Here is a 109470-nt window from a genome sequence, read left to right on the forward strand (position 1 = left end):
GCCTTCAATATGTTTGATACAAACCATGCATCCTCTTCCTCTAAGATGGAGAGAAAATAACTTAACACATGCTCGTTACAAACACCGTAGGGCATCTGTCCCTCCGGCAACCCTTTTAATGAAAGTGCATACTTCACAGATTGAATGCCAGTTTGCAGCGCCATGAGCCCGCCATGGCGGTACGCAATAAGCAAGTATTCAATCAGCTCCGGAATTGTGGCGCCCCCGCCGATTGCACCTTTCGTATGATAGACCATGCTGCGCTCGTAGCATCTCGCTGCATTGATTCCGACGAGAAGGAGGTCCTTTTCTTTGCCGGATAAAAGCCCTTCCCCCATGATGGCGCTGCGCAAGTTAGTGTAATGATCAAGCGCATCCGGCCGATAGACATGCATTTTTTCGACCCAACCTGGAACAGCGCCATACACTTCCTTGAAATAGTCCAATCCGCTACTCATCCAAGATCACCCCATCCAAGAACTTCCGGATTTCATCTAGAATATCTTCCTGTTTCTCGAAAACCATCGTGTAATGATTGCTATCCGAATTGAACGTCGTCAGTTTCGAAGTATGTTTTTTCGTTTCTACGTAATCCGCGTCCGTGAAGAATGGCGGAAATTGTCCGATTCCACCGTCAGCTTGAATGAGCAAAGTCTTACAAGCTATTTTTCCCATCACTTCAATCGGATTGAAAAAGTCAAAGCTGGCAAAGTCGTCTTCGATATTTTCATTCGCAGACTTGTGCATCCATCCGTTGCCTGTCCCGTGGATTTCATACTCCACAATTTCCTGTACGGCGTCGGTCCATTTGATGCCAAGCCGTTTGTATAGCTGGCGAAGCTCCTCGATATACGCCCGTTTCGATTCATACGTCTTCCGGAGCCTCCCGAGCGACGGTTTGACAATATCATGCTGGCGACCCGACATCCGCGCGGCGCCGTCAAGCAAGACGAGACCCTTCACTGACGGCAATTCGCTTGCTACAATTGCGGAAATGAAGGCACCCATTGAATGGCCGAGCAATATCGGGTTTTTTATTCCCATAACCGCCATCAATTCCTTTATGTCCTCGGCATGGGAGAAGATGGAGGGGACGTCACCCATCTCCGAACTGTCGCCCCTCCCCCGTAAATCACAGGCGATGACTCGATAGTCGCCCTGCAAGCTTTGCGCATAATGAAGCATGTTCTTATGTGTCCCGGTAAGACCGTGAAGCGCAATGATCGTCCCCTTTTCGCCGGGGTAATCGACGATTTGCAAATAACGTCCTTCCAGTTCAACTTTGTATTGTCGTTTTGTCATTCTTTGAAATAGCTCACATCATCCGGGTTGATCCACGTGTCATTCGTCCACCCGTTCAAGTCGTAGTCGCCCAAACATTCTTCGGCGAACTTCTCAAATTGGTCCGCCTGCCCGCTCATATTGGCGACAACCAAGTTTTCGAGCCGGATGTTTTCATGGTTGCCGGAGTAATTGCGCTCATACAGTTCATGCCTGCCGCCATATTCCGTCCCGATGGCATCCCACAGCAATTTGATGAGCTTGATTTTTTCTTCCGCCCCTACGCCGTATGAACCGCGATATAGTTTATCCAGCAGCGGACGCAGTTCAGGATTTTGGAAGTCCCTTGAGCTTGACGGCTGCGCAATCAGGCTTCCCGCCACGACGTTCTCGATAATTTCTTTCACTCTCGGCCACCCTTCGGACATGAACATCCTGTAGGCGAGCCCGTAATTCAAATTCGGAAGCTTCGTCCCATTCCGTCCTTCATCCGGGTTCAACGCCATCGCGTCGCTCAGTGCCCAGAACATGTTCTTCCAGGCAAGCACCTCGCCGACATTCACTTGGACGCCTCGGAATTGGTCTGAACCGTTCATCTTGACCGCTTTCAGCAATAAACCCGAAACGAAGTCAAGCTTGACCGCGAGCCTCGTTACACCGTGGAACGTGAATCTATGCAGGAAGCCGCTGTCCGCGAAAAAGCTGTTCGCTTTCTCCACGTCTTTGTAGATGATGATGTTCTCCCAAGGGATGAGCGCGTTGTCGAAAATGAGGACCGAGTCGTTTTCATCGAACCGGCTGCTTAATGGGTAGTCGAACGGACTTCCCATGACGGCGGCATTCATTTCATACGATGCACGGCTGACAAGCTTCACACCCGGCGTATCCATCGACGCCACGAAAACGAGTGCGAACTCCTCCTTCGTGATCGGAGCAGCGCCGTAATGGGCGACGAAATTATAATTCGTCAACGCAGAGCCGGTCGCGACCATCTTCGCCCCGCTGACGATGACCCCTTGCTCCGTCTCCCCGATAGCCCGGACAAAAATGTCGGCAACCGCGTCGAGCGGCTTATGCCTGTCCACCGGCGGATTGATGATCGCATGGTTAAAGAACCAATTCCGCTCCTGCGCCTCTTTGTACCACCGGCGCGCATTGTCCGCGTACTTCCCGTAGTAATCAGGGTCCGCCCCGAGTGTTGCGAGGAATGCCGCCTTGTAATCCGGGGATCTTCCCATTTGGCCGTACGTCAGTCGTGCCCATTGCGCAATCGCGTCCCTCGACTCCAACAAGTCCTGCGCACTCTTGTCCACGCGGAAATACTTCTGCGTGAAGCCGCCATTCCCCGTATCCGTCTCGACTGTCAGAACTTCCTTCGTCTTCTCGTCATGCAGCGCATCATACAGCCGTGCGATCGACCTCGCAGCATTCCGGAAAGCCGGATGCGTCGTCACATCCTTCACCTTCTCGCCATGCAGCCAAATTTCCCGCCCATCCTTCAAGCTTTCTAAATACTCCTTGCCCGTTAAAGGCAATACCGTCTTCTTTTCCTGTTCAACTGGCATGAATTCACTCCTCCTTGTCCCATTACACCTATACGTATGCCTGTCTCACGGGAAAAATGCCGAAGTGAATAAAATGACTGGTTCCACGCCAGTTCAATAATTAAAAAAACGGCTAGCTCCCGGCGGATATTGCCACCTGAAAACTAGCCATTCCCATTATTGTTGCGGTGCCACTTTCGTGAACTTCCCGCTATAAAAGGCGAGCGGGTCCCCATCTTCATACTCAAACCGAACCACTTTCCCGACAAACAGGACATGGTCGCCGCCATCATACTCCGCCCACGGTTCACAATCCAAATAAGCGAGGGAACCTTTAATCCGCGTGCCATCCCATTCGAACGGTACGGGATCTTGAGGCCTGCCGGCAAAATGCATCGCCGTATCCTGCTGGCTCTCCCGTAAAATATTGACCGTGAAATGATTATCCTTCATATAGGGTAACGCTTTCGTCCTGCGATCCACCGACACAAGCACAAGCGGCGGATCCAGCGAGACCGATGTGAAGGAATTCGCCGTCAAGCCATGTTTCCCTTGCTCATGCGCACACGTCACGACCGTCACACCCGTCGCAAACCGCCCGAAGCAATTGCGCAGCTCCCGAACATCCATCGTTGATTCACCCATTCACCCATCTCCTTTCAAGTACTTTTTATATCAATTTATTCAAATGGACAACTCTATAAACAGTTTACTATATGCTTCGCGAAGGGTGGCATATGCCGTGGATTGTGTAATCACCGCTTGCGGCGGTTTATCACCACTTAGCGACACTTTATCACCGCTCACAGAGAGTTTATCACCACTTAAACAGTGTTTATCACCACTCAGACGAGGTTTATCACCACTCAAGTAACTTTCACCAATAATTCCACCAATTCCCCATGCAAAAACGCTGATTCCCCGAAAGGAATCAGCGCTATCCATCAAACCAATATCATCCAAAGAACCATCGTAACAACAATCGTCGTCACACCTTGCAGCAAAGTCGCCATCGTCTGCGCCTTATACGCATCCGTCACCTTCATGCCGCTGAACTCCGTGACGACCCAGAAGAAGCTGTCGTTCACGTGGCTCACCGTCATGGCGCCCGCACCAACTGCCATAACTACGAGGGCGAGTGGAATTGCTCCCTCGACTCCCATCGCAGGCAGCAACGGAGCAACCAAGGTGGAAGTGATGACCAAGGCGGCAGTGGACGAACCTTGTGCCGTTTTCAACGCTGCTGCGATGAAGAACGGAACGAGAAGGAAGAATGCGCCGCCAGCTAATGCCTCAAAATTCATTTCGCCGATCAATTCAGCGACACCCGAATTCGAGATGACTCTTCCGAATGCGCCACCTGCTCCTGTGATGAGCAATATCGGAGCCGCTTCCTTTAATCCTTCACCAATCCACTTCGTCAATGTCTCTTCATTCCATTTCGGCAGCAATAAGAACGCCGCCAAGACACCGAATAACAGCGCTACTGAAGGCGCCCCTAGAAATTGAAGGAAGTTATTGAATCCGCCCTCTGTCATTGTTAACTTCGCAACCGAACCGACACCGATCAGGACGATCGGCAAAACGATTGGCAAGAATGCTTTGAACGTCGACGGCATTTGGCCGAATGACTTAACGATTTCATCATAATCAAGGCCATTATCCTCAACATCTTCAGGCACGGAAATTTTCGTTCCGACCCTCACTGCCCATAAATAGCCAACAACCACTGCCGGAATAGCAACGATAAGGCCGATCAAGATGATCGTTCCCAAGAAGTTTTCCGCTCCGATATTCCCTGCCGCGGCGATCGGACCCGGCGTCGGCGGCACTAACGTATGCGTTGCATAGAGGCCCGTCGCAAGCGCTACAGACATCGATGCAATCGCAACTTTCGCCCGTTTGGCCAACGCTTTCTTCAAGCTCGATAAAATAATGAATCCTGAATCACAAAATACTGGAATCGATACGATATATCCGATAATGGACATCGCCAATTGCGGACGCTTCTCCCCGATCAGGCGCAATACAACTTCCGCCATCCGGTACGCAGCTCCCGATTTCTCCAGTATGACACCGATGATCGTACCCGCTACAATGACGAGCCCGATTCCCTTCATTAATCCTCCGAAGCCTTCGTTCACATTATCAACGACAGTCAACAACGGCATACCGGACGTGATACCCACGAAAAACGCTCCTGCTAACAATGATAAAAACGGATGGACCTTAAACACCGCTGTTAATACAACGATGAGGACAACACTTAACACAATCATCGCAAATAACATTCCCTACACCCCTTTTTCTGTAATGAATTCCATTACCTTTTGTGTCTTCTTGCGCAAATAATCGTAAGCATTCGCAATCGCGGCTTCCACGGACACATTTCCATCCAGGATCGCATGGACTTCCGTAAATAGCGGTTTCAATACATCACGGCTTTCTTCATCCACAGCCCCCGAAATGAGAATGACGGGCTTCCCTTCCCGATGCGCCACCTTTGCAATGCCGAACGGCGTTTTACCGGAAAGCGTCTGCATATCCGTTTTTCCTTCTCCAGTGATGATCAAATCGGCATCTTTCGCATGTCGTTCAAAATCGATCGCTTCCAGCACGACATCGATCCCCTGCCTCATTTCGCAATTGAAGAACGCTTGGAACGCGCCTCCCGCGCCTCCGGCAGCACCTGCACCTTCCATTGAATGAAGGGCAATTCCTGTTTCTCTTTCAATCGCGTCGGCGAATTTGTGCAAATTCCGGTCAAGACTGTCCACGTCAGCCGGAGTCGCCCCCTTCTGAGGTCCAAAAATAGCCGATGCTCCCTCGTTGCCGACAAACGGATTTTTCACATCACTCGCAATCAAGAATTCACTTTCCGAAATGCGAGCATCCCAATTCCCACTGTCTATCGAGTGAATATGCTCGAGTCCGCCTCCCCCTTTCGGCAGTTCAATCCCTTCTTGATTCAACAAACGCACGCCAAGCGCTTGGAGGATTCCAGCTCCCCCGTCATTCGTCGCGCTTCCTCCGAGGCCGATGATGAATTTCCGATAACCGTTATCCAATGCATGGACAATCAATTCACCAGTCCCATAAGAAGATGCCGTACGCGGATTTTTTTCGTACCCCTTTAGCCTCATAAGTCCTGAAGCCTCGGCAATTTCGATGGCGCACGTCTCTCCGTCGCCCAGAATGCCATATGTCGCCTCAATCGGTCTGCCAAGCGGGTCTTCCACACTCACAGACACGTATTCTCCTTTTGTCGCGTCGACCAAACTTCTCATCGTTCCTTCGCCGCCGTCCGCCGCCGGCAACAGGACCGTCTGGATGCCCGGATCGACGTCACGTATACCTGCGGCCATTGCCTCAGCCGCTTGTATCGCTGTCAAACTTCCTTTAAATGAATCAGGTGCCAAAATCACCTTCATAGGAAGCACCCCCTTCAAATTAATAAAACGCTTTCATTTAATTATATGTTTTGAAAACCAAAATACATTATACTTGGTGTATAAGTTTCACGTGAAAATGAAGGTTCTTTTTATACATGGGGGTGATTTCTTGATTACAAAAAAACTGGCAGAGGAAATCGTCGAACAGACGATGTTCAGGTTGGACAGGAATTTGAATGTAATGGATACGAATGGAATGATTTTGGCTTCCGGGGAAAAAGAACGCATTGATCGCATCCATGAAGGGGCCGCGCATGTCGCTAAAACGAGACGACCGCTTTGGATTGATGATGGGAATACATCGGATTGGCAAGGTGCAAAGCCTGGCGTGAACATGCCCATCTATTATAAGGACCGATTGATCGGCGTCATCGGCATTACCGGCAATCCTGAAGAATTAAAAGATATTGCAACGCTCGTACAATTGACGACCGAGATGATGGTCCATCAAGCACTCATTACGTCGGAGGATGAATGGAAACGGAAAATCAAGGAACTCGTTTTTGAAGAGCTGGTCGACAACGGCCCTCTTTCACCGATTGTCATCGACCGGCTTGTCTTATTGGAATTCAACACGACCGGACCTTATGTGACGCTATTAGTGCAAACAGATAATTTGCCTGAATCTCCTCACCGATTAATTGAAACGATGGAAGAGCAGTTCGAGAGAAACACAGCTCTAATCGGACACTCCCAGTTGAATGAGTTGTTCATAGTTCTATCCGACGTGAACATGTCCGTGCTTGAGTTGAAGCTGCAAAAAATCCTTGCTTTATTCCAAAAGGATTCCTCCGTCGAAATCGGCGTCGGGCTGCCAGTCAAAAACTTGGAAGGCATCTCCCATTCGTATGAAACAGCAAAATACGCAATCCAGTACGGGCATTCGAATGAACAAATTCATTACTACTATGATGACATTGAACTGATTGCCCTCTTGAATAGCAGCCCAGCCCAATTGAAAGAACGCTTTGCAAGGCGGATCCTTGCCGGATTGGCTGAGCAGCTCATTGAAACGTTGGAGGCATTTTTCGAACATGACCAAGTGATCGGCGAAACAGCTGCTGCACTCGCTATCCATCGCCATACACTGTCGTATCGATTGCGGAAAGTGAAGGAGCTGACCTCATTGGACCCGACCCGATTCCGTGACGCAGTCCTTTTTCACGTTGCATTGTTGGTTAGGGATAAGTGAAGAGGGTTTTGTCGGGGTTATCACCGCTTGCCTAATGTTTATCACCGCTCAGACGGACTTTATCACCGCTTAACACGTGGTTATCACCGCTCAGACGGACTTTATCACCGTTCGACCATTATTTGTCTCTATAAGTTGGTCCCCGAGAAGTTTATCACCGATTCTCGGCACTTCATCACCGATTCGGATGAATTTATCACTGTTTAACTACAATTAACCCCCAAAAAAGGAAAAGCAATGCACCCGATAATTGGTGCATTGCTTCAATCTGCCGATCAGCCGTTTTCCGGATGAGTAGTTCATTATCATCAGCTCTCATTCAGAGCATCAAATATTTCCTGTCTGGTAACTTTAATGAGTTCAAGCTTCTCTTTCTTAATGGACTCACCATACTCACGCATCGTTGCACGGCGTTCATCAATCAAATCCGACAGTGCGAACTGCGTCTCGTTGTCGATTCGATCGTCGCTGCGCAACACATTTACAGCCATTCTCAAATTGCTGTTTTCCTCTGCCGCAAAATCAAAGAAGTTGGAATGAAGTTTAAGAACTTGATCATTCAAGCGAATTGTATGATTGTTGATATTGATTCCATGCACTGCCTTTTGGTTTAATTCACGAACGACAGCATTCGCTTCGGCTAGCATTGATTGGAATGTTTTTTGAAAGTCGATTTTCGATTTAACGTTGGCATATTTCCCTTTGCCCTCTTCGGCGACTTTCTTTAATTGCTTTTGGCCTTCACTGTCTAAATTGAAGCCTAATACGTTCACTTCGGCTTGTAGATCGGAATCCGCTAATTTCTTAGCTTCTTCCACTGGATTTCCGCCGCACGTTTCCACTCCGTCACTGACTACAAAAATCATGTTCTGCGTCTTGGAGGAGGCGTTTACTCGCAAATCTTCCCCACCCGCTTTTATTGCAGCAGCAAGCGGCGTCCATCCTGCAGCATCGAATTTGGACAATGCCTCGTTGAATGAATTCTCTTCGTAAAAATCGGGATTGTACAAAAGCTCATTGCTAGCACATGACATCTCTTTGTCTGCAGTTGTACCCGTACCCTCATGTCCGTAGACACGAAGGGAGACGATGGACTCTTCTGGTAGTCCTGCTCCGAAACGCTTCACCGCATCCTTCGCAAGAGCCATCATTTGCTCTCCGCCCACGTAGGCTTTCATACTTCCGCTCGCATCAATCAAGACCGAAATATTCAATTGCTTTGTTTCCTTCTTATCGATTCCATATTCACCGTAGTCAGGTTCAAAGTTAATAAGCGGATCATGGACACTTGAATAGTCCATCGCATACCATTCGACAATTCCATTAAACATGTCTTCAACAGTCATATCCTCGACCGGGAAATCTTCCATCGCTGCGAAGTCTTCTTTTGTCAATTTCCCCTGTGCAGTCTTTTGGATTTCCTCCATCTTTTCTCCAGCTCCCGAAGAAAGGATGTCTTTTGCTTCAGTAGGTGCAGGGGAAAACTCCGGTGCACTCTTTGCCTCCTCGGCTTCAACTTCCTTATCCTCCGGCGAATTCACTTCCTCCGCTGATCCTTCAATATCTTTTAATGATTTTTCGTCATTATTGCAACCAGCCATTAGGAAAAATAAAGCAGCCATTGCAGTTAGTAGTAATTTTTTCATAGTAAAATTTGCCTCCAAATTCATCTTACAAGAGTTATAGAATACACTATATGTATATGATTACCATTTCAATTTTCCGTTGTCAAAAGAGGGAATGGAGACTGGGAACAGTAGACAGGATAAAAGACTTTAGGCAGAAAGAAGTATCCTGTCGCAGCTGCACAATTATCGATTCAATTACTGATGCTTCAATGGAAGTCACTATGTATATCTTCCTGGAAAACAGGAAACGGACGCCCCGTAATAGGTATTTATGTTCTTTATTAAACCGTACCAGCGAAATTCAATCCATTTTCCCAATAAAAAAACCTCATTGATAGTTACATATCAATGAGGGTGAATTTAGTTCGTCAGCTCCATGATCACAAGAAAAACGCCTGTGAGGAAGAGCGCAATATGACCGATACAGATTTTCGGATAGCATTTTTCAGCATTGTTGATCGTACACGATTTGAATGTAAGAAAGGACAGTTTCAAACCGCTTACCCTTTTAATGCTGCCTGCACAGCCGCCGTGTCAAAGCCTAAAATCCACTTTCCGTTCAATTCGGTTTGCGGAACTCCCATTTGTCCTGTCGTTTCTACGAGCTTCCGACCTGCTGCTTCGTCCTCTTGCACGTTCACTTCCCGGTATGGGATATTTTGTTCATCCAAATAATTTTTCATCATTGTGCAGTATGGGCATGTGTTCGTAGTGTACACTGTAGCTGTAGCTGTCATTTTTTTCTCTCCTTTAGTATTGGATTATACATATATAATATACCCCGCAAGGTATAATAGCAAACATATAGAATTAAATGGAGGTAAGGTATATATGAAAGTAATACCGATCGGGATTTGGGGTGGCTATCCGAAAGCAAATGAAGCGACGTCGTCATTTTTAATTGAACATGACGGGTTTCATTGCCTTGTCGACTGTGGAAGCGGTGTGCTCTCTTCCCTGCAAAACTATGTGCCACTAGAAAAGTTGGATGCCGTCGTGCTCAGCCATTATCATGCAGATCACATCGCAGACATCGGCAGCCTGCAATATAGCAGGCTCATCAATTATTATCTAGGCAAACCGTCGCCGGCATTGCCGATTTACGGTCATGATCGGGACGATGAGAATTTTGTAAAGCTATCGTATAAAGAGCAGACGATCGGCGTAGCTATTCAGGAAACGAATATTGTCCATATCGGACCTTTTGAAGTGACATTCTGCGAAACAGTTCACCCCGTCTATTGTTTGGCAATGAAATTCACGGTGGACGGCCGTTCTGTCACGTTGACTGCGGATACGGAATGGCATGACAAGCTTGTGGATTTTGCCTGCGGGACGGATCTCTTAATTAGCGAAGCGAATTTGTACGAGGAGCATCTCGGCAAAGCACCCGGACATATGGCGGGCAGCGAGGCGGGGAAACTTGCGAAATTGGCTGGCGCAAAACGGTTGGTGCTGACGCATCTGCCTTTGCACGGCGATCTGACGGAAATCTCCGATGCGGCAAAGGAAGTTTTTGAAGGCGATGTTGAATTGGCGGTCGTTGGCAAGGCGTATGAAATTTGATTATAGGATAAGTCCCTATTCGCAGGAGCCTCGGTATTTTCTTATCAGAGAGCTCCTGCTTGTATTCTAAATCTGCCAAGTGGATACTAACAGTATGTTACTATTAGTTACATACTAATTGGATAGGTGAGGTACTCGTTAATATGGATTCGATCGCAAATTTATTCCAGAAAAAAGGAGTTAAACGGTTTATTATTTTTGCTTTGATCATCATTATTCTGTTTAGCGTCAGAAGCATGATGAACTTGATTTTGTTAACTTTTATATTTTCATTTTTAATGAATCGCCTGGTCAATTTTACAACCAAATATGTTCGATTGAATCATAAATTGATTGTCATACTCCTCTACACGGTGATTGTCGGTTTGCTGACTGTCAGCCTCGTCAAGTATTTGCCGATCATCACACTTGAAATCAGCCAGCTGATTAAGCAGATTACAAATTTCTCCACACAATCACCTGACAATCCTTTGCTCGGTTTTCTAGAGTCTGTTATCTCCAGCGAACAAATTAAGAGTTATGTAGAAAACGGTTTCTCATTTTTGCTTAAATCGTTTACTGATATTAGTAAAACTAGTATTCAAGTGCTTCTTGCAATCATTTTGAGCTTGTTTTTCCTTCTTGAAAAACCCCGGCTGATTGAGTTCACGGTTAAGTTTAAAAACAGTAAGATTGCCCCGTTTTATTATGAAATTGAGTTTTTCGGAAAGAAATTTTCACGTACATTCGGAAAAGTGATCGAAGCGCAGTTCATCATTGCCCTCGTCAATACGTTTTTGTCCGTCATCGTCTTGATGATTCTCGGATTCCCGCAAATTATCGGATTGGCTATCATGATTTTTTTCTTAGGGCTCATTCCTGTCGCGGGCGTCATCATTTCACTGGTACCTCTGACGATTATCGGTTTTACGATTGGCGGTATTCTAACGGTCGTCTATTTGCTTATCGCCATCATGGTCATTCATGCCATTGAAGCGTATATTTTAAATCCGAAGTTGATGTCTTCGAAAACGGATTTACCGGTATTTTATACATTCATCGTCCTCATCTTTTCGCAGAACTTCTTCGGCGTCTGGGGATTGATCATCGGGATTCCAGTGTTTGTCTTCCTACTGGACATACTCGACGTGACAGACAAAGAACCGGAACAGCTACCCTAATGTAAATAGGCAAGTTCCGCTGTTCGCAATTTACATTGATGGACATGATCACAGGTTCTACAAGCACCAAAAAGCCGGTAGTATGGCAGCTACCGGCTTGTTTTTATGTTTTTATGTTTTTATGTTTTTATGTTTAATGTTTTCGACAAATTTACTCAGTTATTCAGTCATCATCCCGTTCAAAGGAAAGGATGGCGCCTGTGAAGGCATCGATATCCAACTCGTACTCAATGTCGCCGTCTTCCATCTCAATTTCATAGACATTGTCATCCAGCTCGAAGTCAGTTACAACGCCGCTTGCATGTTGCTTGGCAATCGCGATCACTTGCTCTTTCGTAAGCATCGTCTTCTTGTTCGATTGCTTGTCGTCAACCAACTTCACAGCCTTTTTTTCCGTTGTCGGTTCGACGACTTTCAATGTAGAAGCCGCAACTTTTTCAGTTTGCACCTTTACTTGATTTTGCGGCTGCACTTTCACTTCTTTTTTCGTGCTTTGGTAACGTTCTTTTTCAAATTCCAAGAACTCGCCTGTTACAGCATCCAGTTCGATTTCGTATTTGAATTCGCCGTCTCTCATTTCGATATCATATTCTTTACGACCGTCATCCTCATCCAATTCGATTTCTTTCACTGTGCCGGATGCCCGCTTTTTTGCAATGGCGATCGCTTCCTCTTTCGTCAGCAGTTTGTCGGATTTCACTTGCTTGTGGTTCTTATCCGATTCTTTTTCAAACTTGATGATTTCGCCCGTTACTGCGTCAACTTCTAGATCGTACTCATACTTTCCATCTTTCAAGTCGACATCGAAATGATACCGGCCATCGTCTCTATCCAATTCGATTTCCGTCACGATGCCGCCTTTCACTTTTTCCGTAGCAACCTGCTTCGCTTCTTGCAATGAAATCATTTTCTCTGCCTGCTTCGCAACACTTGGAACCGAGTCCTCCGCTAACGCAACACCACCGATAGCTAATACTCCTGCCACTGCAGGAATCAACATCCATTTTTTCATGTTTGTTTTCCTCCTTTATGTTCTACCTTCATACTACCTCGTGAAGATGAGAGGACATTGAGAGGAATATTAGAGTTTGATGAGAGAATCAATTACTTAATCATCCCAAGTGACAGTCAATACTTTGCCTGAAATCGCATGGATTTGATACGTGACTTCATCCATGTCATCCTCTGTATCGATTTCAATTTGCACTAAATAATAGCCGCCTTCTGATGAATTAACAAAATCCACATCATCGACTTCGCCAATCGTGCCGGCCGGCAATTGACCTAAGCCAATTTTCATTGCCTGCTGTTCAGAGATGAGGACTGTCTTCTGCGGTTTCTCCTGCTTAGTTGGCTTGGATTTCTCAGGTGCCTTGTTTACATTCGGCTTTGGCACTTCCGTTTTACTATCCGCCTTAGCATCCGCTTTGTCATCCACCTCTTCCTTCACATCGCTATCCGCTTTATTCGATTCATTTGGTGATGCTTCGGCAACTGGAGGATGCTCACCTTCGCCTGTCCCTACCACCGTATCAGTTTCAGACGACTCTTTCGTCTGGATAAGCGAAAGAACTTTTCCTGATCCTGCGTCGACTTCCACAGCGTATTCTGCTCCTAATCTCGATACTTTCGCTTTATATACAGATCCATCCAACATAAGATCTTTGACTTCTCCATCGTAGATCATCGCCAATTGGGAACGGATTTCCTGTTCCGGCAAAGCTTCAGCCTTCGTCAGCTTTCCTGATGTGTACAGCTGTCCTGCTACGACAATGATGATCGTCAAGACAATCGGGATGAACCAAGGTTTTTTCCATATGTTCATGTAAAAAATCCTCCTTTCTTTCATCTTACTGCCCCAACATTAAAACTCCCTGAGAACTTTTCTGTTTTTCGGAATTAAAACTCGGATGACAGTTCCCATGTCGACGACACTTTCAATTGTCAAGGTTGCTCCAAGTCCGTCGGTAATCTCCTTGGCAATGGAGAGTCCCAACCCGGTTCCGCCCGTCTTACGGCTTCGGTCAGACTCCACCCTGTAGAAACGGTCAAAAATATGCGGCAAGTCTGATTGTGGAATCCCTTTACCATAATCCTTCACGGTGATTTCCACTTCGTCCTGCAGGTCTTCGATGGAAGTGAATATTTCCCCGTCGCTATATTTCCTTGCATTGTCGAGGAGAATGAACAATAGCTGCTTTACAAACTTCCCATCCGTTTCAACGATTGCCGGACCATCCGCTTCAATAATGATTTCCCGGCCGTATGCTTGCCTCAACGGCTTGACCGCCGCCTCAAGCAAAGGAGTCAAATCGACTTGTCCGAATTCAAACGCTTGAGAACCGCTGCTTTTCGCCAAGTCGAGCATTTGCGCAATCATCTCCTTCATCCTGCCCGTCTCGGAGATAATCGCATTCAGCGCCTCATCGACGACTTCCCGGTTTTCAAACCCTCGCCTTACCAACAACCGGGAGTAGCTCTCAATAACGGTCAAAGGCGTTTTTAATTCATGGGAAGCGTTCGAGACAAACTGCTCCTGCTTCATATAGTTCTGTTCCAACTGCTCCATCATCTCATTGAACGTCCGCTCCATTTGCGCAAGCTCATCATTTCCATTCACAACGCCGGTCATCTTTTCATATGTACCCGATTGCCGGCTCCTGTTCATCGCAATTATGAGATTCTCAATAGGCTGGGTGACAATCCTGCCGAGCGTCATACTGGATAAGGTGATCGGAATCATCGCAAATGTTGTGACGCCAATCAGGACATACTTCAGGACTCGCATATTTTCCTCGACATCTGTCAGCAATTGCGTCATCTTCATTGTGACGACTTCACCTGTCGGCCATACAATCGGCATCGAGATGGATAATGCTTCAGTACCCTCGAATTGGTCGATTGTAAATGAATTGCCCGGATTCACATGGCCATCGACCTTCCCGAGTCCAGCTAAAGATTGAACATTGATGAGCGGTTTGTTGTTGTTGTCAATGATGGAGATTGCGCCATTCGCTGGTATGAATGCCCGCAACACCATGCCCGCATCCGCTTCCGTCTCCAATTTGCTCAACTCCGCGGTAAGCTCTTTCGCCCGGCCGAGCAGCTGTTCATATTCCGTATTATGCGACATCCTTTCGAAAAGAAAATAGATGAGGATTGTCGCCAGCATGAGAAGAATGAACATTAACAAGGTCGAAAAGACATGAATCTTCTGCTTAAGTTTCATGGACTGGTTCCTTCAATGCATACCCGACGCCACGGACCGTTTGAATAAGGGAAGGTTCGTTCCGTTGTTCGATTTTCTTCCGGACATATCGGATATAGACGTCCACTACGTTCGTATCGCCGTAATAGTCAAAGCCCCACACCGCATCAAGCAGCTGTTCCCGTGATAGCACTTGATTCGGATGCCGTATCAAATGAAGCAATAAATCATATTCCCTCGGCGTCAAATCGATGGATTCGCCGTTCCGCTTCACTTCACGGGACTGCTCATGGATCGATAATCCGGCGAACTCATGAAGGAATTCATCTTTCCCGGCAACCTTCTTTTGAGAAGTGCGTATCGCCGATCGGATGCGGGCAAGCAATTCATCAATTTCAAAAGGCTTCGTGACATAATCATTCGCTCCCAAGTCGAGCCCCGTCACTTTATCTTCCACATCGCTTTTCGCTGTCAATAAAATAACGGGCGTGCCATCTTCCGCCGCTCGGATCCTCCGCAGCACGTCCAATCCATTCATGCCAGGCAGCATGAGATCCAACAACACTAGATCCCACTCTTGCTCTCTGAACTTGATAAGGCCGTCCGTCCCCGTATGCGCGACGCCAACCGAATATCCTTCAAACTCAAGCTCCAATTGAAGAACACGCGCAATTGCTTCTTCATCTTCAATAATCAATACTTGCTCACTCAAGTTCTTCACCGCCGTTTTTTCTTTAGTGTAGCAGAAGACTGTTTTAGAGAATAAAAAAACGACCCGTGGAAGAGTCGTAAACGTTCTTATAAAAATACGATTGCCGCTAAGACGATTGCTAGGAAAATTCTATAGATCGCAAATGGTACAAGTTTGATTTTCGAAACAAGCTGTAGGAAGAAGCGAATCGAAATGAGTGCGAAAACAAATGCGCTTATAAACCCGACGATATAAAACGATAGGTAATCCATCGACATATCTTCCCAGTTTTTCAGAACCGAGACAAGGCTCGCACCTGCCATGATTGGCACCGCCATAATGAACGTGAAGTCCGCTGCGGTCCTGTGGTTCATTCCAAACAAAACTCCGCCCGAGATCGTTGCGCCTGAACGTGAAAATCCTGGCCATAACGATAAACATTGAACAAGCCCCACAGTGAATGCCTGACGATATGTAATCTGGTCTAACGTTTGGACTTTCGGTCTTTTTGGTCCGAATTTGTCTGCCGCAATCATGAGAATGGCTCCCGCGACAAGTGCGACAATAACGGTTTCCGTTCTGAATAAATAATCATCGATCAAGTCTTTAAATGCAAATCCAAGAACGACTGCTGGCAGCATGCCGACGATGACGTGCATCAGATTGAAACGGCTTGTCATTTTCTTTCCATCGATCTTATACAGGCCAACCAAGCTGAGCAACCTTTTCCAGAACACGACGACAACCGCTAAAATCGATCCGAGTTGGATAACGATTTTAAAGGTGTTGGCGGGATATTTTCCAAGGAACTCCTCCGTCTTCAACCATATATCGTCAACAATAATGAGATGGCCTGTCGAGGAGACCGGTGCAAATTCCGTCATCCCTTCCACAAAACCGAGGATCAACGCCTTTACTAATTCAAATAAATCCATCCACTAAGCCCTCTTTCTGCGGAAACGGATGTATCCAATACAAACCACAATTCCGCCAATTGCTAATATCACATATACAATGTTTGAATAGAAGTCCATATAATGGACAATCGATTCCCAGTTTTCACCGACCTTAAACCCTATTGTAACAAGAATGGTGTTCCAAATGAAGCTCCCGAGAGTTGTCAAAAATAGAAACAGCGGAAAATTCATATGCGACATCCCTGCAGGCACCGAAATCAGACTACGGACGAGCGGGACGAGTCGGCAAAAGAATACTGTCCAAGGACCGTATTTATCAAACCAAGCATCAGCTCTCCTCAAATCTTTCTTCGATAAGCGCAGCCAGCGTCCCCGCCGCTCCACAAATTTCTCAAGTCGCTCCACATCAATGAGCAAGCCGATGCTGTATAGAACCATCGCCCCCACGACCGAGCCAATTGTAGCGGCGATAATTACGCCTGTTTTCGTCATCATTGTAAAACCCGTTGCGAAACCACTGAAGGTCAAAATGATCTCAGAAGGAATCGGAGGGAATATATTTTCTATGAACAGTAGAAAGAACACTCCAAAATAGCCGTTCTCCCCTATGAACTCCGTTATCCAATTTTCCATGGCACTCTCCCTGATTGTAAAAATTCATACATATGTCAATTGTATCTGACGCTGACATCCACTTATAGGTTCCAACCTGCCCTGATGGATTGTACGTTAGAAAAATGCAGAGTATGAATGTGAATGTAGTGGATAAGTTCGTAAAAATCGACTTATGCACCGAAAATTGTGGGTAAGATTGTTTATATGTTTATAATTTCTGAAAAAATGGCGTTTTTGAATGAATATTATCCACATGTGAATAAAAAAACACCCGAATGCTAGTCTTATCCCCAGCTCCGGGTGCTTTTCCACATATAAGCATAGCACGAATTGCTATTCGTTAGAAACCAATTGTTCTTCTCGCAGATCGGTCGTGTCGGATTGTGAACTTCACTTTCTCCTCGACATTCACAGGAACATGGACAGGCAGCAGAATCTTATCGCGTTTCTTCTGCCATTCATGTGTCGATTCATCCACAGTCCATAAGTGGCCGGGTACCGGTTGGCGGATAACCGCTTCGACCGGAGTGCTTTTCGTATTGCAAATGCTGTATTCGTATTCGGTATACTCGTATCCGCCTTCTTTGTATTTGCCCGTTTTTTTCGCTTTCACTTCGATGTCGCAAGCTTCTCCCGATTTCAAACGGACTTTTTCATTCACTTCCGTATGCTTAATTGCGTATTCACCGATGAATTCCGCACTGCCATCATCCGGGTTCGTCCGGTACATCTTAAAAACGCCAGCCGGCAACGGAATGCCGAGACCGTTCTCCGCCGTATTATCGAATTCGATGAAGATATCAGGATTCGAAGTCTGTTCATTGATTTCATAAATAATGCGCGCTTTTGAATTGGAGGATGACAGAAGCCGCAGCTGTTTCTGTTGGCGGTCTTCCAAGTCGATTGCCTTCGGGAATGTGTACGTATGGAAATCGGAAAACGCTTCTGTCTTCTTCTTTTCTCGCCTCGATAGCTCAGCGCTCTTCTCTTCGTTTTCATTGCCCGCTTTGTTTAGTGTCCCGGAAATTAGGCGAAGTTTCGCATCTCTGAAAGAGACGCCGGAATAATTCTTCATCGCCAGCCAACCCGACATGTCAAAACGATCGCCATGCATGGATATGACATAATCCGCTTCCCATGTAACACCACCCGTCAAATACGATACACAAACTTCATTGCTTCGCTGCTCGGCTACTTTCCAGACGAGTGTCGGCTCCACATGATTCCCGCCTTCAATTTCCGGGAATCGCAGCTCACCTTTCGGATTGATGATCATTTCCTTCGTTTCAACGTCTTGCATAACAACCGGCCCATTCCCGCGCAGCAACGTGTATGCCCGATCTTGTTTGGTGTACGGATCTTTGATAATTAATTGACGACCGAGATATTTTTCAAAAATCCTCAACTCATCCATTAGGTCATATTCATACACAAGCTCCGATACATCCACCCCTTCAACGATGATGGAATCAGGCTTCAATTTCCTTGCCACCCCGACAAAGTGGACCTCGTCATTTTCTGCAAACTGTGGAATGGAACGTGTATCTTTCACCAGCGCAAAACCATCATTGTAAACAGTAAGGGAACAAGCTGTCGTCTCGGATTTCGGAATTCTGTTCAGCATATTAAAACCTCCTATGTGATTGAACATTCCTCTGGGCGTTCCATAATTATGCTCCCTATACGCTATTCCCTTTTCTGGTCGAATTAATGCGGTGGGGCGGAATAAAGTTTATCACCGACTTGTGGGGCGATATCACCACTTAGAAGTGAGTTATCACCGTTCGCGACCACTTTATCACCACTTAGACAGAGTTTATCACCGCTCAGAAGAGGTTTATCACCGCTCAGCCATAGTTACCACCGATTCGAGGGTGTTTACCACCGTTGCAAAGCACTTTACCACCGCTGCTCCCGCAGTTACCACCGATTCGTCATAAATATGGGGATTCCGCTAGAAAACGCCATCAAAAAACCACCCGCTGTCAAAAGCGAGTGGCACCTTATCACACTTCCAACACATGCCCCTTCAATTTCTCACGCAGGGCGGCTTTCAGGAACTTGCCGACGGATGTTTTCGGAATTTCATCCAAGAACACGACGGCGTCCGGAACCCATAACTTCGCGAATTGGCCTTCCAAGTAGTTAAGCAGTTCGGCTTTCAGCGCATCATCGGCAGTTTTGCCCTCTTTCAAGACAACGCAGGCAAGCGGGCGTTCCACCCATTTTTCGTGCGGAACAGCGATGACGGCCGCCTCGAACACCGCTTCGTGTGTCATCAACGCATTTTCGAGGTCAACGGATGAAATCCATTCCCCACCGCTCTTAATCAAATCCTTCGTCCGATCCATCAGTTTCAAGTAACCGATATCCGTCATGACGGCGATGTCGCCCGTATAGAGCCAACCGTCCTTAAACGCTTCCTCTGTCCGGTCGTCTTTGTAATATTCGCTCGCAATCCAAGGACCGCGAACCGCAAGTTCACCCATCGTCTTGCCATCCCACGGCACCTCGCCGTCTTCATTCACAATCTTCACTTCAAGCCCTGGCATGATCAACCCTTGCAGCGCCCGGATATCGATCCGTTCGTCCATCGGCAAGTCCTCCATGCCGGACGTATAAACCGATAAGCTGACTAGCGGGGATGTTTCTGTCATCCCATATCCGACGTAGAACGGCACGCCGAGCCCCTCTTCGAACGCACGAATCAATCCCTTCGGAGATGCGGAGCCGCCGCTTACAATTCCTCGAAGCGATGATAGATCACGCGGATTTTGCTGTTGCTCCTTCAGAACCGCCAGCCAAATCGTCGGCACCCCTGCCGTCAGTGTCACTTTTTCCTGTTCAATCAAATCAAGGATAAGTTGCGGGTTGAAACCTGGTCCCGGCAGGACTTGCGTAGAACCATAGAAAACAGCAGCAAACGGCATGCCCCATGCATTTACATGGAACATTGGAACAATCGGCATGATGACATCTCCTTCACGCAGTCCCATCGCATCCGCCAATCCGAGCGCAAAACTATGAAGGACAATGCCTCGATGCGTGTAGACGACCCCTTTCGGATTGCCCGTCGTTGCGGATGTATAGCACATTCCGGCAGGCGTGTTTTCATCCAGGTCTTCCGGATAGTCATACTGATCTGATGCCTCTGCCAGCAATGCTTCATAGGAATGGACATTTGCAAGCGTCGTTTCCGGCACATCAGTGCTGTCGCCCATAATTACGTAATGCTTTACCGTCTTCAAGAACGGTGCCAGCTTTTCAAGATGCGGGAAAAGGTTATCATCCACTAGTAAAATCTCATCTTCTGCATGATTGATGACATACGCGATATGCTCCGGTGCCAAGCGGATGTTCACCATATGAAGGATAGCGCCCGTACTCGGCACGCCGAAATAGGCTTCTAGATGGCGGTGATGATTCCAGCCGAAAGTCCCCACTTTCGTCCCGTGCTTCATCCCGAGCTTCGTCAAAGCGTTCGACAGCTTCCTCGTCCGCTTCGCCCATTCCCGATACGGAATGCGATGAATCATGTCTGGCCCTGTGCGCGAGATGATCAGTTTGTTCGGAAAAAACTGCTCGGCCCTTTTTATGAACGATGATAGTAGTAATGGTGTTTGCATCATTTGAATCGCTCCCCTTTTGCGCTTTTATAGTGTGAAACATGTACAACCATCCCAAGTAATCACTTGCGCCTCCACAATCCTATGCGGACAAGCTTCCTGCTATTCTATTTACAACCCCATATTCTTCGCGATGATCATCTTCATGATTTCATTCGTCCCGGCGTAGATCGATGCAACCGGAATATCGCGGTACCTACGCGCAATCTTGTACTCCTCCATATAGCCGTATCCTCCATGCAGCTGCATGCATTCCGCGGAGATTTCACGTGCCGTTTCGGTGATCCAATATTTCGCCATGGACACTTTCGTCACGACGTCCTTGCCGGCCAAATGGTCTTCAATGAGCGATTCAAGAAACGCTTTGCCGAGCTCCACCTTCGTCGCGATTTCCGCAAGCTTGAACTGCGTGTTTTGGAATGAACCGATGGGCTTGCCGAACGCCTCCCGTGATTTCACGTAGTCGAGCGTCATTTCGAGCATATCCTCTGAAGCTGTTTGTGCGGACAATGCGACGAGCAGCCTTTCCTGCTGGAGCTTTTCCATCAGACAGCTGAAGCCCTTTCCTTCGCCGCCGATTAAATTGCCAACAGGCACCCGGCAATCCTCGAAGTACAGTTCAGCGGTATCTTGCGAATGCATGCCGACTTTATCGAGCTTCCGGCCTTTCGTAAATCCAGGTGTGCCTTCCTCAATCATGAGCAAGCTGATTCCCCTATGCTTCGGTTCCGCCTGCGGATCCGTCTTCACGACGACAAGGAACAGAATGCCATTCACACCGTTTGTAATGAATGTCTTTTGTCCATTCACGACATAATGATCGCCGTCCTTTATGGCAGTCGTCCGGATGTTGGCGAGGTCCGAACCGGTTCCGGGTTCCGTCATCGCAACGCCTGTAATAAAATCGGCGGTGATGCATCCCGGCAGCCAACGCTTCTTCTGCTCGTCCGTCCCATATGATTCGATGTACGGAACGACGATGTCATTATGCAGGCCGACCCCCGTCAAGCCTGCTCCGACCCGTTCCATCTCTTCCCCGATGATGACCCCATAGCTGAAATCGAGCCCGAGACCGCCATACTGCTCTTCCACTTGCGGACAAAGGAACCCCATTTCCCCGAGCTTCCGCCAAAAACTGACGGGAATGAGCCGGTCTTCTTCCCATTGATCGTAATGGGGCACCGCTTCCTTCGCCAGGAATTTTCGTAGCGTTTCCCGGAATAGGACATGTTCATCTGTTTCAAATCGGTAACGCGCCATACGTAACCCCCCTCATTTCGGTTGCATCCTAATCGCTCCATCCAACCTGATCGTCTCCCCATTCAATAGCGGATTCGTGAAGATGCTTTCAACGAGCTTTGCATATTCTTCCGGACGTCCGAGCCGCTTAGGAAATAGCGTCAACTCCTCAAGCGCATTGCGCGCAGGATCCGGGAGTCCCGCGAATAGTGGCGTTTCAACGAGGCCCGGCGCAACGGTCATGACACGAATGCCGTATCCGGCGAATTCACGGGCAATCGGCAATGTCATCCCGACGACACCGCCTTTTGAAGCACTGTACGCCGCCTGTCCGATCTGCCCCTCGAAAGCTGCAATCGAAGCGGTATTCACGATTACACCCCGCTCGCCTTCCGCATTCGGTTCATTGCCCATCATAGCGGCGGCCGCCACCCGGATGACATTGAAAGTTCCCGTCAAATTGACGCGGATCACTTGTTCAAAACGGTCGAGAATCATCGGGCCGCCTTTTGAAACGACTTTCCCAGGGGTTGCAATCCCTGCGCAATTAACGACGGCATTCACCTTTCCGAACACCGATACAGATTCAGCTACGTTCACCTCGACATTTTCAGCGTTCGCCACATCCGTTTTCAGGAATAAAACATGATCTTTCCCTAACTCATCGACCAACATCTTGCCACGTTCTTCATTCATATCGAAAACAGCGACTTTACCACCGGCATCCACAATCCTTCGAGTCGTCGCCTCCCCTAAACCGGATGCCCCTCCCGTGACAATCGCTATAATTTCATGCATTTCCATCTGTCCGTCCCCCTGTATGTAACGTTATAATCTTTCAATAATCGTCGCGTTTGCCATTCCCATCCCTTCGCAAATGGCGAGCAGTCCGTATCTTCCACCCGTACGTTGCAGTTCCTTCACCATCGACACGAGCAATTTCGTGCCCGTCGCTCCGAGTGGATGACCGAGTGCAATTGCGCCTCCGTTCGGGTTCAGCTTTTCTGGATCGGCGCCAGTATCCTTCAACCAGGCGAGCGGTACGGGAGCGAATGCTTCATTTACTTCATAAACGTCCATATCTTCAATAGATAGTCCCGACTTCAACAAGACCTTCCGAGTCGCTTCAATCGGTCCTGTCAACATCAAAGTCGGATCCGACCCGACAACAGTACGCGCCACAATCCTCGCAAGCGGCTTCAATCCGAGTTCCTCTGCTTTTTCCTTCGACATAAGCAGGACAGCGGATGCGCCATCACTCATTTGACTGGCGTTTCCAGCGGTGATGACGCCATTTTCATCGAACACAGTTTTGAGGCCGGCAAGCACTTCAGGTGTTGAATCTGGACGCGGGCCTTCATCCCTTGCAACGGTTTCCACTTCACCATCGACGCGATTCACAGCAACCGGCACGATTTCGTCAGCGAATTTGCCTTCTTCGATGGCCCGGATCGCTTTCTGATGGCTTTCGTATGCGAAACGGTCGAGTTCTTCACGGGACAGTCCCCATTGCGCGGCAATGCGTTCCGCGGAAAGGCCTTGGTTGATGATTTCATGTTTCTCCGTCAGCTTGGGACTTGGTTTGGCATCCCTCATATTCGAGAACATCGGCGCCCTCGTCATGCTTTCGACGCCGCCGGCAATGACAATGTCCATATCGCCTGACGCAATCGCTTGCGAAGCGAAGTGGACGGCCTGCTGGCTTGACCCGCATTGCCGATCGATCGTAACTCCTGGCACATGGACCGGAAAACCTGCGATCAAGGCCGCCGTCCGCGCAATATTGCCCCCTTGTTCACCCGACTGCGTGACGCAGCCTAAAATGACGTCCTCTATATCACCTTTATCGATTCCTGCACGTGTTACCAGCTCTTCAAGGACAACAGCTGCAAGCTCATCCGGTCGATATTCCGACAAACCGCCTTTTCGTCTTGCGACAGCGGTCCGTACCCCTTCGACAATGACCACTTCTCTCATATTGGCACCTCATTCTCTGAATTAATTGATAGTTCATATAGTTACAGCTTACCTGAAAGCGCTCCCAATATCCATAGCATTTTTCGGTGTCCCTAGAACAGAATCGGTCTCAGGTCGTAGATGGAAATCCGCTTTGCGGCCGTTTGGGAGAGTCGATGTCCATTGTAAGATGTAGATACAACGAAAGGAGGAACAACAATATGAAAAAATTTGGTCTTGCGATTCTCGGCATAGTGGCGGCAATCGTTGTTCTCGCAAACTTAGGGTCGATTCTGGCACTTGCCATTTCCGGTGCGATCGCTTTTGCAGGGTTCCACTATTACAGGAAGAGTGATTCGACATTCCTGAAGCTGTTCTGGGGAATTGTGCTGCTCATCGGTTTGGTGACAGCTGTTTCAAACGTGCCGGCATTCATCGGCATCATCGCGTTGCTCGGTGTTTACTATGTGTGGCGCAAATGGAATGAGCGTACAAACGAAAATGTAATTGAAGCTGCATATTCAGACGACCCATTCGTCAACTTCGAACGGCAATGGGATGAAATTACAAAATGAGGAGGAAACTACAATGAACAGTTTATGGAACAGATTGAAATACACGGTGCAAGCAGACTTGCATTCAGCGCTTGATAAAAAGGAAGCGAAAAACCCGATTGCGATGTTGAATCAATATATCAAGGAAGCGGAAAAACAGACAGAATCGGTCGGCAAGCTATTGGAGCGCCAAGGGAAGTTGAAAGTTGAGCTTGAGAAGGAGTTTGCCGAAGCGGAAGCGATGCTCGAAAAACGCCGCCGTCAACTGGAGCTTGCGCAGTCGATGGGCGAAGATGATTTGGTCGCCTTCGCTCAAGATGAGGTGATTGCTTACGAAACGCGTGCGAACGAGTTGGCGGCTAGCATTACACAGTCGGAGCAAGAATTGATTGCGCTGGAACGTAAATTCGAGGAAATGAAACATAAAGTGAAAGATATGAAGGTCCGCCAGTTGCAATTGATGGGCAAAGAAAACGTTACACGCGCCCATCGCCGCATGGATCAATTCATCTCCCCCGAAAACGGTGACAAGCAAGTCTCAAGCGTCGAGGAAATGAACGCGTATATCGAAAATCTCGGCGGTAAGATCAATCGCGAGTATGAAGCGTCTTCGATGGAACGCAGATTGGAATTGCTTGAGAAAAATGCCGCAAACAAGGCGGAAATTGTGTAATATAGAAGTGCGTAGGTTTCATTTACAGGGTTTATGATCACTTGCAACGGTTTATGATCACACCGGGATTTATGATCACTTACCGGAATTTATGATCACTTGGAACGATTTATAATCACTTACATTAATTAGATGGGAAGGTGTCCGCCTTCCCTTTTCTATCTGACATCCAGAAGGGGGCATTAGAATGAAACAAATGGATACGAATAAGATGACATTTTGGATAGCTGCGTTTCTTTTGCTCGTTTTCATAGAATCCGCTTTCCTGGCGAATGGCAACATCATCTTCCTCCTTCTCGGTGCCGGATTAACTTATTTCGGGTTCAAGAGACGTTCGAAGTGGATGGCCTTTTTAGGGCTGTTCTTCATTGTTATGGCGTTGTTGACCTTGTGGAGCTTACGTCTACTGTTGCTCGCCATGTTCATTTATGTTTTATTCCACTTGTGGAAAGGGATTCCTGCGGAGCAGATGATGCGTCCGTTGAAAGAGTTTCAAAAGGAGACGCCGAATGGCATTTGGAAAAACAAATGGTTTTCTGTCCAGGCGTCCCCCTTCTCTTCCTATGAATGGGAAGACGTACAAATCCAAGGTTTTTTCGGGGATATCCATGTTGATGTGACCGACACAGTCCTTCCGAAAGGGACGTCATTCATCGCCATCCGGCAAGGGTTCGGGCGGATCAAGATTGACCTGCCTTACGAAATCCCCGTGCGCATCCATTACAATACGTTGTTTGGCGAAGCGCGGATCCTTGATATCAGTCCGAAGCGGATGATCAATGAGACTCTTCATTTTAAGGACGGCTACGACGCGGACATCGGGGACCGGGCCGAGCTGATCATCTCCCTTTCCACATGGATCGGAGATATTGAGGTGGTGCGGAAATGAAGAACTTCTTTGGTCGCAGCCTCTTTTTATCATTCATTTTCACGGGAGTTGCGGCATTGTATTTCTACACGCTCGTCGATGTTCCGTTGAATGAAAGCTGGTTGTTCTTCTATGAAATCCAATATGCGAACGTACCATTAGGCGCCTGGATCATTTTGACTTGCATCACGCTTGGTTCAATTATTGCAGGTTGGATGGGCGGCATCGGCCGTTCCAAAGTGAAGGCGATTGAACAACAGCTGACAGGGTTAGTTCAAAATGAAGAGATTGTGAACGTCTCAAAATCGTTTTCCCCGAAGATTGATAGAACGCTTGAAGACGTGTCCAATATTTTGACGACACAACGGAAAAGCTTGCAGCGGATTACGGATGAACGTGCGGAAGCGCAAGATAAATTGATACAGGAACGGATTGTACAGGAGCGGCAGCGACTCGCACGTGAGCTGCATGATTCCGTTTCCCAGCAGCTTTTTGCCGCTTCGATGCTCATGTCCGCCATAAATGAACAGGAGCATGAACAGACAGTGCAAAAACCGCTATTTCAAGTTGAGCGGATGATACAACAGGCGCAGCTCGAAATGCGGGCATTGCTCCTTCATTTACGACCAGCGGCATTGAATAACAAATCGCTTGCGGAAGGTCTTGAGGAACTGTTAGTCGAATTAAAAGAGAAGGTTTCGTTCGATATCCGTTATCGACTTGAGGAAGTCTCTTTGTCTAAGGGAGCTGAAGACCACCTTTTCCGGATAGCGCAAGAAACGCTTTCGAACACGTTGCGACATGCGCAGGCGACGGAAGTCGATGTCCTATTCGTCGAACGCGATAGCCTTGCTATTTTCCGTGTGCAAGATAACGGGGTCGGTTTCGAGGAGTCGGACGGCAAAGGCGGATCGTATGGATTGCAAAACGTGAAGGAACGGGCGATTGAAATCGGCGGTACATGCAAAATCGTTTCAGTCCCTTCGCAAGGCACAATAGTGGAAGTGAAATTGCCGACGAAAAAGGGGGATGAATCAGATGATACGGATTCTATTGGCGGATGATCATGAAATGGTGCGAATCGGCGTGTCCGCTTATTTGCAGACTCAGCCCGATATGGAAGTCATCGACGAAGCAGTCAACGGGAAAGAAGCTGTCGAGAAGGCGCTTGCATTACGGCCCGATATTATATTAATGGATATGGTCATGCCGGAAATGAACGGCGCAGAGGCAACTGCCGAGATCATCAAGCATTGGCCGGAAGCGAAAATCGTCATCGTCACCAGTTTCCTTGATGACGATAAAGTGTACCCGGCATTGGAAGCGGGAGCCATTAGCTACATTTTAAAAACCTCGAATGCCAAACGGATCGCGGAGGCCATACGCGACACGTTGAAAGGGCAAACCGTTTTGGAACCTGAAGTGACGTCCAAAATGATGCAGAAGATGCGGTCCGGCAATGGGCATCGCCTTCATAATGATCTGACGGAGCGCGAATTAGAGATTCTTCTTTTATTGGCAAAAGGGAAAACGAACCAGGAGATTGCCGATGACTTGTTTATTGCGTTGAAAACGGTGAAAACACATGTCAGCAATCTGTTATCGAAGCTTGAGGTGCAGGATAGGACGCAAGCTGTGATTTATGCGTTCAAGAATGATCTTGTGGAATGAAGAATGGCCGCATGCCCCCGAAATTGGCGTGCGGCTTTTTGGTGGGCAAGCTTTTCGGACAGGAGAATGGGAAATTGCCTGGAAACGAGAACTTTCCCGTGACGAATGAGAACTCTTTGCCTGGAAACGAGAACTTTCCTGTGTAGAACGAGAACTCTTTGCCTGGAAACGAGAACTTTCCTGTGTAGAACGAGAAATTCTAGCGTAGGAGAGTTTCCTGCATAGGTACAAAGTAACGAAATAAGCATAACTATGGAAAAGTCGCGCATAACTATGTCGAACTCGCGCATAACTTGCCGAGATTGCGTCATAACCCCTCCGAACTCGCGCATAACTCGACAACAATGCGCCATAACTTTCTTTCATTAGATAAAAAAACTGCCCCACCACCGGATTTCCGATGGATGGGGCAGTTTCACGTTTATTAATTACCGCGGTTCGGATCGAATGGGTAATCTTCACCTGGATCCGTCGTATTGTAGCCGTCTTTGTTTGTTTGGTTGTATCTAGAGGGATCATTTTCATCGAACGCGTCTGTCATATTCGAATCAGCTGGATCTGACAGTGGCAGTTCATCCGTTGGCAGGTTGCCTGTCCGCGGTTCATAATCCCGACCGGTCGGATAGCCGCTGCCATTGCCAACTGGAGGCACATGATCTTCCTTCGCCGTTTGATCTACGGCCCGTTGAGCGTTAGTCGCGGATTGCTTCGCCTCCCGCTTCATCTCGCTCTTCTCCTGTTCCCATTTCTCTTTGGAAACATCTGCATTTTGCAAGCTGCTTTCCATTCTCGTCAAGTAGCGTGAAGCATGCTCACGTCCACCTAAACCGAATGCAAGTCCAAACGCCAATGCGACGCCCCCAAGGATAAGGATGAAGGCCGCGTTGATGATCGCCGGTGCAATGCCGAGCTGGCTCAATGCCATGAAGAATGCAAACGCGAGAATCGCATATTTCGCTACGTAGCGCAATACGTGAGGAGCACCTGACTGCGTCGTCATAATACTTCCGACAAATTTCTCAGCAAGGTTCGCAAGCCAGAAGCCGATTGCTAAAATGACGACAGCTGCAACGACCATCGGCAAGTATGCAAAGATGCCTGTTGCGAGCGTCACCATGAAGCGAAGGTGAAGCAGTTGAAGCGCTTCAACGACGAACAATAAGATGACAACTACTTGAACAATCGTTCCGATAATGTGAGAGAATGAGATTGTTGTCGCCCCGGCTCGCACACCCATTTTACCGGAAAGCGAGTCGATGCCTAAGTTATTTAGTAGGGAAACGACGACACGTTTAACCCATTTCGCCAAGTAGATGCCTACTAATACAAGGACAACGGCGACCGCAATCTTCGGCAGCATCGTCATAATGTCGTTCAGCATAGCAATAGCTGGTTGAGAAATCCCTTCAAGATCCAATACTTCCAAGGCAGAAATCGTTACCGGCAGCATAATGAGGACAAAAACAATTGTGCCGATAATTCCTGAAATGCTTGTCCCTTTTGAAGAGGATTTCAACTTATGTGCAAACCGGTCTACACCAACCGATTCAAGCAGCTTCGTAACAATCGTACGGACGATTTTCGCGACAACCCATCCAACCGCAAAAATCAACGCCGCTCCTACAAGTTTCGGAATGAAGTTCATGAAGCTCTCCAACATTCCTTCAAATGGCCCGCTAATTCCGCTCAAGCCAAGCGCATGAAGGACAGCCGGCACGAATAGCAGCAAGACGACATAGAACGCAATGTTCGCGGCCGTTTCGACCCATTTCGACTTGTCGATTTCATCGGGGGATCCCCCTGCTTTAGCAACGTACTTGTTGAGCTTCATCTTGCCGCCTACTGCCAAAATCACTTTCTTGACAATCAACGCAAGAACCCAAGCCAGAAGCAGGATCAGCGCCGCTTTCAAGATGCTTAGAACCGCTCCGCCAATTCCGGAATACATCGTCATGAACGGCGTTGCGATCATCGATGCATTCATGATGTTAAAGAAGAGAAGGAATGCTAATAGAAGGATACCGAAGAAGAAGACTTTGCTGATGATCTTTTCCACATTCCATTTACCTTCTTTAACGTCCAGCCTTTCATTGACTCTGGATTTCTTCAAACGTTTGTGCACTGCATTTTCCACTGCTTTCGCAATGAAAAAGCCGATTAGCAGGATGACCAACCCGAGAATCAATTCAGGCAGCCAACTAAGCATGTTGGCAAAATACATATCTCTAAACATTCCGTGTCCTCCATTCATTTAGATAGTCTATTAGTGACTATTCCTATAAACGCGGGGGACTAAACCTATTAATCTATTATGTCTTGTCTCTTTGAGCGCGGGAACAGCTGCTTTGGGCGCGGAAGTCACCTCTTTGAGCTCGGGAGCAGCGGCTTTGAGCGCGGGAGACACCTCTTTGAGTGCGGGAGCAGCGGCTTTGGACGCGGGAGCCACCTCTTTGGACGCGGGAGTCACCCCTTTGGACGCTGGTCCCACCTCTTTGGACGCGGGAGTCACCCCTTTGGACGCGGGAGCCACCTCTTTGGACGCGGGAGTCACCCCTTTGGACGCGGGTCCCACCTCTTTGGACGCGGGAGTCACCCCTTTGGACGCGGGTCCCACCTCTTTGAACGCGGGAGTCACCCCTTTGGACGCGGGTCCCACCTCTTTGGACGCGGAAGCCACCTCGGTGGACGCAGGCCAGTTTCCCGTTCGCGATTCCACAAAAAAACAGAAGAAGGAACAAGTTTCTGCTCCTTCTTCTGCTCCACCTATTAATCCTCTTCCAAATCCAAACGATTCTTCTTGAACATCTTCGACAAAATCTCATAAACGATAGGCACGACAATCAGCGTCAACAATGTGGAGCTGACCAAGCCGCCGATAACTGTGATGCCGAGACCTTTCGAGATCAATCCGCCGCCTGCTCCATTTCCGATTGCCAATGGAATAAGGGCGCCGATTGTAGCGATCGCTGTCATAAGGATTGGACGTAAACGAGTTGCACCCGCTTCCAGTATAGCTTCACGCATTTTCAATCCTGTACGTTCCATCCGGATAATTCGGTCTACGAGTACGATCGCATTCGTGACAACGATACCGATCAACATCAACAGACCCATCATGACCGGAACGGAAATCGTTTCGCCTGCGATTAACAGACCAACAAATGATCCGATTACTGCAAATGGCAGCGAGAACAGAATCGCAAACGGGGCGACTCCTTCACGGAACGTCACAACGAGGATGAAGTAGACAATCGCAATCGCCGCAAGCATTGCGATGCCGAGTTGTGTGAATGCTTCTTCCATGTCAGCCGCGACACCTGCCGTATCGAATGCAACGCCTTTCGGCAGATCCAATTCGGCAATCGCCTTGTCGACTTCGGAAGTCGCTTTCGATATGTCCGCGTCTACGAGCTTACCGGAGACAGTGGCATAATATTGGCCTTTGCTCCGGGCCAGCGTATTGAAAGTCGATCCCTCTTCCACCTTCACTAACTCTGAAAGTTTAATTGTCGTCCCCATTGCCGTCGGAACTTCCTGTTCCAGCATGTCATCGATCGATTTCGGCTGTTCAGTCGCCTTCTGCTTCACGACAACTTTCAATTCATCTCGGTCTTTCCCGACCGTCGTGACAACTTCCTGCGTTCTTGACGGGTTAAGCATCATGATGATCTGCCCAGTCGTCAACCCATGCTGCAACAGCTCATCCTGCGTTGCTTTCAATGTGTACTGAACGTACGCATCCTCAGCACTTGAAGAGACATCCTCAATGCCTTTGTTATCTCCCATGACTTTTTCAACCTGCTGGACAGCTTCCTTCAGGCTGCTTAAATTTTCACTGTAGAACGAGTAGCTAATTTCATTTGTGGACATTCCCATGGAACTGAAATCCTGGCTCTTCCATTCTCCGGATTGGCCGATGTTGAATACATAGTCTTCGACTTCTGCACGCGCTCCTTGAAAGTCTTTCATGTCCGGGTCAAAGATGAGATACATAAGCGCACCATTCGACCCGCCGCCCATCATCGCGGTCATCGGGTCGGCGCTGTCCATGATGGATAATTGGACAATGTCGATATCATCGCGTTTCAGCATTTCCTTTTCGACAACTTCAACGTTCGCCATCGTTTCATCCTCAAGCTCACCCGTTGCAGGCGTGTACGTAATGTACATCACTTTTTCTTCATCGCTTCCTAAGAAACTGAAGCCGATTAGCGGCATAAGCCCTAGGCTACCCGCCAATAGAACGACGGAGATGATTGACGTTATGACTTTATGATTCAATGACCAACTTAATACGCCTTTATACCAGTTCGCCATTTTACCGGCTTCTTTATGCTGGCTTTCCTTCTTTTCACCATAAAGCTTTTTCCTAAATAGGAAATGGGACAATGCCGGCACGATCGTAATCGCGACGAGCAATGAAGCACCAAGCGCAAATGACATCGTCAATGCGAACGGCAAAAATAGCTCCCCTACCATGCCGCCTACAAAGATAAGCGGTGCAAATACCGCAACCGTTACGAGCGTCGAAGACATGATCGGCTTGAACATTTCAATCGTTGCTTCGCGAATTAACGCGCGGCCTGACAGCTTCTCAGTTTTCAAATGAAGTCGCCGGTATATATTTTCCACGACGACGATGGAGTCATCGATGACCCGGCCGATGGCGACTGTAATTGCCCCAAGCGTCATAATATTGAGCGTAATATCCATCCAATTCAGCAACAATAACGCCATAAATACTGAAACTGGAATTGAAACGATAGAGATAATTGTAGACTTGAAATCACGCAAGAAGAGTAGAATGATCAATATTGCAATCAAACCACCGAAAAGCGCCTTTTCAACCATCGTCGATACAGAATGCTCAATCGGTTCTCCTTGGTCAAGTGATACATCGACGACTAAGCCATCAAGCGCTTTTTCTTCATCCTTCATCAACTTCTTCACGTCATTTACAACATCGACCGTATTCGCACGTTGTCCTTTGACGATTTGGATCGCAATCGCATTTTCACCGTTTGTACGTGAAACGGACTGCACCTTGCCGACTTTTTCAATCGTCGCAATATCGCCAAGCTTAACGAATGGCGATGGATTTGCCTCTGACGGCGTGACAGGGATTAGCATGCCCTTCAGCTCATCAATTGTCATGAACTTGCCATCGACAGCAACAGCCTGCTCGCCTTCCTCAAACTCGAATAGACCGAGTGAAACTTCCATATTGCTTGCTTGGATCATTTGCTTAACGCTGTCTTCTTTCAAACCAAGCTGAGCCATTTTTTCCTCGTCGTACGTAAGCTCCACTTCTTCGATATGCTGTCCCGAAATCGTCGCAGATGCAACGCCGTCGATCTTATCAATTTTCGGAAGCAAAATGTCTTCGACAGTGGATGTCAGTTCAACGATATCTTCGGTTGTGCTGCTCACGCTTAACGCTACGACAGGCATCATATTCATGCTGATTGCTGTAATGATTGGTTCCTGCGCGCCTTCCGGCAAGGATAACGAATCCATCGCTGAAGCCAATTCCCTTTTCGCTTCATCCATGTCTATGCCGTAATCATATTCCACCTGGATGCTCGACATATTGGAATATGAATTGGAGTAGACGGATTTCACATGATCTAAGTTCTCTATCGCCCTCTCGATAGGTACCGAGACTTCCTCCATGACCTGTTCCGGCGTTGCACCGGGATAGACGCCCATCAACATTAAATACGGAATCGAAATATCCGGCAGCGTCTCTGTTTTCATTTGCGTTGCCGAATAAACCCCCGACACTGTTATAATAATGGTGAGTAACCATACTGCTAATTTATTCTTAAGAACAAAATTGACTAACCCTTTCACCCTTACACCTTCCCCTACATTGACAGTTTTGACTCATTTCTTCATACTAATGACTACACGGTCAATTGTCAAGAAATAGCATAGGAGCGATTTGAACATATGACAAAAAAACAACTGATTATGGAGAAAGCTTTGGAGCTCTTTGCAAAGCAAGGATTTGAAGCGACGTCTGTCCAACAAATAACTGACCATTGCGGTATTTCCAAAGGAGCTTTCTATTTATCGTTCAAGTCGAAAGACGAGCTGATTGTCGCGTTGATCGATCACTTTATGAGACAGTTCACTGCAGACATTGACTACGTGGTCAATCACGAGCAGAATGACGCCGATTTATTATATAAGTTCTACTACACGACGTTTCAATCGTTCAATAAACATTCCGATTTTGCCAAGATCCTCATGAAGGAACCGACGCAATCATTCAATGAAGAGCTGTTCACAAAGCTTCATAATTACAATAAATCTCTTGAAAAAATAATCCTATCTATGATCGATCGATTATATGGCGAACAAGCCAATGACTTAAAATACGATTTAGCGTTTTGCATTAAAGGCTTCATGAACACCTATTCCGAATTATTCCTGCTGTATAAATTACCGATCGACTTGGATCTGCTCGCACGATCCCTCGTTGAAAAGACGGATCTGTTAGCTAAAAACATGACACTTTCCTTCATTTCAGATGAATTGATTCAGATGATCGATCAGCCTTTAAATGAAGAGCGTACATTGGCTCAAATTGTTGAGATCGTGGAAAAGAATATTGAGGATATGGAGGATTCAATCGAAAAAGAGTCGTTGATCCTCTTGAAGCAAGAGCTGTTGGAGCCGGCGCTGCATCCGGCAATCGTGAAGGGATTATTGGAGAATATTCGCCAACATCCGCATTGCAAATGGGTGGCTTATTTACTGCGGAGGCATTTTGGAATAAAGTAAGCAAAAACGCTTTGGCAGCTATTGAAGCTTTTCAAAGCGTTTCTCGTCTTAATTTATTCTCCGATCGTCCGGTTCAATCCATGGATGACGCCTGTATGCAGACCTTCATGCCATATAGCGAATTGAAAAACCGCATCGACTGTTCCCATCGTTAACATGTCGCCAATTTTAATCGGTTCAGGCAGCACTTGGTCAAGACTGCCTTCCAATGCTTGAACGACACGTGGCAATTGTTCCTGTAGAGCTGCAAGCAATTCCTCTTTGGAAGGGACTTGACCTTCCCATTTTGCAGGGCTCGTCCCCATTCCAAAAAACGCCTCCCACTCATTATGCTGCGGCTCAAAAGATGGCAAGACCTTCGCCGCGAACTGTTCCAGTGAAATGTAAATATGCCCGACATTCCAACGAATCGTATTATTGAATCCCGCCGGTTGCTTATCCCAAGCATCTTCCTTCACCTGTGATAAACGCCCCACCGTATACATTCTTGCAAACTTCAATTGTTCAATTGTTGACATTTCCAATTCCCCCTTTACTTCATCATACTATAAAAAGGAATGAAAAAGGAAAAGCGGACATCCGCTGTTGGGTGTCCACTTTACGTCAAATCTATCGGTTTGTCATTTCTCTTTTGGCTGTTCCACTTTTCTCGGGTCATACTGTTGAATTCCCGATTTTCATCCGTCTGCATTTCCAAAGGCACTTCATTTCCCGTCAGTTGGAATTCATCGACAAGCGGCTTATTTTCACTATAAGCTGATGGGTCATGTATGCCTGTTCTGTCTTGTGCATTTTTACGGAATTCATGTGTCCAGTTCGAGTCGGCAGGATCCGCCAAAGGCAGTTCGTACGTAGGTCCAATCCCTTTTCCTGGATGCAGGATTTTCGGTTCCAGATCCTTTTTGTTCGGATATTTACCATCAACAATCGTCATATGGATTCCTCCTTTTTCTCTCATCAAACAAGGAAATCCCTCGCAAGGCGAGAGGTGGTTTCCATCTATACCCGTCCTCGTTTAGTCGCAAACCTATTCTTTCAAAATAGTTCGCAAATGAAACATTTTCCTATTTAAGACGTCAAAGTTACATAGATAGTAATGGAGAAAATCGTGGGGTGAATGGATGCAAAAATGGTTCGGAGTTGTCTTTCCTATACTTAGCATTGTGCTGTTGTTATGGATTGAGCAAAGTGTCGGCGTAACATATGGAGTTAAAACTGTCGCGAAGGTGATGCTATTTCTCGCAATCCCTTTGATTCTTTTCCGCGCGACGAAGTTTCCATTTCTCCGGTTTCGGAAAGCTGACCGAAAGAGCATTCGGCTCGCTTTCATTTTAGGAATTTCGATCATGGCGCTCATTATCGGGGCATTCCTTTTATTGCAACGGTTCATTGACATCGCTTCTGTGCGGGACGACTTGCTGCAATCCGGCATTACACCTGCCGTATTCCCGTTCATCGCACTATATATTTTGATCGGAAACTCGGTCATAGAGGAATTCTTTTTTCGAGGACTCCTGCCCAACCTATTCGGCCAGTCAAAAATACGGTTCATCCTGCCGCCATTCTTTTTCGCCGTTTATCATATCGCCATCTTCTTGCCATGGTTCACATTGCCGATTTTACTGCTAGCTGTCGGCGGACTTTGGGCGGGCGGGCTGATCTTTCAGCTTGTGAATGAAAAATGCCGCACGATCCTGCCGTCTTGGATCATCCATATGTTTGCGGATCTTGGCATACTATTTATCGGGGTGTATATCCTTTATTTTTATTGACACGGAAATGCTCGATTTTTTTTGGATTGCCGATGACGATCAACGTATCTCCCTGCTGAAATTTTTCATTCAAATCCGGATTGCTAAGCAGTTCTTCATTCCGCAAAATCGCGACGAGGGTGATTTCAAAGTATTTCTGCAGGTTCGCGTCCTCGATTGTCATTCCGATAAACGGTTCCGTATGATCCAGTGCAACTTCCCCTACCATGAACTCTTTTTCTTCCGATCGGATCAGATCATTGATGAAGTCGGTGCCGTTCGGTTTCATGATAGACATCGCCAACTCCCTGCCCCCGATGATAGACGGGTTAATGACGCTATCCGCGCCCGCTTTTTCCAATATATCCTCCGAGTCATCCCGTTCCGCACGTGCTGAGATGACAATGTCCTCGTTGATGCTCTTTGCAGTCAAAGTGATGAAAACATTATCGGCGTCATTGGATAAAGTGGTGATAAGTGCACGGGCTTGATCGACACGGGCTTGCAGCAAGACGGCTTTGTCAGTCGGATCGCCGATGATCCGAAGAGTGCCCGGTTCGACGACTTCCAGCAGATCACTTTCATTGTCATGAATGACTAAAATCTGAACGCCTTCCTCCTTCAATTGCTTATACACTTGCCGACCGACGCGCCCGAAACCGCAGATGATGATATGGTCAGTTAAATTGGCAATTTGTTTTTCCATCCTTCTCACCCACACCCTATTCGATAATTGCTGTTCGATGAAATAGGAAGCCCCGATTCCGAGTGCATATGTCACGATTCCCGCTCCTAGCGGCACAAGAAACAAGGCAAACCACCGGCCTTCTTCTGTCGTCGGATAAATGTCTCCATAACCGATCGTCATGACTGAAATGATTGTCATCCAAAAGGCATTGAATGGGGATAAATCTTCAAAATACATGAATCCGACCGTCGCCACGACGAGCAGCAGCACCATTATAGCGAACAAGAAAATGACCCGCTTATATCGCCTGTCCAAATCCATCCATCGGCTATACAAACCGGCCACCTCCGTGCAAAAGTTTTTCTTTTTGTATTCCTTTAGTTGGGGGGTTGTAAACCTTCAGTCGATCTTTCAAATGAAAAAACCGCATGCCTGCCAATTTTTCTCAGCAGTGCATACGGATTGTTTATTTTGTCGGTACGGTCACAGTCACTTTGAACAGATCGCCATCAAGATCGATTTTCATAATTCCACCGTGCATGTCAACGATTGATTGCGCGATTGCTAATCCGAGACCCGATCCGTCGGTATGACGCGATGTGTCTGCACGCTTGAAACGTTCGAACAGTTCATCGACATTTTCACCAAGCTCATATTTCGTAATGTTTTTCACGACGAATTCTGCAGACTCCCCTGCTTTTTGCAGCGTTACGTACACGCGAGTGCCCGGCAATGAATATTTGATGGCATTGACGATCAGGTTATCAAGTACGCGCCACCATCTTTGCCCATCCACGTAGGCGATAAGCATGTCTTCAGGCAGTGCCGTTCGGAAGTCGAGACCGGAGTTGGCAATCTCTTCAGCATGTTCCGCAAGTGCTTGCTGTAGCAATTGCGTCAAATCGACACGCTGTTTATGTAACTCCAGATTGCCGCTTGCCATTTTCGACACTTCGAATAAATCCTCGATGAGCGTCTTCAATCGTTGCGATTTTTTATCAAGTATATCGACATATTTCGCGCGTTCTTCTGGTGTAATCGTTTCATCCTTCAACAGATCGGTGTACGTGATGATCGAGGTCAACGGCGTCCTGAGATCATGGCTCACATTTGTGATCAATTCCGTTTTTAGCCGCTCGCTTTTCGCCTGCTCGGTCATGGAAACCCGCACACCTTCACGAAGATTGTTCAGGTTTTTCGCGTGCTCCGCGAGCGGTGAACGGCCTTCAACTTTAATATCTTCATTCAAACGTCCTGCTGCCATCTGTTCCGTCGAAATGATGATCCGGTTCAAGTACGCGGAACGCCGGACGAAAATATAGAGGGCAGGAAGGCCAAGAAATATGACGCAAAATGTGTAGAGGATGAATAAGGGCCCATCCATAAGACCGACTATGAATCCAATTCCCGCTAAGAAAAATCCGATAAGCAGGATGAACGACTGAACGCCGATCGACTTTTTCAAGAACATCTCACGCCATGCTTTAAGGAATTGAAGCGTATAACTGTTTTTTATATCCCTTGCAAATACCCCTTTTTTCTCCCATCGTTCCACACTATTCACAAGCTGGAATGCAAGCAAGGCAGTCATGAGGACGCTGCCTAAAAAGATGGTGCCCAGCCAAATAACCCAGCTTTCCAATCTTTGTTGTGTAAAGAAGTTCAGCAGATTATAGGACTTGCTGTTGATGGATTCTACTAAAATTAGCGCTGACATGAAGAATGCCGCTGCCTTTACATCGATTTTCACATCAGAACACCAATCAGCAATCGGTGTTCCTGTCACCCATTCCTTCCGAAACTTCATGACCGTTAATAAGGTAATGAGTGCTAGTAAGCCAAGAGCCCAAAAGGCATACATGCCATATTTTCCTTTGTTGAAATCCTTGTATTGTGCATATAAAGCGCCGCCCTTCTCAAAGGCCGCCTTAGGAACAATGACAACACCTTCAAAGGATTGCACGGAATTTGCCATAGCAGTTATTTCTTCATCAGACACGTGAGCATCTTCATAATATTTAACGTATGTCGTTGTCCACTCCGAATAGCGTCCTGGAAATGAACTCACCTTTAAGTAGTGACTATTTGCACTGAAGTTCTTTTTATAACCGGCAGGCTGCGTAATATCACCCTGAGAAAACGTTTCGCCAGTTTCTACATTCTTCAACTTATAGGCGACATGCAAGGAGTAGGTTTTGTTTTTAATTTCATTCAGATAATTTTCCAAAACTTTCTCTTTCGCCTTGCGGATTTTCGCCTCTATATGTGCATCTCCCTCAAAATTCTTACGGATATCCTCCAATTTCATATCCCGTTCTTCAATCAGCGTGCTTTGTAATAATTCATTTTCAACAACTTTCGCATCCGCGATCCTTTGTGCGTATTGATCATGGATACTGGCAAGTTGGTCTGCCAATGTGCCATAGCGAGTCCGATGCTCTTCAATTTCCCTATCTGATACTGTAATTTTCTTCTTTGCCTCTTCTATATTGATCGGGTTTAGCACGGAAGGACCGATCACATCATAAAACTCTTCTAACCGCCACTTCATATCTTCCGAATCGGAAAAGTCTTTTCCAATCAATCCCGTTCCCTGTCTTGCAAATGAAAGGCTGGCAAGCAGCACAATTGTAACAAGCGCTGACCATATTACTAATAGGGCTTTATTTTTCATCAGGCTGTGCCTCCTCTAATGATGCGTGAAAAATAGGCGATGGCACGTGTTGATCGTTCCCAACCGTTTTCGAACATATCGATGATGTAGGGGAAACAATAGCCGATGCTGACGAATGCGATGCAGATGGAGAACACCGAAAATACGACGCCCCAATCACTTTTCGATTTTGTAGCCAATTCCCCACACCACCTTTACATATCTCGGATTTTTCGGATCCGCCTCGATTTTCTCGCGTATTTTACGGATGTGGACCGCCACAATATTTTCCGCATTATACGCTTCTTCATTCCACACTCGCTCGTAAATCTCATTTATGGAAAACACACGCCCCGCGTTTTTCATGAGCAATTCCGTAATCTTATATTCGATTGGCGTCAGCTTAACCGGTTTCCCATCAACCGATAACTCTTTCGCGTCCTCATCGAGCGCCAACCCATCAATCTCGATTTTTTTCTGACCATCGTATGTACCGAACTGGACATACCGGCGCAGCTGCGACTTGACGCGCGCCATCAGCTCAAGTGGGTGGAACGGCTTCGTCACATAATCATCCGCGCCGACCGACAATCCATGGATCTTATCCGAATCCTCCGCCTTTGCACTCAGCATGATGATCGGAATGTTCTGCGCCTCCCGGATTTTGAACGTCGCCGTAATCCCATCCATATTGGGCATCATAATGTCGAGGATGAGCAGATGGACGTCATTTATGGTGAGCAGGTCGAGCGCCTCTTTTCCATCCGCTGCTTTCAAAACGTTGTATCCTTCATTTTTTAAATAAATTTCAATCCCATCACGGATCTCCTTATCATCATCCGCCACAAGCACTGTAAACTTCGCCATCATCCGCACCTCGCTTTCCTCTATGATACCAATTGTATTGGGTAAATCTTAACATTCGATGAGGGGAATTATGAAGAAATTCTTAAGATGGCGAGTTGAGCGGTGATAAACTCAACGTTGGCTGCCACAGTTGATGAATTTGCATGGAGTTCGCGGTGGAAAACAACCGAATTGCAACGAATCGGTGGTAAAGTGAGGAGAATCGGTGGTATTGCTAGCTGAATCGGTGATAAAGCTCCCGGAAGCGGTGGTAATCACCCGAGAATCGGTGGTAATCTGTTGTTTGCATGGAAAACGCTTGGAAATTGCCATGAAAATCAATCAAGTTGCAGCGAATCGGTGATAACGTCGGCCAAGTCGGTGATAACAGCTTGTGAATCGGTGATAACACTTAATACTTCGCCTATAACGGTCTACTTTTCTCCCTCTTGTTATAATCCACCCCAAAAAGTCCATGCTTCCCATATACCGGGAGGTGAATTGACTTGGCAAAAGAAAAGAAAATCAAAAAAGGCAATACATTGGATCGAGAGGAATTCGGGTATGGCTTTGACATCAGTCCCGATGATATGGGTGTGATCGGGAAGAATGACAACGTGAAAAATAAAAACAACAAGACAGATGAAGATAAGTCCGACCAAAAGCGGCCACCGACCAATTGGTAATTGCTATTGATTTATTCGAGTAAAATGACTATAATCATTCCAACTACATCTTACTAAAGGCAATGAGAGGGAAAAGTAAAAAGAGGATGTCGCCTAGAGAGCTTCTGACGGTGGAAATGAAGCGGACAAATCTTTTGAACATGATCCTTGAGCCGCGCACTGAACGTCTTCGGACTAGTAGGATGCGACGAGTTGGCACTTGTTATCCTTGCCAGAGTATAACGCTTTTTCAGCGCGTACTTTTGGAGGCAATCAGTGTAAACTGGTTGCGAAGTAAGGTGGTACCACGGATTACAGACCCCGTCCTTATCGGTTTTTATCGATAGGGGCGGGGTTTTTTCATTTTATTTGAAGGAGGAAGATACGATGAGTGTTTTTATCGGAGGGGCTTGGCCGTACGCGAATGGGTCGTTGCATCTGGGACATATCGCTGCGCTGCTGCCGGGGGATATTTTGGCGAGGTATTACCGGTTGAAAGGCGAGAAGGTTCTTTATGCTTCAGGAAGTGATTGCAACGGGACTCCTATTTCAATTCGGGCAAATGCCGAAGGAGTGTCTGTTAAGGAAATTGCAGACCGTTATCATACGGAGTTTATCGTTTGTTTTTCAAGATTGGGATTCTCGTATGACATATACACGCGGACAGACGGAAGATTTCATCATCAAGTTGTCCGCAATGTATTTTTAACGTTACTGGACCGCGGTTTCATTTTCAAAAAAGAAGTCGAACAGACGTATTGCGAGGTCGACGAGCGTTTCCTTCCAGATCGATTTGTCGAAGGCATTTGCCCTCACTGCGGAAGTCGTGCACGAGGCGATCAGTGCGACAATTGCGGCTCGATTTTAGATCCGCTTGATTTGACGGAGCGCACGTGCAAGCTTTGCGGGAACGAACCGACCGTGCGGAAGACGGAGCATTTTTATTTCAAATTAAGTTCTTTTCAAGATGAACTTGAGAAGTATGTCGGCGGAGCGAAAACTGAAGGAAGATGGCGGGCAAATGCGATTCACCAATCTGAGCGCTATTTACGGGAAGGTCTCCGTGATCGGGCTGCTTCACGGGATTTGGCGAACGGTGTCGGCATTCCTGTCAGAGGCTATGAGGATAAAAAAGTGTATGTATGGATCGAGGCGGTGACGGGCTATTATTCCGCGAGCCAGGAATGGGCGGCTTTGAACCGCGTGGATTTCGAGGAGTTTTGGAACGAAGAAACGGTCTCCTACTATGTGCATGGCAAAGACAACATCCCCTTCCATACAATCATTTGGCCAGCTATTCTAATGGGAATTGGCAAGGAGAATGCATTGCCGACCCATGTCATTTCCAATGAATATTTGACATTGGAGAAGCGAAAATTGTCGACGAGCCAAAACTGGGCGGTATGGGTGCCGGATATTTTGGAACGTTATCATCCGGATTCGGTAAGGTACTTTTTGACGGCGAACGCTCCGGAAGGCAGGGATGCAGATTTTTCATGGCGCGAGTTCATCTATAGCCATAACTCGGAGCTTTTGGGGGCGTACGGAAATTTCGTAAACAGGACATTGAAGTTTATTGAGAAATCGTATGCCGGGGTTGTGCCGGTTGCGGAGATTAATTTGGAAATAAAGGAATTAGTTATGGGGCTTTATTCCAAAGTCGGCGAACGAATTGAAGAAGGACACTTTAAAGAAGCGATCGAAACGATTTTTGAGTTCATTCGCCGGGCTAATAAATACTTCGATGATGAAAAACCTTGGATACAGATCAAGGATGACGAAGCAGGATGTAGGCGAACAATGGCTACATGCGTATATGTCATCGCAAACTTGGCACAGCTTCTCTCCCCTTTCCTGCCGTTTTCGAGTGAGGACGTGCAAGCGATGCTGAGACTGCGGAAGCCTGAATGGAAGGAAATCGAAATTGGTAAACTGACATTGACACATGTCAAACCACTGTTTGAACGGATTGAAGTCGAGCAGATTGACGTGGAATTGGAACGATTGAGGGAGAAATCGATAGGGGTGCAATGAATTCCGACCTTCTCATAGTTTGAGAAGGTTTTTTCATTGAAAATGGAAGGTAATTATAAGCATTCGGTGATAAACATGGTCAATTCGGTGATAACTGGACGAGAATCGGTGATAAACTTTCATATCGGTGGTAAACCCCTTCCCCTAAATATTTGATGCAATCCCACCCTCAATTTGAGACAATATACAGACAAATAAAAAGGTTGGAAGGGGGATGGCTGTGAAAGAACGTTATTTTTGGACGGCGCTCGGACTTATCGCGATCAGTTGGATTGCGAATTCATTATACGCACAGTCCAAGCAATTGGAGGAGCCTATTTTTCTGGATCATTATATTGAAACGACGACGGATGAACATGACCATAACTATGTCATCTTTTACTATTTAGCAAATAAACACGATTACTCTACTATCAATTATATAAGATTCGGTGATGTCGAAGGCTTTCCGCAAGGTGACTATTTCTATGCAGGAACCACCGGCCCCCATGCAATTGACACATATAATCATCAAGAATTAAGAAGCATAACAGTCGCATTAAGGTCATTCAATGATAAAAAAGATGCACAATCATTCAACGAAATGCAAGTATTCTATTCAGACGGCAGATCATCAACCGCGTCCATCGGGGAAGTGATCATCTATCCAAAAAGGGACTATGGGAATGACGATGCTAGAGCGTTGGAACAACCATCTAGCGGAAGCAGCAATGACGGTTCGAGTTGGGATACATTCCGAGCAACCGAGCCGTTGGCAATCGAGAAGATCGACTTCCCTTTCAATGAACCGATTGAGGAACGGTTCAACTTCACGATTAGCGGCAAACAAACGGAGCAACCGTTGAATTCCCTAGAGCTTCCGATTCGGTTAGAGAAGGATAAATCTGTGACTTTGAAAATGAACTTAAAAGAAAAAAGTTTTGTGAACCCTTTCGCATTCGCCATCCGTATATCCGGAACAACGGAGAAGGGAAGTCCTTTCACGAACTATGCCCATTACAATTCGTTTCCGTATTTAACACAGGAAGACGTGAATCGAATTATTGAGGAAAAGACGGGGAGGGGACCGGATGAATAAAGCGTTGCGGCAAATCTTCTGGGGGTATGTATTCATCTTTTTCCGAATTCATATCGGCTTCGATGTATTAGCGGATCCAATCGGTTATTTCCTGATTTTATCGGGATGCTCCAAGCTCGTTGAGGCATATCCAGTAGCTAAAAAAGCAATGATTGTCGCGATGATCGGTGCTATCGTTTCGCTTCCTTCCGTCTTCGTGAACCTTTCGGAAATACCTCTTACATTTGGTTGGTCGACTTACTCCAGCTTTCTATTAGTCCTCAAAATGGTTATGGGCTATTACTTGTTCATTGTGTTGAAAGATGTAACGAAAGTGTTTGGCGGCCGAGCGTTGCATCAAAGAATAGAAAACACGTTCAAATTCTACGTGGCGATCCATCTTTTCGCATTGGCAATACAATCCTTTTTCATGAATGTACCGGAAGACGGATGGGCCGCTCTTTCATTACTTTCATTAATCGGCGTGCTTGTGATTGATATTCTGTTTCTACTATTGATCGGTGCCATCCGGCGTGTCAGCCCGGAACAACTTCGGGTAGATACGTTCATTTGAAGCTAATTTCCCGCATAAAGTATGAATCAGAGGGGGTTATCATTTGTTCAAAAACGATTCTAACCAAATTCGCGCTGGATGGCTCATCTTTTTGGCGTTCTTCGCGATGTTCATTACGCAGCAAATTTTTGCAATTCCGGGAGGAGTCCTGCTGGCGATTGCTGATTTCCCGTTTCAAGATGGAAATTACGATATGGACTTCCAAGCAGCATTCGACAGGCACCCGTGGATCTTCTTATTAACCCAAGGCGGCGGGACAGTCGGCGGAATGCTCTCTACTGTTTTGTTATGGCGTTTTGTAAATAAAGGGACGTTGAAAGAGTTGGGATTCAGGGGTTCGTTGAAAGATTTAGGGTTCGGCCTCTTGCTCGGAGCAGTGTCGATCGCCATCATTTTCTTTGTTCTATTGGCTTCCGGTAATGTGGCGTTGCTCAATTCATTCACGAAACCTGAGTTCACTGTGTACTCATTGTCATTTCTGGTACTTTTCATTCTTGTCGGATTTTTTGAAGAGATGTTTTTCAGAGGATATGTCATGTCCACACTGGAACGACGCGGGAATCCAAAATGGCTCGTCTATGTCGCCTCCGCTGTTGTGTTCAGTTTGGCACACGGCACCAATCCGAATGTCAGCGTATTGGGCTTGATCAATATCGCATTGGTCGGCGTTTTATTCGCCTATATGTTTGATGCAACGAAGAGCTTGTGGCTTCCAATCGGCTATCATATTACGTGGAACTACTTTCAAGGGAATGTTTTCGGATTTGCGGTGAGCGGAACGACCCCACACGGAATCTATAACGTCTCGGTGGAAGAAGGAAATGCATGGCTGACCGGCGGAGCGTTTGGATTGGAAGGCGGCTTATTAGCGACGTTGTTAATTATTCTAGGATTTTTTGCAACGAGAGTGTATGTGAGGATGAAGGCGAAGTAAAGCGGTTATGCGTCTTTGCTGCGATTTATGCGTGATTTTTGGAGTTTATGCGCGATTTTGCGGATTTATGAGCGATTTTAGCGATTTATGAGCTTTTGAGGCATTTTATGCGTGTTTGGAATGGCTTATGTGTGAATGAAACCTTGTTTGAGGCTGCCTAGCTTATGGCAGCCTCTTCTTTTCGTCCGCTGAGCGTTAAAACGAGGATTCCGCCTAAAAGGAGCGCGATTCCTGACCATGAAACAAAATCCAGCCTTTCCCCTACAACGAGCACGCTTAAAATCGCGGCAGTGAGCGGTTCGGCTAGCGAGAGCGTAACCGCGGATGATGAGGGGATGTGCCGCAGCCCGGTGGAAAACAGAATATATGCCACACTTGTCGTCGCGATACCGAGGTAGATCATCGTCGCTATACCGGGTAGGGATACTAACCCTTCCGTTTCGAAGATGAACAAAAACGGCATGAGCATAATTGCGCTTATCGAGAAAATGACGGCAACAGAAGGAATGGCATCCGCTTTCTCTAACACTTCTTTATTGAATAAAGTATAAAAGGCAAATAAAAGTCCAGCAAGTAATGATAATGAGACGCCGACAGGATTGACGACTAGCCCCTCTTTATTTGAAAATAATAGTATACAGCCGACGACGGCGAGCGATGTTGCAGTTACCCATACTTTTGTCGGACGCTTTTTTACAATTAGCCATTCAATGATTCCTGAAAACATCGGTGCACTTCCGATGGCTACAACGGTTCCTATAGCAATCCCCGTCAATCGGATTGACGTGAAGAAGCAATATTGGAAAATCGCCATCGCCAATGCTGCTAGAATAGTCGCTTTCCACGGCCAATTTCGAAAATCTATTTTTCGAAGAATCAGCATAATAATGAGCAAAGTGAACCCGCCCACCGCAAGCCTTGAAGCACCGACCGCCAGTGGGTGAACGGTTTGCGGCATGAATGTTTGTGCAGTGCCTGTCGTTCCCCAAAGCACCGCCCCTAAAAGGACAACTATGAATGCAATGCGCTGTGACAAAGAAATCCCCTCCTCCGATGTATTGAATATATCATGATATCGAAGGAGGGTGTATGAATTATCTAAATTATTTAGCTGTTGATTCGATCGTTTTTTTCAGCTTCGCCAATAGCCCATCCCAGCCTTCGGACATGCGAGGGCGAACGACGTCATGCGATTCACCGAACTCGGTCTGCTTGCCATCTTCCCAACCAGCATGGATGAAGGTCAACTCGGTTTGTCCATCGATTGCTTTCAATTGAAAATGTACTTGCCAATCCTTCCCCCAGTCGAATGACAAACGGTTCGACGGTTGCACTTCAGTCACTCTACATGGCGATTCTCCCCATGGACCCGCTTGTAAGGTAAATTCTTTTCCTTCGACCGGTTCCATATCGTTCGGCATGAACCAAGCTCCAATCCCATCCGCCGTTGAAATGTACGGCCAGACCGTTTCCACAGGAGCCTCTATCATAATACTTTTCTTTATTTCATTCGTCATGCAAATTCCTCCTCATTTTTCATGGGATTGCTTCACTTTATTTCCAGTTTACCATATAAGGCGTGCCTTATAATCGGTTGTTCATCAAAGGACCTTGAACGCGGAAAAAATTGGCCATTGCACTATTATAGTGAGTATTGAACGTTCAACGACGCTATGATACACTATAATGCAGGCTTTTTGCCGCGTGGTTCGTAACCATCCCACGAAAAAAAACTAAGGAGAAATGAATATGAATATAAAAACGATGGCAACGAGCGGTATAATCGCTGCGTTGTATGTTGCTGTGACGTTTCTGATTGCCCCATTCGGGTTCACTAACATCCAGTTCCGCTTATCGGAGATGTTCAATCATCTCGTTGTGTTCAATAAAAAATACATCGTCGGGGTTGTATTAGGTGTATTTATCGCCAATATGCTCTTCTCTGAATTGGGACCGATCGATCTCGTATTTGGTGTTGGGCATTCCTTACTCGCTCTATCCATTACAATTCTTTCTGCGAAATGGATCAAAGGGCTTTACCTACGGATGTTCTTCAATACACTTGTATTTACGTTTACGATGTTCATTATTGCATGGGAACTGAACATTGTAATGGAGTGGCCTTTCTTACTGACATGGTTCTTCATCGCTGTGAGTGAATTTGTCGTCATGGCGGTCGGCATTCCTATCATGGTTGCATTGAATAAACGACTTAATTTCAGCAAGCTCATATAGGATTAAAAAACAGAGAGTGGCATTTAATAGCCGCTCTCTGTTTTATTTTACTCATACATAGGTGTTGCCGTATTGCGTTTTTAATAGCCAAGAGTGGAAAAAGTATTCCCCGACAGAGATAATTGCTCCAGCCAAAAATGCTTCTCCCAATGATTCCGAATATCCAAGCAAGTTTAAGCCACCCCATAAAACAATAAATCCTAACGCCAAGTCTCCAATCGTCGCGGTCATATTGCCTACTCTTGGGAGAATCATCAGATCTCCCAAGTAAGAAATTAATAGTAAAGCGACACCTAAAATAGTGGAGTGCCAAAAAGCGACGCCATTGAAAACCGTTAGCACAATCCAAAGAACAGGGAATATCAAAATTGCTTTGATCAGAAGCGACCTTCCATGGTTAACGTTTGATTCCTCATTCATCGTTATTGCCTCCATTCATATACTACTTTTAACATTGCCCAAGTCCAATTAAAATATGTAGGAAGCGCTTCGTTCGATTATAATATTTAGATAATGAAAGGAGAGTTTTTAATGTATATGACGATTGAAGAAACAGCAGAATATTTGAGTATGCCAGTCGAGCAAGTCCGGAAGTATGTATGGGAAGGACGCATCCGTTCCGTTCATGACGGCGAACAGTTCTTCATCAATCAGAATCAATTCAGCGAGTATTTCAACCAGCTCGAGACGTTAAAAAGGCAAATCGACGACTATTTCAATGAACCGCTTCCACCCGACCGTGATATTAAGGATGAGGATTAAAAACCCCTATAAAGGGTAAACTGAAACCAGGGATGTGCCATAGTATAAAAGACACAATTTTTTCATTCAATACTAGTCGGATTTTCAATTCGAAATATGCTATTTATTTCTAACAGGCACCTTTGGGATGCATTTTACCGGCGTTAATAAAAAAATCAAATGAGCGATTGTTGTAAGTGACTAGATTTTCACTCCCTTTGCTTTCCCACTACATGATTGGTATAGTGTGTAGTCGTTTCAAAAATCCATTATTAATAGGGGGAAACATGCGAAAAATATCAAATGTGTTTTATATAACAATCGGCCTGATTATATTGGCTGTTGGATATGGAGTGATTGCGGCGGAGAGTTTTGAAGCCGTCACAAATTCCATCAAATCCTTCGTATCATCTTCATTCGGATGGTATTACATGCTCCTGCTCTCATTCCTGCTTGTGCTTAGCCTTTTCTTCATTTTTAGCCCATTCGGCAAAGTGCGATTAGGACAAGATGAAGACCGTGCATCGTTTTCGACAATCACTTGGATTGCCATGCTTTTTTCTGCAGGGATGGGAATCGGGTTAGTCTTCTACGGGGCAGCAGAACCGCTATCCCACTATGCAATCAATCCCGCAACAGCGGAGCCTAATACTGATGCTGCATTTAAAGAAGCAATGCGACAAACATTCTTCCATTGGGGATTGCATGTATGGGCCATGTACGGGATCGTCGGACTTGCTCTTGCATATTTCCAATTCCGTAAAGGGGAGCCAGGTTTAATTTCAGCAACATTGAAGCCGATTTTCGGTAAAAAAATGGAGGGGCCATGGGGCGTCCTCGTAGATGTACTTGCCGTATTTGCAACAGCTTTTGGCGTTGCCACTTCTCTCGGCTTCGGTGCTGTTCAAATTAACGCAGGCTTGAATTATCTATTTGGTTTTTCAATCGGATTCACTTCACAACTGATCATTATCGCTGTCGTGACAGTACTCTTTGTCATGTCTGCCTGGTCGGGGCTTAGCAAAGGAATCAAATATTTGTCGAACACGAACCTGATACTTGCACTCGCCCTATTAGGTTTCGTCCTCATCTTAGGACCGACGTTGCTGATCTTCAATGTTTTCACCGATTCCATTGGAGGCTATCTCGCCAACCTCGTTTCAATGAGTTTCCGGACTGCACCGTTGAATGACGCTCATCGTGAGTGGCTGGAAGGTTGGACGATCTTCTATTGGGCTTGGTGGATTTCCTGGGCACCATTCGTCAGCATGTTCATTGCGAGGGTATCAAAGGGCAGGACAATCAGAGAGTTCATGGTCGTTGTCATGTTGGCACCAACCGTTTTGAGCGCTATCTGGTTTTCAGCTTTCGGAACGACTGCCATTAACATGCAGCGTAAAGGGATTGCAGACTTAGCGAAAACAGACACTGAATTGACGATTTTTGAAATGTTCCATGCGATGCCTTTATCGTTCATTATTTCCATTGTCGCAGTTCTGTTAATTGCATCGTTTTTCATCACTTCCGCAGATTCGGCGACATTTGTGTTAGGCATGCAGTCCACATATGGTTCATTGACCCCGCCAAATAGCGTAAAAATCATTTGGGGAGTTATCCAGTCGACCATTGCGATCATATTGTTATCAGTAAACGGATTGACAGCACTGCAAAATACAATCATCATTGCCGCCTTGCCATTCTCTTTCATCATACTGCTCATGATCGTTTCTCTAATCAAAGCATTACAAAGCGAACTGCCAAAGAGTGAAAGGCCGAGGAGAAGAAAAGCGAAAGATACCATTTAAATGGCATAGAAAAAAGTGGAGGGGAATTAAAAATTCCTCCTCCACTTTTTTAATTTGGCACCAGGACTGCTTCGTGTTGGCGAATGATATGCAGCAGGTCGGCCACCATCGCACTTCCCGTCGGATACATTCCTGCTCCGGGGCCTACTAATTTCAACGGCCCGAGGTACTCCGTATCTACAATAATTGCATTGTTGACCCCGTCTATGCTGAACAGCGGGTGATCAGCGCCAATCAAAACCGGCCCAACAGTCGCTTGCAGCTTCCCTTTTTCGTCCTCCCATATATCTGCCACGTGACGATAACGAAGGTCGGCTTTTGATGCATCATCGATATCGATCGATTCAAGATGATTGATTCCAACAACTGGTACATCTTCCCAATCCGGTTGCTGGCCGAAAGCGAGCGAGCTCAAAATCATCAGCTTTCGGAAGGCGTCCGTGCCATCCACATCATCCGCAGGATCCGCTTCCGCGTAACCGCTTTGCTGTGCATGTGAGAGCGCTGATTTAAAAGAAGATCCTTCATCGCGCATTTTCGTCAAAATGAAATTCGACGTCCCATTTAAAATGCCTTGGATCCGTTTAATCCGGTCGCCTACCAGCAGATTGGTCACAGTCCGGATAATCGGTACACCGCCAGCTGTCGTCGCTTCGAACCCGACTTGCACATTCCGGAACTCGGCATGTTTCCTCAACGCAGGTCCGTGATTTGCAAACATCTTTTTGTTCGCAGTTATGATGTGACAGCCTTTCTCAATCGCATCTGACAAATACGTATAAGCAGGTTCTTCCCCGACAATCGCTTCAAGAACGATATCAATTTCGGGATTCCCCAATATGTCCTGTATATCATCTGTAAAATTCGCGCCTATGATCGGCAGGCGCTCTTTCGCCTTGTCTTTCACAAGGATGGATACGACATCAACGGTGAAGCCAGTGCTTTTTTTAATTTCTTCCCGCTTCTCTTGCAGGATTCTATAAACACCTTCACCGACCGTACCAAAACCGAGTATGGCCACTTTAATTGACGGCATTGAAACCACCCTTTCATTTCTAAAGCGGAGGAGGGCGTTTAGCCCGTGCTCGTAACGCTTCGCTTTTACTCGCAAAAGCCGTTCTATGTGACGGCTTTCGCAGCTAGATGTTAATCATAGCAATAGTTAGCGAACGGCTACCGGTGCAGCTTTTTCAATCGCCTGTTTAAGGTCCGCAATAATATCTTCAGTAGACTCCAGTCCGACAGACAGACGGATCAATTCCTCTGGCGTTCCTGTCTTTTTCAAGTCCTCCGCAGACAATTGCTGGTGCGTCGTCGATGCAGGATGAATGATAAGCGATTTTGCATCCCCTACGTTCGCAACATGCGACCATAGCGTAATATTGTCAATCACTCTGCGTCCTGCGTCACGGCCGCCTTTAATTCCGAAGACGATGATAGAACCAAACCCGTTCTTCAAATATTTCTTTGCATTTTCATGTGTTGGATGATCTTCAAGACCCGTGTACGTCACCCATTCCACAGACGGATGAGCTTGTAGGAATTCAGCGACTTTCACGGCATTTTCGTTATGGCGTGTCACACGCAAATGGAGCGTCTCCAGCCCTTGAAGGAAGTTGAATGCACTATCAGGATCCAGGCAAGGTCCGAAGTCGCGCAGCAATTGGACGCGGAGCTTCGTCGCAAATGCGGCTCCCGCCGTGTCGATTCCGTAGCGAAGACCGTTGTACGTTTCATCCGGCTCCGTGAAGCCCGGGAACTTGCCTCTCGTCCAGTCGAATTTCCCTGCGTCAACTACGACGCCTCCGATAGTCGTTCCATGGCCACCGATCCACTTCGTTGCGGAATGAATGACAACGTCAGCTCCAAACTCGATTGGGTTCGATCCGTATGGGGATGCGAATGTATTATCGATGAGGAATGGGATTTCATTTTCATGAGCAATGTTAGCGACCGCTTCGATATCAAGGACTTGAAGGCTAGGATTCCCGATTGTTTCTGCGAAAATCGCTTTCGTTTTATCTGTAATCGCGGCACGGAAGTTTTCAGGTTCGTCCGCGTCCACGAATTTCACATTGATACCGTAGCGTGGAAGCGTGACGGCGAATAGATTATACGTACCGCCGTAAAGATTGCCGGCAGCGATGATTTCGTCACCTGCACCCGCAATATTCAGAATGGAGAATGCGATTGCTGCCATTCCGGAAGACAGAGCAACTGCAGCGGTTCCACCTTCTAAAAGTGCTACCCTTTCTTCAAAGACAGCAACGGTCGGGTTCGTGATTCTTGTATAAATATTCCCTGCTTCTTGCAGGCCGAATAAGTTTTGAGCATGTTCAGTATCTCGGAATACGAATGCAGTAGTACGGTGGATTGGCACAGCACGGGAACCTGTAATCGGATCCGGCTTTTGCCCTCCGTGTAAGAGAAGAGTTTCTGGTTGAAGTGGTTTGTTTGTCATTGTCATTACCTCCAGTGGTTTTTTAAGATGAAAATGGTGCAATGCGGAGGCGTTGGGGGTTTTGGGAATAAAAAATAACCCCTTTCGCTAAGAGAAGGGTTACGCTTTCGCTTATTCCTCCTCTTATCTTTCAGACCGTTTTCACGAATCTGTAGGAAGTAGCACCTTTGCAAGTTCGTCACTTGCCGGTTGCCGGGCATCGCAGGGCCTAGTCCCTCCGCCGCTCTTGATAAGAGTTTGGTTATTCAGTTTTTCATCTTGTTGAACAGTATAGGAGACTATTTTTTAAAAGTCAAGGGGTGAATTTATTTTTTTCTGAAACTTGCGCTTTATCTTCGATGTTATAATAGTTGTAGTAGTCGGAATGACGGATTGATCGCGCGGGTGGATACTTTGAGCGCGGGAGTGGCTTTTTTGAGCGCGGATGCAGCCTCTTTGAGCGCGTAGCCAGTTGCTTTGGACGCGATTCAGTCAAAATAGAACATCGGTGTATATGAATATATTAGTTTTGGGGGATTTTTATGACGTTATGGATTGTAGCTAACATAATTTGTGGATATTTGGTCGGCTGTCTGCATGGCTCGACTGTCGCGCGTTGGATTTCGGGGGTTAATTTGAAAGAAACCGGTGTTAAAAACGCCGGGGCATCAAATGCGATGATCGTTCTTGGGAAACGGTATGGCGCGCTTGTTGCATTGATTGATATTGGCAAAGGAATTTTTGCTGTCATTGCCGTCAGATTAATTACCGGACATTTCGGCCTGCCTACGGAATACATCACTTTATTATTATTCGCTGTCGGTGCTGCTGTTATATTCGGCCATAACTATCCGTTCCATATGAAGTTCAACGGAGGGAAAGGGACAGCAACTGTAATCGGTGTACTATTTGCGATTGACTGGCGGTTCGGACTTGCCGGGTTCATTCTATTCATTCTAGTGGCCATCATATCTGACATTCTTGTCTTTGGCGTTATCATGTTATACATTACTTTATTGGTCATGGCCGTTTGGTTAGATGGCTATTGGACAATAGTAATTGCAGCTTTACTTTTCCTTATGGCAATCTGGAAGCATATCGAAAACTTGAAGCGTATTCGCAAAGGGACGGAGCCACGCATTCGCACATCATTCAAGAAAAAACAGAAGCACTCGGAATGAGGCTTCTGTTTTTTCAATGAGATTGCCTTTTAACAATCAAAAATCTAACCAAATCTTCACAGCCGTTCCTAAGATCAACACTGCCAATATCCCCTGCAATACTTTCGTATTCATCTTCTGTCCTGCTTTTGCCCCGAGTGGCGCGGCGAGGATGCTTGCTACAATCATGACAGCTGCAGGACCGTAAAGCACCTGGTCTGTCATGATCTTCCCTACCGTCGAACCGATTGATGAAATGAATGTAATGGCGAGAGAAGTAGCAATCGTCATGCGTGTCGGGATTTTCAAAACGACTAGCATGATTGGAACTAAAATGAACGCGCCGGCAGCTCCAACAATTCCAGCTGCAATCCCTACGATGAAAGCGAGCACGGCTGCAAGCCATTTATTGAAAACAACCTGATCCGCCGGAATATCATCCAATCCTTTTTTCGGGATGAACATCATGATGGCGGCAATCGTTGCAAGAATTCCGTACACGAGGTTGATGCTTCCTTCAGAAATCAAATTGGAGCCGTAGCCCCCGATAAAACTTCCGACCAAAATCGCGCTCCCCATGTATATGATCAGCGTTTTATTGAGATATCCGCCTTTCCGATATACCCACACTCCGGATATTGTCGCGAAGAACACTTGAATTGCACTAATTCCTGAAACTTCGTGCGCAGAGAATGCGGCAATTCCAAGTAATGGCGGAATGTATAATAGCATCGGGTATTTGATAATTGATCCGCCGATTCCTACCATTCCGGAAACGAAGGATCCTAAAAATCCGATGAGGAAAATCGTTATTAGAAATGTCATATCCATCGAGTATTTACCTCCTAAATCAGGAAAGGGTATCTACTCAGATACCCCCTACCCTACAATCAGCCTTTCTTAATCCAGAATGTGAAGACGCCTGTATCTTCTTTTTGATCAACCATTTCATGGCCGCTGGATTTCGCCCATGCTGTCAAATCAGCGACTGAGCCTTTGTCAGTTGTGAAGATTTCCAGGATTTCACCCGTCTCCATTTCCTTCATCGTCTTTCTTGCACGTACAACCGGCATTGGGCATGCCAACCCTTTTGCATCTAATACTTTTGTTACGTTCATTTTCATCTTCTCCTTTTTGATTAAATTACCTTATTGCACAACGATTCGGTCCGATTTCCATTTCCCGCTGCGTTTCTTCGTTAGGATTGATTTTCCCCATATTCGTTTGACGGATTTCTTGGTACGCGTTTGGTTGAGGAGGCAAGTTTCCTGTCACCAGTTGACGGAATTCCTGTTCATCCTCAATATTCAAGCCGTGGTTATTCGCGAACAGCGTTCCTAACCTTTCCGAAACGCTTCCATCTTCATTCAACTCCTCGATAATCATGAAGTGCGCGGGAAGTACGAGTAGATCTTCCGCCAACTCCCGATAGCGCCTATACAATGTTTCCCGCAGATCGCCGACCCAATCTTCCGCCAAACCCGCGAGGTCTGGGCGACCGATGGAGTCGATGAATAAAATATCTCCTGACAATAAATAAGCATCGTCTACGATAAACGAAGTGGAACCGATCGTATGACCTGGTGAATAAAGCGCTTGAATATCGATTTTCGATGTTCCCACTGTGATCACACGGCCGCCTTCCAACGGCTCGTAATCAAACGTCACTCCTGTTGCATCTTTCGGCGGCAACCAGTATGTTCCATTCACGGCTTCCGCAATTTTTTTACCGCCGGAAATATGGTCCGCATGTAGATGTGTATCGAGTACATTCGTAATCTTTACGTTCAATTGTTTAGCGAAATCAAGGAAGACATCGGTCATTCTTGTTGCATCCACAATGACCGCTTCTCCGTTCGACACAATCATATAAGAGAGGCAGCCTTTTCCGATCCGGACGAATTGATAGATCGCGCCGCCATCCTTCAAGTCACCGACTTTCACCGGCTCCAAATGTTCGCTCCATGCTTTCATGCCCCCTTGCAAGTAGTGAACGTCACGACCTGCCTCAGCAAGCATTTCCGCGACAAAAATCGAAGAACCTTCCTTCGCACAGACGACAACAACCTCTTTATCAGTCGGAATTTGATCAAGGATTTCCTCTACGCCATCGAGTAAATCGAAATAAGGGCTATTCAAATATTGAATGTTTTCCCCTTCAATTTTCCAATCTGCAAACGCATCTTCATTACGGACATCCAATATGAAGAACTTTTCTTTATTGATCACTTTCTTTGCGACTTCTCCAGCTGTCATCGGTGTAACCGCACTGTCTTCTGATTTGCCCCCCGGGGTATTATTTTTTGTAAATAAATCCTCTGTCGGACCTTCCCAAGCCAACATGCCGCCTGCCATATTAACTACTTTGTATCCGTAATTTTCAAGGAAGTTCGTCGCCTGTCCGCTGCGTCCTCCCGACCGGCAAATCATTGTGTATTCCTTAGTTTTATCCAATTCATTCATACGGAACTCCAATAATCCAAGAGGGATATTAATGGAGCCAGGAATTTTTACTTCAGCGACTTCATCCACTTCACGGACATCTATAAGGGTAAGCGGCTGTCCCGCGGATAGTTTTGTTTCGATTTCTTTTGCTGTTACTTCATTCATGTTATTTCCTCCTTTTTTAAATAAATAAATTCACATTTCCATCTTGTGCATCAGCCAAATAAGCAGCTACGCCCGCATAATCGATGCCTTCCAGCAACTCTGCTTGATCAAGACCTAATAAATCCATCGTCATTGTACAAGCGACAAGTTTAATGTCTTGTTCCTGCGCCAACTCGATCAATTGGGGAAGCGTCATCGCATTGTGCTTTTTCATGACATGCTTTATCATTTTAGGTCCCATTCCAGCCATATTCATTTTTGAAATGCCCATCTTATCTGCGCCACGCGGCATCATTTTCCCGAACATTTTTTCCAAAAGCCCTTTCTTCACTGGAACGTGATCCTCTTTGCGAAGTGCATTCAACCCCCAAAACGTATGGAAGATCGTCACTTCATGGTCATAAGCCGCAGCCCCATTCGCAATGATATAGGCAGCCATCGCTTTATCGTAGTCACCACTGAACAAAACAATGGTCGTCTTTTTCGTTTCCGACATTTTCAATCATCCTTTCTTTTCATTATACCACTACCCCTAGGGGTATATTAAACCGATAAAAGAAAAGAGTCAACTGTTAGCGACTCTTTACTAGGAGATTAACTGCTTCTTTTACAATCTCCTCTTGAGACATCGGATTATTTTCATCAACGTTCTGCATGCATGAAATAATATTTGAGCTGACAATGACGCCTATCGTACGGTCAATCGCTGAACGGGAAGCTGACAATTGAGTGACGACTTCTTTACAGTCTTTTCCTTCTTCAATCATCCGTAAAATCCCTTTGATTTGGCCTTCAATCCTTTTTAATCGGTTTACGATTTTATCATCGTAATGCACGTACCTTCAGCTCCTTTATCGTTTGTTACAATTCTGATTCTATACCCCTCTAGGTATAATGTCAAGCGACTGGGCATTAACGATTCAGAGTTCTGCAAAGTTCGACAATTTATGGTATACTAGTTATAGACAACTTGATAGGGATCGGTTTCAACTAGTTGTTTTCCATCATGATATCAATTGCTTAGGATGCACCTAAGCAGCAGTTTTTCATTAGGGATTATGATGAGAATAAACAGTAGGAGTGATTCGTTTGGCATTTCCACGCAGAGAGAAACCTGTTTCAGATTTTGTCGCAGCTCGTCATATCGATGAGGAGATTTCATTCGTTCGCAATGATTATGAGGTGAACGGAACGATTCATAAGATTCTCGAAAACTCAGTCATCGTTAAAATTTCGGAGGACGACGCCGACCGTATTGGTGTCGCATCCAACCTCACCGTTGTTTCTCATAAGAACTACTCAGTTAGTTAATTTATATCTAAAAGGGCATCTCCACCTCTGGAGTGCCCTTTTTCTTTTGGTTTTCTTTAATTTTTCTATGCGGCAATCGTGCCCATTATCAACGTTGTTATAGATCTCTTTTTATACTTCTGAGAAAGTTTCTCTGATTTTTTTCCACTATATCTTTTAGTACTTATCTGTAATTACCCCGATAGATGAAGCTTTAATAAATGGTAACTCTTTTAATTCGGTTAAGTTTTTGCCATCCCCCGTGACAACAGCACCATAAAATTGCAAGTCTTCCTCGGTTAACTGACCATCTTCCCCTTTTAGCGTGTTGTATAAGCGTTTAAACTCACCTTGCCAGCGCGCTTTAAATTGTTGACTTGCTTCAATCGCGCCGATAAAGCGTAGAACAGGTTTTTCTTTCAAATCTCCATCATCATCTAACAGAGATAGTCCATAAACAGTATGTTCTGAACGAAGTAAATTGTCATTTCCAGTCACTTTACCATTTTCGTCAAAATGCTTAAATTGAAAGTCATCTTCCCCTTCATTGACGTCATCCACCCAGAGCCAAGTAAGTGTCATATTGGTCGGGATTAAAGACTGCACTTCTTCGAATGTATAGCCCCGATCAAAAGATAAAGCGACTTCCATTACTTTGTCCTCCCCAATATCATCAAGCAATGTTAGATCATCACGATAGGTTTGATACTCCAAAAACGGATAGAAAAAAATCATTTCACGTTGGCCTAATTCATTGTATAGTTGCTTTTGTACATCTCTCTCTGAATAGCTATTTCCAATTAGAAGCGGGGACTCAATTCCTATTCGATTTAAGTATTCATCACGAAAGAGTCCGTATCCATATCTTTCTTGTCCTGTATATACGACTTTTCCTTCGATTATTTTATAAGTCGTATAACGGTTTTCTCCTCCTAAAAATCCTTGATAACGTTCAAACTTTCCAATGAATTCATTCGGCGCAGATATTTCATGAAAACCTGTAGCGGAAAACTGAACAGGTTTTTCTAATTTGTAGGTAATACTCCTATTCAATATAGTACCAGCTATTGTGGCGATAATTAAAACTATAATCGTCATCAAAACTGTTTTCCAATTGGCCAGTCGCTTTGCTTTTTTAATGGTTTTCTCCATTTTCTCGACATCGAAAATATCATCACTCATATCCTTTTTCCTCCCATATCTTTTTAAAACTTTTGCGTGCACGTTGTAAATATGTCTTCACAATCGTTTCTTTCACATCTAATATCTCGCTGATTTCTTTATACGATAATTCCATGTAATACTTTAAAATCAGCAGTTGTTGAAAATTGGTCTGAAGTTCCTGCAATGCCCCTACCAATTCGTTCGCCTGCTCTTTCATTGTTAAATGGCTCTCTACATGCTCAAAGACTGGTAATAAAAGCTCTAAATCTTCATGGGATAACCTGACAACGGATTTATTTTTGTTATAAAGAGAGTAATAGCGATGAATCGCCACCTTAAACATCCACGCCCGCATTTTCTTTGGTTCAATTTGTTGGAGATATTCAATTGTTTTCATAATCGTTTCTTGTGTAATATCTTCCGCATCTTCTTTTGCAGCACCGATTTTGATCAAATACTTAAATACAACTTTTGCATGTTCTAGGAGTAGCTGCCCCCATTCATCATTCAAATCTTCACCAACTTTTGGATATCCATTTTTAATTCGTTGTGATCACTCACCTATATAACATTTGTAGAGGAAAAAAGTATACAACATTTTTAACTTTTAAAAAAAACGCAATGAAACCGATCAATCATATGGATTGCATATGATTGATCGGTTTTCCGAATTAACTATTTTAGCAAGACCTTTAACTATGTCATTTATTAATTGCCGTAATCATCCATTTCACTTTAAGTAAGTTATTCCAGAAAATGATTCGATTCTGGTTAATTGCTATTGCAAGAGCGCTCGATTCTAGAATATTAGTCAGCGAATAAATGCCGCTTCCTTTTTTGAAAGAGCATCCTCTAACCATTGAGGGTGCATTGTTAACAAATCTTCTGGTAAGTTGTCCTGTCCAAAAAACTTTATTTCAAGCGATTCATCTGAATTACATTTAAGTTCCCCTCCTGTAATTTCAGCAAGAAAACAAGTCGTTATAAAATGCACTACCTTGCCATTTGGATAATTGAAAACTTGTGATTCAGGATCGGAATAAACACCAATCAGCTTTTCAATACTTATATCTAAATTAGTCTCTTCTTTTACTTCTCTCATGACTGCTTCAGACACTGTTTCACCAATTTCCACATGTCCTGAAGGAATTCCCCATAAGCCAACATCAGCTCTTTTTTGCAATAGAACTTGATTCTCCTGGTTCAAAATAATTACAGCGACTCCAGCTTTTAATTCATCTATTTTTCTCAAATCAAAACTCCTTTCTTCATGAAAATAGCCCGATTCTTCAATATCGGGCAGCTGAATGATTTTATGAACCAGCCTTTTATCCACCTGGACTACTCACCCAATTCTAACATATAAGATAATTGACGAACTACGCTTTTCTAAAGAAAGGAGTATTGTTAAAAGTTTCTATACAAAAGATCACACCTTAATGTCCTTATCGATGTTGCAACTTCCCCGCTGCGGCAACCGAAATATGGTAAAAATAAACAAGGCGCCTTTTCCTATTGCGGACAAAGGCGCTCTTGATTTCATATTATGAAATACACCAAAACAGACAAGCAGATTGATGTGATTGTCACTGCAATCAACGGTCTCATCGCGCGTTCACGCAAGTCTTTCAAGCTTACGTTCAAGCCGAGTCCGACCATTGCGGCTGTCAATAGCCATGTCGTTGCAGTGCTGATTCCTGCCATTACGCTGTCAGATACCGGAATCAAGTTGCCAAGCACGTAGCTTCCGAATAAGCTCATCGCAATGAACCCCACGAGGAACCAAGGGAATTCAATTTTGTTCTGCCCCTCTTCTTCCCCTTTGCTTTTACGTTTCATGAAATATATGAATATGAAGCATAACGGCACTAAGAGAAATACCCTGCCGAGTTTTGCAAGTAGCGCAAGTGCTAGCGCATCTTCCCCAGCGGGAGCCGCAGCAATTGCTACATGGGCTAGTTCATGAAGACTCATGCCCGACCATATTCCGTATTCTGTCGGGAGCAACGGCACAATCGGCCGCAATACTGTATAGCCGATGGCAAACACGGTACCGAGCATGGCGATGATGCCGACTCCGATTGCGGTGTCTTCATCCTTCGCTTTGATGATCGGCGCAACCGCCGCGATGGCTGCAGCCCCACAAACTCCCGTCCCGACGCCAAGCAGCATGGAGATGCTTTTATCTGCCTTCAGCCACTTGGCAAGAAGGATCATTAGCCCGATTGCAAATGCAATGACGAGCATATCACGCGCCAACAAGCCCAATCCATCGCGGAAGACGACATCGATATTTAATTTTAATCCGTATAATATGATCGCTAGCCTCAGCAGCTTTTTCGATGAGAATGTGATTCCGCCACGAAGCGCTTCAGGATAACCGAATAATTGCCGATACGCAACAGCTATGATGATTGCGCTAGCCAATTGTCCGATGTGATTGAATCCGGGTACTTTCGCTAATATAAAACCTAAAAATGCAATGAAAAATGTGAATGCAATCCCGGCGATCCACATGCTTTTTTCATTCGTACTCTTCTTTTCAACCAAATGTACCACCTCCTGTCTAAGCCTAATATGCCCCATTACATAAGTAAAATAAATTATGATAATACCCATGATAAGTAAAATGATATGATTGAACGCAAGGAGGGATGGATATGGACCAACGACTTCAAGTATTCGTTACGGTAGCGGAAAAAGAGAGCTTTTCACGCGCTGCCGAAGAGCATCATATGACCCAGCCGGCAGTGAGCCAATATATCCGTCAGCTCGAGGAACTGATCGGGGCAAGGCTGCTGGAACGTACGAATAAATATGTCCGTCTAAACAAGGCCGGGGAAATCGTCTACCATCATGCGAAGGAAATTCTTGCTTTGTATACGAAAATGCAAAACCTTGTCGATGATCTGGCGAATAAGGCTAGCGGTCCATTGTCGATCGGTGCAAGTTATACATTCGGGGAATACGTGTTGCCACGCATTATCGCCAATTTGCAACAGACTTATCCCGATATCCAACCGACTGTAAAAATCGGCAATACGGCGACCGTTGCCGATCTCGTCGCAAGCCACCAGCTCGATATCGGAATTGTGGAAGGGAATTTCAATGCGGCAAGGCTCATTGTAGAGGATTTTGCTGAAGACGCCATGGTGATAGTCAGTTCTGTCGAGCATCCGCTTGTCAGTAGGAAAGAACCGCTCGAAATGGTGGATTTGGAGAAGGAGACTTGGATTGTACGTGAGCACGGCTCCGGTACGCGGGAAGCGATGGATAATTTATTCGAGCAACACGGGATTTCACCGACGAAGCTCATGGATTTCAGCAGCACGCAGCCGATCAAGGAATCGGTCGAAGCGGGTCTCGGAATCAGCCTACTCTCCCATTGGTCGATTAAAAAAGAATTGAGAAACGGCGATTTGCGAGTGTTGGATGTGAAAGGACTCCCCCACCGCCGTCAATTTTCCATTGTGACAAATACACCGTTCCAAACGAAGGCACTCGAAGTTTTCATTGATATCCTACGGACAAAAAAACTGTTGACGACACTTAAATAGAAGGACTTCCGCCTCCGACTATCGAAATGAAAAGGAGGAGAGGAGCTGTACATGCAGTGAGGATAATTTTATTGACAGCCATCATCATAATAGGTGCCATATATATCTTTTTCATCCCGCCTGATCCAGTCGGTTTCAAGATTTTCATGAAGCTTATTCCGATGGCGCTCATTATCATGTTCGCTGCGATGACGCTGCCACTTGTGTCACAGACATATAAAAGAATGGTCATTGCGGGATTATGTGTCTGCATGATTGCAGATGGTGTCATCTATTGGTTCATGGCAGGACTTATCACCTTTTTCATCGGGCATCTTTTTTACATCTTCGCTTTTAAGACTGCTAGCCGTAAACGTGTACCGATATGGGCTGCGATTCTGCTTGTGCTTTATGGTGTCCTTATGGCCATCTGGATTGCAGGGTCCCAGTTCACCAATGGAGAAACCATGCTTGGATTGGCTATCCTCGCCTATATCACAGTCATTTTGACAATGGGATGGATGGCGATCCGTACGAGAATGGCACTGGCCATTACCGGTGCGCTGCTCTTCATGTTCTCGGATTCCGTGCTCGCCATAGACCGATTCATCATCGATATTCCTTATCGGGAAGCCTTTGTCATGGTGACATACTATGCTGCACAGGTATTCATCGCCGCAAGCATTGGCAGCCGGGTCGTCAAGTATTCCGTGAATCGAAACAATCTGATAAGATAAAGGAAACTATGCTTTTCATTAACTGGAGGTATTTGGAATGAAGGAAAAACTGATTGAACGTCTGACTCGTTACGCAAAAATCGATACACAATCGGATGCGAATAGCACATCCACACCATCCACACCTGGTCAATGGGATCTGCTGCACGTACTTGAAAAAGAACTTGCTGAAATTGGCATGGAAGAAATCACTTTGGATGAAAACGGATATTTATTCGCCACTTTACCGTCAACTACCGACAAAGATCTGCCGGTAATCGGATTTCTCGCTCATGTCGACACGGCGACCGACTACACTGGCAAAAACGTTAATCCACAGCGGATCGACGATTATGACGGCAGCGACATCCAGTTGAATGAACAGACGACAATGTCAGTCTCCAAATTCCCTGAGCTGAAAAATTATCTAGGTCATACACTCATCACAACAGATGGCACGACGTTGTTAGGTGCCGACAATAAAGCCGGAGTTGCTGAAATCATGACGGCAATGGAGTATTTGATTCAGAACCCGGAAATTAAACACGGTAAACTGCGTGTTGCTTTCACACCTGACGAAGAAATTGGGCGTGGACCACATAAATTCGATGTAGAAGCATTCGGTGCAAAGTATGCCTACACAATGGATGGCGGACCGCTTGGCGAGCTGCAATATGAGAGCTTCAATGCGGCTGGAGCAAAAGTCACGTTCCACGGAACGAATGTGCATCCGGGATCCGCAAAGGACAAGATGGTGAACTCCATTCTCATCGCGAACCAATTCCAAGCGGCAATGCCTGCGAATGAGATTCCACAAGTGACAGACGGTTACGAGGGGTTCGTTCATCTGATGAATGTTAATGGATCTGTCGAGAAGACCGAGTTGCACTATATTATCCGCTACTTCGACCGTGAAACGTTTGAAGCGCGCAAGCAATTGTTCGTCGACACAGCTGCTAAACTAAAGAAAGAGCACGGCGACCATGTTGTTGAGCTTGAACTGAACGATCAATATTTCAATATGGGCGAGAAAATCGAGCCAGTCATGGAAATCGTGGATATTATTTCGGATGCATTTAAAGTACTCGATATTAAGCCGGATATCGTGCCGGTGCGCGGTGGAACGGACGGTTCGCAACTTTCCTATATGGGCATGCCGACGCCGAATATTTTCACAGGCGGAGAGAATTACCACGGCAAATATGAATATATTTCTGTCGACAATATGGAGAAGGCAACGAATGTAATCATCGAAGCTGTAAAGCTATTCGAAGAACGCGCATAAGGGGGCGTTGCTGTGAAAGCTATTTGGATCGGTATTTTATCATCTCTGTTTTTCGCGGTGACGTTCGTGTTAAACAGATCGATGGAGATTTCGGGAGGCAGCTGGTTATGGAGCGCCTCCCTCCGCTATTTCTTCATGGTTCCATTTTTGATTGCCATCGTGGCGTATCGGAAAGGGCTTCGAGATACAGGCAAGGCAATGGCTGCAAAGCCCCTTCCCTTTTTCGGCTGGAGCATCGTTGCATTCGTATTATTCTATGCCCCTTTGACCTTTTCTGCAGCGTATAGTCCTGGATGGCTGCTAGCGGGAACTTGGCAACTGACGATTGTCGCAGGCGTTCTGTTAGCGCCACTATTCGTCATAGTCGTGAAGACAGATGAAGGAGAAAAGAGGATTCGACAGCGGATTCCTTTCGTATCACTTTTGATTACATTGATCATTTTTGCAGGTGTTGTCTTGATTCAAATCCCGAATGCGAACAGTGTCGATACGCGTACTTTATTGCTCGGCATCCTTCCCGTTGTCATTGCTGCGTTCGCTTATCCTTTGGGTAATCGGAAAATGATGGATTTGTTGCAGGGAAGGCTTGATATGTTTCAACGTGTGCTAGCGATGACATTGATGACGATTCCGGTTTGGATCGGATTTGCTGTTTACGCAATGTTGACTGTTGGACCGCCTTCCATGAATCAGGTTATCCAGTCGCTAATTGTCGCGGTTAGCTCAGGCGTCATTGCAACGACGCTTTTCTTCATGGCCACAGACCTTGTCCAACATGACCAAGGCAAGCTCGCTGCGGTGGAAGCGACGCAATCGACAGAGCTCATTTTCGCGATGATCGGCGAAATGATCATTTTACATATCGCTTTTCCTGGTCCGCTTTCTATGATCGGTATATTGGTGATCATTATCGGTATGGCGCTTCATAGTTATCAGACATCCGTGGGGAAGAAGAAGATGTCCGTCGTGTAATGCTATTAGTAGGAAAAGGAGGAATTATAGTTAAGAAGACTTTTACCTTTTACACTTCTTATTTTCCTACTAGTCGCTTGCAATCAATCTGTAATTGAAACAAAAAAAGTGATCCTGGTGTCCCAATGCCTCAGGATATCCCTGAGGACTTTGGCTTTGCTATCCAATACGGCGCCGGAAAGAAGCATGAAATCAATACATTTACTAGTACGTTTACGAAAGATTTAATTACCGCAGGGACTGTAACGACTGATATGACATTTACCGAAGAGGAAATGGAATTTATTTATGCCAAGATGAAGGAAATTAATATTGCAGACACAAAGCAACTCATACCTGAACCAATTGGGTGCACGATGGAACCATACGGGGAAGACGAATGGGTTATTCTTATCAACAAGGAAACAATAAGACAAACCGTTTCAGAAACTTATTGTGAACCGACTCAAGAAGCGCAGCAGCTTATTGATTTGCGGGAGACGATTTTTGATTTGATTAAAAAGAAGGATAGCTATAAGGAACTGCCCGAAGCGGTAGGCGGGTATGAGTAAGAATGCTATAAAAAAAACGCTCAAAACGAGCGTTTTTTGTGTCTGTAGAAAAAACTAAAGCAAAGTGAAACAATCAGCAAACTGGCCAGGACAGAATCTATGATCCGCACAACAATAACTCCGTATAATTCAATCGGGATTGAATGAATGAAATGCCATGTCACAAACAAAAAGATTGATAACAATCCGATTGATCCCCAATACCTCAATTTTTGTATCGGTTCTGTCCCCCTACCCCGATTCCTATTATATTTTGTCGCCCGATAAAACATATAAATACCGATGGCACTTATTCCTACAAATGTGCTGCCATGTTGAAGGAATTTATAGACTGGAATATTATAATTGAAAACTTGCAAAGTATTTTTAAGCACCGATAATTTATTCACCAAAAAACCATTGATATGCGTAAACGAATCCCAGACTACATGAGTCAGCATGCCAAATAACGCTGAGTAGAGAAAGACAACTGCCTTTAACGATTTAGATGAATCCTGCTTTTCAGAAGGCGTTTCTTGCAGGAAAAACGGTAAATGTTCAAATAAAGTTCTATGTATATATGCTTGATAAATCAGATAAACAACCGAGACAACCGGAAGATTCAAAGTCACAAACCCGATAAATGTATGACCAATCTCGCCAGATGGTTTTCCTCTTAGAAAGTACTCAAAGTCAGGCGACATACTTCCTAAAACCAATGCTAGGAAATTTACATATTTACTGTTTCTCGAAAAAGGCAACGCTGCTGCCGGATGAGCGAATGTTAAGGGCATAAGTTCAACTCCTAAAGCTGCTTAGTTATTATTCTTTTTATAAACTGCTTGCCAGTCAATAGTACCATATTGTTTTAAACAAAAAGGAGACATCGATTCTAACGTGAATTGCATGTCCTCACTCGAAAAAAACGCTCAAAATGAGCGTTTTTACGTTTATTATCCTCATATTGCTAAAGCACCTCAATCATTTTAGCAGCTTCAATAAAACAGAATTTTCTTCTTGCGTTACAAGAATGTCTTGTTGTTCAGAGTTGCCATCTATATATGTTACATTTACTTTGATGATTACGTCGTCAACTATTACATTATTACCATCGTGAGGAATGGCAAGGGTATATTTATATTTTTCCTGTTCATTATAGGTAACTGTGTACGTTTTCCCGATATTCCTTATACCCTCATATACACCTGAACCCGGCTCACTAATAACGAAATCTATCTTTTCCGATCTTAACCATTCAGCGCCTGGATGCTTTTTAGATGTAAATGTAACATCTTCTACAGTAAATGTAACATCTTCTACAAACTTGCCGTGGCTCATTGTATACGTAATTGACTCGATTTGTTCTCCAGTTATTTTGAGCATAACATCTGTGAAGATGTATCCACCTCCATCACCGCCCATACCCGTAATACCCATTCTATCGTTAGTTGCTAATTCAATAGCAGCTTGTTCTGATGTAATCGTTGTATTCAGCTCTTTCCCATCATCACTCAGTGCATAAGCCGTGATTGCAAAGTTTGCAACTTGGAGCTCTCCATCTTTATTAAAATACGGAATGCCCATCATAATGGCCAATAGGATTGCAAATGCACTTGCTACCGGAATCCACCTTTTAAAATCCATGTGAACCGATTTTCTCTTTCCAATATTCTCTTTCACACGATTTTCCATTGCTTTTGACATTTCAATTGAAGTAACAGCCTCTTTAATCTTCTCAAAATTCATTTTCATTCTCCTTTCGATATCTCTCCCGTAGAAGCTCTCTTCCCCGTTGTAATCGCTTTTTCACTGCTGATGTAGTAATAGTAAGGATTTTTGCTATTTCATCGACTTTATAGCCTTCCACATAATGAAGTAACAATACAACTTTATGTTTAGTTGGTAATCTCATAAGGTGATCAAGTAACCCATAATTTTCATCCTCTTTACTATAGAGTTGCAAATCATTGATATCCATATGTTTACGAATAATATTGTATCTTCTCATATTCTTACAGCGATTCGTGGCAATCGTTATCAACCACGCCTTCTCATGTTCTGCATCATTGAAATTTGGAGATTTAGTTAGATAAGTTATAAAAGTGTCTTGTACGACATCCTCTGCATCTTTCTCATTGGACAACAGAACAAGACATATCCTGAACAGCATATTGCCGTATGTATCAACCATTTGCTCTACATCTAGTTCAGTCGACCAAACTACTTGTTGCAACGTCAATCAACCCCTTTCACTACTAACACACTTGAAGATGCTAAAAGGTGACATATTGTTGGAGATGATATAAAAGAAGTGCTTAGTTTATCGAAAAACTAAGCACTTTTTATTCACAGCAGATCAGCGGTAGTTATGGTCATTCTGATACTTTAACCACTCATCGATTTCCGCTTTTATAAATCTTTTCTGCTCAGCGATTGTTAAATATGGGATGAATCGATACGTGTCATAGCTGCTAAGTTCCGCTCTTTCCGAATCATCCTTTAAAATAATGTCTTCTAATGCCTGTTCACTTGTTTGCAGATATTCAGCAAGTTGAGTTATTGTCATTAAATCAGCTGTTGAATTGATAACTTGTGGATTGTTCTCTTGTTTAGTTGTTTTATTCGTTGCGCTACTGAGAATAAAAGCAGACAGTACGATTGATAATCCCAGGATGACAGTCCCTATTAGATACGTTGATTGTTTCAAATTGCGCCCCCCAGTATTTTACAACACTTGTATTTATTTTAACTGAATTGCGCGTTGATAAACAACAAAAAAAGGAGACGCCAATTCTTATGAATTGCATCCCCGTAATAGTGGACCTTTTTCTTTTATTTATAAGCACCAATAATCTCTACAGCTTCCTCTGCCAATGAAGTATCAACGGCTTTATCGAAATCGATATCACCGCGAATTGCACCGTTCGCTTTATATGTTTCGTATTGCTTCTTGATATCATCCACGAACATCCTACCGTCCGGATCGAGCCCGGTGACATTCACTTTATCCCATAGCTCCGGATCTTTCAAAGCGGTATGCTTCACCATAATGTCCACAATTTCTTCCTTGCCTTCCCCTTTAAAGAACGCGTCGTTGTAATCCCTGACGCCTTTCAAGTAGGCAGCCATGAAGCGGAGCGAAATTTCTTCCTCGTCCATGAATTTTGGCGAAGCGAGAACCATTGCGATTTGTGATTCTGGCGCATAGTCGGTTGCATCTTTGAAACGGACGTGTAAGCCATTTGCGACGCCTTGCGCAATGAGCGGTTCAATATTCAACGCAGCGTCTATTGTTCCTGCGTTAATCGCGCCAAGCATTGAACCGAAGTCAGCGATATGAACGTATTCGACGTCATCTTCTGTCAATCCGGCATGTTTCAACATTTCCTCGTAAATATATCCATCAATCGAGTTTCTGGAAGACACGCCAATCTTTTTCCCGCGGAAATCTGGATAATCTTTAATTTCATCTACCATATGGTTTCCAATGACGAAAGTGAAATACGATTTCCCTGGCATATTATGCCCTTTATCCGCGATGATCCGAACATCGATGCCTTGCGCAATCGCGTTAAAGAATGAAGCGGTCGATACGCCGCCCGCAATATCGACTTCCCCCGCTGCAAGTGCTGGAAGCATGTCGTCGCTATTGGCGAAATCAGCGAATTCAACTTCGATATTATAGTCTTCAAAATACCCTTTTTCCTTCGCAATATAGAACCCAGCACCGGAAGCCGCACCGTCTTCAGCAATCATCACTTTCACCCGTTTCTCAAGTGGCGCCAAATCTCCAGAAGGTGCCTCAGCGACTGTATCGTCAGGCGGTGTTTCCACTTTAGTCGGCGGAGCGGGCTCTTGTTTAGCGCATGCGGCAAGTACAAGCATGACAGCCAACATCATCATCCAACCATATTTGAACCCTTTCACTCTTTTTCCCCATTTCATTTGTTCTCTTTCCTGGACCGCTGTACTTCGTCTTGCAAATGTTTCCAAATATCGACAAACTGCGCTGCAAGTTTCGGGTCTTTCCGGATATCTTCCACTGTCCTAGGTCGTGGTGTGTCAATATTCACTTGTTGGATGATCTTCCCTGGTTGTGCACTCATAAGCAGAATTCGATCGCTCAGTAATAATGCTTCGTCAATGCTATGTGTTATGAAGATCACTGTTTTTTTTGTTTCCGACCAGATGGATAACAATTCTTCTTGGAGGATGAACTTATTCTGTTCATCCAACGCAGCGAACGGTTCATCCATAAGGAGGATTTCGGGATCATTTGCGAACGCACGGGCTATGCTTACCCGCTGTTTCATTCCCCCGGATAATTCCTTAGGGTAAAGATGTGAAAACGGATCAAGTCCAGTCTTTTTTAAGTAATATTCCGTCCTCTCCCGAATGACGTCCTTCGGCATTTTCCGCATTTTCAACCCAAATGCAACATTCTCCTTCACAGTCAGCCAGGGGATGACGCCCCTTTCCTGGAACACCATCGATTGGAGAGGACGTCCTTCTTGTTCCGACCGAATTTCGAATTCACCGATACTCGGTTGTTCCAGACCCGCCAATATCCGCAATAAAGTCGTTTTGCCACAGCCGCTCGGTCCGACAATGCAGACAAATTCCCCTTCTCCTATTGAGAGGGAAATATCGTCGAGAGCTGTCACACTTGATTGCTTCTTGTAAAATGCCTTCGTCAGATTCCTGATTTCGATTTTCGCTTTCTTTCTCATCCACTCACCTCCAAGGTAACAACTTTTTCTGAAGACCGCGAAGCATCAAGGAAAAGAGATAGCCGAAAAAGGAGATGAGGATGAGTCCGACGTACATTTCCTGGAGCAGAAATGCTTTATACGACGTCCAGATCAAATATCCGATACCCGATGTCGCCCCCATCATTTCTGCAGCGACAATCGTGAGCAATGCAATCGCCTGCCCCATCTGGATTCCTTCCAGCATGACCGGCAAAGCACCAGGCAAAGCAATTTTGAAAAAGAACTGCACTTTACCTGCTCCATAATTATTTGCAACATCCAAATAAATTCGGTCGATGTTCAAAACCCCAGCCGCCGTATTGATGACAACCGGGAAAAATACGCTTCCTGCGATCGTAACAACTTTCGACAAATCACCGATCCCAAATAGGATGATGATGATCGGCAGCAATGCAAGCGTCGGAATCGGCATTAGTGCCATGACGATCGGCTGAACAAAATGACGGATCGGGGAATAAAGACCCATCAGCAAACCGATGACAACCCCTGGTATGACACCCGCAAGGAAACCTGCAAAAATCCGGTACAACGAAACCCCGATATGGTCCGCCATCGCCCCGCTCGCAATCATTTTGACAAAGGTGCCTAAAATGGCGGATGGCGGAGGGAAAAACCGGATATCAATTATCCCCGTTCTCGACATCACTTCCCACAACAGCAACAGGAAGATTGGCGAAGCGATCGTCAATAGCTGCTTATATCGTTCCTTCGATTGTCTGTGCTTCCATTCTCGCTGTTCGATCTCATACGGATCGCGTCCAATAGTCGCCTTATCTTTTTTCAACGTTCACCACCTCTTCATAACAATAATATGTATACGCCTATGGGTTTGGTTGGGCAAATGGCGCGGTTTTTGGCGAATTGGCGAGGTTTGGATGGATGGGAAGGATAGTTTTGAGCGCGGGTCGGCTCGCTTTGGATGCGCGATGGCTCGCTTTGGACGCGCAGCTGCTTGCTTTGGACGCGCGAGGGCTCGCTTTGGACGCGCGGGGGATCGCTTTGGACGCGCGGGAGCTCGCTTTGGACGCGCGGGGACTTGCTTTGGACGCGCGGGGGATCACTTTGGACGCGCGGGGACTTGCTTTGGACGCGTGGGGGATCGCTTTGGACGCGGGACGGCTTGCTTTGGACGCACGGTGGCTTGCTTTGGACGTCAAAAAGCATCCGCCGCGATTTCCGCAACAGATGCTTTCGTGTTTTAGTAACTTATCCGCGCCATGCGCTCATACCGCCCCTGACGTTCGTGACATTTGTGAATCCCGACTTTTTCAGGATATTTGCGGCTTGAGAACTTCGCATGCCGCTCTGGCAAATGACGACAACCTCTTTATTCTTATCGAGTTTATCCAACTTGGATTTCAACAAATTCAGAGGAATATTGGTAAATTCATTAATATGGCATCCTTTGTATTCTGCCGGCGTACGGACATCAATGAATTGCTTCGACTTATCTTTCAACACCGTCTTCAGTTCGTCGGTAGATATCGATTTCACGCCTTTTGACGGCATCATGCGCCATGCGAAAAATGCAATTATTGCTATGATAATAATCCATTCCATCGGTTTTCACTCCTTAGTTTTTGCGGCAACTATAATAATGGTTTAGTGGCCCCTCTTCGAACAATGAACCGGGTCGCAAGCATACCCTGCGCAGTATTATTATTGCACCTTCAATATACCACCGCGGGTATATGGCGCGCAATAGTTTTGTTTATCACCGCTTAGGAGAGGCTTATCACCGCTGAGATGGAGTTTATCACCACTTAGGAGATGGTTATCACCACTCAGACGAGGTTTATCACCACTTGACCAATATTCCCCACTTCGTATGTAGTATTTTCACCACTTTCAATGACCTTGGAAGTGTTATCACCGATTTGGAATAGTTTATCACCGACTTGAATGACTTTATCACCGACTCTTGATGTGTTATCACCGATTCGGGGGAATTTACCACCGTTTGAATATAATTCAGCTTAAAATTTGTCCGCTCCATCAAAAAAGGAGAAGCCACACTCGGCCTCTCCCCCTTAATTAGTCGATAAAACCAAATTCTCTAGCTTCCCTCATTAATTCTTCCCTAAACTTAGGATGTGCGATGCCAATCAATGCTTTCGCCCTCTCGGATAGTGACTTGCCATGCAATCTGGCAATCCCATACTCCGTTACAACATTGTCCACGTAGTTTTTTGAGGTAGTCACGACAGAGCCTGGCGCAAGATGCAGCTTGATTCTCGAAATCGTGTCATTTTTCGCCGTCGAATGCATACACACATACCCTTTGCCGTATTTCGACAATCGGACACCTCTAGCAAAATCGGCCTGGCCACCGCTAGAAGAGTAATAGCGCCCTGCCACTGTTTCGGAAGCGCATTGCCCATACAAATCGACTTCTGTCGTTGCATTAATCGACACCATATGATCCTCTTTTGCAATTTCATATGCATCATTGACGACACTTACCGGCAGAAACTCCACTGATGGATTGTTATCGAGGAAATCATAAAGCCGCTGTGATCCGAAAGCGAATGTCGCAATAATTTTCCCTGTACGGGACGACTTTTTCATTCCATCCACCGCACCCGACTCAACTAAATCAACAATGCCATCCGTCAGCATTTCCGTGTGGATGCCCAAATGCTTGCGGTCCTTGAGCATCTTCATGACAGCATTCGGAATAGCACCGATGCCGATCTGCAACGTATCGCCATCTTGGATATCTTTTGTTATATACTCCGCGATTTTCTGATCTTTTTCCGTAATTACCGGCGATAACTCTTCAGTCAACGGCAAATCATTTTCAATGAATCCCGCAATTTGGCTAATGTGGATTTGATTCGCCCCGAAAGTGCGCGGCATGTGGCGGTTCACTTCTAATATAAAAGGAACCTTCCCGATAAATTCAGCGGCATAATCAGCATTCGTGCCAAGCGAAAAATAGCCATGCTCATCCATCGGCGAAGCGACCGCCATGACCATCGGTTTCTTCGTCGTCTTCTGCAGCAATCTATACATTTCCTGAAACACATTTGGAATTAATTCGACATGCCCTTCCCAAAATGCTTTTCTCGTCGCTCCGCTCAGGAAGTACGAAATGTGGGAAAGGTGTCCGGTCATTTTACCGTTTATATAGCCACGCTCACGAAGTGCCAACATTTGATGCACTTTGACGTTATCCAATTTCTCGTAATTTGCTTCAAGTACATCCAACAAACCGTGTGGCTCGCCATTTGAAAGAGGGATAATAATGTCAGTGTCTTTTTCAATTAATCCGATACATTCCAATGATTTTAATAGCTTTGTCATATGTCACACTTCCCTGCTGTTGTATTGCAATCAGTATAGTACAGTCTGAGAGCCTGCTCAACTTGTTGAAAAGTGTGCCAATACTTATAATTGTCATATGACAAAACTATCGAGCGATCAAATTAGACAATTGAATAGTTATAGTGTTTACGTAAATAACCCGCAACATCTCTTATTCACATTACATGACCTGCTTGATATTGAAAAAACGGCGGATTGCATTCGAGCTGTGCAAACAGTCAGCGGAAGCCCAAATATGACGATTGCTGCTTCTTTCTTTATGCGGCGTTTTGGAATGTTCATCAATATGCAGTTGTATAATTTAGCGGTTTATGACGAAGTTTGGGATGGCGATGCAGCGAAGATGTATTTTGGAGCGGTCGAAGAGTATGGAAACCGGACAGTAAGCACCTTTGTCGAAGAGTGCGATTGGCGAGTGGTCGACGAAAATGAACGTCGGGCTGCCATCCGGAAAATCTTGTTGCAAGCTGACAAAGTCATCCGTCAAATCCGGACAGTCACCTCCGTCTCTCCGCTGACTCTGTGGGAGAACATTTTCGGCTTTTTGCTGTGGCAGTATCATGTCATATTGAGCAATCCTGGCACGATAGAAAAAGCGCAGGCAGATGTAAGTTCCTTGAAAGATGACGAGATATGGAAAGACATTGCCTCCCACTCTCTATTTGGAGCTTTTTTAAAAGGAAGCGAGCCGTGCGATTTGCTGAACACGAAAGTTCGAACGACGTGCTGTTTTTCGAAAGATGTGCCTGGTTTGATGCAGTGTGGGTTTTGCCCGCTAAAATGAACTTTTCATCTTGCGCGGTATGCCAAATAAGATTGTTTAACGGAATAAAGAACGCCGATTGCTGCTCCAGAATAAAAAAAGCCCATGAAAATTCCCGCAGATAAATTGCCGCGATGGCTTATGAAAATTGATAAAATCAATGCAGCTACCGTGGCAATCGTCGTCAACCAACTCGACCGCACGCCGAACAGCCATTTAGCAGCCAATACAACCAACAATACAACCGGAACCGCCCAAAATGCATCCCATATATTTGTGTGGATGATCGGATATTCAGTTAACAAGAAAATCAGTCCTTTTTATATGCAGGCTTTCCGCAAGCATCTAATTTATTCATGTTGAGGAGGGGAATGAATGATTCATGTTTCAGGCAATGTCATCGATAGTGAGACGCGCTGTACGCATTACCATTCCGAGCTTGATATTATCGCGATTAAATTTTATTGCTGTGATACTTATTTTCCTTGCTATCAATGCCATGAAGAATCAGGTTGCGGAGACCATAAAGTTTGGCCGACAGAGAGGTTTGATGAAAAGGCTGTGTTGTGTGGGTGTTGTGGTCACGAACTGATGATAAATGAATATTTGGGTTGCAATTCAAAATGTCCTTCTTGTGGAGCGGGGTTTAATCCGGGGTGCCAACTGCATCGGGAGCTATATTTTGAGTGATTACGTAACGTTGTCCAATACCGGACAACGTTTTTTATGTGCTTGTCCCGCAAGTAGTTGAATAGTATACTCATAATGCACTGAAAAATTTTAACAATTACATAAAGGGGGAATTCGACAATGTTTTCATCGACATGGGACCGGTTGTGGCATATGCACGATCAGGTAAAAGACTTGTTCCGTTTCTTTTTCCGACCGGATTCTTCAGAGATGGCATCCGGCGGCGGGGGCGGTCAGAAAGTCGGTGTAGGAAACGCAGGCGGAGGGCGAGATCCACGGAGTTATTCACCAGCACAATTGATTGGACTAGTATTAGGACCGCTATTATTCTTTATTACTTTACTATTTTTCAAGCCTGAAGGACTTTCGCCAGAGGGTGTCGCCATTTTGGCGAGTACGATGTGGATCGCAACGTGGTGGATTACCGAGGCCATTCCTATCCCCGTTACTTCGTTACTGCCGCTAGTCCTGTTCCCTTTGTCCGGCGGTATGGAAGTGAAATCTACCGCTTCGGCATATGGAGACGAAACGATCTTTTTATTCATGGGAGGCTTCATGATAGCACTAGCCATGGAAAAATGGAATCTGCATCGCCGGATCGCATTGACGATCATTTCCGCGATCGGAACGAATATGGACCGCATCGTTTTAGGTTTCATGGTCGCAACCGGGTTCCTTTCCATGTGGATTTCCAATACGGCGACAGCAATGATGATGGTGCCGATAGGTCTTGCAATCATCTACCAAATTTCAGACGCGTTGAAGGATGACCCTTCCATCGATACGTCAAAAGAGAATTTCGGATTTGGTAAGGCGCTCATGTTGGGGATTGCTTATTCGGCTTCATTGGGTGGTATCGCGACATTGATCGGAACGCCGCCGAATACTTTGCTTGCGGGCGCAATCAATAAAATGTATGGCATTGAGCTGTCCTTTGCAAAATGGATGATGTTCGGTGTACCGCTTGCTTGGAGTTTCATTTTAATTACTTGGGTCTATCTTGTGAAATTTGCATTTCCTTCAAAAATCAAGACCCTGCCAGGTGGGCGCGGCATCATTGATAGCGAAAAGCAGAAATTGGGCAAAGCTTCTACGGAGGAAAGAATTGTACTGACGATTTTTGTATTGGCGGCTTTCTCTTGGATTACTCGAACTTTCCTGCTATCCAAGTTTATCGACGGGTTAAGTGATGGTGTCATTGCGATGGTATTTGCGATTCTTTTATTCATCATCCCATCAGTTACTAAAAAGGGTGATCACCTATTGGATTGGAATACGGCTGTTAAATTACCGTGGGGCATTCTCTTGCTCTTCGGGGGCGGTCTTGCAATCGCTGCCGGATTTGTCAGCTCGGAACTGTCCGTTTGGATTGGATCACAATTGTCGGGATTGAGTGGCGTACATATTCTTGTCGTCATCATTGTCGTCACAGCACTCGTCATCTTCTTGACGGAAATCACATCCAACACTGCAACCGCTTCCATGATGTATCCGATTATGGCGTCTCTTGCCGTCGCATTAGGGTTCCATCCGTATGCATTAATGATTGCAGCTGGTGTAGCCGCTTCTTGTGCGTTTATGCTGCCGGTTGCGACACCGCCGAACGCCGTCGTATTCGGTTCCGGCTATTTACGGATCCCTGACATGGCAAAAGCCGGATTTGCACTCAACATCATTGGAATCATCCTCGTTTCAGCAGCCATTTATGTCTTACTGCCGTTACTATGGGGAATCGATTTGACAACTATTCCAGAATCATTTAAATGAATAAATTGAAAACAGGGCTAGCCACATTTCTCCGGCTGCCCTGTTTTTATTCGTTACGCCCTGTTCGCTCTTCTATACCTAATCATCCCCACATAAACAACCGGCAACACCGCAGTAACTGCAATAAGCCCTCCCCAGCCAATCGTTTCATACAACGGACTGAACAACGTACTGCCCATGGCTACGCCAATGTAATAGGAAACTAAATATAGACTCGCTGCACTGCCCTTATGATGAGTCGCTTCCTTGCTGACGGATGCCGCCGTCAAAGAATGGGCCGTGAAAAATCCTAAACAGATTACACATAGACCGATAATGATCATAGCGAGCGATGAAAATGCTGTCATACCAATCCCTATGGCTAATAATGCAATCCCGGCAAGCCTGACATTGCGGAGACCGAACTTCCCTGAAAGCCACCCTGCAAGCGGAGCACCGACCACTCCGAACCCATACGCCAAGTATAAGTATGAAATCGTCTCAAGCGATAGGGAATACGGCGGGTCGATCAGATGAAACGGTAAATACGTCCACACTCCTGTAAAAGACAATTGAAGGACGATTCCTAAACCGAATACGATAAGCAATGCGGGGTTTTTGATATGAATTACGATTCCTTCGATATCTTTCGCAAAGGTCGTATCACTCGGCACGAAATTCCTTGATTTCGGCAACGTCAACAGTAGGATGATGAACAGCACCGTTCCAAAAATCGAAAGTATGTACAAGGACACTTGCCATGAAGCCTGTTCTGCAATGAACCCCGTCATGAAACGGCCGATCATGCCTCCCAGTCCATTGGAGGAAATATAGAGCGCTGTCGCGACACTTGTAAACTGCTTATGTATTTCCTCGCTGATATAGGCAAGTGCCGCGGCAGGTACACCAGCGAGTGCAAACCCTTGCACGAAGCGAAGAATGATGATGAGCAGGAATGAATCCGTGTTTGCGATAAGTAGAAATGGAATAGCCGATCCGATTAAAGAAAGGTAAATGTATACTTTCCGTCCGTTCCGATCCGAATAGAAACCGAGGACAATAAGTCCGGTTATTAGACCGATCGTCGTCATAGACATGGCCGTACTTGCATAAGAAACCGAGATACCGAACTCCTTTGTGAATAAAGGCAGGAGAGGCTGCATTGAATACATTGAGGCGAAGATGAAAATTGATGCGGACCCCAAGCCGATTACGATCTTCCAAAATTGAATATCCCTTAACGTATAGCCGTCATGTTGCATACTCCCACATCCAGTCGTCTGCCTACTAGATTGTATTATATCATTTCAAAATCGCAATCTGAAAGAAATGAAAATACCGGTATTGGTTTTATCCAATACCGGCGTTTATTGTCAGCCTTGCACATCCTTTGTAGCTGCATGTTTGATCTTTCTACGTTGGTCGTATATATTGCGTACAATCACTTTTCCGACTGCATATACAGGCACGCCAACGATAATACCGACGAAACCGGCGATATTGCCCGCTGCAAGGATGATTGTAATAACAGTGAGCGGGTGAATGTCGAGCGATTTGCCCATGACGTTCGGCGTGATAAGATTGCTGTCGATTTGCTGGGCTACGAGTGTCACGATCGCTACACCGATGACAAGTTTAGGTTTATCCATAAAAGCGATGATAAGAGCCGGCGCAACCGCAATCCATGGTCCGATGAAAGGAATCAAGTTCATGAATAGCGCGAAGATGGCAAGAAGCAATGCGTATTCAAGACCTAATATTAAATATCCGATGAAGATGAGAGTTGCCAGGATTGTACTGATCAGGAATTGTCCCTGAATGTAAGAACGCAGTACGTTGTCAATGTCGCTCAAGGTTTTTTTAACCCATTCACGCCGCTCGCCACTGAACAGGTCGTAAATGATCGGTGCAAACTTTTCATGGTCCTTCAACATGAAAATGAAGAAGAACGGCACCAATATAAGCAGGAATATCGCTTGGAAGAAGGATTGTAAAAATTGGACGATCCATTTTCCGAAATTCACAGCAATTGCCTGAATCGTATCTGTGGCACTGTCGATTGACCCTTGCAGGCTAGGAGGTAAATAATCTTCCAGATTACCGAACATACTTCTCATATCATCGAATTTCTTCGACAAGGTTGGCGCGTTTTCGACAAGATTATTCACCTGTCTCGTTACATGGGGGCCTATGATGGAAATGAAAATTGCCAGTACGATGACCAAGCCCGCCAAGATGATCAGAATACTTCCCCAACGCGGGATATTACGACTTTCCAGGAAACGTTGGATCGGTTCAGTCATGTAATAAAGCACACCACCGAGCAGCAATGGCAAAATAATCGCTTTTATAATAATGATGACCGGCGCAAATATGAAACTGATTTCCATGAAATATTTTATGATTAAGATGGCCAATAAAATGCCGACACCAACTTGGAACCAAAGCTTCTTTGTCAATTTCCCACGTCCTTTACCGTCTACAATAGTGTTTATTCAAGTATACGGTTTATTACGGTTGGTGTCGAAAAAAGTTTCACTATTATCGGTTTCAATTTTTTATCGGTGAAGACGCAGAATGATTCCATTTCCAGACGGATCTTCCGTTATAAATTGGCCTGGTTTGGATTCCACAATAGCACCTGATTCTTCAATTTTTCCGATTGCCGCAGCCAAAGTCGTTTCGTCAGGATAGACAAGTGTGTAAGCTTGAAGACCTGCGCTTTCTTCGGACGGTCGGGGCGCTCCTGCTCCATTCCACGTATTCAGTCCAAGATGATGGTGATAATTCCCCGTCGACATGAATAATGCTTGCGGATAATGTGTGGCAACTCTGAAACCTAACGCTTCATAAAATGCTTGTGTCTCTGGAAGGCTTGCGACGTGGAGATGGACATGTCCCATGAGTGTTCCTTCGGGCAGACCATTCCATTCCTCATTCCCGCTTTCTTCAACAATAGCTCTTGCATCAAGCGGGTCCGTGCTCATCGCGACGAAATCATTTTGCCATTTCCAAGTTTCCGGTTCCCGATCACGGTAAATCTCAATTCCGTTTCCGTCAGGATCGGATAAGTACAGTGCTTCACTCACGAGATGATCTGAAGCCCCAAGGCGTACTTCGTTCTCTGAAAAATGCTTAATCGCTTTTCCGAGATCTGCTCGTGTCGGCAACAAAAGCGCGAAATGATATAGCCCTGTTCGTCTTGGCTCTTTCGGATGTATTTGCTCCGGTTGCTCCATTACGAGCAACGGATTTTTGCCATCGGCTGTTAAGATTACGCGATTATCATCCTTTTCCAACACGTCGAATCCGATGATTTCTGTATAGAAGCTTGTCAATTTGTTCAGGTCAGTCACTTTCAAAACGACTTCCCCTGTGTATATATGTGGCGGTTGATGAAAATTCATTGTTTATTCCTCCCAGTAAGTTACTTACTTTATGTAACTAACTTTATATGCTATAATGTAGTTTGTCAACAAATAAAGATTTTATGTGAAAGGATTTTGGCATATGAATGAATTCGAGCTATGTCCACGCTTTGAAAAGACTGTCTCCATCTTGAGCCAGAGATGGACTGCGTTGATTTTATACCAACTCATGTCCGGTCCGCAGCGCTTTTGCACGATGACCGACAAATTGGGAGTGAGCGGAAAAACGTTGACGGAACGGCTGAAGGATTTGGAGCAGCGCGGGTTCGTCGTACGCGAAGTATATCCCGAAACACCGGTGCGCATCGAGTATTCATTGACGGAGAAGGGAATGTCTTTGACGCCGATAATGAAAGAGATTGAAGAGTGGTCGAAGGAATGGGTTGAACTTGATTCCCCAACCACAACGAAATGAAGCCGATTGCACCCAAGCAACCGGCTTTTCATCTATATTCTTACTTATGAATGACGACCGTCGTTCCTAACAGCACTTCCTTGGACAGCTCCAGGACATCTTTGTTATGCATCCGGATACAGCCGCGCGACACGTTTTTCCCGATGGAAGAAGGATTATTTGTACCATGGATCCCGTAATGGGGTTTGGATAGCCCCATCCAATAAGCACCGAACGGACCGCCAGGATTCAGCTGCTTATTAATGATTTTAAATGTCCCGATCGGCGTAGACGTCACAATCCTCCCTACGGCGATCGGATACTTTTTCAGCAATCGATCTCCATCAAATAGTTTTAACTCATGCTTTCCAACGGAGATATCAATCCAACGCACCATTGCCTTCCCGCCTTCTTAAAAAAGGATTGTTTCTAATAGGATACGGTAAAGGATTTCGGCGGACTGGGCGTGGGGGGATTTCTTTGGACGCAAAGCGGATCACTTTGGACGGGCGGAAGACTGCTTTGGACGCATAGCGGGCAACTTTGGACGCATGGAGAGATTCTTTGGACGCAGGGAGGCTTACATTGGACGCGCAAGGGTGCTCTTTGGACGTGGGACCGCTCTTTTTGGACGCGCGAAAAATATAATTTAAAAACCGAGCGCAGAATAGCGATCGGCATCCATTTTCATTCATTAAATTGAATATCGCCTGCTTCCTTGACGCGCGCAAACCATTTCAGCACTCTATTATTATGATCAATGACCTGTCGGGCGGAAAGGCTCCCAGAATTCCACGTACTATGGGTATCTACGACTAACGTGACATCATTGTCTATACTGAATGTCTTCTCGTAAATGGGAAATCCACGGATGGCCGGGTACATGAATTTCAAGTGCACTGCGAAGCCATTGACGATCTTTATCGCCTAGCAATTCCTTCACAACATGGAAATCAGCGTGGTCCTTCTCTCGCGGATTTTTCGCTTTGTATAGAAGGACAACCGCCGGATGCAAATAAGGAATGCCTTCGTCGGAAACTGGGAATAGCATTGAACTTGGACAAGTGATTGTCGGATCACGTCTAAAAACCCACCGCTCATTTTCCACTTCATTCAACAAGAATTCCAGACGTTCCTCGCTTCTCTTATGGTTGCCGTGTAATTCATGGATCGGCAGCTCAAGCATTTCCAAATCCCAATCAAGGAGTTCCCCATTGACCGCTTTTTGAAAGGACCAATCGGCTAATACATTCTTCAACCTGCGTTGATCTTCTCGAAGTACAGCGATTTCAATGTCCGAATGTGCCCGTGTTTCATTCCCGACAAAAAGATCTATTGCCCATCCACCCGCGATTCCCCAAGGACGATCATAGCAGCCCATCCATTCCGCCACTTTTCGACATGAACGAAAAATTTGAATCCCCCCTACTATTTTTCACGTAAAAAGGAGCGACAATGTCACTCCTTGAAAGCTTATTTATACTTTATCCGAAACAATATCACTCTTACAACTATATTTTATAATTTTCCGACACAACTTAGGCTTTCAATACCTTGTGAATCAAATGAGCCATCCAATATCGCTTGCACATCTTTCAAGGTATCTTGAAGACCAACAGATTGACCCTTTTGCCCGGTGTACTCTTCCGCCACATAGAACGGTTGGGTCAAATACGCCTCCAAGCGCTCTCCGCGTTTATAAGTTTGCACTTCGGACGACGGCAGCTTCTCTTCCCCGCCTACAGTTACAAGTGAACGTAGCTCCCGGTAACGCCGTAGTAATTTTTGTGCTCGTTGTTGAATGAAGAAATGATTCTGATCCATATGCGAGCCTTCCAGTACAGATGAAGTGGAGGAAATCGGATTGACTGCAGGATATCGGTGTCTTGCCGATAGATCGGCGTCGAATTGCCAAAGCGTTTCAAGTGGGCCATATGGTAATTCTTCGTCCACTGCCTCTCCTGTCAGATCCAATAGGAACGTCGTGACTGTGTCCATACCGATTTGCTGTAAATGTTCTTGCAGCTCATAGATTCCACCTGCCACTACATGACTTTTGTCTGCCGCAAATGCTATTTCCTTTTCAATACCGAGGGCCGCCATTTTTTCATACGTTTCGTCAATCGTTTTTGTTGTGACATCCACATTTTCCAAAATATCTTCCAGCTCCGGGTAATTTCCTTCGGGCATTAAGAGGAATGTTGTATAACCCTCACGCTTTAACCGATAGAATAATTCACTCAAGACAACAAGTTGGCCCATTTGCTTCCGCGCGACTAAACCGACTGTCCCGCCTTTTGCCAACGGTGCGAATAAATCCAATGTTTTAATCTTTGTTTCGATCATCTCGATCTTCTCCCCCCGGATTATCAATTCATCCAAACTGCACTCCGCCAAATCCGCAAGCGCTACAAGCGTCCTCACTTCCGATTTACCGACTGAAATTTTGCCCGTACACAAATTCGAGACTGTAGCTGGGCGCAGCCCGACCGATTTAGCTGCGCTCGTCAAATTCGGCACCCTTCTCCTCAGCAGTGAAACATTCAATCGAAGATTATCTCTTTCCACATTATCACCCCTTACTTTGTATAGTAATTTATTTTATTCCAAAGCGCAATAAATAGTTACTCTATAACGTAATTTATTTTACAATAAAAAAGACGTTAATATTTCGGTACTGGACTTATTGAAAAATCCGGATAGAAATAACGAAGTAGGGAATCTTAACAATGATCCAAAATCCAATGTGGGGAAGGTGACGTTTTTATGAATAAAATGGCGATAGCGGCATTAGGGATCGGAGCGGCTTTTCTTATGAGAAATAAAAAAGTCCGAGGAAAGCTGATGAGGCAGTTCGAATCGCTCGCAGAACCATTCACCTCAAAAAATGGATCACCTTATTCATAAGTATCTTTCTCACGGGAAAATCGGCATCCTTTACGGGTGCCGTTTTTTTGTGTCTTTGTTTAGACTCTATCAAATCGGGAAAGTATTTTATAAGCAAAAAATTAGGAGGTAACGTTGATGAATAAAAAAATGGCATTGACCGCTCTTGGGTTAGGCGCAGCATATTTGATGAGAAACAAGGACGCACGAAACAAGTTATCGAAGCAGTTTGATTCATTCGGCTCTACGCCTACGAGAGGCGCGAAAGGCTCTCGCACTTCCACTACCACTTCACCCAACCGAAACAAAGGATTGCTGGGCGGTTTATTCAGCTGAAATAAACAGGAGAGGGCGCATGAAATTGCGTCCTCTCCTTTTATTCATTCACCGCAATATTGCGCCTCTCCATGTGAAGAACGATATAAATGCTCGCCTCGTACAGCAAGATCATCGGGATAAGTATGATGAGCTGGCTGACGAAATCGGGTGGGGTGATGAGCGCAGAGACAACTGCCAGTATGAGATAGGACCACTTTCTCACTTTGCGTAATGTGTGAGCTGTCAATACTCCGATTGCGGCCAGGAACATGGCGACGATTGGCAGCTCGAACAAGAGCCCGATCGGCATCGTCGTCATAAGCAGGAACTTCGCATATTCCTGTGCAGACACCATCACAGTGAAGTTTACGGCTCCTAATGATACGAGGAAGCCGTAACTCAGTGGATTGACGACGAAGTAGCCGAATGCCAATCCACCGAGGAATAAGAGGAACATGACTGGCGAATACAGGCTAAGAAACTGCTTTTCCTTCAAGTGAAGCCCCGGCTTCACGAATTGCCATAAGAAGTGGCATAGGAATGGGAGCGATAATCCAAATGCTAAAGCGGTTGAGATGGACATGTAGAATACGACGACTTCCATCGGTCCAAGGACAATCAATTCATGCCCTCTCGTGGCAATTGGAACCCATAAGTTTACCGTCGCAAATACACCGACAAAAAAGGAAATGAAGACAACAGCACTTTTAATAAGCTGTTTGCGCAAATCGGTCAGGTGCTCGACAAGTGTTGGATCGTTGTCCGACTTCCCATTGTTGCTATCCGGCGTTTCAATAAAAAGTTCCGGCTTCTGCTGCCCCGAATCCGATTCCATCTCAACTTGCTCCTCTAACAGAGGCATCTTATCTTGTTGACTATCTTGCTCCCGCTGTACTGTCATCTTATCAAGAGGGCTTATTATTTTTCGATTATGATCTCCGTACGGATCCATTTCATCACCTGCTTACGAAATATCCGTTTTCTTTGGCGTATCCTTTACTTCTTCATCTTCAAGTATGTCGCGGGCTGATTTTTTGAATTCTGCCAATGTCTTACCGACCGCAGAGCCGACTTCCGGTAACTTTCGAGGCCCGAATAAAATAAGGACGATGACTAAGATAATAATTAATCCAGGAACGCCAATAGCTGCTAAATTCATATGAAACTTCTCCCTTCATTCACACGAGTGAACCGCCGTTCTTGCTGTACTTCAAAATGGCTTCAGCAGTGCGATAAGCCAATGCCCCAATCGTTCCAGTCGGGTTATAGCCGCCATTATGCGGGAAGTTCCCCGCACCGACGACGAATAGATTTTCGGCATCCCAATGCTGCAAATAGGTGTTGACAACACTATTGGCTGGATCCGTGCCCATGATTGTTCCACCCGTATTATGTGTCGTTTGATAAGGAACTATGTCATAGTCTGAAATAGGATTTCCAGGGACTACGGTTTTCGCACCCATTTCCTTCATAATCTCCGCAATCCGGTCAGTAAGGTACTTATGCATATTCCGGTCCTGTTCCGTGAAGTTGTACGTCAGCTGCAAAAGCGGTACGCCGTATGCATCACGATAGTCTGGGTCAAGCGACATGAAGTTTTCCTTATGCGGCATGGAAGCACCTTGACCGCCAATCGATAACATGCGAGTATAATTTTCAATCGATGCCTTTTTGAAATCTGAGCCCCACGCCGGGGTTTCCGGCGGAACCGGATTTATCTGTATCGGCCTGTATCCGGTTTGCGTAATTGAAATGCTCGCCCCGTGAATGAAATCGAGATCGGAATGATCAAAACTGTCTCCATTGAAATCATCAATTGTCATGCCTAGAGCACCTGCACCCATGAATACATTCATCTGTTCATTGAAGAATCCGGTTACGGTCGGTAAAATTTGATATCCATAATTTTTACCCAGTGTTCCTCTTCCCGTGTCGGGATTATATTGCTCACCGATTTTGGAGACCATAAGTAGTTTTGCATTGTTCATTACATAACTTGTGAGGACTACCACTTCGGCAGGCTGGATGAACTCCTCGCCTGATTGCGTGTCTACATATCTAACACCCGTCACTTTGTTCCCCGACTTTAGAACCTCAACGACGTTCGCATGAAACGTAATATCGAAGTTCCCAGTTTTCATGGCTGTTGGGACAACAGTAATTTCCGGAGATGTTTTTGCCCCATATTCACAGCCGAATCGTTCACAAAATCCGCAGTACTGGCAAGCGCCGATTGTTTGGCCATCCGGGTTTTCGTATACTTCAGACAGGTTCGCGGACGGTAACATGTATGGATGGTAGCCTAAAGAAGTAGCGGCATTTTCAAACTTTTTCAGAATAGGCGTCTTTTTCATCGGCGGTGTCGGAAACTCCGAGGAGCGCTTACCCGCGAATGGGTTTGTGTTTTCTCCCGATATGCCTGTCGTTTTTTCGTACTTGTCAAAATACGGCTCCAATTCGTCGTACGTAACTCCCCAATCCTGCAGTAAGTAATCTTTTGAAAGTTTGTTTTTCCCGTATTTTTTCTCGGTCATTGTCTTAATTTGAAAATCGTAAGGCAAGAAGCGGAAAGTGTGGCCATTCCAGTGTGTTCCCGCACCGCCAAGACCCTCGCCAAGGAGAAATGAACCCAACTGCCTCATTGGGAGCGCACGCATTTTACGATGGTTGCGAAACGTAATCGTCTCCTTCGACAAATCCTGCATCAGTTCATAGCGTATTGCATACCGATATTCATCATGCACCATTAGATAATCTTCAGTACCCCGCGGTTTCCCTCTTTCCAACCCGCGTACTTTCAACCCCGCCTTTGCGCATTCGGCTGCGATAATGCCGCCCATCCAACCGACTCCTACCGTTACTACATCAACCTTATCCAATGTTTTCGCCATCAGTTAATCCCTCCGTCAATGCTGCATACTGCTAATTGATTTTGGTTCGATCTTTTGAAACTTCTCTTCTTCGATTACATTGATATATGCCATTTGATGGCCAGGGAATCCTTTCATCCGCCACCCATCCATGTTCGTATTGCCGTTATAGATCGGATCGGCATAAGCTCCTTCCAATGTCGCTTGGCGGAGCAGCCGGAAAAAGAATTCCGACGATACACCTTTCATCTCCACTTCGTTTTTTTGGATGGAAGTGAGAATCTCATCCATTTGCCCGCCATCCAACTCGGTAAATCCTTTCTGATATCGTTTCTGCGCCTCATCTTCCATCATTGCAATTCCCTGTCGGAAAATCTCTGCCCGAGTCAGCCTGCTTTGATATCCTTGTGTCGCTTCCCCTGCAAAAAACGGACCTTGCATATACTCGCGCGCGTTGCTACCGTAGTTTCCCGCCAACTGGTTATCTATGAAATAAGGAACACCAAGACCGATTGCACCCGGTCCGAGATCGTCCTCCGGAAAAATCCGTTCAACGGCTTGTGAAAGTATATTGAAATCAGCACGTTTCGTGAAGAACATTAAGCCTTTCACCGAGGTCGTATCATGGTTTTCCGCGTTTTGCGTGCCACCCTTTGTTTGCACACCGTCTTTATTGACGTTATAGCCGACAAGACCCCCAATCAGTCCCCCTCCAACTAATGCCCCTGTGGCGATTCCTGTCGTTTTCAGGAAATCGCGCCTCGACACTCCTTTTTGTTCATTAGCCATTTTGTTTCCTCCTTCCTGTATGTGCCATCTAGCATGTCCGATTTTTTATAGGTTTCATACAATTCGAGCATAAATTATCCAATTGCGGTATATTGTTCTGAAATGAGGCCTTTGGAAGGAGATGTTTCAATTGAAGAAGCTTCTATTATTCATCATGAGTCTAGCGGTATTGGCGGGTTGTTCTTTGAATGGTGAAACGGCTGCAACCTATATTCCTGCCAAACGACTGGCCACGAATCTGGAAGCCCCCTGGTCTATTGCTTCGGACGGGGAACGCTTTTTCATTTCAGAGAGGGCTGGGGCGATTGTAAGAGTCGAGAAGAACGGGAAAACGAAACGGGAGGAAGTACGTCTGTCAGATCCACTTTCAAATGCTGCAGAAGCAGGGTTGCTGGGGTTTGTTCTTCACGATGATTTCGATGAATCCGGACTTGCCTACGCGTATTACACGTATAATTCGGACGGAGCTCCCGTCAATCGAATTGTGACGCTGAAGTACGCCGGAGAGGAATGGGAGGAGACGGAAATCCTTTTGGACGGAATTGAATCAGGGCCTGTCCATCACGGGGGACGGCTTGCATTATCACCGGAAGGGGTTCTTTTTGCCACGATTGGTGACGGAGCTGCTCCTGAAAATGCACAAGACCCGAATTCATTCAACGGTAAAATAGTAAAACTGCAGGATGATGGCAGTTTCACCATTGTCAGTTTGGGGCACCGCAATCCACAAGGGCTTGCATGGAATGCGGAGGGTGAACTTTATTCTTCGGAGCATGGGCAGTCCGCAAATGACGAAATAAACAAGATTGAGCAAGGTGGAAATTATGGGTGGCCCGAAATCGAAGGGATTGAGAGCAAGCAAGGCATGATTTCGCCGCTGCTCACTTCGGGGACAAACGAGACATGGGCGCCGTCCGGAATGACGTTTCACAACGGCCTGCTATATGTTGCGGCTCTCAGAGGGGAAGCCATTTTAGTGATTGACCCGGAAACGATGGAGATTGTAGAAAAAATTGAAGGCTATGGTCGGATTCGGGATATCCATTCGGACGGGGAGTCACTATACTTCATTTCCAATAACACAGATGGGCGGGGAAATCCTTCCGAATCGGATGATATTTTGTATAAGTTTGCGAACATCAAAAAAATAACAGATGAAGGAAGATAACATCACCTTCATCTGCCCATTGATTCATTCTTCAAAACTCAAAATAGGAATGCGGTCTTCCAAGATTACAACTTCGTCCAGCGGAAGATCGATTCGAAACTCATCTTTGCCGTAAGGACTGACAGCGACTTTCTTATAGGCAAATGGGTTATTCGTCACGAACGTCACCATCCCTGTCTCCTGCTCATAACTCTCCACCGCAAAACGATGACCCGACAGAATGGCATATGGGAAAACTTCATAAGCGTCTTCCAATTCATCCGTGCTGACTTCCTTGAATAAATGGCCATTCGTTCCCATTTCAACAAATCCTATTTCCTTGTCTTCCGGACTCCCAGACTGCAAAAAATATTTACGTCGTTGGGATACGATGGGATATTCTTTACCGTTCCAAACTGCAAAACGACCTTTTCTTATCATTCCATCTCCTCCAAGAAATGCTATATGTACACTTCTATTATATAAATCACTTAAAAATCGGGACAGGTAAGTTCATCCAGATTTTCGACATAATTTTCAAGGACTATCCACTCTTGCCAGTTCGGAAATCTTGATCCGTCAAATTTTTACGTTTGCCTTTTTCCCTATGGGGTATTTAAAAACTACTACTCTTTGAGGAGGTTTTATGATGAACGAAAGAGGAAACTCAGACAAGTTCAAAGGCGTCGTGAATAAAGTCAAAGGTGAAGCAAAAGACCAATTCGGCAATGCAACGGACGATCCAATGCTACAGGCTGAAGGAAAACTGGATAAACTGAAAGGCGAAGCACAGCAGGAAATCGGCGAATTCAAGGACCGTTTCGGCAATTACAAGAATGAGCGTCGCTAAAGTAACAATAGGTGGGCTGTCTCCTTAAAGGGAGGCAGCCTTCCCTTCATTATAAATGATCAGTATTGATTCGCGGGACAGTCCCGGCATTCTCATCCCTCGGCTGCAAGATGTTGTCGCCTGACAGCATTTCACCGCTGTCTGTCATTTGTGCCCTGCTATCCCTTTCCGTGTCTTCGACTTCTACAGCTTTATCGGTTTCCACGGTTTCGCTCCTACCGACGTATCTCTTTTCCACTTGTCAAACACTCCTTTTCTTCATTTATTTTTATTACTTTACCCCTAGATTCGACTGAAAACACATTTTATTTGTTTGTATTCAATGTTTAGTACAGGCAAATCACGTGAATAGAATAAGGAAAGAAAGGAAGTGCTTTCAATGAATAAGAAAAAACCCTTCACTTCAGAAGATCGAAAAAATGCCGAAGGTCCCTTTATGGACAACCCAGAGAATTTGCCGACTGACAAGGAGAGCATCTACGACATGCACGAGGATATGCAAACAGTCGATTCGATTCCATTGGAGGATGTAAGATTGGAAGAACATGAGGAAGACCATCACCGTGATACGAAAAGCAGTTCTTCCAGCGAGGAGAAATATAAATAATTGCAAAAAAGTAGAGGTGGAATTTCCAATCCCTCTACTTTTTAATGCAAACATTCATGTCGTTAGGTGTCGGTATTCCCCGGGAAATGTCAGATAACGATTAGACTAAGGTCTTGGCAGCATTCTTTTTCGCCATGTACATACCGAAAAAGACAAGTACAATAATGAGAATAGCCGTAAGTCCAACACTCATCCAATAAGCTGACTGACCATCAGATGCACCGAACACATTCGATGCATACGTACTCAATTTCCATGGGGAGACCGTCCAGTACGTGCCGAGTATACCGTCAATGACCTGGAAAACGAGCAGGACCAAAATTGATAGCCCCGCAGCCCCTCCCGTAGACATACAAGCGCTGAATGCAAGGACAACTGTCACAGCGAAAACCAACCATAAACTATAAGTCCCTAGAAACGCGAAGACTTCCCCTGCCGCCACTGAGTTGAATAAAATCTGGATATAATACCATGCCGCAAAAAAACCTAACCACATACTTGCCAACACAATCGCATTGACGACAATCCATTTACTAAGGAAATATTGACTAAACGACATCGGTCTCACGTATAGAAGCGTTGCCGTCCCGGTTTTTCGCTCTCCTGAAATTGATCCCATGAAAGCGAGGATGATAACGAGGATGCCGATCAACTGATATTGGCCCATTAATGAGACAAAAATATCTTCTCCCCGGAATTCCGGCCATACTAAATCTGCCCCTTCCGGCAGGTTACCAACGCTTTTCATAATTTCAGGGAGGAAATGGTTCGAGATCGGCTCTAGTATTCCAAAGATGACGAACACAATCGGAATCCAATACATTTTAAAATTACGGATGTTTTCCCGTAATTCCTTGTGCAATAATGCATTCAAGCTGCTCATTCCTCCACCGCCACTTTCATGAAAATTTCTTCCAAGCTAGCCGTCTGCAATTCCACTTTCCGTATATGCAGAGACTCTGTATGCAATAACGCTACCACTTCAGACGTACTTACCTCATCCTTGCCTGCATCGATGGATACTTGCTTCTTTTCCAATCTGACTGCCCAAGGGGAAAGTGCGGTAAACCTTTCAGCCTCTATGACCGACTCAAAATCGATGAGAATACGAGGGTTGGCGTATTTCTCGCGGATGGAATCGAGCGATCCATTTTCAACGAGGACACCTTTCCTTAGGAATAACAGTTGGTCAGTCATTTCTTCCGCATCATTCAAAATGTGAGTCGAATATAAAATTGTCGTCTTCTGTTGAAGTTCCTTCAATAAATTCATCACCTGGCGCCGTCCGACCGGGTCGAGCGCTGACACAGGCTCATCCAATAGCAGCAGCTCCGGTTCATGAACGATCGCCTGCGCCAATCCGAGACGTTGCTTCATCCCGCCGGAAAACGTTCCCGCCCTCTTTTTCATCGCATCCCCAAGTCCGACAAACTCAAGTGTCTTTTTCGCTTCCGCTAATGCCTTCCTTTTTTCGACACCACTCAACACTGCAGCCATCTCCGTGAATTCAAGTGCTGTCAGCCAAGGGAAGAATTTGGGGTATTGAGGAAGGTAGCCGATCGATGCCCGGATATCCGGCTTTGGTTTCCCTCGGAATAAAATGGATCCATTCGTTGGCGTGACAAGGCCCGCGAGCATGGATAATGTCGTTGTCTTCCCTGCTCCGTTCGGCCCGATCAATGCCGTGGACGTTCCTTCCGCCAATTCGAATGTGATCGAATCCACGGCTTTATGGCTCCCATAGTTTTTCTCTAGATCATGTACCTGCAGCAAATTGGTCATGATTGCTTCCTCCCGAAGATGAAATACAAAATCGGTCCAACGATGTTGACGAGCAATATAATGAAAATCCACATGATGAACGGCCCGTTTGTCCGCTGATTTCTGATGACATCAATCAAAGCGACAACTGCCAGGATGAGTTGAAGTACAAGAATCGGCAAAATTAGATTCCAAGGTATGTTTGCAAGTTCAGACATGAACGTCACAACCTCTCCGTTTGTTATAGATCGAGTATAACACGCTTGTTATATGTTGTATATAACAAATTAAAGTTTTTTAAAAATAGTGCACACTGTAATCACTGTTAATGGCGGACAGCTTATTTTGGACGCGTAAACACTTGCTATGGACGCGGGATCGCTCGGTTTGGACGCGTTACGGCCTGCTTTGGACGTGCGGAGCCACGCTTTGGACGCTGAGCCGCACTCTTTGGACGCAGTTCCTATAGATTGACTACCCGCACTGATTTCCGACAACCGTGTTATACTATTGCGTGAACTGGAACTGGAGGTCGCAAGATGAAACCATGGATGTATCCGCTGTTCGTCATTCTTGGAGCGTGCAGCTATGGAATTCTTTCAACGATTATTAAATTGGCCATTGCGGACGGGTATACGGCATCTCAGGCAGTGACGAGCCAATACTATACCGGCTTTCTATTAGCCGCACTTATTTACCTTTTCACCCGACGAACGCTTCCGAAGTTCGGCGGCGGTTTTACGCTGGTCATCGCCGGTCTGCTAACAGCAATCACAGGAACAGTTTATGGGAAAGCTGTCAGCTTGATGCCTGCTTCCCTCGCAGTTGTCATGCTCTTTCAATTTACGTGGATCGGCATGCTTTTCGATTGCATCGCCCGCCGGCGACTTCCGAAACGAATTGAAGTCATTTCACTACTGTTTTTATTCGGTGGCACGATTTTAGCTGCAGGCGTTATCGATGCCGACTTAAGCGGCATCCCTTGGCAAGGATGGGCTTGGGGAATGGTTTCGGCAGTCAGTTTCTCGGCATTCCTCATGGTGAATCAGCGGCAAGTGGAAGGGATGGACATGATCACCAGGCTATTGTTCATGTCATTCTTCGCCGCTGTCGCCATCACCTTCTTTCAAGAGCCGCAAATCGTATGGGACGGTACATTGCTGAACGGCTTATGGATTTATGGCCTGATTTTAGGGGTGTTCGGCATCATTTTGCCGATCCTTCTCTTCTCCATCGGCATTCCAAAAGTCGGTACAGGGATGGCGTCAATATTAAGCGCGATTGAACTGCCAGTCGCTGTTACTGTGTCGATGATTTTACTGCATGAGCATATGACCGTTTTGCAGATTACGGGAATTGTGATCATCCTTATCGGCATGACATTGCCTAGCATCGCTAACCGACGGATACGATTGAAAAAGAATTGAGGAGATTTCCACATCACTTAAGTAAGTGATGTGGTTTTTTTGTTGCGCCGAAAACTTTTCGGCAAACCTGAGGGTATATATAGGAGAGCAACAAACTAGGTTGTTTTGAAAGGAGTGTGCCGCGTGCAGCAGGAAAAGTGGGTTCGCAAAATACGGGCAGGCGACCAAACCGCATTCCGTCAATTTTATGAAGCGTATGCGGGTCCGGCAATCCGGACGGCGAGCGCCATCACCCGCAACCGAGAGATGGCAAAAGATGCGGTGCAGGAAACGTTTATCCGGGTGTATCGGCAAATTGGCAGCTATAATCCAACATTGCCATTCGACCCTTGGTTCTATCGTATATTGACGAATGAATGTCTTCGTTTAATGAAAAGGGAATCTCCCCTATCAACTATCGAAACACTGGAAAACGCTCCTTCACTCGTAGAGGAATCGTTCGATCAATTGACGGAGCTTTACGATATTATTCAAGCATTGGACGATTCACACCGGATTCCGCTGATCTTGAAATATATTAAAGGATTTTCCGAAAAAGAGATCGCGGACATTTTAGGGTTGAATCAAAACACCGTAAAATCGCGATTATTCAAAGGAAGAAAGCGGTTGAAAGAGCAACTGGAGCCCACTCGAGAGGAGGATATGTTCTGATGAGCAAATTTGACGACCGGATAAAGACAGAGCTTGAACAAAAAACGGACGCAGATGTGCATGAACTTAAGGATGACATTTGGAATGTAATCAACGAGGAACTGTTTGAAGGGAGTAGGACAACAATGAAAAGAAAAAAACGATGGATGCCTGCAATGCTCATTGCAGCGGCAGCACTAATCCTTGCATTCACCTTACAGACCGAGCCCGGCTTGGCCTTAATCAAAGGCATAAAGGATATGTTCGTCCCTGAAAAGGAGATCATCCAAAGCATCGAAGGACAGGACGAGCCGACAGAAGTCCATTTGAATGAAGGAAAAGATTCCGAATACATCATCTATGTGGATGAATCCCGTTATAAAATGATCAAAGGGGAAGATTCCGATGTCATTACGACAATCGAACCTCTACCAGAGAAATACCCCGAAGTAAGCATGGAAATCAAACAATATCCAACCGATCAACCGGAAATGCTTGTGAAGGAGCTTGAGGAAAAGTTGAAGGTCGATTTCCCTGATCTGCGGGAAATTGAAACGGTCTCGGAGCCGGTCGAAGGTTTCTGGCTGCATGGTCTTACTGAGTCGACTTGGGATGGAAAGGTTATTGATGTGTACGTCATCAGCAACGGCAAGGATGGGAGCTTTGTCATTACCGAGAAATATTTCCTAGAAGCGGCAGAAGGCCATGGCGCAAGGTTCTCTCATATGCTACAGAGCTTTGAAATTATCGAATGAACGGAGTTTTGAAGGGGGGATCCTTTTTCCCCTTCTTTTTTTGTAGGTATAAAAGTAGATTCGCCTGCTCTTATGCATATGTTATAAGAAGATAGGGTATAGATTGAGAAGTAGATAGCAAGGAGGCTCTTGGGCATGGATATTTTCATGATTATCATCGACACGCTGATCGTTTTATTATATATAACGCTGATCGCATTCATTACACCTTTCACGATGAAATACTTAAAAAGAAGGAACCAGGATATATTCATTCAAATGTTGCCGATCTGTTTCATCGTTTTCGTCAGCAGCATTATCATTTCCATGGGACTTGGCGGCTTCAAAGAGATGGTATTCTTTCAAATAACAAGTATCGTTTCATTGGTTCTTCTAGGTTCTCTATTGTTCCTGACATTGGCAATGAGAGTATTATGGAAAGATAAATATGATATGTTAGTTGAAAGGATCCTATCCTTTCGAACAAAAAATGAACGGAGCTTCTCACTGAAATAAGTGGGAAGCCCTTTTCTATTTGTTGTACACTGTTTGTAAACGGATTACATAAGGAGACAGGTTTATGTTAAAGGATCGCATTTATTATCAAGACAACTATAAACAGTCATTTAGTGCACGTATTATCGGAAATGGGACGGATCCGGAGGGGCGCCCCTATGTCGTATTGAACAACACGGCGTTTTATCCGACCGGCGGCGGGCAGCCGCATGATACGGGAACTATTGAAGGAATCCGAGTGATTGATGTGGAGGAGATGGATGGTGAAATCCGTCATTTTCTTGAAGAAGAGCTTCATTCCAAAGAGGAAGTGGTAGGCGAGATCGATTGGGAGCGCCGTTTCGACCATATGCAGCAACATGCGGGGCAGCATATTTTGACGGCTGCTTTTGTCCGGCTTTTCGGATTCCAAACAGTCAGTTTTCATCTAGGCAAAGGACTCGTTTCCATTGACTTGGACGCGGAAGAAGTGACAGCCGAGCAATTAGCTGCTGCTGAAAAGCTTGCGAATGATATCATTTTGGAAAACCGTCCTATTGAAACAAAATGGGTGACGGAAGACGAGCTTTCGGAGTATTCGCTTCGTAAACAATTGGCCGTGACAGGCGAGATCAAGCTCGTCATTATACCCGATTTCGACTATAACGGCTGCGGGGGCACCCATCCTTCTTCGACAGGGCAAATCGGGTTGCTGAAAATCCTCTCCACGGAAAAACAGAAGCGGAAAGTCCGTGTCCACTTTGCTTGTGGCGGTCGGGTTCTACAACAGCTGCATCGCAAGCATGAAGAGCTGTCCACCGCTTCCAAACTGCTGAGCGCACCGGAGGAAGGCGTAAGCGTTGCGATCGAGCGATTAGTAGCTTCTCATCATTCATTGGAAAAAGCATTGGAAAGTGCAAAGGAAGAGTTATTGTCCTTCGAGATGAAAAAATTATTGGATAATAAGAATGGCAACATTGTAAAAGCCTCATTTAGTAATCGGACTGTACAAGAACTGCAAAAATTGGCACGGATGATTGTAACGGAGGATGATTCGGCAATCGCCCTTCTCGTTGCCGAAAATGAAGAACGTCTTCAATTCGTTGCGGCCCGGGGCGCATCCGCCGAGACAAGCATGAAACTGGTTTCCGCTTCGGCCATACCTTTACTCGGCGGAAAAGGTGGCGGGAATGATGCATTTGTCCAAGGCGGCGGCGAGCGGGCAATGACTGCAGAAGAACTGTTGAATGTGATGGAGAATACGATTGGCAACTAATTGATAAGTGGCTCCTCCCGATTTCTTACCGGGAGGAGTTTATTTTATTGTAAAGCTTGCTCTCTAACTATGTTTTCTATTTGTCAATAAGGGTATATAAAGACATTAGATACAAGGATACTTCTGATATCTTCGAAGGAGAGAGTTTACATGAAGAAAAGAATCGTATTCATTTCTGATCACGGCGATCCCCTTGCACCGCTTGGAGGCGAACAGGCAGGCGGCCAAAATAATTACGTAAAACAGTTAGCACTTTCATTGGATAAAAAAGGCCATACAGTGGATGTCATTACCCATTGGGCTGATGCAAAAACGCCTGCTATAGAGGAATTCGGCTCCAAATGTCGAGTGATCCGTGTATCAGCAGGGGTAAAGGGCTTTGTACCGAAGAACCAGATGTACGACATGCTATATGATTTTTATGACGAAATGCGTTCTCGCATCGACTTGTCGTCGTATGACTTGATGCATACCCATTATTGGCTTTCCGGTCTTCTTGGTGCAAAAGTGGCTGAGGAGTATGGATTGCCATGGATCCACACTTCCCACTCGCTAGCAATTGCCAAAGAGCAAGCGACGGGCGTTCGGGAAGACAAAAGAATGGACGCTGAGCAATTGATATTGCAATTAGCCGACACAGTAGTCGCTACGACTGCAACCGAAAAGAAATTAATTCATAGCTTCGTTGCAGACCCTTCTCCGATTAAGGTCATTCCCATAGGGGTTGACAAGAACTTCAAACCAACAATCCAAAAGGAAAAACGACAGCCATTTTTTGCATTTGCAGGAAGGCTGGAAAAGACGAAAGGAATCTACACGCTTCTTCAAGCCTTCAGACTACTAATGGAGCGGCATGAGCTGCCGCCATCCGCAAAGCTCGTCATTGCAGGAGGAGACCCGGATAAAATTGATATGCAAAAGAAACTGCCGGCCGATCCGAAATTGAAAAAGGCGGTTAAGGGATTGGAACGTAATATCGAATTCATCGGAGCCCGTACCCAACGCCAATTGGCGGATTTATTCAACGAAGCGACCGCCGTCATTGTACCTTCTACGTACGAATCATTTGGAATGGTCGCTGCGGAAGCGCAAGCATGTGGAAGCCCTGTCATCGCTTCGAAAGTGGGTGGGTTACAGGACGTAGTCCGCCATCGAGAGACGGGCATCCACATTGAAAAGGAAAACCATGAGCATTTGGCATTCGCCATGAAGCTACTTGCAGCAAACAATGAGTTCGCCCGTTCCCTCGGAAGACGCGCTGCTGCCTATGCGCGGCGGGAATTCGATTGGGACACTGTCGCCAAGAGAATGGATGAATTGTATGAGGTGGTCCTGTTTGAAAAACAAAAAGTATTTGCTAGCGACTGATTTGGATGGAACGTTTGTCGGTGATGAGGAAGCGCTTGGGCGACTGCTTGAGTACTTTAACAGCGCGCCTCATGAGGTCGCACTCGTCTATGTGACTGGCAGGCATTTTTCCTCCGCCCAATCGCTTATCGCGGAAGAAGGGTTGCCAATTCCCAATCTGCTTATAACGGATGTGGGTACGTCTATTTATCATGCCGACGGGCTGGAAGATATCAATTGGAAGAGACATATGCAGGAGGATTGGCAACCTGAGTTGATTGCCGAAATTGCTGTCACTTTTCCTTCGCTGAAAAGACAGGAGCTGCCCGATGATCGACGTGTTTCCTTTACTGTGTCTGATGATGTCGGGGCGGTGGATGAATTCCGAAAAGCACTCGATGCCCAGGCTATTCCACATACGTTCATCTTCAGCTCAAACCGGGATATTGACGTACTTCCTAGTCGTGCCGGCAAGGGGAACGCATTGGAATATGTACTCGGGAAGTATGCGAGAGATGACGTTAAGCTGCTTATCGCAGGCGACTCGGGCAACGACCGGGACATGCTTTCCCTCGGCCACCCTTCCGTTATCGTCGGCAATGCCCAGCCTGAGTTGCTGGAAATGGAGCCTTGCGAGAATCTATTCCGGGCGAATGAAAACTGTGCGGGGGGCATTCACGAAGCGTGGCTACACTTTTATGGGGAGGGGCGGGAGTTTGTTGGATGAGTTATCACCGAATCGCGGCTGTTTATCACCGAATCGGGGGGTTACCACCGACTCACATGAAGTCACCACCAACTTGAAGAGTTATCACCGCTTAGAAGATGTTTATCACCGCTCGGAAGCACTTTATCACCACTCAACGTGAGTTTATCACCGCTTAGCATCATCTTATCACCACTTTACCACTAAATGGACGAAAAATATTCAATATCTCCATGCAAAAGGCTGCCTCCCGAGGGATGGCAGCCTAATTCATTCAAAATATTAATAAGCTCTCGCAAACCAAACTGTATGTTTCGAGTCTTTTCCACAATTAATGCACGTCGACTTTTCAGCTGGTGGATTGAATGGAATATTTCGCGTTGTGAACATTGTCTCTTCTTTCACTTGCTCCTCGCACGCATCCTCGCCGCACCAGCCGGCAAGGATCCAACCAGGGATTTCGCCCTTCTCCGTCGAATCCGCGATATGCTTCGTCAGGTCCTCCATTGTGTCGATATGCGTATGGGAATGCTCCGCCCGGAATGCACGCGCTTTATCAAGCAGGCGTGTCTGCATCGTTTGCAATTCCTGTTCTATGCTTTCGACAATATTTGCTAAGTCAATGGCGACTTTCTCGTCTTCGTCACGCGCTTTCATAAGCGCTTGATTGTTCTCCAAGTCACGTGGTCCTAGTTCAACACGGACTGGAACGCCTTTCAGTTCCCACTCATTGAACTTGAATCCTGGCGACTGATCGGAATCATCCAACCGCACACGGACACCTTTCGCTTTCAACTCCGCGAAGATTTCATCCAGCTTCTCCATGATAGCCGGGTTCTTCTTCCAAGGACCGACCGGAATCAAGACAACTTGCGTCGGTGCAATACGTGGAGGCAGCACAAGTCCTTGCTCATCCCCGTGTACCATGATGACCGAGCCGATCAACCGCGTCGAAGTTCCCCATGATGTCGTGTGAACAAATTCGTGACGGTTCTCTCTTGTTAGGTATTTTATGTCGAATGCTTCCGCAAACTTCGTACCTAAATAATGGGACGTACCTGCTTGAACCGCTTTCCCGTCCTTCATCATCGCTTCGATTGAATACGTGTCGACTGCGCCTGCAAAACGTTCTGAAGGCGTTTTTTGTCCGTCATAAACTGGAATCGCCAATAGCTCTTCCACGACTTCTTTATAAATATTCAACATCTGCATTGTTTCTGCACGTGCTTCTTCTTCATCGACATGCGCCGTATGGCCTTCTTGCCATAAAAACTCAGACGTACGGATGAAAGGCAATGTTCTTTTTTCCCAACGGAAGACGTTCGCCCATTGGTTGATCAATACTGGAAGGTCACGATAACTCTTAATCCAATCGGAATACAAGTGGCCGATCATTGTCTCGGACGTCGGACGCAATGCCAAACGTTCTTCCAATTTCTCACCTGCAGCCTCCGTCACCCATGGTAATTCAGGAGAAAATCCTTCGATATGATCTTTCTCTTTTTGGAAAAACGACTCAGGAATTAGCATTGGGAAATATGCATTTCGGTGGCCAGTCTCCTTGAAACGCTTATCCATTTCAGCTTGGATATGCTCCCAAATTTCGTAGCCGTCCGGTTTGAATGCGATACATCCACGAACCGGTGTATAATCCATTAAATCCGCCTTCTGGATCGTGTCGATATACCATTTTGAAAAATCGTTCTTCTGATTACTCATCTTGATTTCCTCCCTATACATAATAAAAAGCGCAAAGCTGTCCTGACATAAGGACGTCTTTGCGCTGGATAGACGTGGTACCACCTTCATTCGGCCTAGCGATGCTAAGCCCTCGAACGTTCTGTAACGAAAACGACCCGGTCATGTTTGCATGACATCTCCGTGGTAGGGTTCAATGAAAAGCGGTGGTACGGCTCTCAGCAATTCGCCATACTTTCTGGTTCACATTTTTCATCTACTTGGCCACATCAGTGATTCCATATTGCTTATAATATAGCAAATACTTGAGATTTATACAAATGCGGTTGTGTTTTGCTTCCGCCCGACTTGGATTAATCCTGTTCTTTGCTATAGTATGATTGATACTACTAGATGGAGGAATCAAGTCATGAATAATTTACCTAATTGCCCAAAATGTAATTCCGAATACACATATGAAGACGGAAACCTGTTTGTTTGCCCTGAATGTGCACACGAGTGGACATTGGAATCCCAGGAGACCGAAGAAGAAGCTGCGGTCGTCCGCGATGCGAATGGAAATGAATTGAACGATGGCGACACGATCACTGTTATCAAAGATTTAAAAGTAAAAGGAAGTTCAAACGTCGTCAAAATGGGAACGACGGTGAAAAACATCAAGCTGGTTGAAGGCGATCACGATATTGATTGCAAAATCGCCGGTTTCGGCCCGATGCAATTGAAATCGGAGTTTGTGAAGAAGATTTAACTTGATGTACAGTGAGTCGAAGGTCCCGAAATGACGATAAGTTCAAGGAAATGACCGATAACTTTGTCGAGTTGACCGATATCTGATTGGAATCGACCGATAACTTGCAAGAATTGACCGATATCGGTCACCATTGGCAAAAACAAAGGGGACTGTCCTGTGACAGCCCCCTTTTCCCATTACAGTTTAAATTGAATAATTGAAGAATATTCCCAGTAAGTTCTTCAGCGTATTTCGATAGCTGCTCTGTTCTACTTTTTCTTATGGCAACACCCACAAGTTGCAGTTCAAGGTTGCCTCCTCTATAATTATTAAACAAATTCGAGTGGGATGGATGCATTCGATAAATGAAAAGAGGCGATTTGAACGATGCTAAAGACAACTGTGTTCGAACAACTAAAGCAGGCAATGAGAGATAAGGATGTCCTTTCCAAAGGCGTGTTGACAATTTTGAAGTCCGGACTTGACCTTGCTGAAAAAGAAAAGGGTTCCGCTTTGACAGAGGAAGAGGAAGTCGCAATCGTCAACCGCGAAATCAAACAGACGAATCAAGCGTTGGAAGGTGCCGAGAAAGCGCAGCGTGAGGACTTAATTGAACAGGAAAAGGCGAAATTAGTTTTGCTTAAATCATTCTTGCCGAAGCAATTAAGCGAGGATGAAGTGAAGATATTGCTGACAGAAGCGGGAGTCGTCCAAGGTATGAACATGGGGGATGCAATGAAGATTGCCAAGCCGCTCCTAGCCGGCAAAACAGACGGCGCTACGATGTCAAAAGCTGTGAAGAGTCTCATTCAGTAACATAGTTAAAGCCCATCCGAATGGATGGGCTTTTGTATTTGTATTTGAAAGCTGTTACAGTTTTACTCGTTGAAGTCTAAGTGCGTTCAGTACGACCGATACCGAGCTGAACGCCATCGCAGCGCCCGCAACCCATGGGGCTAACAGGCCGAGCGCGGCTACCGGTATGCCGATCGTGTTGTAAAAGAAGGCGAAAAACAGGTTCTGCTTAATGTTGCGCATCGTCTTCCGGCTCATGATAAATGCGTCCGCAACGCTATTCAAATCGCCACGCATTAACGTAATGTCTGCCGCCTCAATCGCAATATCCGTTCCGGTGCCGACCGCCATACCGATATCCGCCACAGCAAGCGCCGGTGCGTCGTTGATGCCATCGCCGACCATCGCAACTTTCTTCCCTTCCAATTGTAATTGCTTGATTTTATCGCTTTTCTGGTCTGGAAGAACTTCTGCAATGATATGAGTCAGACCAACTTGCCGCCCAATCGCTTCAGCGGTATGTTGGTTGTCTCCAGTCAGCATTATGACGTCAAGACCAAGTTCCTGCATTCTTCGTATGGCCTCTTTGGACGTTTCTTTCACAGTATCTGCAACCGCCACGACGCCTGCAAGCTTCCCATCGATTGCGATAAGCATCGCTGTTTTCCCTTCGTTCTCCATTTTCTCCATCGTGGATTCAATATCATGAAGGTCAACATTACGGCTGCGCATTAATTTTCGCGTACCGACAAATAAATGCTTTCTAGCAACTTCCGCTTCAATTCCGTATCCAGGAAGCGCGTTGAAAGCTTCCACTTCAATCAATTCGACACCTTTTTCTTTGACGCCTGTTACGATTGCCTGCGCAAGTGGATGCTCAGACTGGTTCTCAGCCGATGCGACCAATTGAAGGACATCTTGCTCAATAAAGCCTTCCGATACGATAACGTCTGTTAATGCTGGTTGACCTTTTGTAACAGTTCCTGTTTTATCTAACACTACCGTGTCAATGGAGCGTGTATTTTCAAGGTGTTCGCCGCCTTTGAAGAGCAAACCCATTTCAGCAGCTCGACCAGATCCGGCCATAATAGATGTCGGTGTTGCTAATCCGAGCGCACAAGGACAAGCGATGACGAGAATGGAAATGGTTGGAATGAGAGCCGATCTGAAGTCGCCCGGCGTGACAGCGAAATACCAGATGAAGAACGTTAAAATGGCTATGCCGACAACGATAGGGACAAAGATGCCCGAAATTCTATCCGCCAAACGTTGGATTTCAGCTTTGGAGCCTTGCGCTTCTTCAACGACTTTAACAATTTGCGATAATGCGCTATCCCTGCCTACCTTCGTCGCTTTAATTTGCAATGAACCATTTTTATTGATCGTAGCTCCGATAACGGAGTTGCCAGCCACCTTATCGACAGGAATACTTTCACCAGTAATCATCGATTCATCGATTGCCGATTGGCCGGAAACGATTTCTCCATCGACAGGTATCTTTTCGCCTGGTTTGACGAGGATAATGTCCCCTGCCACGACTTCCTCAATAGGAACTTCCTGCTCAATTCCATCCTTCAACACGCGTGCTGTTTTCGCTTGCAAACCAAGAAGTTTTTGAATCGCCTGGCTCGTCTTCCCTTTTGCCCGTACTTCGAATAATTTACCGAGGACGATAAGGGTAATAATGACGGCGGATGCTTCAAAGTAGAGCTCCGGATGACCGACACTGCCTGCATTCATCCATTCAAAGGTTAAATAAAGACTGTAGAAATAGGCAGCGCTCGTTCCAAGCGCTACGAGTACATCCATGTTGGCGCTTTTATTTCGTAATGCCGAGTAGGCGCCTTTATAGAATTGTGCGCCAATGATGAATTGGACGGGTGTCGCGAGTGCCAGCTGTACCCACGGATTCATGAGGATTGCCGGCAAGTAGAGGAAGGAAAGGAATTCGAAATGTGCCACCATCGTCCATAATAGCGGCAACGTGAGGAATGCAGAAACTAAGAATTTCCGGGTCTGCCTTTTGATTTCCCGCTCTTTATGGTCCATTTTTTCATTGCCATCCGATTTCGACAGCAATTCATACCCCATTTTCTTTACATTCGCCCTCATTTCGGCGACGGTTGTTTGACTGCTGTCATAATCGACAGTAAGCGTTTCAAGCGCAAAATTGACGGTTGCATTAGAAACGCCATCCATCTTATTGATACGTCTTTCTATTTTTGTCGCACATGCTGCACAGGTCATGCCCGTCACGTCAAATGCAGCTTTGTCTTGTATGACGTGAAAGCCAAGCTTTTCAATTCTAGACGTGAACTCATCGACGTTCGTGATTTCGGGGTCGAAAAATATCGTAGAACTTTCAAGTGCAAAGTTTACATTCGCCTTTTCAACGCCCTCTATTTTGGATAAACCCTTTTCAATCCGGTTTGCACATGCGGCGCATGTCATCCCATCGATCTTCAAGGTTTTTTCTATAGTTGTCATCTGTATCCCTCCTATACTGGGTGGGGGTATATTAAATTGAAAAAAGAAGGATTATACGATGTAGTATAACCATTTCTCTTTCTATATACCCCACATGGTTAGCTGAAGCCTTTAATTAAGCGATGTCATAGCCTTGGTCTTCAATCGTTTCCTTTATTTGCGCGATATTTGTTTTATTATCGAACTCAACTGTTACTTCTTTAGTCGCAAGGTCCACTGTAACAACGGAAACACCTTGTAGTTCACCGACGCTTGACTCGATTGATTTTACGCAGTGGCCACAAGACATGCCTTCTACTTTTAAAACTTCTTTCATTATGAAAACCTCCCAGTATTGTGAATATTGTCACTCCCAATATAGCATACCCTATGCAGGTATACAAAGAAAAAGTTCCAGCTAACTATTTGGTCATCGTTTTCATGACGCTCATCAACTCTTGAATTGCCGCTTCGCCATCTTGTCCTTTTATCGCTTTCACGACACAGTGATGAGTATGATCTTCCAATAAAGCTAATGAAACCTTATTCATCGCAGATTGAATCGCACTGATTTGATGGAGAATATCAACACAATAACGGTCATTCTCAATCATTTGATGAACGCCTCTTACTTGCCCTTCTATCCGTTTTAAACGATTTAACAGTTGTTGTTTGTTTGGTTGGACTGTTTTCTTAATTGTTTCAGACAAACCATTTCACCCCGATTCTAAATATACCCTATACCCCTATTTTATCATTGTTGGATAAGAAGCGCAATTATTGATCGGAAGCCGTACCAAATCAAAACAAACGTGAGTATGAAACCCACGTTTGTTTTAATAGTCGCTTTATTTATTTCTTCTTATCTTCAAATTCGACTTTCGTTCCATCATTGAATGTGATTTCCAAATCAAATTTTGTATAGTCAGTCGGCAGATTGAAGGTTTTCAATACTTCTGCAATCGCTTCATCCTTGTTCGTTTTCTGTGTAATCGTCAACTGTTGAACAAGAGGATATAACTCATCGAATGCCTCTGTTCCGTCTTTCCTGACATGATTCAATTCATCTTCAATTTTAGCTATAACAGTGCCTACGCTTTTCGTCTCGAGTTCCGCTTCGTACTCGTTATCGCCTGCATATTCAACTTCCAATTCAAATTCTACATAATCAAGTTCATCCATATTTTGCAGCATGTCCGCAGGAGTTTCCTCTTTGATAGTCTCCTCTTTTATGTCCGCAGGAGTCTCCTCTTTTACGGTAGGCTCTTCTCTTTGGCCATCCGTACCACAGCCGATCAACATAAGAGATAGCGCGCCGGCAAATGATAATGTACCGATTTTTTTCATTCAAATGACCTCCGATCTATAGTATTCCTTACCCGTTTCATACTACATTAATCAAGATTGACAATTCAAAAAGAACTCATCCGATCGATTTTTAGATGGGCTTTCTTCTACAACTTTAGTATACTTATTGTCAGTTTAAAGGTTAGGAACATTCAGTCGAAAGGAGTAAGTTGTTGAATGATTACACCTATCTTTCGGATATTTGATATTGGAAAGGCTCTTGCCTTTTATGTGGATTATTTAGGGTTTCAAATGGATTGGCAACATCAATTTGCAGAGAACATGCCGTTTTACTTTCAAATTTCTAAGAATAAAACTGTCTTGCATTTATCCGAACATCATGGCGATGCTTCCCCTGGCAGTGCAATCCGTATAAAAATGGAGGATGTTAGAGGCTATCATGCTTATCTATCGGAAAAAGACTACTGCTTTGCTAATCCCGGTATTGAGAATACACCTTGGGGTACGTTAGAATTGAGGCTTATTGACCCTTTCTCAAATAGGATTATTTTTTACGAGGAGTGCGAGTAAGTAGTGGAAGGAGTTTTGGATTGGATAAGAATAGTAAAGACATCATCTATTGGACCCTCTTTATTCACGGAGAATGGAACATCCATTTGGCGGCAACAACTGATGGTCTCTGTTATGCAGGTCCAAATAATGCTCCATTCGAGGAACTTGATGAATGGGCGAAGAAGCGACTTCCTGCGTTTCGATTGGTGGAAGACAGGTCTGTATTGGAACCTTACGCAGATGAACTGATTGCCTATATGGATGGAAAACGGCAAGCGTTCACAATGCCAGTAGATCTTCATGGCACTCCGTTTCAACAATCCGTCTGGATGGCTCTGCAGGAAATCCCGTTCGGAGAAACGGTCTCCTATTCAGATATTGCCGAAAGGATTCAAAAACCGAAGTCGGTACGGGCGGTTGGAGCCGCTATTGGCGCCAATCCTTTACTAATTACCGTCCCTTGCCATCGCGTCATCGGTAAAAACGGTAAATTGACCGGCTTCCGGGGTGGATTGGAAATGAAGAAGCAATTGTTGGAGCTCGAGAAATAACACACTGGAAACTAGTTCTGCCCCCGCTCGATTGAGTCAGAATACTGGACGTATAACGTTGTTAAGAAGTGTGCAAGCTGCTGCCTCGCACACTTCTATTTCCTCCTACTTATCCAATTCCAACATATCCGTCATCGGGCAGTATCGAGTAATTCCTTCCGCAACTTTTTGTGCACCCATTACGGAAAAAAACATTTGAGCGCCAGAAGGTTTCTCCCTAGCCATTTTCGCAATTGACCATGCGAGTAAAGTCAGTCCTCCCGCAATACGCACCATTGAATTCACTGTACCGATATTTTGTTTCATCTACGTCCACTCCTTCCTCATAGTTGCCGCCTCTCTTTAGATTTCCCCTTCCATTCCAAATTACACGGTAATAAAAGATGATAATTTATACAAGAAAAAATTTGCGATGGTAAGTAAAAAGCGACATCCTTGTGAGGAGTCGCTTTTGTTAAGATTAGTTTAATTGAATGTATTTTTCATCAAGAATGCTACTTACGGTGTAAGCATTTTGCGCTAATCGGCTTTGTAGGAAGTCATCCAACTCACTTTTTTCAATCGAATAGAATTCTTCAATTTCGCGAGAGAACAACAACTTTTCCTCTTGAAGCAATTGATCCAATCCAGAAAGTTCCTTCGGCTTTATCGTTTCATTCGGCAACAGGCGTTGAAGTCCATTTGCATAGTCCTCTAACGTTCTAGCCCCGACAATCCGGACGCCTTGTTGTTCTTCGTTCATCATGACGATTGTAGGGAATCCACGTACTCCTAACTTAGCGACAAGCTGGAAGTCTTCGTGCAATTTCGTATTTGCCTCTGGAAGTTTAGATTGTTTAACGATCTCTTCCCCATTCAGCCCGACTTGGTTCACAATATCAATCAAGACATCATCTTGTGCAATGTTTTTATTGAAGGCAAATAGCTCTTCACGTGCACGGCGCAAAAATGTGTTTGCAAGCTCCGGATGCTTCTCCTGAATCACCTTATATACACGTGACGGGATGAAGGATGATTCGATAGGATTATCGTACCAAACCGTCCCGTCAATCGGCATGCGAGAGTGTTCCCCAACTTCTCTCCAATGACCGGCTACATCGGCAGGTCCGTTTATTCCGTTTGCAGGATCGACGGGACCATTCCCCCATTTTTCAAGCAATCCACCCATAAGCGTATGCATATTAAAATAATGGCCGTACTGATGCACAAACTTTCGAAGAACTGGCTCCAATGCCCAGCAATGCGAGCAGATCGGATCGGTTACATAATAGAGGTCAATCGTTTTTTTCGGTGCTGACAAATCGATGAATTCCATTGCTCCTGTGTCATCCCCCGCTGGTCCACAGATACCAGTTTCCATATCACATACCATGTTATTGTTTTTCTCCATTTCAATTCCCCTTTTCTTTAGTGTAATTGGATAAATCGAGTTCAATATGCTGTTGCGCCCAAGCTTGTACTGGCTGCAAAGCGAGAGCCAATTGCTGTCCCTTTTCGGACAGATGATAGGAAATGATGACAGGCGTTCCTTCTGCCACTTTTTTTATGACTAATCCGTGCTCAGCGAGTTCAATCAATTTCATTGAAAGCGAACGGGGGGTAATATCCGGCAAGTCGCGTTTCATTTCGGAAAAATGGGCAGTGAACTCGGGGCAGATCGACAGGTAATGAATAATAAGCCCGTTCCATCGCCTTCCTAAAATCTCGAAGCACGATTCTAAATAAGGACATACTTTAATGAGTACCACCTCCACTTAATTAATTTAATTGTATACCGGTATAAAAAGTATATCAAGTATAAAGATTATTGACTGCGTTGGCATAAAAAAAGTTGCCAATGGTTGGCAGCTTGTAGTTGATCAGGCGCTATCGATACTATGCATTTTTCTTTGGACGCGGAAGGCCTCGCTTTGAGCGCGGAATGACTCACTTTGAGCGCGAGAGGCCTCGCTTTGAGCGCGGAAGTGAAAGTAGTATAAAAAGTGGACACAATCTAATGAGCATGTTTGGATAAGGATAACAATAATATGCGAACGGAGAGTGTCCAAAATGGGTAAAAGAATTGACGATGATCTTAAGAAGCATTTAGTC

124 protein-coding genes, 1 pseudogene, 2 riboswitches and 1 other annotated feature (1 of these 128 only partly in view) are annotated in these 109470 nt (G+C 45.5%); of the genes and pseudogenes, 46 read left to right on the plus strand and 79 right to left on the minus strand.

Going from position 1 to position 109470, the window contains the following annotated elements; all coding sequences use genetic code 11:
* The 7 genes from M3191_RS02890 to M3191_RS02920 form a co-directional block, all read right to left on the minus strand.
* Nucleotides 1-458, minus strand: partial view of a carboxymuconolactone decarboxylase family protein gene (locus M3191_RS02890; protein WP_251697934.1) — the 5' portion only. Its footprint begins 268 nt before the window's first position; the window shows 458 of its 726 coding nt (coding positions 1-458); the start codon lies at nt 456-458; its stop codon lies off the left edge, out of view.
* Nucleotides 451-1302 (minus strand): alpha/beta fold hydrolase, encoded by an 852-nt coding sequence (locus M3191_RS02895; protein WP_251697935.1) that lies wholly within the window; start codon nt 1300-1302, stop codon nt 451-453. Before M3191_RS02895 ends, M3191_RS02890 begins: the two co-directional genes overlap by 8 nt.
* Nucleotides 1299-2846, minus strand: coding sequence for a 4-hydroxyphenylacetate 3-hydroxylase family protein (locus tag M3191_RS02900; protein ID WP_251697936.1), 1548 nt, complete (start codon nt 2844-2846; stop codon nt 1299-1301). Before M3191_RS02900 ends, M3191_RS02895 begins: the two co-directional genes overlap by 4 nt.
* Before the next feature lie 156 nt (nt 2847-3002).
* On the minus strand, nt 3003-3470 hold the full coding sequence (locus tag M3191_RS02905) for a flavin reductase family protein (RefSeq protein ID WP_353056499.1): 468 nt from the start codon (nt 3468-3470) through the stop codon (nt 3003-3005).
* A gap of 39 nt (nt 3471-3509) precedes the next feature.
* Complete coding sequence (locus M3191_RS02910) at nt 3510-3788, minus strand: hypothetical protein (RefSeq protein WP_251697937.1); 279 nt, start codon at nt 3786-3788, stop codon at nt 3510-3512.
* Nucleotides 3770-5116 (minus strand): GntP family permease, encoded by a 1347-nt coding sequence (locus M3191_RS02915; RefSeq protein WP_251697938.1) that lies wholly within the window; start codon nt 5114-5116, stop codon nt 3770-3772. The genes M3191_RS02910 and M3191_RS02915 overlap by 19 nt, the downstream gene beginning before the upstream one ends.
* A gap of 3 nt (nt 5117-5119) precedes the next feature.
* Entirely contained in the window at nt 5120-6256 is a 1137-nt protein-coding gene (locus M3191_RS02920; RefSeq protein ID WP_251697939.1) for a glycerate kinase, read from the minus strand.
* A gap of 130 nt (nt 6257-6386) precedes the next feature.
* Between M3191_RS02920 and M3191_RS02925 the strand changes: the two genes are divergently transcribed.
* Nucleotides 6387-7469, plus strand: a complete 1083-nt coding sequence (locus M3191_RS02925) for a CdaR family transcriptional regulator (protein WP_251697940.1) — start codon at nt 6387-6389, stop codon at nt 7467-7469.
* 196 nt (nt 7470-7665) lie between these two features.
* Here M3191_RS02925 and M3191_RS18495 read toward each other — a convergent pair whose 3' ends face one another.
* The 3 genes from M3191_RS18495 to M3191_RS02935 all read right to left on the minus strand — a co-directional run bounded on the left by M3191_RS18495 (nt 7666) and on the right by M3191_RS02935 (nt 9834).
* Entirely contained in the window at nt 7666-7788 is a 123-nt protein-coding gene (locus tag M3191_RS18495; protein ID WP_285853126.1) for a hypothetical protein, read from the minus strand.
* A complete protein-coding gene (locus M3191_RS02930; protein WP_251697941.1) occupies nt 7778-9115 on the minus strand; it encodes a vWA domain-containing protein in 1338 nt (445 codons plus the stop codon). The genes M3191_RS18495 and M3191_RS02930 overlap by 11 nt, the downstream gene beginning before the upstream one ends.
* 482 nt (nt 9116-9597) lie before the next feature.
* Nucleotides 9598-9834 carry a glutaredoxin family protein gene (locus tag M3191_RS02935; protein ID WP_251693168.1) on the minus strand — a complete coding sequence of 79 codons (237 nt, stop codon included), beginning with the start codon at nt 9832-9834 and terminating at the stop codon, nt 9598-9600.
* A gap of 94 nt (nt 9835-9928) precedes the next feature.
* On the opposite strand from M3191_RS02935, the gene M3191_RS02940 reads away from it, so the two are divergent.
* Entirely contained in the window at nt 9929-10663 is a 735-nt protein-coding gene (locus tag M3191_RS02940) for an MBL fold metallo-hydrolase (RefSeq protein WP_251697942.1), read from the plus strand.
* A gap of 143 nt (nt 10664-10806) precedes the next feature.
* Nucleotides 10807-11823, plus strand: a complete 1017-nt coding sequence (locus M3191_RS02945; protein WP_251697943.1) for an AI-2E family transporter — start codon at nt 10807-10809, stop codon at nt 11821-11823.
* A gap of 163 nt (nt 11824-11986) precedes the next feature.
* Here M3191_RS02945 and M3191_RS02950 read toward each other — a convergent pair whose 3' ends face one another.
* From M3191_RS02950 to M3191_RS03000, 11 genes are all read right to left on the minus strand, one after another.
* Nucleotides 11987-12835 (minus strand): PepSY domain-containing protein, encoded by an 849-nt coding sequence (locus M3191_RS02950; RefSeq protein WP_251697944.1) that lies wholly within the window; start codon nt 12833-12835, stop codon nt 11987-11989.
* A gap of 96 nt (nt 12836-12931) precedes the next feature.
* On the minus strand, nt 12932-13648 hold the full coding sequence (locus M3191_RS02955; RefSeq protein WP_251697945.1) for a PepSY domain-containing protein: 717 nt from the start codon (nt 13646-13648) through the stop codon (nt 12932-12934).
* A gap of 39 nt (nt 13649-13687) precedes the next feature.
* Nucleotides 13688-15052: a sensor histidine kinase gene (locus tag M3191_RS02960; protein ID WP_251697946.1), complete on the minus strand. Its 1365-nt coding sequence runs from the start codon at nt 15050-15052 to the stop codon at nt 13688-13690.
* Entirely contained in the window at nt 15042-15743 is a 702-nt protein-coding gene (locus tag M3191_RS02965; protein ID WP_251697947.1) for a response regulator transcription factor, read from the minus strand. Before M3191_RS02965 ends, M3191_RS02960 begins: the two co-directional genes overlap by 11 nt.
* Nucleotides 15744-15829: 86 nt before the next feature.
* Complete coding sequence (locus M3191_RS02970; RefSeq protein WP_251697948.1) at nt 15830-16657, minus strand: undecaprenyl-diphosphate phosphatase; 828 nt, start codon at nt 16655-16657, stop codon at nt 15830-15832.
* A gap of 3 nt (nt 16658-16660) precedes the next feature.
* A complete protein-coding gene (locus tag M3191_RS02975) occupies nt 16661-17272 on the minus strand; it encodes a DedA family protein (RefSeq protein WP_251697949.1) in 612 nt (203 codons plus the stop codon).
* 322 nt (nt 17273-17594) lie between these two features.
* Nucleotides 17595-18878 (minus strand): DUF4139 domain-containing protein, encoded by a 1284-nt coding sequence (locus M3191_RS02980; protein ID WP_251693149.1) that lies wholly within the window; start codon nt 18876-18878, stop codon nt 17595-17597.
* A gap of 382 nt (nt 18879-19260) precedes the next feature.
* The gene (locus M3191_RS02985) at nt 19261-20883 is read right to left on the minus strand and encodes a long-chain fatty acid--CoA ligase (protein ID WP_251697950.1); all 1623 of its coding nucleotides are present in this window, start codon (nt 20881-20883) and stop codon (nt 19261-19263) included.
* Nucleotides 20884-20991: 108 nt separating this feature from the next.
* Nucleotides 20992-22140, minus strand: coding sequence for an acyl-CoA dehydrogenase family protein (locus M3191_RS02990; RefSeq protein ID WP_251697951.1), 1149 nt, complete (start codon nt 22138-22140; stop codon nt 20992-20994).
* A 12-nt stretch (nt 22141-22152) separates the two neighbouring features.
* Nucleotides 22153-22923, minus strand: coding sequence for an SDR family NAD(P)-dependent oxidoreductase (locus M3191_RS02995; protein ID WP_251697952.1), 771 nt, complete (start codon nt 22921-22923; stop codon nt 22153-22155).
* A gap of 24 nt (nt 22924-22947) precedes the next feature.
* Nucleotides 22948-24096, minus strand: a complete 1149-nt coding sequence (locus M3191_RS03000; protein WP_251697953.1) for a thiolase family protein — start codon at nt 24094-24096, stop codon at nt 22948-22950.
* 200 nt (nt 24097-24296) lie between these two features.
* Here M3191_RS03000 and M3191_RS03005 point away from each other — a divergent pair, with 200 nt between their 5' ends.
* The 5 genes from M3191_RS03005 to M3191_RS03025 all read left to right on the plus strand — a co-directional run bounded on the left by M3191_RS03005 (nt 24297) and on the right by M3191_RS03025 (nt 27841).
* The gene (locus tag M3191_RS03005; RefSeq protein ID WP_251697954.1) at nt 24297-24650 is read left to right on the plus strand and encodes an ABC transporter permease; all 354 of its coding nucleotides are present in this window, start codon (nt 24297-24299) and stop codon (nt 24648-24650) included.
* 13 nt (nt 24651-24663) lie between these two features.
* Nucleotides 24664-25302: a PspA/IM30 family protein gene (locus M3191_RS03010; protein ID WP_251697955.1), complete on the plus strand. Its 639-nt coding sequence runs from the start codon at nt 24664-24666 to the stop codon at nt 25300-25302.
* 187 nt (nt 25303-25489) lie between these two features.
* Nucleotides 25490-26191 carry a cell wall-active antibiotics response protein LiaF gene (liaF, locus tag M3191_RS03015; protein ID WP_251693136.1) on the plus strand — a complete coding sequence of 234 codons (702 nt, stop codon included), beginning with the start codon at nt 25490-25492 and terminating at the stop codon, nt 26189-26191.
* A complete protein-coding gene (locus tag M3191_RS03020; protein ID WP_251697956.1) occupies nt 26188-27234 on the plus strand; it encodes a sensor histidine kinase in 1047 nt (348 codons plus the stop codon). Before liaF ends, M3191_RS03020 begins: the two co-directional genes overlap by 4 nt.
* Nucleotides 27209-27841: a response regulator transcription factor gene (locus tag M3191_RS03025; RefSeq protein ID WP_251697957.1), complete on the plus strand. Its 633-nt coding sequence runs from the start codon at nt 27209-27211 to the stop codon at nt 27839-27841. The genes M3191_RS03020 and M3191_RS03025 overlap by 26 nt, the downstream gene beginning before the upstream one ends.
* Before the next feature lie 424 nt (nt 27842-28265).
* Here M3191_RS03025 and M3191_RS03030 read toward each other — a convergent pair whose 3' ends face one another.
* Nucleotides 28266-30074 (minus strand): mechanosensitive ion channel, encoded by a 1809-nt coding sequence (locus M3191_RS03030; protein WP_251697958.1) that lies wholly within the window; start codon nt 30072-30074, stop codon nt 28266-28268.
* A 175-nt stretch (nt 30075-30249) separates the two neighbouring features.
* On the opposite strand from M3191_RS03030, the gene M3191_RS03035 reads away from it, so the two are divergent.
* Nucleotides 30250-30642: a hypothetical protein gene (locus tag M3191_RS03035; protein ID WP_251697959.1), complete on the plus strand. Its 393-nt coding sequence runs from the start codon at nt 30250-30252 to the stop codon at nt 30640-30642.
* On the opposite strand, the gene M3191_RS03040 is transcribed toward M3191_RS03035, so the two are convergent.
* Complete coding sequence (locus tag M3191_RS03040) at nt 30608-33694, minus strand: efflux RND transporter permease subunit (RefSeq protein WP_251697960.1); 3087 nt, start codon at nt 33692-33694, stop codon at nt 30608-30610. The two genes, M3191_RS03035 and M3191_RS03040, sit on opposite strands and share 35 nt — an antisense overlap.
* 99 nt (nt 33695-33793) lie before the next feature.
* Here M3191_RS03040 and M3191_RS03045 point away from each other — a divergent pair, with 99 nt between their 5' ends.
* Nucleotides 33794-34630 carry a TetR/AcrR family transcriptional regulator gene (locus tag M3191_RS03045; RefSeq protein WP_251697961.1) on the plus strand — a complete coding sequence of 279 codons (837 nt, stop codon included), beginning with the start codon at nt 33794-33796 and terminating at the stop codon, nt 34628-34630.
* Nucleotides 34631-34683: 53 nt separating this feature from the next.
* Here M3191_RS03045 and M3191_RS03050 read toward each other — a convergent pair whose 3' ends face one another.
* Together M3191_RS03050 and M3191_RS03055 are read right to left on the minus strand one after the other, a co-directional pair.
* On the minus strand, nt 34684-35148 hold the full coding sequence (locus M3191_RS03050) for a DinB family protein (RefSeq protein WP_251697962.1): 465 nt from the start codon (nt 35146-35148) through the stop codon (nt 34684-34686).
* Between the two features lie 80 nt (nt 35149-35228).
* Nucleotides 35229-35564: a hypothetical protein gene (locus M3191_RS03055; protein WP_251697963.1), complete on the minus strand. Its 336-nt coding sequence runs from the start codon at nt 35562-35564 to the stop codon at nt 35229-35231.
* A 187-nt stretch (nt 35565-35751) separates the two neighbouring features.
* On the opposite strand from M3191_RS03055, the gene M3191_RS03060 reads away from it, so the two are divergent.
* Nucleotides 35752-36402, plus strand: a complete 651-nt coding sequence (locus tag M3191_RS03060) for a CPBP family intramembrane glutamic endopeptidase (protein WP_251697964.1) — start codon at nt 35752-35754, stop codon at nt 36400-36402.
* On the opposite strand, the gene M3191_RS03065 is transcribed toward M3191_RS03060, so the two are convergent.
* The 5 genes from M3191_RS03065 to M3191_RS03085 form a co-directional block, all read right to left on the minus strand.
* On the minus strand, nt 36371-37405 hold the full coding sequence (locus M3191_RS03065) for a potassium channel family protein (RefSeq protein WP_251697965.1): 1035 nt from the start codon (nt 37403-37405) through the stop codon (nt 36371-36373). The genes M3191_RS03060 and M3191_RS03065 overlap by 32 nt on opposite strands.
* Before the next feature lie 130 nt (nt 37406-37535).
* Nucleotides 37536-39743 carry a sensor histidine kinase gene (locus tag M3191_RS03070; RefSeq protein ID WP_251697966.1) on the minus strand — a complete coding sequence of 736 codons (2208 nt, stop codon included), beginning with the start codon at nt 39741-39743 and terminating at the stop codon, nt 37536-37538.
* Nucleotides 39743-39922 carry a hypothetical protein gene (locus tag M3191_RS03075; RefSeq protein ID WP_251697967.1) on the minus strand — a complete coding sequence of 60 codons (180 nt, stop codon included), beginning with the start codon at nt 39920-39922 and terminating at the stop codon, nt 39743-39745. Before M3191_RS03075 ends, M3191_RS03070 begins: the two co-directional genes overlap by 1 nt.
* Nucleotides 39900-40589 (minus strand): response regulator transcription factor, encoded by a 690-nt coding sequence (locus tag M3191_RS03080; protein WP_251697968.1) that lies wholly within the window; start codon nt 40587-40589, stop codon nt 39900-39902. Before M3191_RS03080 ends, M3191_RS03075 begins: the two co-directional genes overlap by 23 nt.
* A gap of 214 nt (nt 40590-40803) precedes the next feature.
* Nucleotides 40804-40980 (minus strand): hypothetical protein, encoded by a 177-nt coding sequence (locus M3191_RS03085; protein WP_251697969.1) that lies wholly within the window; start codon nt 40978-40980, stop codon nt 40804-40806.
* 94 nt (nt 40981-41074) lie between these two features.
* On the opposite strand from M3191_RS03085, the gene M3191_RS03090 reads away from it, so the two are divergent.
* The 5 genes from M3191_RS03090 (at nt 41075) to M3191_RS03110 (ending at nt 45832) form a co-directional block, all read left to right on the plus strand.
* A complete protein-coding gene (locus M3191_RS03090; protein ID WP_251697970.1) occupies nt 41075-41254 on the plus strand; it encodes a hypothetical protein in 180 nt (59 codons plus the stop codon).
* Between the two features lie 53 nt (nt 41255-41307).
* Nucleotides 41308-41565, plus strand: a binding site (T-box leader).
* Between the two features lie 55 nt (nt 41566-41620).
* Nucleotides 41621-43267, plus strand: coding sequence for a methionine--tRNA ligase (gene metG, locus M3191_RS03095; protein WP_251697971.1), 1647 nt, complete (start codon nt 41621-41623; stop codon nt 43265-43267).
* A gap of 220 nt (nt 43268-43487) precedes the next feature.
* On the plus strand, nt 43488-44345 hold the full coding sequence (locus M3191_RS03100; protein WP_251697972.1) for a hypothetical protein: 858 nt from the start codon (nt 43488-43490) through the stop codon (nt 44343-44345).
* Nucleotides 44338-44898 carry a hypothetical protein gene (locus M3191_RS03105; RefSeq protein ID WP_251697973.1) on the plus strand — a complete coding sequence of 187 codons (561 nt, stop codon included), beginning with the start codon at nt 44338-44340 and terminating at the stop codon, nt 44896-44898. Before M3191_RS03100 ends, M3191_RS03105 begins: the two co-directional genes overlap by 8 nt.
* A 43-nt stretch (nt 44899-44941) precedes the next feature.
* On the plus strand, nt 44942-45832 hold the full coding sequence (locus M3191_RS03110) for a CPBP family intramembrane glutamic endopeptidase (RefSeq protein WP_251697974.1): 891 nt from the start codon (nt 44942-44944) through the stop codon (nt 45830-45832).
* A gap of 157 nt (nt 45833-45989) precedes the next feature.
* Here M3191_RS03110 and M3191_RS03115 read toward each other — a convergent pair whose 3' ends face one another.
* Nucleotides 45990-46868 carry a DMT family transporter gene (locus M3191_RS03115; protein WP_251697975.1) on the minus strand — a complete coding sequence of 293 codons (879 nt, stop codon included), beginning with the start codon at nt 46866-46868 and terminating at the stop codon, nt 45990-45992.
* A 67-nt stretch (nt 46869-46935) separates the two neighbouring features.
* Nucleotides 46936-47349: an SRPBCC family protein gene (locus M3191_RS03120; protein WP_251697976.1), complete on the minus strand. Its 414-nt coding sequence runs from the start codon at nt 47347-47349 to the stop codon at nt 46936-46938.
* 181 nt (nt 47350-47530) lie between these two features.
* Nucleotides 47531-47575: riboswitch (PreQ1 riboswitch) on the plus strand.
* Between the two features lie 6 nt (nt 47576-47581).
* Between M3191_RS03120 and M3191_RS03125 the strand changes: the two genes are divergently transcribed.
* Nucleotides 47582-48067 (plus strand): QueT transporter family protein, encoded by a 486-nt coding sequence (locus M3191_RS03125; RefSeq protein WP_251697977.1) that lies wholly within the window; start codon nt 47582-47584, stop codon nt 48065-48067.
* A gap of 51 nt (nt 48068-48118) precedes the next feature.
* Here M3191_RS03125 and M3191_RS03130 read toward each other — a convergent pair whose 3' ends face one another.
* On the minus strand, nt 48119-48487 hold the full coding sequence (locus M3191_RS03130; RefSeq protein ID WP_251697978.1) for a DUF2512 family protein: 369 nt from the start codon (nt 48485-48487) through the stop codon (nt 48119-48121).
* Nucleotides 48488-48598: 111 nt separating this feature from the next.
* Here M3191_RS03130 and M3191_RS03135 point away from each other — a divergent pair, with 111 nt between their 5' ends.
* Both M3191_RS03135 and M3191_RS03140 read left to right on the plus strand, forming a co-directional pair.
* Nucleotides 48599-48829 carry an excisionase family DNA-binding protein gene (locus M3191_RS03135; RefSeq protein WP_251693085.1) on the plus strand — a complete coding sequence of 77 codons (231 nt, stop codon included), beginning with the start codon at nt 48599-48601 and terminating at the stop codon, nt 48827-48829.
* A gap of 266 nt (nt 48830-49095) precedes the next feature.
* The gene (locus M3191_RS03140; RefSeq protein ID WP_251697979.1) at nt 49096-50613 is read left to right on the plus strand and encodes a glycine betaine uptake BCCT transporter; all 1518 of its coding nucleotides are present in this window, start codon (nt 49096-49098) and stop codon (nt 50611-50613) included.
* Between the two features lie 49 nt (nt 50614-50662).
* Here the strand turns inward: M3191_RS03140 and M3191_RS03145 are convergent, their stop codons facing one another.
* Both M3191_RS03145 and M3191_RS03150 read right to left on the minus strand, forming a co-directional pair.
* On the minus strand, nt 50663-51649 hold the full coding sequence (locus M3191_RS03145; protein WP_251697980.1) for a homoserine dehydrogenase: 987 nt from the start codon (nt 51647-51649) through the stop codon (nt 50663-50665).
* 126 nt (nt 51650-51775) lie between these two features.
* Nucleotides 51776-53074 (minus strand): O-acetylhomoserine aminocarboxypropyltransferase/cysteine synthase family protein, encoded by a 1299-nt coding sequence (locus M3191_RS03150; RefSeq protein WP_251697981.1) that lies wholly within the window; start codon nt 53072-53074, stop codon nt 51776-51778.
* A gap of 120 nt (nt 53075-53194) precedes the next feature.
* Nucleotides 53195-53310: riboswitch (SAM riboswitch) on the minus strand.
* A 285-nt stretch (nt 53311-53595) separates the two neighbouring features.
* Between M3191_RS03150 and M3191_RS03155 the strand changes: the two genes are divergently transcribed.
* Nucleotides 53596-54234, plus strand: coding sequence for a glycerol-3-phosphate acyltransferase (locus M3191_RS03155; RefSeq protein WP_251697982.1), 639 nt, complete (start codon nt 53596-53598; stop codon nt 54232-54234).
* Nucleotides 54235-54270: 36 nt separating this feature from the next.
* Here the strand turns inward: M3191_RS03155 and M3191_RS03160 are convergent, their stop codons facing one another.
* The 6 genes and pseudogenes from M3191_RS03160 to M3191_RS03185 all read right to left on the minus strand — a co-directional run bounded on the left by M3191_RS03160 (nt 54271) and on the right by M3191_RS03185 (nt 57659).
* Nucleotides 54271-55044 carry a sulfite exporter TauE/SafE family protein gene (locus M3191_RS03160; protein WP_251697983.1) on the minus strand — a complete coding sequence of 258 codons (774 nt, stop codon included), beginning with the start codon at nt 55042-55044 and terminating at the stop codon, nt 54271-54273.
* 59 nt (nt 55045-55103) lie between these two features.
* Complete coding sequence (locus M3191_RS03165; RefSeq protein ID WP_251697984.1) at nt 55104-55331, minus strand: sulfurtransferase TusA family protein; 228 nt, start codon at nt 55329-55331, stop codon at nt 55104-55106.
* 25 nt (nt 55332-55356) lie between these two features.
* Nucleotides 55357-56469: an MBL fold metallo-hydrolase gene (locus M3191_RS03170; RefSeq protein WP_251698084.1), complete on the minus strand. Its 1113-nt coding sequence runs from the start codon at nt 56467-56469 to the stop codon at nt 55357-55359.
* 84 nt (nt 56470-56553) lie between these two features.
* Nucleotides 56554-56823: pseudogene (locus M3191_RS03175) on the minus strand (rhodanese-like domain-containing protein); the annotation flags it as partial.
* A 16-nt stretch (nt 56824-56839) separates the two neighbouring features.
* On the minus strand, nt 56840-57319 hold the full coding sequence (locus tag M3191_RS03180; protein ID WP_251697985.1) for a DsrE/DsrF/DrsH-like family protein: 480 nt from the start codon (nt 57317-57319) through the stop codon (nt 56840-56842).
* A 76-nt stretch (nt 57320-57395) separates the two neighbouring features.
* The gene (locus M3191_RS03185) at nt 57396-57659 is read right to left on the minus strand and encodes a metal-sensitive transcriptional regulator (RefSeq protein WP_251697986.1); all 264 of its coding nucleotides are present in this window, start codon (nt 57657-57659) and stop codon (nt 57396-57398) included.
* Between the two features lie 244 nt (nt 57660-57903).
* Between M3191_RS03185 and M3191_RS03190 the strand changes: the two genes are divergently transcribed.
* The gene (locus tag M3191_RS03190) at nt 57904-58134 is read left to right on the plus strand and encodes a DUF2187 family protein (protein ID WP_251697987.1); all 231 of its coding nucleotides are present in this window, start codon (nt 57904-57906) and stop codon (nt 58132-58134) included.
* A 156-nt stretch (nt 58135-58290) separates the two neighbouring features.
* Here the strand turns inward: M3191_RS03190 and M3191_RS03195 are convergent, their stop codons facing one another.
* From M3191_RS03195 to M3191_RS03210, 4 genes are all read right to left on the minus strand, one after another.
* A complete protein-coding gene (locus tag M3191_RS03195; protein WP_251697988.1) occupies nt 58291-59295 on the minus strand; it encodes an anti sigma factor C-terminal domain-containing protein in 1005 nt (334 codons plus the stop codon).
* Complete coding sequence (locus M3191_RS03200; protein ID WP_251697989.1) at nt 59288-59788, minus strand: RNA polymerase sigma factor; 501 nt, start codon at nt 59786-59788, stop codon at nt 59288-59290. Before M3191_RS03200 ends, M3191_RS03195 begins: the two co-directional genes overlap by 8 nt.
* A gap of 300 nt (nt 59789-60088) precedes the next feature.
* A complete protein-coding gene (locus tag M3191_RS03205; RefSeq protein WP_251698086.1) occupies nt 60089-60529 on the minus strand; it encodes an NUDIX domain-containing protein in 441 nt (146 codons plus the stop codon).
* A gap of 287 nt (nt 60530-60816) precedes the next feature.
* A complete protein-coding gene (locus M3191_RS03210; RefSeq protein ID WP_251698088.1) occupies nt 60817-61794 on the minus strand; it encodes a YeiH family protein in 978 nt (325 codons plus the stop codon).
* A gap of 143 nt (nt 61795-61937) precedes the next feature.
* Here M3191_RS03210 and M3191_RS03215 point away from each other — a divergent pair, with 143 nt between their 5' ends.
* The 5 genes from M3191_RS03215 to M3191_RS03235 all read left to right on the plus strand — a co-directional run bounded on the left by M3191_RS03215 (nt 61938) and on the right by M3191_RS03235 (nt 66337).
* Nucleotides 61938-62834, plus strand: a complete 897-nt coding sequence (locus tag M3191_RS03215) for a LysR family transcriptional regulator (RefSeq protein WP_251697990.1) — start codon at nt 61938-61940, stop codon at nt 62832-62834.
* Between the two features lie 56 nt (nt 62835-62890).
* Nucleotides 62891-63550, plus strand: a complete 660-nt coding sequence (locus M3191_RS03220; RefSeq protein ID WP_251697991.1) for a lysoplasmalogenase — start codon at nt 62891-62893, stop codon at nt 63548-63550.
* 37 nt (nt 63551-63587) lie between these two features.
* Entirely contained in the window at nt 63588-64814 is a 1227-nt protein-coding gene (gene pepT / locus M3191_RS03225) for a peptidase T (protein ID WP_251697992.1), read from the plus strand.
* 12 nt (nt 64815-64826) lie between these two features.
* Complete coding sequence (locus M3191_RS03230; protein WP_251697993.1) at nt 64827-65786, plus strand: DMT family transporter; 960 nt, start codon at nt 64827-64829, stop codon at nt 65784-65786.
* 125 nt (nt 65787-65911) lie between these two features.
* The gene (locus M3191_RS03235; protein ID WP_251697994.1) at nt 65912-66337 is read left to right on the plus strand and encodes a hypothetical protein; all 426 of its coding nucleotides are present in this window, start codon (nt 65912-65914) and stop codon (nt 66335-66337) included.
* Nucleotides 66338-66357: 20 nt separating this feature from the next.
* On the opposite strand, the gene M3191_RS03240 is transcribed toward M3191_RS03235, so the two are convergent.
* The 9 genes from M3191_RS03240 to M3191_RS03280 all read right to left on the minus strand — a co-directional run bounded on the left by M3191_RS03240 (nt 66358) and on the right by M3191_RS03280 (nt 74394).
* Entirely contained in the window at nt 66358-67110 is a 753-nt protein-coding gene (locus M3191_RS03240; RefSeq protein ID WP_251697995.1) for a DUF4184 family protein, read from the minus strand.
* Nucleotides 67111-67297: 187 nt separating this feature from the next.
* On the minus strand, nt 67298-68062 hold the full coding sequence (locus M3191_RS03245) for a hypothetical protein (RefSeq protein WP_251697996.1): 765 nt from the start codon (nt 68060-68062) through the stop codon (nt 67298-67300).
* The gene (locus tag M3191_RS03250) at nt 68052-68549 is read right to left on the minus strand and encodes an RNA polymerase sigma factor (protein WP_251697997.1); all 498 of its coding nucleotides are present in this window, start codon (nt 68547-68549) and stop codon (nt 68052-68054) included. Before M3191_RS03250 ends, M3191_RS03245 begins: the two co-directional genes overlap by 11 nt.
* 123 nt (nt 68550-68672) lie before the next feature.
* Nucleotides 68673-69023 carry a Clp protease ClpB gene (locus tag M3191_RS03255; RefSeq protein WP_251697998.1) on the minus strand — a complete coding sequence of 117 codons (351 nt, stop codon included), beginning with the start codon at nt 69021-69023 and terminating at the stop codon, nt 68673-68675.
* A gap of 125 nt (nt 69024-69148) precedes the next feature.
* On the minus strand, nt 69149-70261 hold the full coding sequence (locus M3191_RS03260) for an ABC transporter substrate-binding protein (protein ID WP_251697999.1): 1113 nt from the start codon (nt 70259-70261) through the stop codon (nt 69149-69151).
* Nucleotides 70258-71046 (minus strand): ABC transporter ATP-binding protein, encoded by a 789-nt coding sequence (locus M3191_RS03265; RefSeq protein WP_251698000.1) that lies wholly within the window; start codon nt 71044-71046, stop codon nt 70258-70260. Before M3191_RS03265 ends, M3191_RS03260 begins: the two co-directional genes overlap by 4 nt.
* Before the next feature lie 4 nt (nt 71047-71050).
* Nucleotides 71051-71872, minus strand: coding sequence for an ABC transporter permease (locus tag M3191_RS03270; RefSeq protein WP_251698001.1), 822 nt, complete (start codon nt 71870-71872; stop codon nt 71051-71053).
* Nucleotides 71873-72294: 422 nt separating this feature from the next.
* Nucleotides 72295-72648, minus strand: coding sequence for a rhodanese-like domain-containing protein (locus M3191_RS03275; protein WP_251698002.1), 354 nt, complete (start codon nt 72646-72648; stop codon nt 72295-72297).
* A 474-nt stretch (nt 72649-73122) separates the two neighbouring features.
* The gene (locus M3191_RS03280) at nt 73123-74394 is read right to left on the minus strand and encodes an acetyl-CoA hydrolase/transferase family protein (RefSeq protein WP_251698003.1); all 1272 of its coding nucleotides are present in this window, start codon (nt 74392-74394) and stop codon (nt 73123-73125) included.
* A 256-nt stretch (nt 74395-74650) separates the two neighbouring features.
* On the opposite strand from M3191_RS03280, the gene M3191_RS03285 reads away from it, so the two are divergent.
* Nucleotides 74651-75199 carry a hypothetical protein gene (locus M3191_RS03285; RefSeq protein ID WP_251698004.1) on the plus strand — a complete coding sequence of 183 codons (549 nt, stop codon included), beginning with the start codon at nt 74651-74653 and terminating at the stop codon, nt 75197-75199.
* Nucleotides 75200-75204: 5 nt separating this feature from the next.
* On the opposite strand, the gene M3191_RS03290 is transcribed toward M3191_RS03285, so the two are convergent.
* A complete protein-coding gene (locus M3191_RS03290; RefSeq protein ID WP_353056500.1) occupies nt 75205-75483 on the minus strand; it encodes a hypothetical protein in 279 nt (92 codons plus the stop codon).
* A 70-nt stretch (nt 75484-75553) separates the two neighbouring features.
* Between M3191_RS03290 and M3191_RS03295 the strand changes: the two genes are divergently transcribed.
* Together M3191_RS03295 and M3191_RS03300 are read left to right on the plus strand one after the other, a co-directional pair.
* Entirely contained in the window at nt 75554-75868 is a 315-nt protein-coding gene (locus tag M3191_RS03295; RefSeq protein WP_251698005.1) for a CHY zinc finger protein, read from the plus strand.
* A gap of 120 nt (nt 75869-75988) precedes the next feature.
* On the plus strand, nt 75989-77635 hold the full coding sequence (locus M3191_RS03300; protein ID WP_251698006.1) for an SLC13 family permease: 1647 nt from the start codon (nt 75989-75991) through the stop codon (nt 77633-77635).
* 53 nt (nt 77636-77688) lie between these two features.
* Here the strand turns inward: M3191_RS03300 and M3191_RS03305 are convergent, their stop codons facing one another.
* From M3191_RS03305 to M3191_RS03315, 3 genes are all read right to left on the minus strand, one after another.
* The gene (locus M3191_RS03305; RefSeq protein ID WP_251698007.1) at nt 77689-78876 is read right to left on the minus strand and encodes an MFS transporter; all 1188 of its coding nucleotides are present in this window, start codon (nt 78874-78876) and stop codon (nt 77689-77691) included.
* Between the two features lie 111 nt (nt 78877-78987).
* Nucleotides 78988-80073: an AI-2E family transporter gene (locus tag M3191_RS03310; RefSeq protein WP_251698008.1), complete on the minus strand. Its 1086-nt coding sequence runs from the start codon at nt 80071-80073 to the stop codon at nt 78988-78990.
* A 99-nt stretch (nt 80074-80172) separates the two neighbouring features.
* Nucleotides 80173-81021, minus strand: a complete 849-nt coding sequence (locus M3191_RS03315) for a VOC family protein (protein WP_251698009.1) — start codon at nt 81019-81021, stop codon at nt 80173-80175.
* A 103-nt stretch (nt 81022-81124) separates the two neighbouring features.
* On the opposite strand from M3191_RS03315, the gene M3191_RS03320 reads away from it, so the two are divergent.
* Nucleotides 81125-81457 (plus strand): winged helix-turn-helix transcriptional regulator, encoded by a 333-nt coding sequence (locus M3191_RS03320; RefSeq protein WP_251693032.1) that lies wholly within the window; start codon nt 81125-81127, stop codon nt 81455-81457.
* 40 nt (nt 81458-81497) lie between these two features.
* On the opposite strand, the gene M3191_RS03325 is transcribed toward M3191_RS03320, so the two are convergent.
* From M3191_RS03325 to M3191_RS03335, 3 genes are all read right to left on the minus strand, one after another.
* A complete protein-coding gene (locus M3191_RS03325) occupies nt 81498-81833 on the minus strand; it encodes a L,D-transpeptidase (protein ID WP_251698010.1) in 336 nt (111 codons plus the stop codon).
* A gap of 429 nt (nt 81834-82262) precedes the next feature.
* Nucleotides 82263-82817, minus strand: coding sequence for a nucleotidyltransferase domain-containing protein (locus tag M3191_RS03330; RefSeq protein WP_251698011.1), 555 nt, complete (start codon nt 82815-82817; stop codon nt 82263-82265).
* A gap of 137 nt (nt 82818-82954) precedes the next feature.
* Nucleotides 82955-84004, minus strand: a complete 1050-nt coding sequence (locus M3191_RS03335) for an ATP synthase beta subunit C-terminal domain-containing protein (RefSeq protein WP_251698012.1) — start codon at nt 84002-84004, stop codon at nt 82955-82957.
* Nucleotides 84005-84202: 198 nt separating this feature from the next.
* Here M3191_RS03335 and M3191_RS03340 point away from each other — a divergent pair, with 198 nt between their 5' ends.
* Both M3191_RS03340 and M3191_RS03345 read left to right on the plus strand, forming a co-directional pair.
* Complete coding sequence (locus M3191_RS03340; RefSeq protein WP_251693024.1) at nt 84203-84343, plus strand: hypothetical protein; 141 nt, start codon at nt 84203-84205, stop codon at nt 84341-84343.
* A gap of 117 nt (nt 84344-84460) precedes the next feature.
* Entirely contained in the window at nt 84461-84658 is a 198-nt protein-coding gene (locus M3191_RS03345) for a hypothetical protein (protein WP_251698013.1), read from the plus strand.
* Between the two features lie 40 nt (nt 84659-84698).
* Here the strand turns inward: M3191_RS03345 and tatC are convergent, their stop codons facing one another.
* Genes tatC through M3191_RS03365 form a run of 4 tightly spaced genes read right to left on the minus strand, consistent with a single transcriptional unit; the run spans nt 84699 to nt 88299 of the window.
* On the minus strand, nt 84699-85592 hold the full coding sequence (gene tatC / locus M3191_RS03350) for a twin-arginine translocase subunit TatC (RefSeq protein WP_251698014.1): 894 nt from the start codon (nt 85590-85592) through the stop codon (nt 84699-84701).
* 12 nt (nt 85593-85604) lie between these two features.
* Nucleotides 85605-85799 (minus strand): twin-arginine translocase TatA/TatE family subunit, encoded by a 195-nt coding sequence (tatA, locus tag M3191_RS03355; RefSeq protein WP_251698015.1) that lies wholly within the window; start codon nt 85797-85799, stop codon nt 85605-85607.
* A gap of 19 nt (nt 85800-85818) precedes the next feature.
* Nucleotides 85819-87531: a GMC family oxidoreductase gene (locus tag M3191_RS03360; RefSeq protein ID WP_251698016.1), complete on the minus strand. Its 1713-nt coding sequence runs from the start codon at nt 87529-87531 to the stop codon at nt 85819-85821.
* Between the two features lie 15 nt (nt 87532-87546).
* Nucleotides 87547-88299 carry a gluconate 2-dehydrogenase subunit 3 family protein gene (locus M3191_RS03365; RefSeq protein ID WP_251698017.1) on the minus strand — a complete coding sequence of 251 codons (753 nt, stop codon included), beginning with the start codon at nt 88297-88299 and terminating at the stop codon, nt 87547-87549.
* Nucleotides 88300-88429: 130 nt separating this feature from the next.
* On the opposite strand from M3191_RS03365, the gene M3191_RS03370 reads away from it, so the two are divergent.
* Complete coding sequence (locus M3191_RS03370; protein WP_251698018.1) at nt 88430-89467, plus strand: PQQ-dependent sugar dehydrogenase; 1038 nt, start codon at nt 88430-88432, stop codon at nt 89465-89467.
* 24 nt (nt 89468-89491) lie between these two features.
* On the opposite strand, the gene M3191_RS03375 is transcribed toward M3191_RS03370, so the two are convergent.
* A complete protein-coding gene (locus M3191_RS03375; RefSeq protein WP_251698019.1) occupies nt 89492-89887 on the minus strand; it encodes a hypothetical protein in 396 nt (131 codons plus the stop codon).
* A 208-nt stretch (nt 89888-90095) separates the two neighbouring features.
* Here M3191_RS03375 and M3191_RS03380 point away from each other — a divergent pair, with 208 nt between their 5' ends.
* Nucleotides 90096-90296: a CsbD family protein gene (locus M3191_RS03380; RefSeq protein WP_251698020.1), complete on the plus strand. Its 201-nt coding sequence runs from the start codon at nt 90096-90098 to the stop codon at nt 90294-90296.
* A 49-nt stretch (nt 90297-90345) separates the two neighbouring features.
* Here the strand turns inward: M3191_RS03380 and M3191_RS03385 are convergent, their stop codons facing one another.
* Complete coding sequence (locus tag M3191_RS03385) at nt 90346-90534, minus strand: hypothetical protein (protein WP_251698021.1); 189 nt, start codon at nt 90532-90534, stop codon at nt 90346-90348.
* 141 nt (nt 90535-90675) lie between these two features.
* On the opposite strand from M3191_RS03385, the gene M3191_RS03390 reads away from it, so the two are divergent.
* Entirely contained in the window at nt 90676-90903 is a 228-nt protein-coding gene (locus M3191_RS03390) for a hypothetical protein (RefSeq protein WP_251693004.1), read from the plus strand.
* 100 nt (nt 90904-91003) lie between these two features.
* Here the strand turns inward: M3191_RS03390 and M3191_RS03395 are convergent, their stop codons facing one another.
* From M3191_RS03395 to M3191_RS03405, 3 genes are read right to left on the minus strand one after another with little or no spacing between them, the layout of a single operon-like run.
* Nucleotides 91004-91786 carry an ABC transporter permease gene (locus M3191_RS03395; protein ID WP_251698022.1) on the minus strand — a complete coding sequence of 261 codons (783 nt, stop codon included), beginning with the start codon at nt 91784-91786 and terminating at the stop codon, nt 91004-91006.
* Nucleotides 91783-92685 (minus strand): ABC transporter ATP-binding protein, encoded by a 903-nt coding sequence (locus M3191_RS03400; RefSeq protein ID WP_251698023.1) that lies wholly within the window; start codon nt 92683-92685, stop codon nt 91783-91785. Before M3191_RS03400 ends, M3191_RS03395 begins: the two co-directional genes overlap by 4 nt.
* Nucleotides 92682-92882, minus strand: coding sequence for a PLDc N-terminal domain-containing protein (locus M3191_RS03405; RefSeq protein WP_251692998.1), 201 nt, complete (start codon nt 92880-92882; stop codon nt 92682-92684). The genes M3191_RS03400 and M3191_RS03405 overlap by 4 nt, the downstream gene beginning before the upstream one ends.
* 321 nt (nt 92883-93203) lie before the next feature.
* On the opposite strand from M3191_RS03405, the gene M3191_RS03410 reads away from it, so the two are divergent.
* The 7 genes from M3191_RS03410 to M3191_RS03440 all read left to right on the plus strand — a co-directional run bounded on the left by M3191_RS03410 (nt 93204) and on the right by M3191_RS03440 (nt 99300).
* The gene (locus M3191_RS03410) at nt 93204-94091 is read left to right on the plus strand and encodes an EamA family transporter (protein ID WP_251698024.1); all 888 of its coding nucleotides are present in this window, start codon (nt 93204-93206) and stop codon (nt 94089-94091) included.
* 123 nt (nt 94092-94214) lie between these two features.
* Nucleotides 94215-94742: an RNA polymerase sigma factor gene (locus M3191_RS03415; protein ID WP_251698025.1), complete on the plus strand. Its 528-nt coding sequence runs from the start codon at nt 94215-94217 to the stop codon at nt 94740-94742.
* A complete protein-coding gene (locus M3191_RS03420; RefSeq protein ID WP_251698026.1) occupies nt 94742-95476 on the plus strand; it encodes a hypothetical protein in 735 nt (244 codons plus the stop codon). Before M3191_RS03415 ends, M3191_RS03420 begins: the two co-directional genes overlap by 1 nt.
* A gap of 135 nt (nt 95477-95611) precedes the next feature.
* The gene (locus tag M3191_RS03425) at nt 95612-95971 is read left to right on the plus strand and encodes a hypothetical protein (RefSeq protein ID WP_251698027.1); all 360 of its coding nucleotides are present in this window, start codon (nt 95612-95614) and stop codon (nt 95969-95971) included.
* A 64-nt stretch (nt 95972-96035) separates the two neighbouring features.
* Entirely contained in the window at nt 96036-97226 is a 1191-nt protein-coding gene (locus M3191_RS03430) for an alanyl-tRNA editing protein (protein ID WP_251698028.1), read from the plus strand.
* 150 nt (nt 97227-97376) lie between these two features.
* Nucleotides 97377-98594, plus strand: coding sequence for a glycosyltransferase (locus M3191_RS03435; RefSeq protein WP_251698029.1), 1218 nt, complete (start codon nt 97377-97379; stop codon nt 98592-98594).
* Entirely contained in the window at nt 98563-99300 is a 738-nt protein-coding gene (locus M3191_RS03440; protein ID WP_251698030.1) for an HAD-IIB family hydrolase, read from the plus strand. Before M3191_RS03435 ends, M3191_RS03440 begins: the two co-directional genes overlap by 32 nt.
* 261 nt (nt 99301-99561) lie before the next feature.
* Here M3191_RS03440 and proS read toward each other — a convergent pair whose 3' ends face one another.
* Entirely contained in the window at nt 99562-100998 is a 1437-nt protein-coding gene (gene proS, locus M3191_RS03445) for a proline--tRNA ligase (protein WP_251698031.1), read from the minus strand.
* Between the two features lie 388 nt (nt 100999-101386).
* On the opposite strand from proS, the gene M3191_RS03450 reads away from it, so the two are divergent.
* Nucleotides 101387-101725 carry a zinc ribbon domain-containing protein YjdM gene (locus M3191_RS03450; RefSeq protein WP_251698032.1) on the plus strand — a complete coding sequence of 113 codons (339 nt, stop codon included), beginning with the start codon at nt 101387-101389 and terminating at the stop codon, nt 101723-101725.
* On the opposite strand, the gene M3191_RS03455 is transcribed toward M3191_RS03450, so the two are convergent.
* Complete coding sequence (locus M3191_RS03455; protein WP_251698033.1) at nt 101722-101871, minus strand: hypothetical protein; 150 nt, start codon at nt 101869-101871, stop codon at nt 101722-101724. The genes M3191_RS03450 and M3191_RS03455 overlap by 4 nt on opposite strands.
* Nucleotides 101872-102094: 223 nt before the next feature.
* Between M3191_RS03455 and M3191_RS03460 the strand changes: the two genes are divergently transcribed.
* A complete protein-coding gene (locus M3191_RS03460) occupies nt 102095-102523 on the plus strand; it encodes a GatB/YqeY domain-containing protein (protein ID WP_251698034.1) in 429 nt (142 codons plus the stop codon).
* A 54-nt stretch (nt 102524-102577) separates the two neighbouring features.
* Here M3191_RS03460 and M3191_RS03465 read toward each other — a convergent pair whose 3' ends face one another.
* From M3191_RS03465 to M3191_RS03480, 4 genes are all read right to left on the minus strand, one after another.
* Nucleotides 102578-104989 carry a heavy metal translocating P-type ATPase gene (locus M3191_RS03465; protein ID WP_251698035.1) on the minus strand — a complete coding sequence of 804 codons (2412 nt, stop codon included), beginning with the start codon at nt 104987-104989 and terminating at the stop codon, nt 102578-102580.
* A gap of 115 nt (nt 104990-105104) precedes the next feature.
* Nucleotides 105105-105305, minus strand: a complete 201-nt coding sequence (gene copZ, locus M3191_RS03470; RefSeq protein ID WP_251692974.1) for a copper chaperone CopZ — start codon at nt 105303-105305, stop codon at nt 105105-105107.
* 85 nt (nt 105306-105390) lie between these two features.
* Nucleotides 105391-105678: a metal-sensitive transcriptional regulator gene (locus M3191_RS03475; protein ID WP_251698036.1), complete on the minus strand. Its 288-nt coding sequence runs from the start codon at nt 105676-105678 to the stop codon at nt 105391-105393.
* Nucleotides 105679-105820: 142 nt separating this feature from the next.
* Nucleotides 105821-106315 (minus strand): YusW family protein, encoded by a 495-nt coding sequence (locus M3191_RS03480; protein WP_251698037.1) that lies wholly within the window; start codon nt 106313-106315, stop codon nt 105821-105823.
* 177 nt (nt 106316-106492) lie between these two features.
* Here M3191_RS03480 and M3191_RS03485 point away from each other — a divergent pair, with 177 nt between their 5' ends.
* Complete coding sequence (locus M3191_RS03485) at nt 106493-106846, plus strand: glyoxalase superfamily protein (RefSeq protein ID WP_251698038.1); 354 nt, start codon at nt 106493-106495, stop codon at nt 106844-106846.
* A gap of 20 nt (nt 106847-106866) precedes the next feature.
* Nucleotides 106867-107379 carry a methylated-DNA--[protein]-cysteine S-methyltransferase gene (locus M3191_RS03490; RefSeq protein ID WP_251698039.1) on the plus strand — a complete coding sequence of 171 codons (513 nt, stop codon included), beginning with the start codon at nt 106867-106869 and terminating at the stop codon, nt 107377-107379.
* 105 nt (nt 107380-107484) lie between these two features.
* Here M3191_RS03490 and M3191_RS03495 read toward each other — a convergent pair whose 3' ends face one another.
* From M3191_RS03495 to M3191_RS03505, 3 genes are all read right to left on the minus strand, one after another.
* Entirely contained in the window at nt 107485-107685 is a 201-nt protein-coding gene (locus M3191_RS03495; protein ID WP_251698040.1) for a YgaP family membrane protein, read from the minus strand.
* Nucleotides 107686-107839: 154 nt separating this feature from the next.
* The gene (locus tag M3191_RS03500) at nt 107840-108769 is read right to left on the minus strand and encodes a DsbA family protein (protein ID WP_251698041.1); all 930 of its coding nucleotides are present in this window, start codon (nt 108767-108769) and stop codon (nt 107840-107842) included.
* Between the two features lies 1 nt (nt 108770).
* On the minus strand, nt 108771-109118 hold the full coding sequence (locus tag M3191_RS03505) for a winged helix-turn-helix transcriptional regulator (protein ID WP_251698092.1): 348 nt from the start codon (nt 109116-109118) through the stop codon (nt 108771-108773).
* Between the last annotated feature and the right edge of the window lie 352 nt (nt 109119-109470).

Origin of the sequence: Sporosarcina luteola (genome assembly GCF_023715535.1) — a bacterium.
Classification (GTDB): Bacteria; Bacillota; Bacilli; order Bacillales_A; family Planococcaceae; genus Sporosarcina; species Sporosarcina luteola_B.

Excerpts from the sequence above, each read along its gene's own strand:
- M3191_RS02895 (WP_251697935.1), bottom strand. The coding sequence starts at position 1,302 with ATGACAAAACGACAATACAAAGTTGAACTGGAAGGACGTTATTTGCAA.
- M3191_RS02900 (WP_251697936.1), bottom strand. The coding sequence starts at position 2,846 with ATGCCAGTTGAACAGGAAAAGAAGACGGTATTGCCTTTAACGGGCAAG.
- M3191_RS02905 (WP_353056499.1), bottom strand. The coding sequence starts at position 3,470 with ATGGGTGAATCAACGATGGATGTTCGGGAGCTGCGCAATTGCTTCGGG.
- M3191_RS02915 (WP_251697938.1), bottom strand. The coding sequence starts at position 5,116 with ATGTTATTTGCGATGATTGTGTTAAGTGTTGTCCTCATCGTTGTATTA.
- M3191_RS02920 (WP_251697939.1), bottom strand. The coding sequence starts at position 6,256 with ATGAAGGTGATTTTGGCACCTGATTCATTTAAAGGAAGTTTGACAGCG.
- M3191_RS18495 (WP_285853126.1), bottom strand. The coding sequence starts at position 7,788 with ATGAGAGCTGATGATAATGAACTACTCATCCGGAAAACGGCTGATCGG.
- M3191_RS02930 (WP_251697941.1), bottom strand. The coding sequence starts at position 9,115 with ATGAAAAAATTACTACTAACTGCAATGGCTGCTTTATTTTTCCTAATG.
- M3191_RS02935 (WP_251693168.1), bottom strand. The coding sequence starts at position 9,834 with ATGACAGCTACAGCTACAGTGTACACTACGAACACATGCCCATACTGC.
- M3191_RS02940 (WP_251697942.1), top strand. The coding sequence starts at position 9,929 with ATGAAAGTAATACCGATCGGGATTTGGGGTGGCTATCCGAAAGCAAAT.
- M3191_RS02945 (WP_251697943.1), top strand. The coding sequence starts at position 10,807 with ATGGATTCGATCGCAAATTTATTCCAGAAAAAAGGAGTTAAACGGTTT.
- M3191_RS02950 (WP_251697944.1), bottom strand. The coding sequence starts at position 12,835 with ATGAAAAAATGGATGTTGATTCCTGCAGTGGCAGGAGTATTAGCTATC.
- M3191_RS02955 (WP_251697945.1), bottom strand. The coding sequence starts at position 13,648 with ATGAACATATGGAAAAAACCTTGGTTCATCCCGATTGTCTTGACGATC.
- M3191_RS02960 (WP_251697946.1), bottom strand. The coding sequence starts at position 15,052 with ATGAAACTTAAGCAGAAGATTCATGTCTTTTCGACCTTGTTAATGTTC.
- M3191_RS02970 (WP_251697948.1), bottom strand. The coding sequence starts at position 16,657 with ATGGATTTATTTGAATTAGTAAAGGCGTTGATCCTCGGTTTTGTGGAA.
- M3191_RS02975 (WP_251697949.1), bottom strand. The coding sequence starts at position 17,272 with ATGGAAAATTGGATAACGGAGTTCATAGGGGAGAACGGCTATTTTGGA.
- M3191_RS02980 (WP_251693149.1), bottom strand. The coding sequence starts at position 18,878 with ATGCTGAACAGAATTCCGAAATCCGAGACGACAGCTTGTTCCCTTACT.
- M3191_RS02985 (WP_251697950.1), bottom strand. The coding sequence starts at position 20,883 with ATGATGCAAACACCATTACTACTATCATCGTTCATAAAAAGGGCCGAG.
- M3191_RS02990 (WP_251697951.1), bottom strand. The coding sequence starts at position 22,140 with ATGGCGCGTTACCGATTTGAAACAGATGAACATGTCCTATTCCGGGAA.
- M3191_RS02995 (WP_251697952.1), bottom strand. The coding sequence starts at position 22,923 with ATGGAAATGCATGAAATTATAGCGATTGTCACGGGAGGGGCATCCGGT.
- M3191_RS03000 (WP_251697953.1), bottom strand. The coding sequence starts at position 24,096 with ATGAGAGAAGTGGTCATTGTCGAAGGGGTACGGACCGCTGTCGCAAGA.
- M3191_RS03005 (WP_251697954.1), top strand. The coding sequence starts at position 24,297 with ATGAAAAAATTTGGTCTTGCGATTCTCGGCATAGTGGCGGCAATCGTT.
- M3191_RS03010 (WP_251697955.1), top strand. The coding sequence starts at position 24,664 with ATGAACAGTTTATGGAACAGATTGAAATACACGGTGCAAGCAGACTTG.
- liaF (WP_251693136.1), top strand. The coding sequence starts at position 25,490 with ATGAAACAAATGGATACGAATAAGATGACATTTTGGATAGCTGCGTTT.
- M3191_RS03020 (WP_251697956.1), top strand. The coding sequence starts at position 26,188 with ATGAAGAACTTCTTTGGTCGCAGCCTCTTTTTATCATTCATTTTCACG.
- M3191_RS03025 (WP_251697957.1), top strand. The coding sequence starts at position 27,209 with ATGATACGGATTCTATTGGCGGATGATCATGAAATGGTGCGAATCGGC.
- M3191_RS03030 (WP_251697958.1), bottom strand. The coding sequence starts at position 30,074 with ATGTTTAGAGATATGTATTTTGCCAACATGCTTAGTTGGCTGCCTGAA.
- M3191_RS03045 (WP_251697961.1), top strand. The coding sequence starts at position 33,794 with ATGACAAAAAAACAACTGATTATGGAGAAAGCTTTGGAGCTCTTTGCA.
- M3191_RS03050 (WP_251697962.1), bottom strand. The coding sequence starts at position 35,148 with ATGTCAACAATTGAACAATTGAAGTTTGCAAGAATGTATACGGTGGGG.
- M3191_RS03055 (WP_251697963.1), bottom strand. The coding sequence starts at position 35,564 with ATGACGATTGTTGATGGTAAATATCCGAACAAAAAGGATCTGGAACCG.
- M3191_RS03060 (WP_251697964.1), top strand. The coding sequence starts at position 35,752 with ATGCAAAAATGGTTCGGAGTTGTCTTTCCTATACTTAGCATTGTGCTG.
- M3191_RS03070 (WP_251697966.1), bottom strand. The coding sequence starts at position 39,743 with ATGAAAAATAAAGCCCTATTAGTAATATGGTCAGCGCTTGTTACAATT.
- M3191_RS03080 (WP_251697968.1), bottom strand. The coding sequence starts at position 40,589 with ATGGCGAAGTTTACAGTGCTTGTGGCGGATGATGATAAGGAGATCCGT.
- metG (WP_251697971.1), top strand. The coding sequence starts at position 41,621 with ATGAGTGTTTTTATCGGAGGGGCTTGGCCGTACGCGAATGGGTCGTTG.
- M3191_RS03105 (WP_251697973.1), top strand. The coding sequence starts at position 44,338 with ATGAATAAAGCGTTGCGGCAAATCTTCTGGGGGTATGTATTCATCTTT.
- M3191_RS03120 (WP_251697976.1), bottom strand. The coding sequence starts at position 47,349 with ATGACGAATGAAATAAAGAAAAGTATTATGATAGAGGCTCCTGTGGAA.
- M3191_RS03125 (WP_251697977.1), top strand. The coding sequence starts at position 47,582 with ATGAATATAAAAACGATGGCAACGAGCGGTATAATCGCTGCGTTGTAT.
- M3191_RS03130 (WP_251697978.1), bottom strand. The coding sequence starts at position 48,487 with ATGAATGAGGAATCAAACGTTAACCATGGAAGGTCGCTTCTGATCAAA.
- M3191_RS03135 (WP_251693085.1), top strand. The coding sequence starts at position 48,599 with ATGTATATGACGATTGAAGAAACAGCAGAATATTTGAGTATGCCAGTC.
- M3191_RS03140 (WP_251697979.1), top strand. The coding sequence starts at position 49,096 with ATGCGAAAAATATCAAATGTGTTTTATATAACAATCGGCCTGATTATA.
- M3191_RS03145 (WP_251697980.1), bottom strand. The coding sequence starts at position 51,649 with ATGCCGTCAATTAAAGTGGCCATACTCGGTTTTGGTACGGTCGGTGAA.
- M3191_RS03150 (WP_251697981.1), bottom strand. The coding sequence starts at position 53,074 with ATGACAAACAAACCACTTCAACCAGAAACTCTTCTCTTACACGGAGGG.
- M3191_RS03155 (WP_251697982.1), top strand. The coding sequence starts at position 53,596 with ATGACGTTATGGATTGTAGCTAACATAATTTGTGGATATTTGGTCGGC.
- M3191_RS03160 (WP_251697983.1), bottom strand. The coding sequence starts at position 55,044 with ATGGATATGACATTTCTAATAACGATTTTCCTCATCGGATTTTTAGGA.
- M3191_RS03165 (WP_251697984.1), bottom strand. The coding sequence starts at position 55,331 with ATGAACGTAACAAAAGTATTAGATGCAAAAGGGTTGGCATGCCCAATG.
- M3191_RS03170 (WP_251698084.1), bottom strand. The coding sequence starts at position 56,469 with ATGACAGCTGGAGAAGTCGCAAAGAAAGTGATCAATAAAGAAAAGTTC.
- M3191_RS03180 (WP_251697985.1), bottom strand. The coding sequence starts at position 57,319 with ATGTCGGAAACGAAAAAGACGACCATTGTTTTGTTCAGTGGTGACTAC.
- M3191_RS03195 (WP_251697988.1), bottom strand. The coding sequence starts at position 59,295 with ATGAGTGATGATATTTTCGATGTCGAGAAAATGGAGAAAACCATTAAA.
- M3191_RS03210 (WP_251698088.1), bottom strand. The coding sequence starts at position 61,794 with ATGTGGATCGCCGGGATTGCATTCACATTTTTCATTGCATTTTTAGGT.
- M3191_RS03215 (WP_251697990.1), top strand. The coding sequence starts at position 61,938 with ATGGACCAACGACTTCAAGTATTCGTTACGGTAGCGGAAAAAGAGAGC.
- pepT (WP_251697992.1), top strand. The coding sequence starts at position 63,588 with ATGAAGGAAAAACTGATTGAACGTCTGACTCGTTACGCAAAAATCGAT.
- M3191_RS03235 (WP_251697994.1), top strand. The coding sequence starts at position 65,912 with ATGCCTCAGGATATCCCTGAGGACTTTGGCTTTGCTATCCAATACGGC.
- M3191_RS03240 (WP_251697995.1), bottom strand. The coding sequence starts at position 67,110 with ATGCCCTTAACATTCGCTCATCCGGCAGCAGCGTTGCCTTTTTCGAGA.
- M3191_RS03245 (WP_251697996.1), bottom strand. The coding sequence starts at position 68,062 with ATGAATTTTGAGAAGATTAAAGAGGCTGTTACTTCAATTGAAATGTCA.
- M3191_RS03260 (WP_251697999.1), bottom strand. The coding sequence starts at position 70,261 with ATGAAATGGGGAAAAAGAGTGAAAGGGTTCAAATATGGTTGGATGATG.
- M3191_RS03265 (WP_251698000.1), bottom strand. The coding sequence starts at position 71,046 with ATGAGAAAGAAAGCGAAAATCGAAATCAGGAATCTGACGAAGGCATTT.
- M3191_RS03275 (WP_251698002.1), bottom strand. The coding sequence starts at position 72,648 with ATGGAATGGATTATTATCATAGCAATAATTGCATTTTTCGCATGGCGC.
- M3191_RS03280 (WP_251698003.1), bottom strand. The coding sequence starts at position 74,394 with ATGACAAAGCTATTAAAATCATTGGAATGTATCGGATTAATTGAAAAA.
- M3191_RS03285 (WP_251698004.1), top strand. The coding sequence starts at position 74,651 with ATGACGATTGCTGCTTCTTTCTTTATGCGGCGTTTTGGAATGTTCATC.
- M3191_RS03295 (WP_251698005.1), top strand. The coding sequence starts at position 75,554 with ATGATTCATGTTTCAGGCAATGTCATCGATAGTGAGACGCGCTGTACG.
- M3191_RS03300 (WP_251698006.1), top strand. The coding sequence starts at position 75,989 with ATGTTTTCATCGACATGGGACCGGTTGTGGCATATGCACGATCAGGTA.
- M3191_RS03305 (WP_251698007.1), bottom strand. The coding sequence starts at position 78,876 with ATGCAACATGACGGCTATACGTTAAGGGATATTCAATTTTGGAAGATC.
- M3191_RS03315 (WP_251698009.1), bottom strand. The coding sequence starts at position 81,021 with ATGAATTTTCATCAACCGCCACATATATACACAGGGGAAGTCGTTTTG.
- M3191_RS03320 (WP_251693032.1), top strand. The coding sequence starts at position 81,125 with ATGAATGAATTCGAGCTATGTCCACGCTTTGAAAAGACTGTCTCCATC.
- M3191_RS03325 (WP_251698010.1), bottom strand. The coding sequence starts at position 81,833 with ATGGTGCGTTGGATTGATATCTCCGTTGGAAAGCATGAGTTAAAACTA.
- M3191_RS03330 (WP_251698011.1), bottom strand. The coding sequence starts at position 82,817 with ATGGGCTGCTATGATCGTCCTTGGGGAATCGCGGGTGGATGGGCAATA.
- M3191_RS03340 (WP_251693024.1), top strand. The coding sequence starts at position 84,203 with ATGAATAAAATGGCGATAGCGGCATTAGGGATCGGAGCGGCTTTTCTT.
- M3191_RS03345 (WP_251698013.1), top strand. The coding sequence starts at position 84,461 with ATGAATAAAAAAATGGCATTGACCGCTCTTGGGTTAGGCGCAGCATAT.
- tatC (WP_251698014.1), bottom strand. The coding sequence starts at position 85,592 with ATGGATCCGTACGGAGATCATAATCGAAAAATAATAAGCCCTCTTGAT.
- tatA (WP_251698015.1), bottom strand. The coding sequence starts at position 85,799 with ATGAATTTAGCAGCTATTGGCGTTCCTGGATTAATTATTATCTTAGTC.
- M3191_RS03360 (WP_251698016.1), bottom strand. The coding sequence starts at position 87,531 with ATGGCGAAAACATTGGATAAGGTTGATGTAGTAACGGTAGGAGTCGGT.
- M3191_RS03365 (WP_251698017.1), bottom strand. The coding sequence starts at position 88,299 with ATGGCTAATGAACAAAAAGGAGTGTCGAGGCGCGATTTCCTGAAAACG.
- M3191_RS03375 (WP_251698019.1), bottom strand. The coding sequence starts at position 89,887 with ATGATAAGAAAAGGTCGTTTTGCAGTTTGGAACGGTAAAGAATATCCC.
- M3191_RS03380 (WP_251698020.1), top strand. The coding sequence starts at position 90,096 with ATGAACGAAAGAGGAAACTCAGACAAGTTCAAAGGCGTCGTGAATAAA.
- M3191_RS03390 (WP_251693004.1), top strand. The coding sequence starts at position 90,676 with ATGAATAAGAAAAAACCCTTCACTTCAGAAGATCGAAAAAATGCCGAA.
- M3191_RS03395 (WP_251698022.1), bottom strand. The coding sequence starts at position 91,786 with ATGAGCAGCTTGAATGCATTATTGCACAAGGAATTACGGGAAAACATC.
- M3191_RS03400 (WP_251698023.1), bottom strand. The coding sequence starts at position 92,685 with ATGACCAATTTGCTGCAGGTACATGATCTAGAGAAAAACTATGGGAGC.
- M3191_RS03405 (WP_251692998.1), bottom strand. The coding sequence starts at position 92,882 with ATGTCTGAACTTGCAAACATACCTTGGAATCTAATTTTGCCGATTCTT.
- M3191_RS03410 (WP_251698024.1), top strand. The coding sequence starts at position 93,204 with ATGAAACCATGGATGTATCCGCTGTTCGTCATTCTTGGAGCGTGCAGC.
- M3191_RS03420 (WP_251698026.1), top strand. The coding sequence starts at position 94,742 with ATGAGCAAATTTGACGACCGGATAAAGACAGAGCTTGAACAAAAAACG.
- M3191_RS03425 (WP_251698027.1), top strand. The coding sequence starts at position 95,612 with ATGGATATTTTCATGATTATCATCGACACGCTGATCGTTTTATTATAT.
- M3191_RS03430 (WP_251698028.1), top strand. The coding sequence starts at position 96,036 with ATGTTAAAGGATCGCATTTATTATCAAGACAACTATAAACAGTCATTT.
- M3191_RS03435 (WP_251698029.1), top strand. The coding sequence starts at position 97,377 with ATGAAGAAAAGAATCGTATTCATTTCTGATCACGGCGATCCCCTTGCA.
- proS (WP_251698031.1), bottom strand. The coding sequence starts at position 100,998 with ATGAGTAATCAGAAGAACGATTTTTCAAAATGGTATATCGACACGATC.
- M3191_RS03450 (WP_251698032.1), top strand. The coding sequence starts at position 101,387 with ATGAATAATTTACCTAATTGCCCAAAATGTAATTCCGAATACACATAT.
- M3191_RS03460 (WP_251698034.1), top strand. The coding sequence starts at position 102,095 with ATGCTAAAGACAACTGTGTTCGAACAACTAAAGCAGGCAATGAGAGAT.
- M3191_RS03465 (WP_251698035.1), bottom strand. The coding sequence starts at position 104,989 with ATGACAACTATAGAAAAAACCTTGAAGATCGATGGGATGACATGCGCC.
- copZ (WP_251692974.1), bottom strand. The coding sequence starts at position 105,305 with ATGAAAGAAGTTTTAAAAGTAGAAGGCATGTCTTGTGGCCACTGCGTA.
- M3191_RS03480 (WP_251698037.1), bottom strand. The coding sequence starts at position 106,315 with ATGAAAAAAATCGGTACATTATCATTTGCCGGCGCGCTATCTCTTATG.
- M3191_RS03485 (WP_251698038.1), top strand. The coding sequence starts at position 106,493 with ATGATTACACCTATCTTTCGGATATTTGATATTGGAAAGGCTCTTGCC.
- M3191_RS03495 (WP_251698040.1), bottom strand. The coding sequence starts at position 107,685 with ATGAAACAAAATATCGGTACAGTGAATTCAATGGTGCGTATTGCGGGA.
- M3191_RS03500 (WP_251698041.1), bottom strand. The coding sequence starts at position 108,769 with ATGGAGAAAAACAATAACATGGTATGTGATATGGAAACTGGTATCTGT.